General features: G+C 31.0%; 116 protein-coding genes, 2 tRNA genes, 2 pseudogenes and 1 other annotated feature (2 of these 121 cut by a window edge). Of the genes and pseudogenes, 102 read left to right on the top strand and 18 right to left on the bottom strand.

Going from position 1 to position 115343, the window contains the following annotated elements:
• The 20 genes from sigE to BN2665_RS15125 all read left to right on the top strand — a co-directional run.
• Positions 1 to 116, top strand: partial view of an RNA polymerase sporulation sigma factor SigE gene (gene sigE, locus BN2665_RS15220; RefSeq protein WP_055667946.1) — the 3' portion only. Its footprint begins 592 nt before the window's first position; only the last 116 of its 708 coding nucleotides appear in the window; its start codon lies beyond the left edge, outside the window; the stop codon is at positions 114 to 116.
• 75 nt (positions 117 to 191) lie between these two features.
• Positions 192 to 965, top strand: coding sequence for an RNA polymerase sporulation sigma factor SigG (gene sigG, locus BN2665_RS15215; RefSeq protein ID WP_055667945.1), 774 nt, complete (start codon positions 192 to 194; stop codon positions 963 to 965).
• 324 nt (positions 966 to 1289) lie between these two features.
• Positions 1290 to 1547 carry a YlmC/YmxH family sporulation protein gene (locus tag BN2665_RS15210; protein WP_055667944.1) on the top strand — a complete coding sequence of 86 codons (258 nt, stop codon included), beginning with the start codon at positions 1290 to 1292 and terminating at the stop codon, positions 1545 to 1547.
• A gap of 91 nt (positions 1548 to 1638) precedes the next feature.
• On the top strand, positions 1639 to 2097 hold the full coding sequence (nrdR, locus tag BN2665_RS15205; RefSeq protein ID WP_055667943.1) for a transcriptional regulator NrdR: 459 nt from the start codon (positions 1639 to 1641) through the stop codon (positions 2095 to 2097).
• A 139-nt stretch (positions 2098 to 2236) separates the two neighbouring features.
• Positions 2237 to 2950 (top strand): peptidoglycan editing factor PgeF, encoded by a 714-nt coding sequence (pgeF, locus tag BN2665_RS15200; protein WP_055667942.1) that lies wholly within the window; start codon positions 2237 to 2239, stop codon positions 2948 to 2950.
• A gap of 16 nt (positions 2951 to 2966) precedes the next feature.
• Complete coding sequence (locus tag BN2665_RS15195) at positions 2967 to 3662, top strand: response regulator transcription factor (RefSeq protein ID WP_055667941.1); 696 nt, start codon at positions 2967 to 2969, stop codon at positions 3660 to 3662.
• A 2-nt stretch (positions 3663 to 3664) separates the two neighbouring features.
• Entirely contained in the window at positions 3665 to 5371 is a 1707-nt protein-coding gene (pnpS, locus tag BN2665_RS15190) for a two-component system histidine kinase PnpS (protein WP_055667940.1), read from the top strand.
• Positions 5372 to 5538: 167 nt separating this feature from the next.
• The gene (locus BN2665_RS15185; RefSeq protein WP_055667939.1) at positions 5539 to 6486 is read left to right on the top strand and encodes a PstS family phosphate ABC transporter substrate-binding protein; all 948 of its coding nucleotides are present in this window, start codon (positions 5539 to 5541) and stop codon (positions 6484 to 6486) included.
• Between the two features lie 225 nt (positions 6487 to 6711).
• Positions 6712 to 7614 carry a phosphate ABC transporter permease subunit PstC gene (gene pstC / locus BN2665_RS15180; protein ID WP_082435923.1) on the top strand — a complete coding sequence of 301 codons (903 nt, stop codon included), beginning with the start codon at positions 6712 to 6714 and terminating at the stop codon, positions 7612 to 7614.
• A complete protein-coding gene (gene pstA, locus BN2665_RS15175; protein WP_055667937.1) occupies positions 7614 to 8483 on the top strand; it encodes a phosphate ABC transporter permease PstA in 870 nt (289 codons plus the stop codon). Before pstC ends, pstA begins: the two co-directional genes overlap by 1 nt.
• Positions 8484 to 8504: 21 nt before the next feature.
• A complete protein-coding gene (gene pstB / locus BN2665_RS15170) occupies positions 8505 to 9260 on the top strand; it encodes a phosphate ABC transporter ATP-binding protein PstB (RefSeq protein ID WP_055667936.1) in 756 nt (251 codons plus the stop codon).
• Between the two features lie 29 nt (positions 9261 to 9289).
• Complete coding sequence (gene pstB / locus BN2665_RS15165; protein ID WP_055667935.1) at positions 9290 to 10042, top strand: phosphate ABC transporter ATP-binding protein PstB; 753 nt, start codon at positions 9290 to 9292, stop codon at positions 10040 to 10042.
• Between the two features lie 93 nt (positions 10043 to 10135).
• A complete protein-coding gene (phoU, locus tag BN2665_RS15160) occupies positions 10136 to 10792 on the top strand; it encodes a phosphate signaling complex protein PhoU (RefSeq protein ID WP_055667934.1) in 657 nt (218 codons plus the stop codon).
• 102 nt (positions 10793 to 10894) lie between these two features.
• A complete protein-coding gene (locus BN2665_RS15155; protein ID WP_055667933.1) occupies positions 10895 to 12199 on the top strand; it encodes a DUF512 domain-containing protein in 1305 nt (434 codons plus the stop codon).
• Between the two features lie 11 nt (positions 12200 to 12210).
• Positions 12211 to 13527, top strand: a complete 1317-nt coding sequence (gene der / locus BN2665_RS15150; RefSeq protein WP_055667932.1) for a ribosome biogenesis GTPase Der — start codon at positions 12211 to 12213, stop codon at positions 13525 to 13527.
• A 1-nt stretch (position 13528) separates the two neighbouring features.
• Positions 13529 to 14521, top strand: a complete 993-nt coding sequence (locus BN2665_RS15145) for an NAD(P)H-dependent glycerol-3-phosphate dehydrogenase (protein ID WP_055667931.1) — start codon at positions 13529 to 13531, stop codon at positions 14519 to 14521.
• A gap of 152 nt (positions 14522 to 14673) precedes the next feature.
• On the top strand, positions 14674 to 16152 hold the full coding sequence (gene spoIVA, locus BN2665_RS15140) for a stage IV sporulation protein A (RefSeq protein ID WP_055667930.1): 1479 nt from the start codon (positions 14674 to 14676) through the stop codon (positions 16150 to 16152).
• A gap of 136 nt (positions 16153 to 16288) precedes the next feature.
• Positions 16289 to 16364: transfer RNA gene (locus tag BN2665_RS15135), tRNA-Pro, on the top strand.
• A gap of 134 nt (positions 16365 to 16498) precedes the next feature.
• Positions 16499 to 16744 (top strand): hypothetical protein, encoded by a 246-nt coding sequence (locus tag BN2665_RS15130; protein ID WP_055667929.1) that lies wholly within the window; start codon positions 16499 to 16501, stop codon positions 16742 to 16744.
• A 541-nt stretch (positions 16745 to 17285) separates the two neighbouring features.
• Positions 17286 to 17849, top strand: coding sequence for a GNAT family N-acetyltransferase (locus BN2665_RS15125; protein ID WP_055667928.1), 564 nt, complete (start codon positions 17286 to 17288; stop codon positions 17847 to 17849).
• A gap of 248 nt (positions 17850 to 18097) precedes the next feature.
• On the opposite strand, the gene BN2665_RS15120 is transcribed toward BN2665_RS15125, so the two are convergent.
• Positions 18098 to 18574 (bottom strand): hypothetical protein, encoded by a 477-nt coding sequence (locus tag BN2665_RS15120; RefSeq protein WP_055667927.1) that lies wholly within the window; start codon positions 18572 to 18574, stop codon positions 18098 to 18100.
• A 512-nt stretch (positions 18575 to 19086) separates the two neighbouring features.
• Positions 19087 to 19719, bottom strand: a complete 633-nt coding sequence (locus tag BN2665_RS15115; protein WP_242865959.1) for a hypothetical protein — start codon at positions 19717 to 19719, stop codon at positions 19087 to 19089.
• A gap of 747 nt (positions 19720 to 20466) precedes the next feature.
• Here BN2665_RS15115 and BN2665_RS15105 point away from each other — a divergent pair.
• From BN2665_RS15105 to BN2665_RS15045, 15 genes and pseudogenes are all read left to right on the top strand, one after another.
• On the top strand, positions 20467 to 20853 hold the full coding sequence (locus tag BN2665_RS15105; RefSeq protein ID WP_055667925.1) for a VOC family protein: 387 nt from the start codon (positions 20467 to 20469) through the stop codon (positions 20851 to 20853).
• A gap of 29 nt (positions 20854 to 20882) precedes the next feature.
• On the top strand, positions 20883 to 21302 hold the full coding sequence (locus BN2665_RS15100) for a pyridoxamine 5'-phosphate oxidase family protein (protein ID WP_055667924.1): 420 nt from the start codon (positions 20883 to 20885) through the stop codon (positions 21300 to 21302).
• A 309-nt stretch (positions 21303 to 21611) separates the two neighbouring features.
• Positions 21612 to 22232 (top strand): hypothetical protein, encoded by a 621-nt coding sequence (locus BN2665_RS15095; RefSeq protein WP_055667923.1) that lies wholly within the window; start codon positions 21612 to 21614, stop codon positions 22230 to 22232.
• A gap of 70 nt (positions 22233 to 22302) precedes the next feature.
• Positions 22303 to 22752 (top strand): macro domain-containing protein, encoded by a 450-nt coding sequence (locus BN2665_RS15090; protein ID WP_055667922.1) that lies wholly within the window; start codon positions 22303 to 22305, stop codon positions 22750 to 22752.
• Positions 22753 to 22790: 38 nt separating this feature from the next.
• On the top strand, positions 22791 to 23339 hold the full coding sequence (locus tag BN2665_RS15085; protein ID WP_055667921.1) for an RNA 2'-phosphotransferase: 549 nt from the start codon (positions 22791 to 22793) through the stop codon (positions 23337 to 23339).
• Positions 23340 to 23395: 56 nt separating this feature from the next.
• Entirely contained in the window at positions 23396 to 23668 is a 273-nt protein-coding gene (locus BN2665_RS15080; protein WP_055667920.1) for a hypothetical protein, read from the top strand.
• 470 nt (positions 23669 to 24138) lie between these two features.
• The gene (locus BN2665_RS27365) at positions 24139 to 24378 is read left to right on the top strand and encodes a hypothetical protein (RefSeq protein WP_195892703.1); all 240 of its coding nucleotides are present in this window, start codon (positions 24139 to 24141) and stop codon (positions 24376 to 24378) included.
• Between the two features lie 222 nt (positions 24379 to 24600).
• A complete protein-coding gene (locus tag BN2665_RS15070) occupies positions 24601 to 25707 on the top strand; it encodes an IS4 family transposase (protein WP_055667918.1) in 1107 nt (368 codons plus the stop codon).
• A gap of 229 nt (positions 25708 to 25936) precedes the next feature.
• Positions 25937 to 26155 carry a hypothetical protein gene (locus tag BN2665_RS15065; RefSeq protein WP_055667917.1) on the top strand — a complete coding sequence of 73 codons (219 nt, stop codon included), beginning with the start codon at positions 25937 to 25939 and terminating at the stop codon, positions 26153 to 26155.
• 3 nt (positions 26156 to 26158) lie between these two features.
• Positions 26159 to 26371, top strand: a pseudogene (locus BN2665_RS26325) (hypothetical protein).
• Between the two features lie 12 nt (positions 26372 to 26383).
• Positions 26384 to 27025, top strand: coding sequence for an N-acetylmuramoyl-L-alanine amidase (locus tag BN2665_RS15060; protein ID WP_055667916.1), 642 nt, complete (start codon positions 26384 to 26386; stop codon positions 27023 to 27025).
• A gap of 91 nt (positions 27026 to 27116) precedes the next feature.
• Positions 27117 to 27362, top strand: a complete 246-nt coding sequence (locus BN2665_RS15055) for a hypothetical protein (protein WP_055667915.1) — start codon at positions 27117 to 27119, stop codon at positions 27360 to 27362.
• Positions 27363 to 27673: 311 nt separating this feature from the next.
• Positions 27674 to 27796, top strand: coding sequence for a hypothetical protein (locus tag BN2665_RS27755; RefSeq protein ID WP_278335898.1), 123 nt, complete (start codon positions 27674 to 27676; stop codon positions 27794 to 27796).
• 57 nt (positions 27797 to 27853) lie between these two features.
• The gene (ltrA, locus tag BN2665_RS15050) at positions 27854 to 29266 is read left to right on the top strand and encodes a group II intron reverse transcriptase/maturase (RefSeq protein WP_055667914.1); all 1413 of its coding nucleotides are present in this window, start codon (positions 27854 to 27856) and stop codon (positions 29264 to 29266) included.
• Between the two features lie 272 nt (positions 29267 to 29538).
• Entirely contained in the window at positions 29539 to 30201 is a 663-nt protein-coding gene (locus BN2665_RS15045) for a zinc dependent phospholipase C family protein (protein ID WP_055667913.1), read from the top strand.
• Between the two features lie 406 nt (positions 30202 to 30607).
• Here the strand turns inward: BN2665_RS15045 and BN2665_RS15040 are convergent, their stop codons facing one another.
• Positions 30608 to 31018: a hypothetical protein gene (locus tag BN2665_RS15040; protein ID WP_055667912.1), complete on the bottom strand. Its 411-nt coding sequence runs from the start codon at positions 31016 to 31018 to the stop codon at positions 30608 to 30610.
• 234 nt (positions 31019 to 31252) lie between these two features.
• On the opposite strand from BN2665_RS15040, the gene BN2665_RS15035 reads away from it, so the two are divergent.
• A tRNA-Pro gene (locus tag BN2665_RS15035) sits at positions 31253 to 31328 on the top strand.
• A gap of 177 nt (positions 31329 to 31505) precedes the next feature.
• Here the strand turns inward: BN2665_RS15035 and BN2665_RS15030 are convergent.
• Positions 31506 to 32657, bottom strand: coding sequence for a tyrosine-type recombinase/integrase (locus tag BN2665_RS15030; RefSeq protein ID WP_055667911.1), 1152 nt, complete (start codon positions 32655 to 32657; stop codon positions 31506 to 31508).
• A gap of 379 nt (positions 32658 to 33036) precedes the next feature.
• Between BN2665_RS15030 and BN2665_RS15025 the strand changes: the two genes are divergently transcribed.
• Together BN2665_RS15025 and BN2665_RS15020 are read left to right on the top strand one after the other, a co-directional pair.
• Complete coding sequence (locus BN2665_RS15025; RefSeq protein WP_055667910.1) at positions 33037 to 34941, top strand: hypothetical protein; 1905 nt, start codon at positions 33037 to 33039, stop codon at positions 34939 to 34941.
• A gap of 701 nt (positions 34942 to 35642) precedes the next feature.
• The gene (locus tag BN2665_RS15020) at positions 35643 to 36752 is read left to right on the top strand and encodes a hypothetical protein (RefSeq protein WP_055667909.1); all 1110 of its coding nucleotides are present in this window, start codon (positions 35643 to 35645) and stop codon (positions 36750 to 36752) included.
• 490 nt (positions 36753 to 37242) lie between these two features.
• On the opposite strand, the gene BN2665_RS27070 is transcribed toward BN2665_RS15020, so the two are convergent.
• Complete coding sequence (locus tag BN2665_RS27070) at positions 37243 to 37413, bottom strand: hypothetical protein (RefSeq protein ID WP_154674958.1); 171 nt, start codon at positions 37411 to 37413, stop codon at positions 37243 to 37245.
• A gap of 93 nt (positions 37414 to 37506) precedes the next feature.
• Positions 37507 to 38118: a hypothetical protein gene (locus BN2665_RS15015; RefSeq protein ID WP_195892702.1), complete on the bottom strand. Its 612-nt coding sequence runs from the start codon at positions 38116 to 38118 to the stop codon at positions 37507 to 37509.
• A gap of 319 nt (positions 38119 to 38437) precedes the next feature.
• On the opposite strand from BN2665_RS15015, the gene BN2665_RS15010 reads away from it, so the two are divergent.
• Positions 38438 to 38782, top strand: coding sequence for a helix-turn-helix domain-containing protein (locus BN2665_RS15010; RefSeq protein ID WP_055667907.1), 345 nt, complete (start codon positions 38438 to 38440; stop codon positions 38780 to 38782).
• Between the two features lie 12 nt (positions 38783 to 38794).
• Here the strand turns inward: BN2665_RS15010 and BN2665_RS15005 are convergent, their stop codons facing one another.
• From BN2665_RS15005 to tnpA (BN2665_RS14990), 4 genes are all read right to left on the bottom strand, one after another.
• Entirely contained in the window at positions 38795 to 39094 is a 300-nt protein-coding gene (locus tag BN2665_RS15005; protein WP_055667906.1) for a DUF960 family protein, read from the bottom strand.
• Positions 39095 to 39128: 34 nt separating this feature from the next.
• Positions 39129 to 39665 (bottom strand): JAB domain-containing protein, encoded by a 537-nt coding sequence (locus BN2665_RS15000; RefSeq protein ID WP_082435920.1) that lies wholly within the window; start codon positions 39663 to 39665, stop codon positions 39129 to 39131.
• Between the two features lie 216 nt (positions 39666 to 39881).
• Positions 39882 to 40829, bottom strand: coding sequence for a hypothetical protein (locus BN2665_RS14995; protein ID WP_055667905.1), 948 nt, complete (start codon positions 40827 to 40829; stop codon positions 39882 to 39884).
• 557 nt (positions 40830 to 41386) lie between these two features.
• Positions 41387 to 41863: an IS200/IS605 family transposase gene (gene tnpA / locus BN2665_RS14990; RefSeq protein WP_055665884.1), complete on the bottom strand. Its 477-nt coding sequence runs from the start codon at positions 41861 to 41863 to the stop codon at positions 41387 to 41389.
• A 68-nt stretch (positions 41864 to 41931) separates the two neighbouring features.
• On the opposite strand from tnpA (BN2665_RS14990), the gene BN2665_RS14985 reads away from it, so the two are divergent.
• Entirely contained in the window at positions 41932 to 42117 is a 186-nt protein-coding gene (locus tag BN2665_RS14985; protein WP_055667904.1) for a hypothetical protein, read from the top strand.
• Positions 42118 to 42330: 213 nt separating this feature from the next.
• On the opposite strand, the gene BN2665_RS14980 is transcribed toward BN2665_RS14985, so the two are convergent.
• Positions 42331 to 43179, bottom strand: a complete 849-nt coding sequence (locus BN2665_RS14980) for a hypothetical protein (protein ID WP_055667903.1) — start codon at positions 43177 to 43179, stop codon at positions 42331 to 42333.
• A 539-nt stretch (positions 43180 to 43718) separates the two neighbouring features.
• On the opposite strand from BN2665_RS14980, the gene arsM reads away from it, so the two are divergent.
• The 17 genes from arsM to BN2665_RS14895 all read left to right on the top strand — a co-directional run bounded on the left by arsM (position 43719) and on the right by BN2665_RS14895 (position 62529).
• Complete coding sequence (gene arsM / locus BN2665_RS14975) at positions 43719 to 44510, top strand: arsenite methyltransferase (RefSeq protein ID WP_154674956.1); 792 nt, start codon at positions 43719 to 43721, stop codon at positions 44508 to 44510.
• Between the two features lie 381 nt (positions 44511 to 44891).
• Entirely contained in the window at positions 44892 to 45167 is a 276-nt protein-coding gene (locus BN2665_RS14970; RefSeq protein WP_074042347.1) for a hypothetical protein, read from the top strand.
• Positions 45168 to 47114, top strand: coding sequence for a hypothetical protein (locus tag BN2665_RS14965; RefSeq protein ID WP_074042318.1), 1947 nt, complete (start codon positions 45168 to 45170; stop codon positions 47112 to 47114).
• Positions 47115 to 47210: 96 nt separating this feature from the next.
• Positions 47211 to 47558, top strand: coding sequence for a hypothetical protein (locus BN2665_RS14960; protein WP_055667902.1), 348 nt, complete (start codon positions 47211 to 47213; stop codon positions 47556 to 47558).
• A 295-nt stretch (positions 47559 to 47853) separates the two neighbouring features.
• Entirely contained in the window at positions 47854 to 48231 is a 378-nt protein-coding gene (locus BN2665_RS14955; protein WP_242865958.1) for a BlaI/MecI/CopY family transcriptional regulator, read from the top strand.
• Between the two features lie 3 nt (positions 48232 to 48234).
• Complete coding sequence (locus BN2665_RS14950) at positions 48235 to 50574, top strand: M56 family metallopeptidase (protein WP_055667901.1); 2340 nt, start codon at positions 48235 to 48237, stop codon at positions 50572 to 50574.
• A 240-nt stretch (positions 50575 to 50814) separates the two neighbouring features.
• Entirely contained in the window at positions 50815 to 52179 is a 1365-nt protein-coding gene (locus BN2665_RS14945; RefSeq protein WP_055667900.1) for a helix-turn-helix domain-containing protein, read from the top strand.
• Between the two features lie 397 nt (positions 52180 to 52576).
• Positions 52577 to 53461 (top strand): cation diffusion facilitator family transporter, encoded by an 885-nt coding sequence (locus tag BN2665_RS14940; protein ID WP_055667899.1) that lies wholly within the window; start codon positions 52577 to 52579, stop codon positions 53459 to 53461.
• 277 nt (positions 53462 to 53738) lie between these two features.
• Entirely contained in the window at positions 53739 to 55025 is a 1287-nt protein-coding gene (locus BN2665_RS14935) for a methyl-accepting chemotaxis protein (RefSeq protein ID WP_055667898.1), read from the top strand.
• Between the two features lie 637 nt (positions 55026 to 55662).
• Positions 55663 to 56535 (top strand): NAD(P)H-dependent oxidoreductase, encoded by an 873-nt coding sequence (locus BN2665_RS14930; protein WP_055667897.1) that lies wholly within the window; start codon positions 55663 to 55665, stop codon positions 56533 to 56535.
• 96 nt (positions 56536 to 56631) lie between these two features.
• Complete coding sequence (locus BN2665_RS14925; RefSeq protein ID WP_055667896.1) at positions 56632 to 58230, top strand: NAD(P)/FAD-dependent oxidoreductase; 1599 nt, start codon at positions 56632 to 56634, stop codon at positions 58228 to 58230.
• Positions 58231 to 58388: 158 nt separating this feature from the next.
• Positions 58389 to 59495, top strand: a complete 1107-nt coding sequence (locus BN2665_RS14920; protein ID WP_055667895.1) for a hypothetical protein — start codon at positions 58389 to 58391, stop codon at positions 59493 to 59495.
• 97 nt (positions 59496 to 59592) lie between these two features.
• Positions 59593 to 60687, top strand: a complete 1095-nt coding sequence (locus BN2665_RS14915; protein ID WP_055667894.1) for an FAD:protein FMN transferase — start codon at positions 59593 to 59595, stop codon at positions 60685 to 60687.
• 62 nt (positions 60688 to 60749) lie between these two features.
• Positions 60750 to 61223 (top strand): NUDIX domain-containing protein, encoded by a 474-nt coding sequence (locus tag BN2665_RS14910; RefSeq protein ID WP_055667893.1) that lies wholly within the window; start codon positions 60750 to 60752, stop codon positions 61221 to 61223.
• A gap of 181 nt (positions 61224 to 61404) precedes the next feature.
• A complete protein-coding gene (locus tag BN2665_RS14905; protein WP_055667892.1) occupies positions 61405 to 61686 on the top strand; it encodes an ArsR/SmtB family transcription factor in 282 nt (93 codons plus the stop codon).
• A 21-nt stretch (positions 61687 to 61707) separates the two neighbouring features.
• Positions 61708 to 62028: a rhodanese-like domain-containing protein gene (locus BN2665_RS14900; RefSeq protein ID WP_055667891.1), complete on the top strand. Its 321-nt coding sequence runs from the start codon at positions 61708 to 61710 to the stop codon at positions 62026 to 62028.
• Positions 62029 to 62082: 54 nt separating this feature from the next.
• Positions 62083 to 62529, top strand: a complete 447-nt coding sequence (locus BN2665_RS14895; protein WP_055667890.1) for a hypothetical protein — start codon at positions 62083 to 62085, stop codon at positions 62527 to 62529.
• Between the two features lie 147 nt (positions 62530 to 62676).
• Here the strand turns inward: BN2665_RS14895 and BN2665_RS14890 are convergent, their stop codons facing one another.
• Positions 62677 to 64041, bottom strand: coding sequence for an IS1182 family transposase (locus BN2665_RS14890; RefSeq protein ID WP_055667889.1), 1365 nt, complete (start codon positions 64039 to 64041; stop codon positions 62677 to 62679).
• Positions 64042 to 64321: 280 nt separating this feature from the next.
• On the opposite strand from BN2665_RS14890, the pseudogene tnpA (BN2665_RS14885) reads away from it, so the two are divergent.
• Together tnpA (BN2665_RS14885) and BN2665_RS14880 are read left to right on the top strand one after the other, a co-directional pair.
• Positions 64322 to 64795: pseudogene (gene tnpA, locus BN2665_RS14885) on the top strand (IS200/IS605 family transposase).
• Positions 64796 to 65133: 338 nt separating this feature from the next.
• Complete coding sequence (locus BN2665_RS14880; RefSeq protein ID WP_055667888.1) at positions 65134 to 67143, top strand: S9 family peptidase; 2010 nt, start codon at positions 65134 to 65136, stop codon at positions 67141 to 67143.
• A 65-nt stretch (positions 67144 to 67208) separates the two neighbouring features.
• Here BN2665_RS14880 and BN2665_RS14875 read toward each other — a convergent pair whose 3' ends face one another.
• A complete protein-coding gene (locus BN2665_RS14875) occupies positions 67209 to 68981 on the bottom strand; it encodes a M3 family oligoendopeptidase (RefSeq protein WP_055667887.1) in 1773 nt (590 codons plus the stop codon).
• Between the two features lie 189 nt (positions 68982 to 69170).
• Positions 69171 to 69385: a binding site (T-box leader), on the top strand.
• Positions 69386 to 69445: 60 nt separating this feature from the next.
• On the opposite strand from BN2665_RS14875, the gene gltX reads away from it, so the two are divergent.
• Positions 69446 to 71104 carry a glutamate--tRNA ligase gene (gene gltX / locus BN2665_RS14870; protein ID WP_055667886.1) on the top strand — a complete coding sequence of 553 codons (1659 nt, stop codon included), beginning with the start codon at positions 69446 to 69448 and terminating at the stop codon, positions 71102 to 71104.
• A gap of 54 nt (positions 71105 to 71158) precedes the next feature.
• On the opposite strand, the gene BN2665_RS14865 is transcribed toward gltX, so the two are convergent.
• Positions 71159 to 72067 (bottom strand): 3D domain-containing protein, encoded by a 909-nt coding sequence (locus BN2665_RS14865; protein WP_154674955.1) that lies wholly within the window; start codon positions 72065 to 72067, stop codon positions 71159 to 71161.
• A gap of 316 nt (positions 72068 to 72383) precedes the next feature.
• On the opposite strand from BN2665_RS14865, the gene BN2665_RS26315 reads away from it, so the two are divergent.
• The 5 genes from BN2665_RS26315 (at position 72384) to BN2665_RS14845 (ending at position 76937) form a co-directional block, all read left to right on the top strand.
• Positions 72384 to 72485 carry an N-acetylmuramoyl-L-alanine amidase gene (locus tag BN2665_RS26315; RefSeq protein WP_074042316.1) on the top strand — a complete coding sequence of 34 codons (102 nt, stop codon included), beginning with the start codon at positions 72384 to 72386 and terminating at the stop codon, positions 72483 to 72485.
• 211 nt (positions 72486 to 72696) lie between these two features.
• Complete coding sequence (locus BN2665_RS14860) at positions 72697 to 72972, top strand: metal-sensing transcriptional repressor (RefSeq protein WP_055667884.1); 276 nt, start codon at positions 72697 to 72699, stop codon at positions 72970 to 72972.
• 17 nt (positions 72973 to 72989) lie between these two features.
• Positions 72990 to 73865, top strand: a complete 876-nt coding sequence (locus BN2665_RS14855; RefSeq protein ID WP_055667883.1) for a DMT family transporter — start codon at positions 72990 to 72992, stop codon at positions 73863 to 73865.
• Positions 73866 to 74255: 390 nt separating this feature from the next.
• Positions 74256 to 75998, top strand: a complete 1743-nt coding sequence (locus BN2665_RS14850; protein ID WP_055667882.1) for a GMC family oxidoreductase — start codon at positions 74256 to 74258, stop codon at positions 75996 to 75998.
• Between the two features lie 543 nt (positions 75999 to 76541).
• Entirely contained in the window at positions 76542 to 76937 is a 396-nt protein-coding gene (locus tag BN2665_RS14845) for a bacteriohemerythrin (protein ID WP_055667881.1), read from the top strand.
• Positions 76938 to 76966: 29 nt separating this feature from the next.
• Here the strand turns inward: BN2665_RS14845 and BN2665_RS14840 are convergent, their stop codons facing one another.
• Positions 76967 to 77836 (bottom strand): DMT family transporter, encoded by an 870-nt coding sequence (locus BN2665_RS14840; RefSeq protein ID WP_055667880.1) that lies wholly within the window; start codon positions 77834 to 77836, stop codon positions 76967 to 76969.
• 288 nt (positions 77837 to 78124) lie between these two features.
• On the opposite strand from BN2665_RS14840, the gene BN2665_RS14835 reads away from it, so the two are divergent.
• From BN2665_RS14835 to BN2665_RS27355, 21 genes are all read left to right on the top strand, one after another.
• Positions 78125 to 78544 carry a hypothetical protein gene (locus BN2665_RS14835; RefSeq protein ID WP_055667879.1) on the top strand — a complete coding sequence of 140 codons (420 nt, stop codon included), beginning with the start codon at positions 78125 to 78127 and terminating at the stop codon, positions 78542 to 78544.
• 616 nt (positions 78545 to 79160) lie between these two features.
• On the top strand, positions 79161 to 79313 hold the full coding sequence (locus tag BN2665_RS27360) for a hypothetical protein (protein WP_195892701.1): 153 nt from the start codon (positions 79161 to 79163) through the stop codon (positions 79311 to 79313).
• Between the two features lie 123 nt (positions 79314 to 79436).
• A complete protein-coding gene (locus BN2665_RS14830) occupies positions 79437 to 80432 on the top strand; it encodes an asparaginase (RefSeq protein ID WP_055667878.1) in 996 nt (331 codons plus the stop codon).
• A gap of 100 nt (positions 80433 to 80532) precedes the next feature.
• Complete coding sequence (locus BN2665_RS14825) at positions 80533 to 81681, top strand: aminotransferase class I/II-fold pyridoxal phosphate-dependent enzyme (RefSeq protein WP_154674954.1); 1149 nt, start codon at positions 80533 to 80535, stop codon at positions 81679 to 81681.
• A 103-nt stretch (positions 81682 to 81784) separates the two neighbouring features.
• Positions 81785 to 82666 carry a YicC/YloC family endoribonuclease gene (locus BN2665_RS14820; protein WP_055667877.1) on the top strand — a complete coding sequence of 294 codons (882 nt, stop codon included), beginning with the start codon at positions 81785 to 81787 and terminating at the stop codon, positions 82664 to 82666.
• 19 nt (positions 82667 to 82685) lie between these two features.
• Complete coding sequence (remA, locus tag BN2665_RS14815; RefSeq protein ID WP_055667876.1) at positions 82686 to 82958, top strand: extracellular matrix/biofilm regulator RemA; 273 nt, start codon at positions 82686 to 82688, stop codon at positions 82956 to 82958.
• Positions 82958 to 83584 (top strand): guanylate kinase, encoded by a 627-nt coding sequence (gmk, locus tag BN2665_RS14810; protein ID WP_055667875.1) that lies wholly within the window; start codon positions 82958 to 82960, stop codon positions 83582 to 83584. Before remA ends, gmk begins: the two co-directional genes overlap by 1 nt.
• Positions 83565 to 83783 (top strand): DNA-directed RNA polymerase subunit omega, encoded by a 219-nt coding sequence (gene rpoZ / locus BN2665_RS14805; protein ID WP_055667874.1) that lies wholly within the window; start codon positions 83565 to 83567, stop codon positions 83781 to 83783. The genes gmk and rpoZ overlap by 20 nt, the downstream gene beginning before the upstream one ends.
• 2 nt (positions 83784 to 83785) lie before the next feature.
• Complete coding sequence (gene coaBC / locus BN2665_RS14800; RefSeq protein WP_055667873.1) at positions 83786 to 84973, top strand: bifunctional phosphopantothenoylcysteine decarboxylase/phosphopantothenate--cysteine ligase CoaBC; 1188 nt, start codon at positions 83786 to 83788, stop codon at positions 84971 to 84973.
• 33 nt (positions 84974 to 85006) lie between these two features.
• The gene (gene priA / locus BN2665_RS14795) at positions 85007 to 87214 is read left to right on the top strand and encodes a primosomal protein N' (RefSeq protein WP_055667872.1); all 2208 of its coding nucleotides are present in this window, start codon (positions 85007 to 85009) and stop codon (positions 87212 to 87214) included.
• A gap of 27 nt (positions 87215 to 87241) precedes the next feature.
• Positions 87242 to 87694 carry a peptide deformylase gene (gene def / locus BN2665_RS14790; RefSeq protein WP_055667871.1) on the top strand — a complete coding sequence of 151 codons (453 nt, stop codon included), beginning with the start codon at positions 87242 to 87244 and terminating at the stop codon, positions 87692 to 87694.
• 1 nt (position 87695) lies between these two features.
• Entirely contained in the window at positions 87696 to 88631 is a 936-nt protein-coding gene (gene fmt, locus BN2665_RS14785) for a methionyl-tRNA formyltransferase (RefSeq protein ID WP_055667870.1), read from the top strand.
• 21 nt (positions 88632 to 88652) lie between these two features.
• Complete coding sequence (locus tag BN2665_RS14780; RefSeq protein ID WP_055668412.1) at positions 88653 to 89339, top strand: zinc metallopeptidase; 687 nt, start codon at positions 88653 to 88655, stop codon at positions 89337 to 89339.
• A gap of 22 nt (positions 89340 to 89361) precedes the next feature.
• Positions 89362 to 90684, top strand: a complete 1323-nt coding sequence (rsmB, locus tag BN2665_RS14775; RefSeq protein ID WP_055667869.1) for a 16S rRNA (cytosine(967)-C(5))-methyltransferase RsmB — start codon at positions 89362 to 89364, stop codon at positions 90682 to 90684.
• 15 nt (positions 90685 to 90699) lie between these two features.
• On the top strand, positions 90700 to 91728 hold the full coding sequence (gene rlmN, locus BN2665_RS14770) for a dual-specificity RNA methyltransferase RlmN (RefSeq protein ID WP_055667868.1): 1029 nt from the start codon (positions 90700 to 90702) through the stop codon (positions 91726 to 91728).
• A 17-nt stretch (positions 91729 to 91745) separates the two neighbouring features.
• The gene (locus BN2665_RS14765) at positions 91746 to 92492 is read left to right on the top strand and encodes a Stp1/IreP family PP2C-type Ser/Thr phosphatase (RefSeq protein WP_055667867.1); all 747 of its coding nucleotides are present in this window, start codon (positions 91746 to 91748) and stop codon (positions 92490 to 92492) included.
• Positions 92473 to 94365, top strand: coding sequence for a Stk1 family PASTA domain-containing Ser/Thr kinase (gene pknB, locus BN2665_RS14760; protein WP_055667866.1), 1893 nt, complete (start codon positions 92473 to 92475; stop codon positions 94363 to 94365). Before BN2665_RS14765 ends, pknB begins: the two co-directional genes overlap by 20 nt.
• A gap of 20 nt (positions 94366 to 94385) precedes the next feature.
• Positions 94386 to 95264 (top strand): ribosome small subunit-dependent GTPase A, encoded by an 879-nt coding sequence (gene rsgA, locus BN2665_RS14755; protein WP_055667865.1) that lies wholly within the window; start codon positions 94386 to 94388, stop codon positions 95262 to 95264.
• Positions 95252 to 95902, top strand: a complete 651-nt coding sequence (rpe, locus tag BN2665_RS14750) for a ribulose-phosphate 3-epimerase (protein WP_055667864.1) — start codon at positions 95252 to 95254, stop codon at positions 95900 to 95902. The genes rsgA and rpe overlap by 13 nt, the downstream gene beginning before the upstream one ends.
• 1 nt (position 95903) lies before the next feature.
• Positions 95904 to 96539: a thiamine diphosphokinase gene (locus BN2665_RS14745; RefSeq protein WP_055667863.1), complete on the top strand. Its 636-nt coding sequence runs from the start codon at positions 95904 to 95906 to the stop codon at positions 96537 to 96539.
• An 88-nt stretch (positions 96540 to 96627) separates the two neighbouring features.
• Complete coding sequence (locus BN2665_RS27355) at positions 96628 to 96780, top strand: hypothetical protein (protein WP_195892700.1); 153 nt, start codon at positions 96628 to 96630, stop codon at positions 96778 to 96780.
• A gap of 152 nt (positions 96781 to 96932) precedes the next feature.
• On the opposite strand, the gene rpmB is transcribed toward BN2665_RS27355, so the two are convergent.
• On the bottom strand, positions 96933 to 97124 hold the full coding sequence (gene rpmB / locus BN2665_RS14740; RefSeq protein ID WP_055667862.1) for a 50S ribosomal protein L28: 192 nt from the start codon (positions 97122 to 97124) through the stop codon (positions 96933 to 96935).
• 196 nt (positions 97125 to 97320) lie between these two features.
• Here rpmB and BN2665_RS14735 point away from each other — a divergent pair, with 196 nt between their 5' ends.
• The 6 genes from BN2665_RS14735 to BN2665_RS14710 all read left to right on the top strand — a co-directional run bounded on the left by BN2665_RS14735 (position 97321) and on the right by BN2665_RS14710 (position 103079).
• The gene (locus BN2665_RS14735) at positions 97321 to 97668 is read left to right on the top strand and encodes an Asp23/Gls24 family envelope stress response protein (protein WP_055667861.1); all 348 of its coding nucleotides are present in this window, start codon (positions 97321 to 97323) and stop codon (positions 97666 to 97668) included.
• Positions 97669 to 97681: 13 nt separating this feature from the next.
• Positions 97682 to 99310, top strand: coding sequence for a DAK2 domain-containing protein (locus BN2665_RS14730; protein WP_055667860.1), 1629 nt, complete (start codon positions 97682 to 97684; stop codon positions 99308 to 99310).
• A gap of 50 nt (positions 99311 to 99360) precedes the next feature.
• Positions 99361 to 101394: an ATP-dependent DNA helicase RecG gene (gene recG, locus BN2665_RS14725; RefSeq protein ID WP_055667859.1), complete on the top strand. Its 2034-nt coding sequence runs from the start codon at positions 99361 to 99363 to the stop codon at positions 101392 to 101394.
• Positions 101395 to 101504: 110 nt separating this feature from the next.
• Positions 101505 to 102062 (top strand): 16S rRNA (guanine(966)-N(2))-methyltransferase RsmD, encoded by a 558-nt coding sequence (rsmD, locus tag BN2665_RS14720; protein WP_055667858.1) that lies wholly within the window; start codon positions 101505 to 101507, stop codon positions 102060 to 102062.
• Between the two features lies 1 nt (position 102063).
• Complete coding sequence (gene coaD / locus BN2665_RS14715) at positions 102064 to 102543, top strand: pantetheine-phosphate adenylyltransferase (RefSeq protein ID WP_055667857.1); 480 nt, start codon at positions 102064 to 102066, stop codon at positions 102541 to 102543.
• Positions 102544 to 102554: 11 nt separating this feature from the next.
• Positions 102555 to 103079, top strand: a complete 525-nt coding sequence (locus tag BN2665_RS14710; RefSeq protein WP_055667856.1) for a hypothetical protein — start codon at positions 102555 to 102557, stop codon at positions 103077 to 103079.
• On the opposite strand, the gene ylbJ is transcribed toward BN2665_RS14710, so the two are convergent.
• Together ylbJ and BN2665_RS14700 are read right to left on the bottom strand one after the other, a co-directional pair.
• Positions 103062 to 104207: a sporulation integral membrane protein YlbJ gene (gene ylbJ, locus BN2665_RS14705; protein WP_055667855.1), complete on the bottom strand. Its 1146-nt coding sequence runs from the start codon at positions 104205 to 104207 to the stop codon at positions 103062 to 103064. The two genes, BN2665_RS14710 and ylbJ, sit on opposite strands and share 18 nt — an antisense overlap.
• Positions 104208 to 104300: 93 nt before the next feature.
• Positions 104301 to 105524: a nucleotidyltransferase gene (locus tag BN2665_RS14700; protein ID WP_055667854.1), complete on the bottom strand. Its 1224-nt coding sequence runs from the start codon at positions 105522 to 105524 to the stop codon at positions 104301 to 104303.
• Between the two features lie 246 nt (positions 105525 to 105770).
• Here BN2665_RS14700 and pta point away from each other — a divergent pair, with 246 nt between their 5' ends.
• From pta to smc, 10 genes are all read left to right on the top strand, one after another.
• Positions 105771 to 106772 carry a phosphate acetyltransferase gene (gene pta, locus BN2665_RS14695; RefSeq protein ID WP_055667853.1) on the top strand — a complete coding sequence of 334 codons (1002 nt, stop codon included), beginning with the start codon at positions 105771 to 105773 and terminating at the stop codon, positions 106770 to 106772.
• Positions 106773 to 106798: 26 nt separating this feature from the next.
• A complete protein-coding gene (locus BN2665_RS14690) occupies positions 106799 to 107995 on the top strand; it encodes an acetate/propionate family kinase (RefSeq protein ID WP_055667852.1) in 1197 nt (398 codons plus the stop codon).
• A gap of 132 nt (positions 107996 to 108127) precedes the next feature.
• Positions 108128 to 108628 (top strand): YceD family protein, encoded by a 501-nt coding sequence (locus BN2665_RS14685; protein WP_055667851.1) that lies wholly within the window; start codon positions 108128 to 108130, stop codon positions 108626 to 108628.
• Positions 108629 to 108640: 12 nt separating this feature from the next.
• Positions 108641 to 108826: a 50S ribosomal protein L32 gene (rpmF, locus tag BN2665_RS14680; protein ID WP_055667850.1), complete on the top strand. Its 186-nt coding sequence runs from the start codon at positions 108641 to 108643 to the stop codon at positions 108824 to 108826.
• A 53-nt stretch (positions 108827 to 108879) separates the two neighbouring features.
• Positions 108880 to 109878 carry a phosphate acyltransferase PlsX gene (gene plsX, locus BN2665_RS14675; RefSeq protein ID WP_055667849.1) on the top strand — a complete coding sequence of 333 codons (999 nt, stop codon included), beginning with the start codon at positions 108880 to 108882 and terminating at the stop codon, positions 109876 to 109878.
• Positions 109879 to 109954: 76 nt separating this feature from the next.
• Positions 109955 to 110188 (top strand): acyl carrier protein, encoded by a 234-nt coding sequence (gene acpP, locus BN2665_RS14670; protein WP_055667848.1) that lies wholly within the window; start codon positions 109955 to 109957, stop codon positions 110186 to 110188.
• A 162-nt stretch (positions 110189 to 110350) separates the two neighbouring features.
• The gene (gene rnc, locus BN2665_RS14665) at positions 110351 to 111055 is read left to right on the top strand and encodes a ribonuclease III (protein WP_055667847.1); all 705 of its coding nucleotides are present in this window, start codon (positions 110351 to 110353) and stop codon (positions 111053 to 111055) included.
• Entirely contained in the window at positions 111048 to 112109 is a 1062-nt protein-coding gene (locus tag BN2665_RS14660) for an elongator complex protein 3 (RefSeq protein WP_055667846.1), read from the top strand. Before rnc ends, BN2665_RS14660 begins: the two co-directional genes overlap by 8 nt.
• 107 nt (positions 112110 to 112216) lie before the next feature.
• On the top strand, positions 112217 to 112477 hold the full coding sequence (locus BN2665_RS14655) for a stage V sporulation protein S (protein WP_021655065.1): 261 nt from the start codon (positions 112217 to 112219) through the stop codon (positions 112475 to 112477).
• A 322-nt stretch (positions 112478 to 112799) separates the two neighbouring features.
• Positions 112800 to 115343 carry the 5' portion of a chromosome segregation protein SMC gene (gene smc / locus BN2665_RS14650; protein ID WP_055667845.1) on the top strand. The gene runs 1014 nt beyond the window's last position, so only the first 2544 of its 3558 coding nucleotides appear in the window; it begins with the start codon at positions 112800 to 112802; its stop codon lies off the right edge, out of view.

The raw sequence follows: 115343 nt of genomic DNA, 5'->3' as shown, positions 1-115343 counted from the left end.
AGGAGAAAACTCAAAAAGAGGTAGCGGATATGCTAGGAATTTCTCAATCCTATATTTCTAGATTAGAAAAAAGAATAATAAAAAGATTAAAAAAAGAAATAAATAAAATGGTATAGAGTTTGTCTTTTGTATAAAATTCAACCTATCAGGGGATAATTTTAATGCAATTACTCTGAAAGGGCTGATACAAAATGATGATTAGCAAAGTAGAAATTTGTGGAGTAAATACATCTAAATTGCCGGTTTTAAAGGAAAAAGAAATGAAGGAGCTCCTGCTCAAAATGAGAAAGGGTGACGATACTGCTAGGGAGACCTTTATTAAAGGAAATTTAAGGTTAGTTCTAAGTGTGATACAAAGATTTAATAATAGGGGAGAAAATGTAGACGATTTATTTCAAGTGGGATGTATAGGTTTAATGAAAGCTATAGACAATTTTGATCTGAGTCAAAACGTAAAGTTCTCTACTTATGCAGTACCAATGATAATTGGTGAGATAAGAAGATATTTAAGAGATAATAACTCCATAAGAGTAAGTAGATCTTTAAGAGACATAGCCTATAGAGCACTATTAGTCAGGGATAAATTAGTAAATGAAAACAATAAAGAACCCACCATATCTCAAATAGCTAAGGAACTAAATGTGCCTAGAGAAGAGGTGGTATTTGCTTTAGATGCAATTCAAGATCCTGTATCCTTATTTGAACCTATATATCATGATGGTGGAGATGCTATATATGTTATGGATCAAATTAGCGATACAAAGAATATAGATGAGAGTTGGTTAGAAAATATATCTATAAAAGAAGCTATGAAAAAGCTGAATGCTAGAGAAAAACTTATTTTAAATCTAAGGTTTTTCGATGGCAGGACACAAATGGAGGTGGCTGAAGAAATAGGTATTTCTCAAGCTCAGGTTTCAAGGCTTGAAAAAACTGCATTAAAACATATGAGAAAATACATATAGTATTTTAATGCATCTGGTAAAATAACTTATCAAGTATGTTTTCAAGATGTTTAAATAAAAACCTGCTTAAAGCCAAAGATTTATAGATTTTAAGTAGGTTTTTTACTTTTATATATTCTAATATAAATAAACTACTCATATAAATGTGAAGAAAGAAAAACATTTAAGGCATCGTAAAAAAATAAATAGTCAAAGATGAGTGGTATATTTTGCGTAAGACAAGGACAAAGGTTCCATTAATAGTGGACGCAGTATTACACAAAATAGACGAGTAGACTGACTAGTTATTTTTTGTAGATGCCTAAATAGGGGGAGGAGATAAGTATGGAATCACTACACTCTGTAAATAATATAAAAATGATGGAAGTTATTGATGTAAATATGGGGGCCAAGCTTGGATTCATTAAAGATATAAAAATTGACTGTGATAACTATAAAATTTTGTCAATACTTATTCCTGTACAAAAAAATTCCTGGTTTAGCAAACTGGACATGCTTGAAATTCCATGGGATAAGGTTGTTAAAATAGGGGTAGATGTGATTTTAGTAGACAGTGACAGTAGCTTTTCAGATAATATGTAGAAATTATGCTATAATATGTGTATAATAACCTTATATCGAAAATATCTAAAAGGAGATATGATCATAATCTAGTAGAAGGGCGTGAAAAATATTGAAGTGTCCATATTGTGCATATGAGGAAAGTAAGGTTGTAGATTCTAGGTCTACAGAGGATGATATGGCCATTAGAAGGAGAAGAGAATGTCTTAATTGTGGTAAGAGATATACCACCTATGAAAAGATTGAAGACATACCCATATTAGTGGTGAAAAAAGATTTAACCAGAGAATACTTTGATAAAAGTAAAATTATAAATGGTGTTATGAAAGCCTGTCAGAAGAGACCTGTATCTAGAAAAGAAATTGAAGGAGTTGCAACAGACATTGAAAAAACCTTAAGCAATCAAATGCTTACTGAGGTAAAATCTGATTACATAGGAGAGCTCATAATGGAAAGATTAAAGAATTTGGATGAGGTTTCTTATGTAAGATTTGCTTCTGTATATAGACAGTTTAAAGATATTAATACTTTCATGGAAGAGATTAAAAATCTTATGTCTAATAAAGAATAGCCAAGAAATATGGCTATTTTTTTATTATATAGAAATTCATAATAAAAATATGTTAAGATAAAGTTAATAATAGTTAATTAATATAAATAATAATAAATACAATTTAAAAAGATGTTAAAATAAAATAGGGGGTGCATTCATGGAATTAACCACTGTAGATGAGGATTATAAGTTTATTACGCATAGTTTTAATAAGGTTAAAATTCATTTCTCGACAGCTTATAATGGTCTTAATTTTAACTTAAGCTCTGAAGAAGGAAAAGAGAATCTAGAAAATATTAAAAAATGGTTTAATGTCAAGGAAATTGGATACTTAAATCAAGTTCATAGCGATTTAGTTTATAATTTTGATGGTGACAAGCACCAAGGAGATGCATTGATTACAGAAAAAAAGGGAGTAGCTATAGGCGTATTTACTGCAGATTGTGTACCTATTATGCTATTTGATAGTGAGAAAGAAGTAATAGCTGCGGTGCATAGCGGATGGAAGGGAACTTATTTAAATATAATTTCAAAAGTCTTAAATAAAATGAAGTTTGAGTATGGATGTAAGGCTAAAAATATAAAAGCTATTATTGGGCCCCATAATATGCAGTGTTGCTATACCATAGGAGAAGATCTAAAAGAAAAGTTTTTAAGTCTTCCATTATTTCAACATGAAGCTATAATGAATAAAGAGAATCTTAATCTTCAAGAATGTATTAAGATACAGTTGCTAAGTGAAAATATAGAATTAGAGAATATTATATTTAATGAGGTATGTACCTATTGTAATAAGGAACTACCTTTGCATTCTTATAGGAAAAATAAAGAGAACGCTGGAAGAATGTTTTCTTTTATTTACATGAGTTAGAATTGGAGGTTTTACAATGGCTGATGAAAAAATATTAGTAGTTGATGATGAGGAACATATTATAGAATTGTTAAAGTTTAATTTAGAAAATTCTGGGTACAAAATTTATGCAGCTACTAATGGCTTAGATGCTATAAAGCTTGCAAAAGCTGAGATACCTAAATTGATTCTTTTAGACCTTATGCTGCCTGGTATGGATGGATATGATGTATGTAAAGAGATAAGAAAAGATAGTTCCATATCACATATTCCAATAATAATGATAACGGCAAAGGGTGAAGAACTAGATAAAATATTAGGATTGGAATTAGGCGCAGATGATTATATAACAAAACCTTTCTCTATAAGGGAGCTTTTAGCCAGGGTGAAGGCGGTTTTAAGAAGAACAAATAATCAATATATTGATAAGTCTTTTAAATTTGGTAATATAACTATAGATTTTCAAAAGCATGAAGTTACTAAGAATTCCTCTAAAATAGATTTAACTTTAAAGGAATTTGAGCTTTTAGAGATATTGATTAAAAATAAGGGAAGAGTTATGACTAGAGATTTTCTTTTAGATAAGATATGGGGCTATGAATATATTGGAGAGACTAGAACTGTAGATGTTCATATAAGGCATTTAAGACAAAAGATAGAGGATGATGATAAGAACCCTAAATACATTGAAACCATTAGAGGAATTGGATATAGATTTAATCATGGAGAATAGCTATGAAGAATAAAATAATGATTTCCGTACTAAGCACCATTCTATTTAGTCTTATAGTTATCACCTCTTTATTTATAGTAATTTCAAATTATCAATATGTAGAAAATATGAAAAATAATTTAAAATTAAATAATGAAATGCTCTATAAGCTAATAAATGAGGATGCTTTAAAATCCCAGGAACAATTTTTTGAAAATGGCAGGAATCAATCAGAAATACGAATTACCCTTATAGATAAAGAGGGCAATGTAAAGTATGATTCTTTAAAAGATTATAGAGGAATGGAGAATCATAATCTGAGAAAAGAAATAATTGAGGCTAGAGAAAAGGGAGAAGGAAGTAGTATTAGATATAGTGACACCACAGGAAAAAACATGATTTATTATGCTACTAAGCTTCAAGATGGAAGCATAATAAGAACTGCTATGGCTCTAGAAAATATAAAGATGCTGCAGAATTATTATTTAAAGTATTATTTTGCAATACTGATTATGGTTATTATAATGGCGGTAATACTATCTTCAAAGCTTACCCACGTTATAGTAGAGCCCATTAAAGATTTACAGTTTATAACCTCGAGAATTGCAAAGGGCGAATATGACAGAAGAGTAAATATTAAATCTAAGGATGAGATAGGGGAATTAGGAAGAACCTTTAATAATATGGCTGATAGGCTTCAATTAACCTTAAGCGATGTAATTGATAAGCAAAATAGATTAGAGGCTATATTAAAGAGTATGGATAGTGGAGTTATAGCTGTAGATAAGAATTATAAAGTAATAATGATAAATCCCTATGCAAAAAAAATCTTTGGAGTAGATGAGGATATAATTGGTCAAAATCTTATGGACAATATAAGGGATTTTGAATTTGAAAATGTGTTTAAAAACAATAAAGATGAATATACAGAAATTAAAATTTTATGGCCTAGTGAGAGAGAACTTAGAATTAAAACTGCAGATATAATAAATCAGAATCAGCATATAGGTACTGTGGCGGTGGTTCAAGATATAACGGATATTAAAAGACTTGAGAATATGAGGTCTCAGTTTGTAGCGAATGTATCACATGAACTCAAAACCCCATTAACTTCTATAAAGGGGTTTGCGGAGACTTTAAGATATGTGGAAGATTCGGCCAATAAAGAAAAGTTCTTAAATATTATAAATGATGAAGCTGAACGATTGACTAGATTAATAAACGATATTTTAATATTATCTGATATTGAGCAGCATAGGGATGACAGAATGGAAGAAATTGATGTGACCGCATCCTTAAAAAATATATATTACTTAATGAAAAATACAGCGGATAAGAAAAATATCAAATTGGAGCTTATGGTAAAAGATCAATGCAATATATGTGGTAATGAGGATAGATTTAAACAAATGATAATAAACTTAGTAGACAATGCTATTAAGTATTCAGAAAGAGAAGATGAAGTTTCTATAATTTGTAGTAAACTAAAAGATAAATGTGTTATAACAGTTAAGGATACTGGAGTAGGTATTCCAAGGGAACATGTTTCAAGGCTTTTTGAAAGATTCTATAGAGTAGATAAGGCTAGATCAAGAGCTAATGGAGGTACTGGCTTAGGTCTGGCCATTGTAAAGCATATAATATTAAGCTTTAAAGGTACCATAGAAGTTAAAAGTGAATTAGGAAAAGGTAGTGAATTTATTGTAAGAATCCCACTGTATAGAGGCTAAATCAGCCTCTTTTTTGTTCCGTGCAAATAATAAGTTTCAAATTTAGACATAATACTTAACATAAACTAAACATAAACTAAACATGTCCTAAACAAAACATAAAAATATTTATGTTAATATTAGGATGTAAGGCAAAACAATATAAAAATTAGGAGGAGAGAGACAAGATGATATTATCTAAAAAGAAACTACTAAGTATATTAGCTGCTTTAACTGTAAGCGCTACAATATTTGCAGGATGCGGATCAAAATCAGGTGATAATACTGGATCAAATAATAAAGGTGAAACAAAAAAATTAAGTGGAACAATAAAGATTGATGGTTCTTCAACGGTATTCCCAATATCTGAAGCTATGGCAGAAGAATTTAATCAAAGCTATCCAGACGTAAAAATAACTGTAGGAGAATCTGGAACTGGCGGAGGAATGAAAAAATTCACTAATAAAGAAATTGACATAGCAGATGCATCAAGACCAATAAAGGATGAAGAAAAAGAAGCTGCTAAGAAAAATGGCGTAGAATATGTTGAGTTAAAGGTTGCCTATGATGGAATTACTGTAGTAGTAAATAAGGACAATGACTGGGCTAAAGAAATGAAAGCTGAGGACCTAAACAAGATTTGGAAGGAAGGAAGCACGGTAAAGACTTGGAAAGATGTTAATCCAGCATGGCCAGATCAACCAATAAAATTATATTCTCCAGGAACAGCCTCTGGAACCTTTGAATATTTTACAGAAGCAATAAATAAAAAGGCTAAATCTCAAAGGCAAGATGCTACTCCAAGTGAAGATGATAATGTATTAGTACAAGGTGTAGCTGGAGATAAATATGCTATGGCTTACTTTGGATATTCATATTATGAAGCAAACAAATCAAAGATCCATGCAGTTAAAATTGACGGTGTAGACCCAAGTTTAGATACAATCAAAAATGCAACATATAAACCTCTTTCAAGACCATTATATATTTATATAAATAAAGAAGCTTTAAGCAGACCAGAAGTAAAAGAATTTGCTACTTTCTACTTAAAACAAGCAACAAAAATAGTTCCTGAAGCAAAATATGTACCATTTGCAGAAGCAGAATACACAAGTCAATTAGATAAATTAAAATAATATAACAAAAAATTAAGAAACGCTCTAAATTTTAGCAGCGTTTTTTAAATTTTTTGCGTTGCTATGTTAAATTTTTTTAACTTAATCTTAACTTATTCATCTCCATAGCATAGAGGTTTTAGTATAGAATTTATAACAGAAGAAACAATATTATGGTATTTTTATTGCTTAACAATACCATAATAATATTAACTTTATGTTAAGTTAATGATTAGGAGGGTAACAATGCATAAGTTAAAGAAAAATAAAAAGAGTTTAACAATTAAAGAATTGATAATTGAAAGGATACTTCAGCTATTTGCTGTGATATCAATATTAACCACTATTGCTATTATAGTTAGTTTATTTGGAGAGAGTATAAATTTTTTTAAAGAAGTTTCAATAATTGAATTTTTCACCTCTAAAAAGTGGACACCACTAATGGAACCTAGAAATTTTGGAATAATACCTTTATTCACTGGAACTATGATCATAGCCTTAGGTGCAAGTATAGTATCTATACCCATTGGACTAGGAACTGCTATATATTTAAGTGAATATGCACCTAAAAAGGTTAGAAAGGTTATAAAGCCAATTTTAGAGGTGTTAGCTGGCATTCCCTCTATAGTTTATGGATTCTTTGCACTAAATTTTATAACTCCACTACTAAAAGGAATTTTTCCTCAAACAGAAGTGTTTAATGCAGCAAGTGCAGCTATAGCAGTAGGAATTATGACAATTCCAATGGTGTCCTCCCTAAGTGAAGATGCTATGAACTCCGTTCCTAATTCCATAAGAAATGGTGCTTATGCCCTAGGATCTACTAAGCTTGAAGTAGCTACTAAAATAGTACTACCAGGGGCTAAATCAGGAATAATCTCTTCTTTTGTTCTAGCAGTATCCAGAGCTATTGGGGAGACTATGATAGTAACTATTGCCGCAGGGGCAAATCCACAAATGACTCTAAACCCATTAAAGAGTATACAAACCATGACTGGCTATATGGTCAATGTTAGTATGGGAGATGTAACTCATGGAACTGTTGAATATAAGACTATTTTTGCCGTAGGAACAGCATTGTTTGTAATGACCTTTGTGTTAAATTTAATAGCCAAAGCTTTCATAAAGAAAAATGTGGAGGTAGCGTAATGGATCAAAGCACATTAAGAAATATTAAAAGAAGAAAGATTAAAAACTCTATAGTAAAATATTTATTTTTAATATGTACTCTATTTGGAATAGTAGTTTTGATAGTGTTATTAAAGCAAATACTTGAAACGGGATTAAAGCATTTAGATTTAAAATTTTTAACCAGTTTTCCTTCAAGAACAGCGTCAAAAGCAGGAATTAAATCTGCCCTTGTCGGAAGCCTATGGGTTATACTATTAACAGGTTTATTCTCCTTTCCATTAGGGGTAGGTACCGCTATTTATTTAGAAGAATATGCAAAGAAGAATTGGTTTAATAAATTACTTCAAATAAATATATCAAATTTAGCTGGAATACCATCCATAGTATACGGAATGTTAGGTTTAAGCGTATTCGTAAAAGGGTTAAGATTTGGAACAAGTATCTTATCAGGTTCTTTAACCCTAACATTGCTAATATTGCCTGTAATAATAATATCCTCTCAGGAGGCCATAAAAAGTGTACCAGATACATTAAGGCAAGGTTCCCTAGCTCTCGGAGTAACAAAATGGCAAACCATAACTGGGGTAGTATTACCTTATTCTTTGCCAGGAATATTAACAGGTTGTATTTTAGCTATATCTAGGGCTCTAGGAGAAGCTGCACCTCTTATCATGGTAGGAGCTGTGGGTTACATAGCTTTCTTACCTAAAGGACTATTAGACTCTTTTACTGCATTACCTATTCAAATATACAACTGGACTTCAAGACCACAAGCAGAGTTCCAAGAAATCGCTGCTGCAGGAATTATAGTTTTAATGGCGGTGCTATTAACCTTTAATGCTATAGCTGTAGTAGTAAGAAATAAATATCAAAAGAGATTTGACTAAGATTAAGAGGTGATTGATAATATGGCTTTAGGCATGAAAGTAACAAATTTAGATTTTTATTATGGCAAATCAAAGGCTTTAGAAAATATAAATCTTGATATTCCAGCAAATCAGGTAACGGCATTAATAGGCCCTTCAGGCTGTGGTAAATCCACATTTTTAAGAAATCTAAATAGAATGAATGATTTAATTGATGGAACAAAGGTTGAAGGGCAAATTTATTTAGAAGATAAAGATATTTTAGATAAAGATGTGGATGTAGTAGACCTAAGAAAGAAGATAGGTATGGTATTTCAAAAACCTAATCCCTTTCCAAAAAGCATCTATGAAAATGTAATATATGGACCTAAGAGACATGGCATAAAGAATAAGGCTGAATTAGATGAAATAGTAGAAAAAAGCTTAAAAGGGGCTGCCTTATGGGAAGAGGCAAAGGATAAACTTCATAAGTCCGCTTACGAGCTTTCAGGAGGACAACAGCAAAGATTATGCATTGCAAGGGTGCTAGCAGTGAAGCCAGAAATAATATTAATGGACGAACCAACCTCTGCCTTAGACCCTATATCCACCATGAAAATAGAAGAGCTAATACAAGAGTTAAAAAAGAACTATACGGTGGTCATAGTTACTCATAATATGCAACAGGCAGGCAGAATATCTGATCGTACTGTGTTTTTCTTAAATGGAAGAATTATAGAGGCAGATTTAACTGAAAATATTTTTTACAATCCAAAGGATAAACGTACTGAGGATTATATTTCAGGTAGATTCGGTTAAAGAATTTTTAAATTATTGGAGGATTAAATATGGCAACTACTATAAAGGTTAAGGATTTAAATTTATATTATGGCAGCATGCAGGCCCTAAAAAATATAAATTTAGACATTGAGAAAAATGCAGTAACAGCTCTTATAGGACCTTCCGGCTGCGGTAAATCCACTTTCTTAAGAACCTTAGATAGAATGAATGATTTAATTGAGAATGTAAAAATTACCGGAGAGGTCATATACGAAGGTAAGAATATATATAAAGACTATGATATTATGGAATTGAGAAAGAAGATAGGTATGGTATTTCAAAAGCCTAATCCCTTTCCAATGTCCATTTATGATAATATAGCTTATGGACCTAGAATTCATGGAATAAGAAATAAATCTGTATTAGACGGTATAGTTGAAAAAAGCCTAAAAGAGGCTGCCCTTTGGGATGAGATAAAGGACAGGTTAAAAGAAAGTGCCTATGGTCTTTCAGGTGGTCAGCAACAAAGACTTTGCATATCAAGAACCTTAGCTGTAGCACCAGAAATACTTTTAATGGATGAACCTACTTCAGCTCTAGACCCAATTTCTACATTAAAGGTTGAGGAATTGATGGATAGCCTTAAAAAAGAGTATACTGTAGTTATAGTAACTCATAATATGCAGCAAGCAGGGAGAATTTCAGATAACACAGTATTCTTTTTAAGTGGAGAAATAGTGGAAAATGGAAAAACTGAAGATATATTCTATAGACCAATGGATAAAAGAACTGAAGATTATATAACAGGAAGATTTGGATAAAATCTATCCTGTTATCATATTATATAGTATAATGTATTTATAAAATTGTGAAAATTGAAAAGAATCAATTGATATAGTATAGGAGGAGACAATATGACAAGGGGCTCTTTTGATTTAGGATTACAAAATCTCCATAACGATGTATTAAGGATGGGAAGCATCGTTGAAAAGCAAATACATTTATCCATAGAAGCTCTAGTAAATCAAGATGAGGAGAAAGCTGATTTAGTTATTAAAAACGATGATTTAGCAGATAATTTACAAAAGGAAATTGAAGATAAATGCATTAAGCTAATAGCTATGCAACAGCCATTAGCTAAGGACTTAAGAAATATATTTACCACTACAAAGATAGTTACGGACCTAGAAAGAATGGCAGACCATGCAGTAGATATAGCAAAAATAGTAAAGAGATTAAAAGGTGAAAAATATCTTAAAGAATTAGTAGATATACCTAAAATGTCTGACATAGTACAAGATATGATTAAGAAATCCATAGATGCCTATATAACAGGGGATGTGGATAAAGCTTATGAAACCTGTAAGATGGACGATGAAATTGACGCAATATACAGACAAGTTTTTAGTGAACTGCTAGTATATATGACCAAGGATAAATCTAATATAGCCCAAGCTACTCAATTTTTATTTGTATGTAAGTTCCTTGAAAGAGTTGCAGACCATACAACTAATATCTGCGAATGGACTATATACCTTGTTAAGGGTGAATTTATAGATTTAAATGATTAAAAAAGTACCTCCTATGATAAGGAGGTATTTTAATTTTATTGACTATATAGTTTAATTAAGGTAAACTAACTAATTGATAAATAAATTTATGGGAGTGAAATCATGAATACATTAATTTCAAAGGTGCTAGAAAATAGCATTGCGGAAGAAGTAGGTATTGAGGTTGGGGATAGGGTTTTATCAATAAATGGTAATGATATTAATGATATAATAGATTACAAATTTTTATTAGCAGAAGAGTATATTGAAGTAGATGTTGAAAAACAAGACGGAGAAATATGGACTTTTGAAATTGAAAAGGATTATGAAGAGGATTTAGGTGTAGAATTTGAAAATTCTATAATGGACGAAGCAAAAAGCTGCTGTAATAAATGTGTGTTTTGCTTTGTAGACCAACTTCCAAAGGGATTAAGAAATACTCTTTATTTTAAGGACGATGATTCTAGACTATCCTTTTTACAAGGTAATTTTGTTACCTTAACTAATATGAAGGATAGCGATATTGACAGAATAATAAGATATAGAATAAGCCCCATTAATGTGTCAGTACATACTACAAATCCAGAACTAAGAGCAAAAATGCTTAACAATAGATTTGCAGGGAACATTTATGAGAGACTTAAAAAACTGGCTGAAGCTGATATTACTATGAATTGTCAAATTGTATGCTGCCCTAGCATTAATGATGGAGAAGAGCTTAAAAAAACTATAGAGGATTTATATGCTCTCTATCCTGCAGTGCAGAATGTGGCTATTGTTCCTGTAGGTCTTACTAAGTTTAGAGAGGGACTTTTCCCTTTAAAGTTGTATGATAAAGATAGTGCAAAAAAAGAAATTGAGAATATAAGAGTCTTACAAGGAAAATATATAGAAGAGATAGGGCATCCTTTTGCAAGACTATCTGATGAATTTTATGTGGTGGCGGAAGAGGAAATACCTGAAGAAGATTTTTATTGTGACTATGAACAACTGGAAGATGGCATAGGGATGATAAGACTTTTCAGAGAGAATATAAAAAATAATCTAAAGGATTTAGATAAAAATAAAAAAGGAAGTTTTGCTATTGTTACCGGAGTTTCTGCTTTTAATGATATAATAAAAGCAGCAGAGCTAATTGAAGCAGAAAATAATAATATTAAAGTACATGTAAATAAGATAATTAATGATTTCTTTGGAGAAAATATAACTGTAGCAGGATTGATTACTGCCACAGATATAATAAATCAAATAGATAAACACAAGGAATATGAAAGCATAATTATACCTAAAAACATGTTAAGAAGTGGAGAGGATATTTTCTTAGATGATATTACATTAAAGGATTTAAGTCACAGGTTAAATAAAAAAATACTGGTATGTGATTATACTGGTGAAAATCTAATTCAAATAATTAACGAGAACTGTTAGGAGGAATATAAATGGGAAAACCAATAGTAGCTGTAGTTGGAAGACCTAATGTAGGTAAATCCACTTTATTTAATAAACTAGCTGGAAAAAGAATTTCTATAGTGCAAGATACTCCAGGAGTAACAAGGGATAGAATTTATGCGGAGGCTGAATGGCTTAGGCATACCTTTACTATTATTGATACCGGTGGTATAGAGCCTGAAAGCAGTGATATAATAGTAGCTCAAATGAGAAGGCAAGCACAGATAGCCATAGAAACTGCGGATGTAATAGTATTTATAGTAGATGGTAAAGAAGGATTAACAGGAGCTGATGGAGAAGTAGCTCAAATGTTAAGAAAGAGCAAAAAACCAGTAGTTTTAGTAGTTAACAAGATAGACTCCTTAAAGGATGAACAAAATGCTTATGAATTCTATAATTTAGGTATAGGAGACCCTATAACTATATCTGCAACACAAGGTTTAGGCTTAGGGGATATGCTAGACAGGATAGTTGAGCATTTTAAAGACTCTGATAATGGTGATGAAGAGGATGAATATATTAAAATAGCTATGGTAGGAAAGCCTAATGTAGGTAAGTCCTCTTTGATCAATAGATTATTGGGAGAGGAAAGAGTTATTGTTAGTGATATTCCAGGAACTACTAGAGACGCTATTGATAGCTACATAGAAAATGAACTTGGGAAATTCATATTAATAGATACTGCAGGATTAAGAAGAAAAAGCAGAGTTAAAGAAGAGATTGAAAGATACAGTGTTATCAGAACTCTTGCTGCCATTGAAAGAGCAGACGTATGCATACTTATGCTAGATGCAGAAGAAGGAGTTACAGAACAGGAAGAAAAGATTATAGGTTATGCTCATGAATTAAATAAGGCTATAATGGTTATAGTGAATAAATGGGATTTAATTGAAAAAGATGATAAGACCATGGATAAGTTTAAAAAGGAAATATCCATGAAGCTCTCCTTTATAACCTATGCTCCATATTTATTTATCTCTGCAAAAACAGGTCAAAGAGCTCATAAAGTATTAGAAGTTGCTAAGGAATGCTTTGATAACTATAATAAGAGAATATCTACAGGAGTTTTAAATGATGTAATAAATAAAGCAGTTCTTATGAAGGAACCTCCTACAGTGGGATTAAAAAGATTAAAGATATTCTATGTTACTCAAGTGGGAACTAAACCACCTACTTTTATATTCTTCGTAAATGATTCCCAAGCATTGCATTTCTCTTATGAAAGATATTTAGAAAACCAATTGAGAGATAGCTTTGACTTTAAGGGAACAGGTATAAAATTGGAGTTTAGAGAAAGGAAAGAGTAAAATGAGTAAGATTACTTTTCTAGGTGGAGGAAGCTTTGGTACGGCTTTAGCTACTTTATTAGCTAAAAAGGGCAATAGGATTTCTATTTGGGATAGAGATGCTTCAGTGGTAAAGGACATAAATGAAAATAGAAAGAATTCTAGATATATGAAGGAGTTAGTAATACCAGAGAACATAACTGCTCATTTAAGCATGGAAGAGGCTTTAGTAGAAGCAGATTATGTTATAGTATCAGTTCCTTCCCATGTGGTAAGAAGCCTATGCGAGAAAGCAAAGGCATTTATACCTAAAAAGGCTATAATAATAAGTATAGCTAAAGGTATAGAGGAAGGCTCATTAAAAAGAATTTCTGAGATAATAGAAGAAGAATTAGGGAACCCAGTGGTAATACTTTCGGGTCCTAGCCATGCAGAAGAGGTGGCTATTGAAATCCCCACCACTGTAGTGGTTTCTTCAAGGGATATGAAATACGCAGAAATAGCTCAAGATCTGTTTATGACTCCTAACTTTAGAGTTTATACCAATGAAGACCTAATAGGGGTAGAAATCGGTGGGGCAGTTAAGAATATTATAGCCCTAGCAGCAGGGGTATCTGATGGGCTAGGTTATGGAGATAATACGAAGGCTGCCTTAATGACTAGAGGTATGAGTGAAATAATCAGAATAGGCATAAAGATGGGCGGAAATCATGAAACTTTCTCAGGGCTCACAGGTATGGGAGACCTAATAGTTACCTGCACTAGTATGCACAGCAGAAACAGAAGAGCAGGCATATTAATAGGTAAAGGTAAAACCATGGAGGAAGCAGTGGAAGAGATCGGCATGGTAGTAGAAGGCATAAAAGCTTGCAAAGCTTTTTACCAGCTTAAAGAGAGAGAAGAGGTTTCTATGCCCATAACTGATGTATTATATAATGTGTTATTCAATAATATGAACCCTATAAATGGGGTAGCTGATCTTATGCTAAGAGATAAGAAAAGTGAAACTTATTAGAGGAATAATTTAAACAAAAATATAATATATATTTTATATAAAACCTATGAAACAAATGAAAAATTTTGTTTTATAGGTTTTATTTTTAGTAATAAAAAGTATTTTTAATAAATATATATATATTGTTAATATGTATATTAGGAGGGTATAACTTGGATAACTTTAATATATACAAGGATATTGCCGAAAGAACTCAAGGGGATATTTATGTAGGAGTTGTAGGTCCAGTTAGAACAGGAAAATCCACCTTCATAAAAAGATTCATGGATATGATGGTAATACCAAAGATAGACAATACTTATAAAAAACAAAGAGCAAAGGATGAGCTTCCTCAAAGCGGATCGGGAAAAAGTATTCATACCACTGAGCCTAAATTTGTTCCTAATGAAGCTATCGAAATCACCTTAGAAGATGGAATAAAGTTCAAGGTAAGAATGGTAGACTGTGTTGGTTATATCGTAAAGGGTGCTTTAGGCTACATGGAGGGTGAACAGGCTAAAATGGTAACCACTCCTTGGTACGACTATGAAATACCCTTTGAAGAAGCAGCAGAAATAGGTACGAAGAAGGTTATCAATGAACACTCTACCATAGGACTTCTTATCACCACCGATGGTTCCATCACTGACATCAGCAGAAGTGAATACGTAGAAGCTGAGGAAAGGGTAGTTCAAGAATTAAAATCTATAAATAAACCTTTTATAATGGTTCTAAACTCCTCCCGCATGTATTCCACAGAAACCATGGCACTAAAAAAAGAGCTTGAAGAAAAATATGATGTGCCAGTACAGGTAATGGATGTACTGAACATGAAGGAAGAAGACATAGTAGGTCTATTCCAAAGAGTATTAAAAGAATTCCCTGTAAAAGAAATAAACATAGATATGCCAGAATGGATTGAAAAGCTAGAACCTACTCATTGGTTAAAGGTTAATTTCTTAAATGTAGTTAAGGACATGTGCAAAAACATATTTAAAGTAAGAGACATAAAAAAATCTCTAGATAATTATAGAGAGGAGGACTTCTTAGGAAATACATCAATTAATGAAATGAATATGGGAGAGGGCACCGCAAGAGTAGAAATGGCTCCTAAGCCAGGTATATTCTATCAAATATTAAGTGAAGCCTGTGACTGCAATATAAGAGGAGAAAATGACTTATTGTCAATTATAAAAAATCTTAATAGAGCTAAGACAGAATTTGAAAAAATAGAAGCCGCTCTAAAGGATGTAAAAGAAACTGGCTACGGCCTTGTAGCTCCTCAATTAGCAGAAATGAAGTTTGAAGAGCCTGAAATAGTAAAACAGGGCAATAGGTACGGAGTTAAACTAAAAGCTAGCGCACCATCTCTGCACTTTATAAAGGCAGATATTCAGACTGAGATATCTCCTATAATGGGAACAGAAAAAGAAAGCGAAGAGCTAGTAAAATCCTTATTAGAACAGTTTGAAAGCGATCCATCAAGGATGTGGCAAAGCAATATGTTTGGCAAATCCTTAGAAATGCTTGTAAAGGAAGGACTACAAAATAAGCTCTATAAAATGCCAGAGGATGTTCAATGCAAGATTCAAAAAACACTACAAAAGATAATAAATGAAGGCAATGGTGGTTTAATTTGTATTATATTATAATGGAAATAGGGCCTAGCAGCTTATCTTTGAAAAAGTATAAGCTGCTTCAAGGCTTGTATTGAATAAGTCTGTTTATATATATGGTAAAAAATGTTATTGATTTTATTTCAATATATGATATAATATAAATCGTTATCTGGGTATGGCGCAGATGGTAGCGCGCTAGAATGGGGTTCTAGAGGTCGCAGGTTCAAATCCTGTTACCCAGACCAATCCTGTATTTTCAAGGCTTCCAAGGCTTTTGTAAGTAAATGACATTTAAAATAAGCCACTAGAATTTTGATGTAAAAATCATGGTTCTAGTGGTTGTTTTTATGCCTGTAATTAGCAGGAAAGGTGATATAAAATGAGAAGAAAAATTGAATTACAACAGCCAACAACTACTTTGGAAGAAGGTATAGAAAGATGGATTTTACATTGTAAGAGACGTGGACTTACAGAGAAGACAATTAGATATTATCAGGATATCAGTAATATTTTTATGAGACACGTTTATTACAAAACTCCGATATCTAAGATAACAAAAAATACAATAGATGATTTTGTTATTAAATTACAAGAGTTTTTAATAAATAGAGGAGATATGGTATAGATTATGTTTTTGTTCATAGCTACGGTGGAAAATTATCTACAGATAGGTTAAATAATATTTTAAATAATTATTATAAGTTAAGAGGTGTAACAAAAACAGGAGTGCGTATATGGAGGAGAACCTATGCTAAAGATTACATTGTCGCAGGTGGAAGTGCATTAAGGTTACAAGTACAATTATGTCATTTTAAGCAAGTTAACAAATTAGTAGTTAATTGTCCTAAACGCTTATAAACGCAAAATCATAACCACCTCTTTTAGGAGTAGTTGTGATTTTTAGAATATTTTTACTATAAATGTTGAATATGTTTTTAAAAGTAATTTATAATGAGCAAAATGGATGAGAGATTAAGAAGAGAATATTTATAATTATTTTTTCCATTGTATTTATTGCATTTTGAACAGTATAATTTAGTTACTATGATATTGAGAAGAAACAATGAGTAAGAAATATAAAACTTTTATCAAGCTAGAACTGTGCGAAATAGAGAATTTGAAGGTTATTTACTTTTTTCATACGGTGATTGAAGGAGAGATTATTTATGATAGCACACAAAGGTACACAAACAATAATTACCGAACGTTTATTATTGCGGAAGATACTTCCTGAAGATGCAGAGATGGTATTTAAGTGGATGAGCGATCCAGAAGTATGCAAATATGAACGTTGGGAACCGCACAGTAGTGTGGATTTTACCCGGGGATATATCATTGAAGTATTTAATGGATATAAATCTAATACTACATACCAGTGGGGTGTACAACTTAATGATAAGCTTATTGGTTCTGTAAGTATCGTTGATGTGAATGATTATGATCAAAAGGCCGTTATAGGGTATTGCCTTGCAAAAGAATATTGGTCGAATGGATATATGACAGAAGCTGTTAAAGCCGTAATAAATTATATGCTATTTGATATAGGATTAAATAGAATAGAGGCTACGCATTCTGTAGAAAATGGAGCTTCAGGCAGAGTTTTAGAAAAGGCGGGTATGGTATTAGAGGGCAATGCCAAAGATTATTATTATTGTAATTCAGGATTTCAGGATAGCAATCTTTATGCTATAACAAAAAGTCTATATGTAAAACAGGCAGGAACATATTAAACAAGTCCGAAAAAATAGATGAATAACTTGCTGCTATTGAATGTTATTTAGTACATACTTTGCTTATTAAGCGGTGTAAATTTAATCTTATATTGCTTTTGAATTAAATGAAGAATTATTAGCCTTTTTATTCTTTTTAATAAAGAATACCAACGAGCAATTTGATACAGATGTTATGCCAATACAAAAGGACTGATTTTTATCAGCCCTTAAATTAATATTCATTTTATGCTTAAATCTTTTATTAATTAAACATCTATTTTGTCCTTAAATGTTTTTATTAAGTAAACACCTGTTTTCCAAATTAATTCCATCAGGATTATAAAAATACAACATATAATAAATTCAAGTAAAAAAAGGTAGTATTGGTAGTGTTTTATATAATATCCAGTTTTATAAGAAATATCATCAACAAATTTGGCATCATATTCATTATTAGTTAGTTTGAAGTATTGATCTGCATATTCATCATAACTATCTTTAATGATAACTTTATGGGGAATATCATCTATCATATTTAATGCTACTTTTTCATCAGGTAATAATTTTCCATAATTATTGTATACATCACTAAGTGAATGATTTTGCTTATATAAGAAATAGTCTGGGTATCTTATATAAAGTACACATTTTAGTAAGCTATAATTACCAATTTTATAAGGAATAATAAATACTAATATAAAAAAAATTACAAAAAAAATTTTAAAAACTTTTTTATTGTTCATATTAACCCTCTTTACAATTTTTTGCATATTTCATTATGATAATTAAGTCTCCAGCTAAAATACCTACCGCCGTAGCCAATACTATAAGGACAATGTTTTGGTTAGAAGAATTGGAAGAAATAGAAGAAGATAGTTTCAAAGCATGACTAAATAGACTTGTTTCAATATTTATGGTTATATTATTAGTTTTTGGTTTAATAAAAAATTTTTCCTATTAAAAGCCTCGGACGTTATTAATCCAGGGCTTTTTTGTTTAAAGAAAACTATTAATCCAACAATATTACACCTATGCAAATACAAGTATCCATTCTAATGTAACTCTTCTTTTTATACATATAATCACCTCAGCTTAAATTATAGATAATAATATATAAATTATACTTAATATTTCCTAAAATATGTGCTATTTATAGAAATAAACTTTTTTTAATAAGATATACGTACTACTTTAAAAAGGTGACAAGGTTTAACTTTTTAGCCATGTTAGATTACTTTTATTAATCAAAAAATTATTAAGTATCATTCTCTTTATCTTGTTTTTTCATAGATTCTTCATGTCTTTTCTTTTGAGTTGAATTTCCTTTTTTTGCATCAAAGTTAATTGGAAGATATTTTTCATCAATTATCTTTTCATAGTTTATATCAGTAAAATAATCACAAAAATTAATTTCCACATAAATTAATCTGTTATTTTCTTTGTCAGCCAAAGCATAAATATAACCACTCTCGTTTGCATAAACTGCACTTACTGGATAATTAAATTCAGTTGCACCATATATAAGATAATCTTTAGAGGAATTTAACTTTGATAATCTCTCTGTCTCTTCAATAAAAGCTTCATCACTGCAAGTATATACAAGGTATGATACAAAGTTTGGATCAAATGGATTATAATAATAATAATAAAAATTTTCAACTTTTGCTGAATCAGAAATACTTTTGGGGAATATATCATTGTTATTCCTACCATTATCTCCAAAGTATTTATCGTATTTTTGTCTATACTTACCATTATCTCCGAAATATTTATTATAATTTCGTATGTTAGTAGTTTTATCTCTTTCTATCCACATTGCACAAAAACCAAGCATCAACGTAATTAGAATAATAAAAAAAATTAATATCATCTTTGTTATTTTTTTCATTTATTTATTCTCCTTTTAATCGCAATAATGATTAGAATTTCATAAAATGTACCTTAATCACAAATTATCTAGATTTAGTTTAACATTATTATATATCTATTTCAAATTCAACTGTTATCCAAATACATCTTTAGATATTAGTTAAGCTCCTGATGGTCTAGCAGCTTATATTTTGAGTTTTGATTATTCAACAAGAGGTTTTATTTTCCTTCTAAATTTGCTCTAAAGCTCCTCTAGAATTTCTTTTATATCTTCTACTTTCATAACTTCTCTAATATACTTTCGTACTTCTCACTTCATTTTTATAATCATAACCACCTCTTTTAGGGGTGGTTATGATTGACTAAGTTTAGGTAGAAGAAATTTGACAGAGCTTCAGAAGAGTTATTTAAGAGGAAAAGAAAGTTGGAGTCTTGGAAGGGAATAAAAATACAGCTAAAAAACAATTGGTTCATTTTGAACCTATTATTTCAAAAACATTAAACAATACAGCTAAAAAAATTGCAGAACAAAATTGTGTGTCAGTAAGTACAATAAAAAGGGATGATCTTTTAAAATTCAATAATTCAGTGAAAAAATGGTATAAAACCCTCATTCATCTATAGATTATGTGGAACTAATTGGTTTAAGATGATATAATTACAAGTAGTTAAGGCACAATGGTAAGAAAGTGCTAACTAGAGATTATTTAAAATACAGTAATATAGCACTTAATAAATAGTGTTAATACACAAGGGAGGATTTTATATGTTCAGATCAATACTTCAAATTTATGTCAAGGGAAGCGATGATGCATTTGAGTTTTATAAAAAGGCTTTTGATGCAAAGATTGGTTTTCAAGATACAGACGAAAATGGCACAGTTATTCATAGGGAACTTGACATTTGTGGACAGGCTATTGCAATTGGGGAGGCTCGTGATACCACCCGTGCGGGTGGAACTAGAAGAACTACTGGCAATACCATGCAGTTCTGTATTCAGTTTGGGGAGGGGCAGGAGGATAGGGTGAGAAAAGCCTATGAAACCCTTCTTGAAGGCAGCGAAATCATTACACCCTTTGGTGAATTACTTTTCAGCCCCTGCGGTGTAGAGATGATCGATAAATATGGTGTCTGGTGGTGTCTTTTTGTGTAAACACATAATTATAAATAGGAGGAGTTAAAATGAATGATAAAATCATCTCCAGAGCGGGAGAAATTGTTGCACAGAATACTGGTGAGGAGACTTATTGTGCATTAGCGCTTATTGATTCAGATGGTTATCCGACGGTTTCAACCATCACAGCTTCCAAAGCTGACGGTATAAATTGGTTGACTTTTTGTACTGGACTTGGCAGTGATAAAACTGATCGAATCACAAAGTGCAATAACGCAAGCGTTTGCTTCAATTCCAATAAGTACAATATAACGCTTGTAGGAACAATTGATATAATTACTGACCCGGATGTAAAAAAAGAAATGTGGTATGGTGGTCTCATTAATCATTTTAGTGGCCCACAGGACCCCAACTATTGTGTATTGCGCTTCAAAACAGAACGCTATAACCTCTTGGTTGATTGGAAGGAAGCGAAAGGAAGATTATAAGTAAAATTAGAAGTTATTTTACTTCATTTTCTTCTTAATTTAATGACTAAACTTTAAAATTAAATAACTTTTCTAAATACCGTATTATTTGAATGAATTTTACGGTATTTTTGTGTCGCATTTCAAAAAAATTACCCAATATCAAATAAGTATTTTAAGCTAAGGAAATTGTTAAGAAGATTAAAAGATTGAAGTTATAAGTATATTGTATCAATATGGAATGATTGTAGCCATATGGTGAATTGTGATACAATTTCCATATAGATTAAAGTTATTTTATAATTTAAATACAATATGGGGGATAGGTTTATGGATCTTAATTCTATAGTTCAAAACATTGCAACATTTACAGTAGGAACAATTTCAGTTTCAGCTGTATTAGTGGCAATTTCAAAAAGGGTTTTTGATAAATGGCTTGAAACTAGAGTTGCCAAATATGATTATGAACTTAAGTTAAGACTTGAAGAGTACAAGCTTGAAAAAGAAAAAATCGCAGAAGAGAGTAAGATAAGATTTTCAAAATTACATAGTGAGAGGGCAGAAATTATAAAAGAACTTTATAAGAAGCTCCAACGTGTTCATGATTATCTAATAATTTACATTAGTGAATTAAGTAAAAACACAACCAATTTAGATAAATTTATGGATATACATAAATCTTTAAATGAAGAGGCAGGCGACTTTTTAAATTATGCTAACAATAATAGGATATTCTTTGATACAAGATTAGTCTCAACAATAAAGCAAGTTGAGGAAATAATTGTAGTAAAAGTTGATACAGACAGAATAAAGGAAAAGGTTATTAAGAGTAATAAAGTATATCTTGAAGAGGTTGAAAGGAATATCTTAACTAAATTAGTTCATGTTGAGATACCGAGATTAAAAGAAGTCCTTGAGCAGGAGTTTAGGAAGATACTGGGTGTAAGCTAGATTAATGAACCAATAAATTAATATAATAGACAATGTAAAAGTAGTGCTTTAAGATATGGGGGGTAAAAGTATGATTAAAACTATAGAAGGAAACATATTAGATGCTACTGAAAATGTGATATGTCATCAAGTGAACTGCATGGGTGTTATGGGGAGTGGGTTAGCAAAGCAAATAAGAGCTAAGTATCCAAATGTTTTTGAGCAGTATCATAAATTTGTACTTGATAATGGGAAATTACAATCTTTAGGAATGTGTCAAATTGTTGAAGTAGGAAAGGATAAATATGTTTCTAACTTATTTGGACAATATAATTATGGGACTAATAAGATTCAAACGGATTACGCTGCTTTAAAATCCGCAATGAGTTCATTAAAAACTGTTTGTAAGGAAAGTAATTTATCTGTTGCACTTCCTTATAATTTAGGTTGTGGTTTAGCCGGAGGAGATTGGGGAATAGTATCCAAAATGATAGAAGATATATTTGAGGATTACGATGTGATGATTTATAGATTTAAATAATAGTATAAGAAGTTTAAATTACAAGAGGAAGTGAAAAGATGATAAGTAAAGAAGACCTGAGAATTAGTAAGTTTATGAGCTTGGTGTTAAGACATAAACCAGAGGAAATAGGCCTGAAGTTTGATAAATATGGATATATCTGCACATCTGATCTTATTAACGGTATGAATGAAAAAGGATATAAAGTTACTATTGCCGATATTCAAAGAATCGTGATAGAAGACGATAAACAAAGATATTCATTTAATACAGATGAAACAAAAATAAAAGCTAATCAAGGGCATTCAGTTGAAGTGAATCTTAAATTGGAGGCAGTAAAACCACCAAATGAATTATATCATGGAACTTCAACTAGATTTAGCGACAGTATATACAAGCATGGAATCATAAAACAAAGTAGACAATATGTTCATTTATCTGCTGATATAGACACTGCTTTAAAAGTAGGTAAAAGACATGGGGAGCCAGTTATATTTGTAATAGATAGTCAGCAGATGCATAAAGATGGATATAAATTTTATTTGTCAGAAAATAAAGTATGGTTGATAGATTATGTACCTACAAAATATTTTAGGGTAATGGAATAAAAACATCATTTTAAGTCGTAATGGTATTTTAATGTGAAGTAAGGGGTGGGATATGAATGAATAAGAAAATAATAGGAAGTGGTTTTGTACGAGCGGTAGTTATTTCATTATGTGTAATTATTATAGGATTAATAATATCAAAATTGTTTTTGAACTATACTTATCGTGACATGTATGAAACTCATTCAATGATGAGGTTAGATGCTATTAAAACTTTACTAATTTATCTAAGTGGCATTGTAACATTTTGGGGATATTTAATTTGGAAAGAATTAAATTTGATTAATAGTAAAAACACTAATATAAAGCAGATTAATCATAATCCATAGTATTTTATAATAGTAATTAAGAAAAATAATTATAAAATCATAATGCATCCTTCTTATTAAGCGGCGTAAGCTCAATCTTATGCCGTTTTTGAAAAGTAATGCGAAGTTATAGACATATTATTGAAATTATTTGTATTTTCATAATATAATTATATTAACATTATATGGATGAGGGGTGATTTATTATAATATATAAATATAATATGGATAATTTGAAAATCTCTTCTGAAATCGGTAATTTTATAAATAGCAATTCAGCTATACAAAAAAGACTAAATAGTACTAGAATTATATCTGTTATAATATATACCATAATTTTATCTATTATTATTAAGTTTAGCTATATGACAAAGAAAACCCTATATCTTTCACCTGCTATACTTCTTCTATTTATAATTTATAGTATCTTATATTTTTTATATCCCTATTTATATAAAATGCTTATTAAGATAAATTTAAAAGTTAAGAAAATGCATATAATCGAAGAAGCAAACAGAAAATTTTACTATATATCTAAAAATAAAAGGTTTGAGTTAACACGTAATTCCGCCAATCCAATTATTGATATAAGCAAGTTAGAGCATTATACTTTTATAATTATTTCCTCAAGAAAAATGAAGCTTCCAACCTTCTATTTTGTAGCAATACCTAATACACTTTTTGAATCTGAAGAGCTATATAATAAATTTGTTAATAGCATATCAGATTAATAGAAAAAGGGATTAAAATCCCTATATAAATAGTTCTACGATGAAAGATTTATAGAGGAAGAGAAAATAAAAAGCAAAAAAGGCTAGCGATATTCTACTGTTGCATTAAAGAAATAATTTTATATTGACACATTTTAATTGGTAGAAATTTAATAATGAAAGAGAAAACCTCCTTGTGGTTAAATGGAAGTGACAAGCAACCATTCACAAGGAGGTTTATTTATGTTATCTAATAAAAATAATAAACTAGTTTTTCATAAATTAATAGCGGAAATCGGTGGAAGTTTTGTTAAGCATACTATAAAAAAATACAATGGTGATTATAGAAGCCAGCATTTTGATACACGCTCTCATATAAACTCAATGATTTATTTAAATATCCGTGGTTGCAAAAGTCTTAGAGAAGCTGAAAGTGAGATTTCTTCAAATAAAAAGCTTAAAAATCTTATTAATGTACCAAGTGTCTCCCAGTTTTCCAGGAAAAATTCTGCGAGAGATTATAGAATTTTTGAAGATATATTTTATCATTTGGTAGATAAGGCTAAAAGAAGACGCGGAGCCGTTAGGCTTATGAAGGACATTCCTCCTATCAAAATTATTGATTCATCAGTAATCTTAGTTGCTCTAAAGCTTGCTCCACATTTCCAAATGGACAATAGTAGAGCGGGTATAAAGATAAGCACTTTATTCAATGGTGAATTTCCAGAGAAAATTAACATAGTTAAAGGTAAGGTAAATGATAGAAAATGTATTGATGGCCTCTTTGAGCATAACAGCTGCATCTATGTTTTTGATAGAGGTTATTACGACTATAAATGGTACGATGAGCTTAGTAAGAAAGAAATAAAATTTGTTACAAGAGCTACTAAGCATTCCATAGTCATGGAGGAACGAATGATATCATCAGATCTTTCTAAAGATATATATGATACTGAAGTTATTATGGGTACAAGCTATTCTAAGAATCTTACTACTAAAAGTTATAGAGAAATCATGACTTTTAATGAAGAAGGAGAGGCAGTGACCTTTATAACTAATATTTTTGATTTACCAGCTTCAGACATAATAAAGATCTATAAGCATAGATGGGAAATAGAATTATTCTTCAAATGGATTAAGCAAAACCTTAAAATAAAAAAACTCATTGGCTACAATGAAAATGCTATAAAAATACAAGTATTTTCAGCACTCATTTCTTATATGCTTATATACTTATGCTGTGATACTACTGTTCTTAAGTACTCGATGCTTACCTTAACGCGTATTATAAGATCAAACTTACTCGAAGATTTTGATGAATATACAGTAAGATATTTCCGTACAGGTTAACGCTTAAAAAAATTCTTCTTTGGGGAGGGGGAATCTATATGCGTATATCTTGGTTGATTTTTCAATATAAACCACATATCATAACTAAAAAACAAAGGATGGAAAAATAACTTCCCATCCTTTGCTAATAAGCTGCTATCATGTTTTCAAAAATTGTCTTAATGCAACAGTAGAACTAGCGATAGTCTTTTTTATTTTGTCTAAAATTAAGAAAGGATGTGAGGATTATATGGAAGGATTGTTTTCTGAAATAGTAAAATCAAGTCCAATACTAGGTTTAATGTTACTATTTTGGTTTTATCAAAGAAAGGATTATAAAGAATTTGTTACTCAAATACAATCAGAAAATGCTAAGAGAGAAGAGAATTATCAGAACACTATTAAAAATTTAACCTCAGATTTACAGCAGGATGTTAAGGAAATTAAAAATCACATATTTAGTAAATAGGAGATGATACTTTTGAAAAATAAAGATAGATTTAAAGAGTTAAAATCTTTACTACAAGTTAAAAAGTTAATAGCTTTATTGCTTACTTTAGTGTTTTGTGTGTTAGCTACTACTGGAAAAATATAGTCAAGTGAATTTATGACTATATTTGGAATGGTGGTAGCTTTTTATTTTGGACAATCTACAACAAGGCAAGTAGTAAAAGAAAATAAATAAGGAAGTGATATTGTGAAAATAACTATTGATGCTGGTCATAACTGCTATCCTGATAGCGGTGCTGTTGGGCTACTAGATGAAAATATTTGCACAAAGGAGACAGTTCAATATTTGATAAAGCATTTAAAATCTTTAGGTCATGAGGCTTATGATATAACACCTTATGGTATGAAGTTTAACTCTGTAAATGAGAGTTTAGCTTACAGAGTAAAAAAAGTAAATGAAATTAACTCAGACTTACATTTATGTATTCACTATAATAAGTGTAATAATCAAGCTTATGGAACTGAGTGTTGGATTGGTGGTGGTACTGGAGGGAAGTCAGAACAATTTGCTATTAATATATGCAGAGAAGTTTCAAGTTCTTTAGGTACTTATAATAGAGGGATTAAGGTAGGTAATTTATATATACCTAAATATACTAATATGCCTTGCGTGCTTGTAGAAGGATTATTTATAGATAATGTTAATGATGTAAAAAAGTATGACGCTAATAATATAGCAAAGGCTATAATTAAGGCTATTACAGGTCAAGAAATAATTGAGAATTTTAATAAAAGATATTACATAGTTACCAACTATCTTAAAGAAGATTCTAACAGATATATTAATATGAAGGAGGACTTCAAAATTGTAGCACTAATTTTACAATAATATTTCTAATATGTAAATAGTTGATATATTATTTACTATATATTAATATAGAATATAACATAGTACTTCTTAAGAGATGGGGTGGATTGTCTTGACAAAGAAGAGAGTTATATTGACAATAGTAAATTTCGTGTTGCTTTATGGATTTATAAAGTTTATAAATGCATATTCAATAAATTTAGTAAATGATTTAAATTATAGCTTAGATAATATAGAAGTTATGGGACGGAAAGTATTTGAACTAAGAAGAAAAATACCCTTGATATTTACTTCTGGAAGCTTATTTGCTGTAATTTATGTTTTGATTAATTATTTTTTAGACAAGAAAATGAAATAAACATAATAGTATTAAAATTAAAGAAGAACATTTTATTATTAACAAGGCAACTCTTAGGGTAAACCTAGGGGCTGCCTTTTTTCTTGTGCGCCCAGCATGGGCGACAGCTTGGTGGTGAAAGTCCACTATGGGGGTTGATAGCACCAACCATTAGCTTACGGCAAGGGTGTCCACCGTGAGGTGGAATCTGAAGGAAGCCTGCGGCAAAGCTCTGGTTTGACGGACAGAAATCACATATAAGGCTTACTTAAATCGGGTGAGTTTGCAAGACAAAACAAAGCCCTATGCTATCCGAGATTTAAGGAGTAAATGTGGCAGATAGATGGAGTGAAAGCGGTCGCTCTTACCTGGGGAGGTCTCATGGACGTAGGACAATAAATTTTAATTCTACGGTTGAAACAAGATTTATCATGAGAAGTCAGCAGGATTCATAGTACCAGTTAAGTCATGAATTAACTGGGAAGGATGAAACAATAGGAGGTCTTGGAAATTTGAAAAATTCGAAAGGAATACGAGAATTGCAGAAAACTTCATATAAAGAAGACTGGACATGGCAGGTAGAAGTGGAACTTCAAGAAACCATGGGAGTGCATAGTGTTTCTACGGCATTTAAGAATGGAGGAGACGGTGGAAAGCTACATACCAATAACTTACTTGAGAAAATATTGGAAAGTGAAAATCTAAGATTAGCTTTTAGAAGAGTAAAATCCAATAAGGGAAGTCATGGAGTGGATGGAATGAAAGTGGATGAACTTCCACAATACTTGAAACAAAATGTAACCTCACTCAAGAAAAGTATATTAGAAGGGACTTATCGTCCCCAGCCTGTAAGGAGAGTAGAAATACCAAAACCTGATGGTGGTATAAGATTACTTGGAATACCCACTGTAGTTGATAGAATGGTACAACAAGCAGTAGCCCAAGTGCTAACGCCAATATTCGAAGAGACCTTTTCTGAAAATAGCTATGGTTTTAGACCCGATAGGGATGCTAAGCAAGCGATATTCAAGGCTAAAGAATATATGGAAGAGGGCTACAAATGGGTAGTAGATATAGACCTTGCTAAGTATTTTGATACTGTAAATCACGATAAACTTATGGCGCTTGTTGCTAGAGAAATCAAAGATAAAAGGGTATTAAAGCTTATAAGGCTGTTTCTACAAAGTGGCGTAATGATAAACGGGGTAGTAATAGAAACAGAAGAAGGTTGTCCACAAGGAGGACCTTTAAGTCCGCTACTTAGTAATATCATGCTCACTGAACTCGATAGAGAGCTTGAGAGAAGAGGACATAAATTCTGCCGTTATGCTGATGATAACAATATTTATGTTAAAAGCAAGAAAGCAGGCGAAAGAGTTATGCGAAGCATAACAGAATTCATTGAAAATAAACTTAAGCTTAAAGTTAACAAAGATAAAAGTGCAGTAGATAGACCTTGGAAAAGAAAATTTCTAGGGTTTAGCTTCTATCAATGGTATGGCAAGATAGGAATAAGAGTACATGAAAAATCTATAAACAAGTTCAAAGCTAAAATTAGAAATATAACGTTAAGAAGTAATGCTTGGGATATGGATTATAGGATGCTAAAACTTCGCCAGTGCGTAATAGGATGGCTCAACTATTTCAGAATAGCTGATATAGCAAAGCTAACAAAAGAGTTAGATGAATGGACTAGACGAAGACTTAGAATGTGCTTTTGGAAACAGTGGAAGAAGATTAAAACCAAGCACGATAATCTAAAGAAGCTTGGAATTAAAGAAAACAAAGCGTGGGAATTTGTTAACACAAGAAAAAGCTATTGGCGAATAGCCAACAGTCCCATACTTGCTACAACACTGACAAATTCTTATTTTGAGAAAATAGGATATACAAGCATTCATAAAAGGTATAAGCAAGTACATTAATTCTTGTTGAACCGCCGTATACCGAACGGTACGTACGGTGGTGTGAGAGGTCGGTAGATAAAATAATTATCTACCTCCTACTCGATTTGTAGAATGTTCTTGAGAGATAATGTAACTATAATTATAGGCAATATTGCATGCTTTTAATCAGCATTACTATTTTTTAAGAGGATTTTTACTGAAAGTGTTGAATAGATTTTATAGAAATAATAAGTAACATATGACGAAGTACTGATAATTTATATTATGGATAATAGGAAGGGTGAGGTAATATGCCATTTCAGATGACACATTTATGTATAGCAGAGAAAATACATCAAATTGCCCCTGTAAAAATTAAGGACTTATCGCAATTTTATTTAGGTGTGGTAGCTCCGGATGCTGTACATAATAGATCAAATTACATATCAAATTATAAAAAAGCATCGCATTTATGCGTGGGAGAAGAAAGTTGGGGAGCAATCACCAATAATGATGAATGGGTTGAAAATGTATCAAATTTTATCCGTAAAAATAAAAACTCTGAAAACTATGATTTTGTACTTGGCTATTGTACCCATATTTTATCTGATATTTACAATAACATAACTGTATGGTTACCCTTTAAACAAAAGTACCAAGACGAAATTTCAAAAGGGTATGGCGGACTATATCATCAGGAAAGCGAAAAAGTAGAAATAGAATTGGCGCTGACATTTGAGAATAAAAAGGATTTTTGGAAGTACCTTAAAAAAGCTGAAGAAGTAAGCCTAGATAATATTATTTTTGCTGAAGAAGTAAGAAAACATAAAGATAATATTCTAAATCATTGGTATAAAGGTAAGAAACGTCCAGATGTATCTTCAAACAAAATTGTAACAGTCGAGAGCACTATGAAATTTATAGATGATGCTGCTAATTTTGTCGTAAGTAGATTACCAAGTTTTACAGAATAAGCATTTTCAGTACCAAACTACTGCACATTCTTTTTAAAAGGTAGCTTAGATAAATCCTTAGGCTACCTTCTTTTTTATTTGCTTTAAAGTGCTACATAAACAAAAATAAATGCAATTAAACCCTAGATACTACCCTAGGGTTTAATTATAAGCGCTAATAGAATATAAAGTGATTTTGGGATAGGTTATACAGAAACCTAATATTATTATATTTATCAATAATAAAAGTGCTACATAATATTATATGCACCTAGAAATACTATGGAAGTAAGTTGACTGATTTTGCCCTTAGTGGGCTATTTTTTTATTTAAAGAAAAAATCCATGATGCGATTAAGGGGCGATGGAATGGCTACCCCTTGATTTAAATTTGATATATATTAATGTAGAAATTTTAGATTACTTCTTTAATTATCAAAATCGTAAATAATTTTATAGTCTATGTCCTCTGAAAGACCTGATATTTCTAAAACATTATAGGGGTTTATATGTAAACATTTCTTTCCATTTACTAGGCACTTATATACATAGTCATTAGCCTTGAACAAACGCTCTATATATGAACCTGAATTAAAAGAGTTAATCAATTGAAACAACTTCGATGAATGTTCATTCTCTTCATACTTGTTTTTAACCTCTACTGCTAAATCCAAGTCACCCAAAATTTCTTTATTAGTAGAAATATAACTACCGTATACAGCAATTTTAGTTATAAGTTGAAAATGTTTGGCATCTTTGTTAATACTATCGGCTATCTTAGGTATTTCCAGCAATACCTTTTCAGCATACTTACGAGTAACCCCATTACCCTTTTTCATATCTCACTCTTCCTTTCCTAGTATTACCATGTTTCTTAATAAATATATGTCTAGATACTAAATTTAAAGAATTTATATCCTATATTTATATATTACAGCTAAAGCAATTGTAAAATCAAATTTCTTTTAAAATATCAGTTTAACTAGCGCTTATTCTGTGTTATAATTGCCTTTATCAGGCATGATTCTAGTGGTTTTTATTGCAAAAACTCTAGTGGTCACCTTGAAAATTATCCGGGTATGGCGCAGATGGTAGCGCGCTAGAATGGGGTTCTAGAGGTCGCAGGTTCAAATCCTGTTACCCAGACCATAAAAAGCCTGTAAACATCAGTGTTTACAGGCTTTAATTATTTTTTGTAAATTTTCATAAATCTCATTTTGCTAACATTTTGCTAACATTGATTAAGAAAGCAAAATAAATAATTTTCAAAATGGATAAATCATAGAACTAATTGGAATTTACCGTAAATTTACTTAGAGATTTATTTTAGCTATTTTTAGAGAATATGTCATTTATTTTCTTAGCGGTTTTTTGCTTCATATCCATATCAATATGAGAATAAATATCAGCTGTTGTGCTAAAGTCAGCATGACCAAGCCATGATTGTATATTTTTTAAATCTACTCCATTTTTAATAAGATATGAAGCTGTGCTGTGGCGAAGGTCATGAAATCTAATATGTGGAAAGTTGTTATTTTTAAGAATTTTACTGAATTTATGATTTAGAAAATCAGTTCTAAGAGGTGTTCCGTCATCCCAACAACAAACATATCCTAAATCATTATAGTTATCTCCTAAGGCTTTCTTGTTCTTTTCTTGTTCCTCTTGAAGTTTTTTAAGATAATCTTCTACCTCAGGGATTAGTGGCAATGTTCTTAAGCTACTTTCACTTTTTGGTTTTTTAACGATGGTCTCTTTTCCTATACGTACCCTTGTTTCTTGAATTGTGAGAGTGCCTTCATCAAAGTTAATAGCAGCCCACTTTAGGCCACATATTTCACCTCTCCTTAAACCATATCGAGCAGTAATAAATACAGCTGCTTCAATATCTGTGCCTTTACATGCTTCAAGCAATTTTTCAATTTGTTCTACTGTATAATAGGTTGTACTAAATTTTTCTTTTTTAGGTAGCTCTACTCTATCAGCAGGGTTATAAGAAATTAGATTGTTTCTTAAAGCATAATCAAAAGCACTCTTTATATTTGCATGATGCTTAGTTAGTGAATTTGCGGACAAACCGTCTTTTTTAAAATTATTACCTTTATATTTTGAGTTATAATATTTTTGCAAATGAATAGGTTGTACATCTTTTAGCAACAGGTCTTTGTAATTTGCTTTGAAAAATGGGATAATGTGTCTATTTATATTTATTTCATAGCTATCCCAAGTAGTTCTTTCTACTTTATTTATTATTACATTATCTAGCCAATCTTTTATAAAATCAATAAAATAAATCTTTTTTGTATCAATGAATGTATTTTTATCAATTTCGGTCAATATAGCCCTTAGAGCTTTTTCGGCATCAGTCTTTTTCTCACATTTAGTATTAATCCATTTTTGCTTACGTTTACCGTCTGAACCTTTTAAATCAACTATTACATACCATTTTTGACCTCTTTTTCTAAGTGTTCCTTGCATAATAATTCCTCCTAAAATTTATTAGATTGTAAAATAAAAAAGCAGGAGTTTTCCTGCTTTAAAAGTAATAATTTTGAAGTTTAAGCTATATTCAAATTGAGGTGCATATTTACAATTAATCCTTTGTTCAAATTAATTACATGACTATAATATATATTTATAAATCATATAAATTCATTTTTTATCGATGAATTATAAGAATAATTTATAATAATTTTCTATTACTTTTTTGTTACAGTGAAACTAAATTTTTAAAATCTGTTGAAAAATATAGTAGGCGAGTGCATAATATAATTAATTACCTATTTAAGGTAACTTTTGTTGAAATTTAGAAAAGAGGTGAAATTTGTACTTGTAAATTACCAATGTACAAACAAAAATGGAGAGAAACGATTTTCTGTGTGAAGAACTATCTGATAACGATAAATTTATTATAAAAAGTAAAGTTAAAAAAAATATATATGATATTTTTTTAGAATTAAGTGATAATAGTGAGTTGCCTATAAAGGTTAATTCTTATAAGAATAGTGAAATGAAAAAGAAGCTAGAAAAAATAGAGAAAAAAATTACTAAAATGAACAATTATTTAGTAAAGTATGGATTAGAAATGATTATTTCCAAAAAAGATACTAAAGAAGATAAATTAAAATATATAGTGTTGCCTATAGATGAAATCGTAATTGAAAAAGAGAATAGTAAAGAACAAAGACATTTATATATCATTAGATTTTATATTATAGAATCAAATAAAATAATTGATGTACTTATAGAAAAAGAAAAAACAAAAAATAAAGTATGGATTGATAATTATCTAAGAGTTCATAAATTAGTAGTTGAAAAAGAATATAAATTGTTAATGTCAGCAGTACAAGATTATATTAAAAATGAAATAAATGAGAATATAGGAATGTATAATGATATATTTAAAATAGTTACTTCTAAAAAATTTCAGAATTATAAAAAAGAAAAAGTATCTATACCTGGAAACTGGATTAAACAGAAAAGGATTAATAAAGAATATCTTAGAGAGATATATAATAAAATAGATATTAATATTAATCAAAATGCATGTCTGATTTCATTTTTAATGGTATCATTTTTAAATAATATTTTGACTGAGCTTAAAATAGAATCTCATTTTATTTTATTAATGCAAGGAAATAAGTACGCTGATGGAATTAATTTAATAAAATATTTTCTAGGCAATCCATTTAATAATGCTGAATTTGATTTTGATAATATATATGAGACGAATATAATAATAAAAGAAATAGATAAAGAGGTAATTAATTTTGATACAAATAAATTTAATAGCAACGTATTAGTTTTAGATTTATTTGATGAAAATAAAGCTGAGAAAATAGAAATTATACAAAAAGATTTATTTAGCAAATATGTAGATAGAAATAAATATAATAAAAAAAATTCTTTTGATATTAAATCAAATATTGCAGTATTTTCAAGTGCTAAAATAAATAATCCAATTTATTTTAGTATTAGTCTTAACGAAAGTGAAATTAGCTCTGAAAAATATGTAAATAAAATAGACTACATAAATTTACTATTAATAATAGCTGAATATTTAAGTGAAGAATCTCTTTCTATAAAAAGGTCATTATATGATAGATTTATTTCATATAGAAAGACAATTGATAATAAAGAGGAAAAAGAGAAAGTTTCTTTAGATGCAATTAGTAAAGTTTCTATACTTATGTTAGGTTTTGATATATATTTAGAGTTTGGAGAATATATTAAAGCAATTGAGAGAGAGAGTAAAAAAGAGAAATTAGCGTTATTTCAGAAGTGGTTGCTTTGTAATTATAATGACACCATAAATCTGAATGGTATTAATAAACCAGATTTTATAGAGAGTATGGTTAGAGATATTTTAAATTTTATTATAAAAGATTATAATGAAGGTAAGTCATTGCTTATAGAGAGAATGCTTGAGCCACCAGATGAAAATTATATTGGATTCTATGATGATGAATTTAAAATAGTTAATTATGCAATTGATGATAATATTAATAATAATACTACTGATAGACTAATATTCTTAGAAAAAAATTTTATAAATAAAATTGACTTTGTAAAAGATAGCGATATTAAATTCGATGATATTGCAGATTATTTAATAGAAAATCATATTGCAATAATGAGAAGAACAGAAAAAAACCGCAAAACTCCGAGAGTCACTTTACATACTAAGAAAAATAATGTAGATGTATTAGTATTGCGTATAAGTAAGATAGAAAAGTTCTTAAAAGAACATGTGGAAATCTAATTTTTATGGAAAAATTCTATAGGAATCTTGAGTTTTCAACATTTGTAGGGGATTCCAGTAAGAATATTTGTGGAAAAGTATATTTCCATATGGAAAAGGTATTATTTTGAAATCAAAGGGGATAGAATTATGGATAAAGATGAGAATAAAAAAATGACATATATTGTGAAGAGACAAAACCTAAAAGTAATAGGGGGCGAAAAAGTGGTTCTATAAAAGAGGACAAAAATATTGAAAAATTAGAAGATATTTTTCAAGCTTCAAAAGAATATTATAATAAAATTAAGGATTTTAAAGAGGATAATTTTTTAGAATTTAAAAATACTATTATTGATACTGATATATTAAAAATACGAGAAAGCGCAATTAAAGAGATAAAAGAATTAAATAGTAAGTATGTAATACTTAACCGAGATGAATTAATTTCTATGGCCATACATGAGTTTTGTTCAAAATATAAATAGTGACTTGAATTTAATATAATATAAATGAGTACAAGATTATTTTATTAATCTTGTATTTTTTTGTGTGTAAAAAAATACAGCGCTCCATACATTTATATAAATATCATTTAATTATATTTATATAAACTATTTAAAGTTTTTGTAAATAGCAGGTATTTCCTATTCTATTTGTCTGATTTTAATTTATATTTTATTACAGAAAATGCGTAATTATTTTTATAATTAAGGAGGTCTATTATGTATATACATACATTAGAATTAACATATCGTACTGATTTTGAGATGTATACTAATATATTTAATGCATCTTTGGAATATTGTCGAAGTCATGGAAAAAGCTTTTATAATTTAAAAGATAATAGGAGAAATAATAAAATACTAAAGGAAGTAGAATTTGCAACTTTTAGCTGTAATTATAAATGTTTTGTTTGTGAAGCTTTTAGTGATATTGGTATAACAATTTTGTTTGTAAATTACAATAAAAATAAGACTATATATTATGGATTACATCTTATACTGAATCCTCAAAAATTAATAGATAAAGACAATTATATTGAATTAACAAGTAAGAGTGATATGAAGCAGTTTGAATTAAAATTTAATAAAAAATTATTTAGTATTAGTGATTATTTTCCTACATTTGAAGAATTTTCGCTTTCAAGAGTTGATTATAGTTTTAATTACAACTTTTATAATCAGGAATATGCTAAAAATGTAATGAGAATATTTAAGCGTGCTGCGCAAATAAATAAATTAGAAGAGTATAAAAGTTATGATAAAACTCAAAAGAAATTAGTATCGCCTAAAGATTCAATTTACTTGTGGAATAAATCAGTAAGAATTAATGTATATCTTAAATATAATGAAATGACTAAAAAAAATATTAAAAATAGAGATATTAATAAGGCAAAAGGAATTATTCGGTTTGAAATTCAGTGTAAACAAAGTAAGTTGTACAGTTTAAAAAAAACTTTTAGTATCAAAAATATGAGACCGAGTAACTTTTTTCGAGAAGATATTTATTGCTATATTTTTCAATTCTATTTTAAAAAGATATTTGGTAAAGGTGATTTTTATAAGTATAATGATGCTAAAAAAATAATTTGTTCTAGTAAGAAGATTAAAGAAAATAGTAAAGTACTAATGCTTAAATTTTTAAAGATAGTTAGTATAAAAAGAAATATAAATAAAGCTATTGATGAAATAAAAGGCTTAGGCTATAAAATTAATGAAATAGAAAAAGTTATAAAAAGTTTTGATTCTATTGGTTTAAATTTAGTTACTGTACCAAGAGAATCAAAATTTGAAGATTTAAAAAATCCAATACATTATATATTGGGAAAATAATATTGTTTTTATAAGTAATTTATTTTTTAGATTTCTCAGATTAATTTTCTTTATTTTTTTCATTTGACATTTTAAGAGCTGATTCAAATAAGTCAAATCCTCTTTGGATAACATTGACTACCTTTAAAATCAATTTTAGTATTTCCATAAACTCACTCCTTTAAAAATTATTATAAAAGAAAAAAGGCATTGCTGCCTTTAAACTATTTCAATTAGTTCAAGTTTTTATATGGAAAGTTTCTTTGACATATGGGACATTTTAATGTTTTTTTATATTATCACTCATGTATCTGTCATCACCTCTGATAAAAGAATAAACTATTAGAAGATATTTAAGATTATAGATGTAATAATATCTTCATAATAAATAGCAACTATATTATTTTATAATGAAATACAATTTTAAATAAAAAGAGCATGAGACAATCATACTCTAAAATATTTTTTGGGTAATTAGCTTTAATGCTTTATTATAGAAATAAGCTGTAGCTTAGCTCCAGAAAGTTCTGAAAAACCATTTTCTTATTGCAACGAAAACAAATCCACCTATAATAGGAAAACCAATAAGATAAGTCCAGTCAAAGGTTTTCTCAGTAATCATTCCTATAACGCAAAATATCAATCCTACTATTGCACCTATTTTAAACCATTTTATTAACATAAATTTCTATCCCCTCTATATTTTTTATTAGTTCTAGCTTATTGAGACAAATGTACTATTTTCTCCAGAAGCAGTTACCTAGAATTTCTTATACTATTGATTGTCAAAAGAATTTCCAACGATGAATAATTGAGTATTTTTACCACCAAGCCTATTTTCAACATCACTTAAGCCAATAGGATACCCATATAAACTTACTCTATCACCATTTTTTAGATTTCCAGTACTTCCCATTACAAACATATCAGTTATTGTTCCATCATCACTTATAATTACAATTTGACCAGCTTCTTTGCCACCTAGAAGTTTAGACCAATCGCTTCCTGCAGGATACTCTTGGATGTCAGTTATCTTTCCAGATATTTTTACTACCTTTCCATAGTAATTCCAAGGCGCTTTTGCAACTGCAGTTGGTTCTGGTATAGTTGCAATTGACTTTAAATCTGCATTCGACTTTATTATGTCTACTGCAATACTTATGTTCCCATTTTTTTCTATATCAGTTTCGGTTGTATTCCAAGTTGGTTTTTGTACTTCATCTTTAGTTGGTTTAGTATTGGTACTATTAGTAGATAGGTTACTTTGGCCTACATTGTTTTTATCAGTTTGTCGAGTACTTGAATCGTTGGAGTTACCAACTGCTGCAACTATACATATAGCAATTATAATTCCAACTACTATTCCAAGCTTCTTAAATACTCCCATCTTTAGTCGAGCTCCACAGTTTGGACATGTTTTTGCTGACTTAGCCACTTCTTTTTGACAGACTTTACATAATTTCATTTTACTCATGATGATACCTCTTCCTCCTAAATATTTTTGAAACTGATATAATTGATTTCTTACGCTAAAATTATTTAGCACCAATTATGATATAAAATGTCATAACGACTATTATTTAGCCTAATTTGATTATACATAATATTACAAAAAAGTTCAATACTATAGACACTAAAAATATAAGTGTCTATAGTATATTGAAGCTGTGTAATAAAAACTCTATTTTAATTATAGAGGTGAGTTTATGAGTCAGATATCAAAATTAATTGGAGAGCAAATTAGAACTTTTAGGCAAAGTAGAGGATTAAGTCAAGAACAGCTTGCTTTAAGAGCTAATTTAAATACGACATTTTTAGGACAGGTTGAAAGGGGCATAAAGAAGCCAACTATAGATACTATTGAAAAAATAGTAATAGCTTTGGACATATCTTTTGAAGATATTTTTAATTTTGATAAAAATATACCAACCTATAAAGATACGGGAATAATTGATAAAATAGCTTTTGAACTAAATGGAAGGTCACATGAAGAACAACAAGCAGTATATAATTTTGTAAAGCAAATATTGGAATTCAAGGATAAAAAGTAAGAAATTGTATTGTTAATAGTCATTGGAAAGTAGCATTGTAGAATCGTTTTTGCTACATATTACATATATTTTAGCTATAATAATTTTATTTGTAGTTACAATTAGTTCTTCTTTAAATGCTGGATTTTCTTGAGAGTGTATTATTTTTTGTTTTCTATTTCCATTTTGGATTGTCTCAGTAAGCTCGAATATTTGAAGATAATCTTTTTGTGTTACGTTCATCACTTCTATAGAATACCATAAAATATTTTGTAGAAATTCAGGTATTGTTTCGGAAATTCGTTTTGTAATATACTTTTTTCCATTAAACATAAGTAACTCCTTTCAAATTGATTTATGAGTTATTCTATAAAAATCCTTTTTCTTTTAAGCTTATAAAATTTTCATCTCCTATAATTATGTGGTCTATAATATCTATACCAAGCAGTTTACCACATTCTTTAATTCTATTAGTAATATTGATATCTTCATTTGAAGGTTCTAGATATCCAGAAGGATGATTGTGTGCGACAATTAATGAAGCTGAATTGCTTAGAATTGCGGGTTTAAAAAGCTCTCTAGGATGAACTAAAGAGCTATTTAAAGTACCGACACTAACTACATTAATGCTAGTCGGTTGATTTTTTGTATCTAAGCAGCAAGCTATAAGTAGTTCTCTATCAGAATTTTCGATAAAATCTTTAATAAGCTCATAGGCATCAGAAGGGCTACTAACTTTTCTATTTTTATATAATATACTGGATTCACGAACCATTTTTATAGATACAATATCAACCCTTTTATAATGGGATGCTTTTTTAGTATTAGTGTTATTATTGATTAAGTTTCCCATAGTCAATTGATTTTCTTTAACTTTTTCAGTGAAATAATCATTTTTATACATAATAGTACCTCCTGTTTTTTATTAAAATGAAAGGTACTTAATCTTTAAATGACTAAGTACCTTTGGTAGCTAAGTTAAAATTGGATTTAAAGTTACTACAAAAATCTATATTATAAAATATAGTTGGTTATAATGATATTATAAGCTCATAACTATAATATATAATTAAGTTTATTGCAGAACCAAATTTTAGATGATAGGGGTATTTTTATATTTTTACAAATCCTTTTTTAAGGTTATTTTTAATTCTTTTCCGCGCAATTGCTCAATAATATTTGAGTTTGTATCTATACTGTTAGAAAAAACTTTTGATACTGTGTAAGAAATAAAAAAACCTAAAATTGTTAGAGTATAGGATGTACCAAAAATGTATTCTATAAATGGTACACAGGATTTAAATAGACTATCTAAGTTTAAGATGTCAGAATATGTATAAAAATATTTCAAGCCTTTATTTACTATTAGTATAAAATTACGTAGATTAAAATCGTTAATGACTATATTTTCAAATAGATGGTAACTACTTTCGTTCATAGCGTAGAATATTCCAAATGTAAAACCAGTAATTATTAGATTAAATATATAGACAAAAAATAGGTTAAACATTAAGAAAATAAAATTATTGAATTCATCAATGATATATTTTAAGAAGCAAACAGAATATACAATCGATATTAATATTGAAAGCATAAATAAAAAATTATTATCTAATTTTTGAAGAAAAGCTTGAAGAAAAACGGTTGAATAAAGAAAGAAAATTGAAAGTTTTCCTAAGTATAGTATTAGCTTGGATGATAACGATAACTTTTTATCACGAAAACTAATGAATCTTCCGACTCCTATAAAAAATAAAATAAGGAAGAACAATGCTATTATTCTTAGACAGAAAATAGAATTATATTTATCAGGAAGTACTCTTAAAACAGAAATAGCAAAAAAATAGATAATATATTCTAATTTTGTCTTAGAGGTTATTTTTAATAGATTTTTAATAGATTCTATTGATATATTATTAATATGAATTGATTTTTTCTTAGTATTTAATTTATACTTTTTTGTATTAGCCACAAAAATTTTTACAAGTTTTTCTTTTAAATATAAGGATATAGATAAAGTACTGTAAGCAATAAAAATATATGCAAGAATTTTTATTAATAAGTCCATTATAAAAATTACCTCCTAGAGATACATGCTAGTATTAGAATTTAGTTATATTTTATTGAAATAAGCAACATAAATCAAGTTCATGATTAGGATAAAACGTATATAATTTTAGTTGAATACAATCGTTAGAAAGAGCGATATTGAGTTAGTAATTTAAATAATTCAAGTTATATACTATAATGTGATTTTAAATGGAATGCACCAATATCAATGCATGAGAGTATATAAATTTGCTAACATTTTGCTAACATAATTTAAAATAAGAAACTACTATCCTCTGGATGGAAAAATTTGAAAAAACTATAGAATCATTGAATCTAAGAGGCTAGAAGGTGTAGGATTCCAGTGTTAATAAATACCAAAAAGTGCTTCTCATGAATGGGGTTCTAGAGGTCGCAGGTTCAAATCCTGTTACCCAGACCAAGTCATGTACCACCAGCTGAGCTGGTGGCTTGATTAAGCCCTATAAGGGCATGGTACTGGCGGCGCTACTCGCGCTCTGAAAAAACCGCCAATCGCAAAACTTTTACAGCGGCCACCCTCGTTGGGTGGCTTTTTTATTTGCTACCTTTTGCTGGCTCGCCCGTGAACGGGTCAATATATTCTTTCATACTTATCTGTTCTGCTATTTGATCTTCTTGAAGTTGATTTTGTATATATTTTGCAACTGCAGTTTTATTTCTTCCAACTGTATCTACATAATATCCTCTGCACCAAAAATGTCTATTACCATATTTATATTTTAAATTTGCAAATCTATCAAAAATCATCAAGCTACTTTTCCCTTTTAATATTCCCATGAATTTTGATACACTCATTTTTGGTGGAATACTTACCAGCATATGTACATGATCTGGACATGCATTTGCTTCTATTATCTCTACTCCATTTCTTATACATATCTCTCGTAGTATCTTGCCGATTTCTGCTTTATATTTCCCATATATTATCTGTCTTCTATACTTTGGTGCAAATACTATATGATATTGACACCTCCATTTTGTATGTGTTAAGCTTTCTATGTCGTTACCCATACGACACACCTCCTATGATATTTTGTTTTGCGATTTTCAGTCGCTTTCATTTTATCATAGGAGTTTTTTTGTTCAGAGCTAAAGCCATTTTATCCACTGGCATAGCCAGTGGTTATCAAAGCAAAATGATGAAAGTCTTGATTTCTCAAGGCTTTTATTTTTTTATAAAAGTATATGGTTGTCTCGTAGGAGCAAAATGGAGGCAAAAAATATATGCATTTTTAACTGTGAATTTTGGACAAATAACTCTATGATCAGAATTAATTTTTTAATTTCTTATTGAAAATATATAAGCGGTTGAATAAGGACAGTATTTCAATAAATAAAGATTTTGGATATAATAATATAGAAACATATGGTGGTGAAAAAATTATGTTAAAAGAACAAGATTTAAATATAATTAGATATATGGTTGCTTGTATAAATGAATTTGCTGAAAGATTTAGTATAAATGGACAGGAAGCTTTTCAAAAGCTTAACAATCGTGCATTTGGACTACATTTTCTTGGAATACCAAGGAAGCTCCTAAATAAAGGCATTGGTTCAGCTATGCTTAGAAAAATTCTTAAAATGTGCAGCAAAGAAAAACTAGATATTGTATTTATCCAGCCTCCTAAGAAATATGCAGAGCTATTCAAAAAGCTCAGGATTAAGCTAAGTCCACAGCAAAGTATAAATATGAAAAAGAACTGCCTCCAAGAATTGACAACCTCTCTGAAATTACCCTCTGTTTTTAAATCATCTTGGGCAACCTCCATACATTCTTCTATTTCTTCTTTTTTCCTAAGGCATAGTTTTTGTTCGCTGATCGGGTCTATAGTCCTTAAGTTTGATTTATCAATAGAGATTATAGACTCTAAACTTTCTTTAGAACTAAAGCCTGCATCTTCTAACTCATCTACAGCTATGCCTTTGAAAATCTGCTCCATCGGCAAAGCATTGTTTAAGCATATATCATATAGAGCTTTTACAAAAGGTTTATGCTTTATCTGTTGAAGCTCTTTATTCATACAGCTTATCACAGGCCTATTATTTACAAAGTTGTATTTTACCCAATTTAAAACCATAAGCTCCTTAGTTTCTTTACAGTAACGTATCTTTCCATACTCCACAAATTTCTTAAGCAGCTTTTCAATAGTATTACTATTATAGCCTGTCTCAACTTCAGCAAATTTAATAATGAAAGTATATATACCGCATTGAGTAGTACTTGAATTAGTCATGATATACATATAGAAAAACTTCTCCTCTGGTGTAAGCTCTGTAACAAAGCTGTCCCTCCAAAAACAGGTTTGAATTTGTCTATACTTTGCCATATATATTCCTCCATTTCCATAATCTTTGTTACAACTATTAAATATGCAAATGCAGGAGAAATTACAGGTTGCCATAAAATAATTTTTATTTTTTAAAATGCTGCAGGATAAAAAAGAGCTACAGAACTAATTTCTTAGTACTGCACCATCTCATTTAAAATCATTAACAACCTCAACAACCTCACTGAGCTTCTCTTTTGCTTTTAAATCATCCTGGGTAGCCTCCATGCATTCTTCTATTTATTATTCTTCTTCTATTTCTTCTTTTTCTTTTTCTTCTTCTTCCCCAGGCCATAGTTTTTGTTCGCTGCTAGGGCCTATAGGCCTTAAGTTTGATTTATCACTAGGACCTATAGGCCTTCTATTTTTAAAAGGATTTTTATGATAAACATTGAATAGTATAATAAATATATAATTGTAGTATTTTATGAAAGGAGATTATTATATAATTGTAGTGATTTTATTATTAAATATAATAGTAATTTTACTTTAAAAATTTTTTAATTTACTACTAGAAAATTTAAGTAGGAGTGAAAAAGATGAGTGATTTTAAAAAGGTAGATATTAGAAATGCTGTCCGTAATAGTTATAGGAAGATAGCTATTGGAAACCCAAAAGGAGATAGCTGCTGTGGTGGGAGTATTGATCTTAAAAAATCTCCAATAGAGATATCACGTAAAATTGGATATTCTGATGAAGAAATATCAACTGTTCCAGAAGGGGCTAATATGGGGTTAGGTTGTGGAAATCCCCAATTAATAGCTAATCTTAAAGAAGGTGAAACTGTTATAGACCTTGGAAGTGGAGGAGGATTTGACTGTTTTTTAGCTTCAAAGAAGGTGGGTCTTAAGGGATATATTATTGGAGTTGATATGACTCCAGAGATGATTACTAAATCAAGAGTTATGTCTAAGAAACATGGGTATAGAAATGTAGATTTTAGGTTAGGTGAAATTGAAAATCTTCCAGTGGCAGATAATACTGCAGATGCAATTATTTCAAATTGCGTTATAAATTTATCTCCAAATAAACAAAGGGTATATAACGAGGCCTATCGTGTATTAAAAAAAGGAGGTAGGATTGCTATTTCTGATATAGTTCTTATTAAAGAATTAACCAATGAAATGAAGCAAGATGAGAAGCTTTATTGTGGATGAGTTACTGGAGCATCTTCAGTTGAAGAATTAAGATTATATTTAGAAAAGGCCGGGTTTAGCGATATTAGCATTGAAATCCAAGAAGTTTCAGAAGAATATGCTGAAAAATGGGCACATAATTTAAAGGTTGGAGAATATATTATGTCTGCATCTATAAAAGCAAGAAAATTATAAAAGTTAAATCTACTGCTACAGTGCATAAATATTTACAAATGGTTTAAAAAAGGTATTATAAATAAAAATAACCTCGGGTTGCTCTAACGGGTTTACTTAAAGGGTGCAAAATCAAAAAATACAATAATATTTGAGTGCAAAATTACATTGATTTTTGCACTCTTTTATTTTGGCTTAAATCAATGGTCTAAAGGTATTTATATAATAAATTACATTGACTTTTACACTGCTTTTTACAGAAGAAAAAGCAAATGTAATAAATTCATTACACCTGCAAAAATGCTTGTAAAAATATATGCAGAAAGTTATGTAAAACTGTTTATTAATCTTAAAATAGTTAATAATACAAATATGAATATATGTTCTAAAAAGAGGTGTGTTATGGATTTTATAAAACCTAAAAACACTAATAAAGAAAATATTTCTTGGAAGATTTCACGTAGAACCAAATTAATAGTTGAATACTATGCTAAATATACTGAATATGAGGAAGATGAAGTCGTAGATATGTTTCTACAGAACATTTTAAAAGACAAAGATTTTGTTGAATGGCTTGGCACTCGTAGAAGTAAGAAAAAGATAGATGAAATTATATTCAGCAAAGATAATAAAGAAGTAGCCACAACTGAAAGTATTGAAGTTGAGGAGGATTTTTAAATGTCTAAACTAAAGGAATTAGCAAAGGAAACCTCATTAGATGTAAGTACAGTATGTCCATATGCAGATAAAGATTTAAAGCAGATGGATAAGGATTACAAGGCTCTATCTGCTACAAGTTTCGGTAAGAAATACAGGTATTTAGTTTTTGAACCCTCATATCTAAAAGAGCAATCAAAGATTTCCTCTGTTCAAATGAACCATTGCAACAATCCCTTTTGTAAGTGGTTTGGACTACCACAGCAGAAATTTGAAAATGTTAAAAGTAAACCATCACGTTATAAATTAGTTGGTGGTGGTGAGGAAAGAAAAAGAATTACTTGCAATGATGATGTTATTAAGGATACAGCAGGAATAAGTATGAATTGCACTGCTGAAACTGTATCAAATTGGTCTATTGCAGAAGAAATTAAAAGACTTATTAGTATTAATACCGTAGTTGATAAGGAAGTAACGTACACTTTTCATAAAGATGGCTGTTTAGATATTGACAAAAACCCTTTTGAAAATAGAGAAGCCTTTTATAGTCGTGGTAAAAGTACAGGCAACTCTCAAAAATATCAATGTAAGACCTGCAAGAAGATAACTAATGTTTTACCTACTGTGAGAGAAAACTTTAGTTATAATCAAAATAAGAATGATATACTTCCTCTATTTACGGAATTACTTGTAAGCAGAACACCAGTTAAGCGTACATGTGAAATACTTAACATAAGCCCCAAGACCTACTATCATAAGTTAGAGTGGCTCTATAGGAAGTGTCTTGAATTTCTTGATAGGTACGAAACCAAAACCTTTAAATCCATAGAATTTGATAAGATATGGCTAAATACGGATAAAATGATTTATTACCTTAATAATGTTAGGAGAAAAGGTAAAGGAGGACTACATTACGATATTGAGGACACAAAATTCCAAACATTCCTTGTAGCCAGTAGTGAATTATATTCAAGGTATGTATTTAGAGCAGATATTGCCTATGATTATACAATCACACAGGAACAGATAGAGGCTGATACAATTAAATATCATGATGACCACATATACAGTTTTGCAAGGAAAAATGAGATATTAAGATTTCCTTATGCTCCACAGCCTCCTACCCCTAATGATGATGAAACTAAAGCACAATATGAACTGAAACTCTCCGAGTTTAATAGAAGAAAAGACTATATAGAAGGTATGCACACAAACTCAAAATATACTTCTATAGCACATTATTGGCTTATTAATGATATGGTAAACTGCAACAAGTGGAACTTCATATCTGATGAAGATAGTGCCATTATAGACGCAGTTATGAGGGTTTTTACACAACCTATAAGTGATAAGCAATCTCACTACTTTCTATGTAAATTAGACCGTAATTTAAGTAAGAAAGAGGCTTATAATCTATTTACGGAGGCTATGAGAGAATTTAAAAGATGGATTAAGGATAATGGCAAGAACGGACTTTCCTCTTTTGAAATACAAAAGCAGATGATAGCAGAAAAACTGTCATATCATAGTCTTTATGACTATATAGTTAAAGATGGAAAGGGTTATCCTAAATGGGGCAAAAACCCTATTGAACACCCTGTACCATCTATTGATGAAGGTGTTCGATATGTAGACTGTATAACGGATTTATCAGATAAATCTCCAAATGAAATTGCCGATTATTTAGTAAGGGTAAACAGCCATTCAATTAATGCTTTCTTCAATCAGATAAGAAGGAGCATATCTATACTTGAAAGACCACTTGTTACAGCAAGAGGTGAAGGAAAGAGTTATATATACTCTAACTATAACCCAAAGTATGCCCAATACGCTATAACTATTTTGAGGACATTTTATAACTTCTGTTGGACTTTCAAAACTAAAGGTGAAGATATATTAACTCCTGCTCAAAGAATAGGTATTACTAAAAAACAGTTTAATTATAATGACATAATATATTTTTCGTAAGGAAATTTTAGTTTAAAGAGGTGTTTATTTATTTATGGAGAATAACACATATTACAACCATAAAATTGTAAATGAATTGGAGGTGAGATTAAGTTAATGTTTAATGAAATATGTATATATGAAGTCAAAATTGATAAACAAGAAGAATTTGAAGAACTTATTAAAGAAGTTGCTGAATTTTACAAATCACATACTGGTGTGATTAATGTAAACTATATTAAACGTACACATAGACAATCAGATTTTAATTCTGCAAAAAATGGAGAACCACCTATTAGATTAACAAGATTTCAAGGGAAGGTTATTTATATGCTTGTATGGGTATTGGAGAATGAAATAATACATGGAGAACTCACAAAAGCAGGACTTGAAAAATATTACAAGAGGTTTAACCGTTGTTTAACCACCATGCCTAAAATTTTACTTGGAGAAAATATCGTGTAGGTAAATTACAACCTTCTTATATTTTATAATACTTATAACTAAATATTAAATGTAAAAAAGTATGCTAAAATCATCAAATTAGCATACTTTTTTTGTGTAAAAACTATTGAAAAAATCTCTGTACTTTTTGCATTTGCACCTCTAAAGTAAACCCGTTAGGGGTTGCTCTGAGGTTTTTATTTTTTCAAAAGGACAAGGCCTAATATTTAGAAAATAATTCAAATTATATATTGATTTTTTATTCTACAAGCTGTAGCATATAATTATACTACAGCTTGTAGAGGGAGGTGATAACATGGGAATTAAAGAAGGAAAAATTTCAGATGCTGAAATGGAGATCATGAAGATAGTATGGAGTGCTGAGGGAGAGATTACCACTAGCGACATACTAAAGCTTTTACCAGCAGATAATTCATGGAAATTGACTACAGTATTAACCCTTGCCAGCAGATTAATGGATAAGGGAGTGCTGAAAGCTGATAAGAGGGGAAAGACTAATTATTATACTCCGGCTATGTCAGAGGAGGAGTATAAGCAGGTTCACTCCAAGGCATTTTTAGAAGAAATGCATAGTGGTTCTATAAAAAATTTTATAGCTACTATGTATAATGGAAAAGAAATTAGTAAAAAGGAGCTTAAAGAACTAAAGGAATGGTTTTTAGAGGAGATTTAAAAAATGCTACAGGAACTGTTTTATAAAATTTTTATGTTGTCTTTATCAGGAACTATAATCTTCTTTATTATAACTCTGCTTAGACCTATGACGGATAGATTTTTTTCACCAACTTGGAGATACTATCTTTTAATTTTAACTCTAGTAACTTTTATTATTCCCTATGGATTAATAATGCCAAATCTTCAAAATCCCTTAACTAATATAGTTAAATCTATGGATGCTAAAGAGTTAAAAGTCCAGGAGGTAGAGAATAAAAATGCGGTAGAGAGTAATGAGGAAAGGGATTATAAAGCCAAACCTAAGGAAAAAACTCAAGATTTTAAAATCGTAGAAAACTTAACTAAAGAAATAATGAACGATAATAATCATATTGGAATACTAAGTATAAGAGAAGTATTAGGAGCTGTGTGGCTTTTAGGTAGCATAGGATTTCTTATTAATGGATTCATAAGAATCTTTAAATTTAATAGGAAGTTAAAAAGTGCAAGTAGTGATATTGAAGTAGAAGATATAAAAGAAGTTTTCTATAAATGCTGCCAGGAGCTAAAAATTAAAAAGAAAATTGGTATAAAGCTCTGTGATAAGGTGGGAACTCCTATGGTCACAGGCATAATTAAGCCCGAGATAATCCTTCCTAGAGAAGATATGAATTTAGATTTTCTAGAAATGGTATTTAACCATGAATTAATGCACTATAAGCATAGAGATTTATGGATTAAAATTGCCTCCTTCATCATAAGGAGTATTCATTGGTTTAACCCTATTATATATCTGGTAAACAAGGAGTTAAATAAGGCCTGTGAATTGAATTGTGATTGGAAGGTTATTAAAGATATGAATAGGCAGGAAAAGAATTGTTATGGGCTTGCTATTTTAGATACAATTAATCATTCATTGGACAATAAAGGGGTATTATCAACTGCTATGGCTGACAGCAGTAAGAATGAATTGAAGAGGAGACTAACTATGATAAAAGTGAGAAAAAAACCTAGAAAGTTAATAACGATACTATCTATAATAACAGCAATGGTAGTAACTTTAACCTCCGTATCTATGGCTAATGCATTTGGCAAAAATATTAAAGGAAATAAGAGCATAGCAGCTATGATTAAGGCAAATAAAAGCATTGCAGTTATGATTAAGGAAAACCAACTATTAAGTTTGGATTTAGAAAATGGAAGTAAAGCTATAATAGATAGAGGAAACGCATTAAATAGGCCAGTTATTTCGCCAGATGGAAAACATGTGGCCTATACCAAGGAGGGAGTTCTTTATATAGGAAATACTTCCTCAGATTTAGCGGATAAAGTGATAGAATGTGCTAAAGATGTGGTAAGCTACGGATGGAAAGATAGCGAAGAGATAGCTTATTCTGCTCAAGAAGGTGGTCTTAATAGTTATAATTTAAACAATAAAAAATATTCTTCATACATTAAAAGTGAATATAAGTATGAAAATATTACAAGTGATCACAAGGAAAATTTGTATGCTGAAGTATATAGGTACTATACCAAAGATGGCGGTCAATATATAGAAAATAAAGGGATTTTAAATTTAAATACTAAAACATTAAAAGATAAAATGATAATATCTTCAGTTCCTATGAATGAAGAAGGTACAGAAATGGGCTTGAAGCCTAAAATTGCTGGCATATCTAAAGATGGAGAATATCTTTATATATGGCGTAAAACTTCAGCAGGTTCACTAAATTCAGATGGAGTTCCTTTTGGCACTTATGAAGTAAAAAGCGGAGAGTTCATACCTTGCAAGGATGAGAATGTATTTGCCTTGGCTTATAAGGATAATTTAGCTATAAATCCCTTAGATGGAAAGTCACCAGTTATAAATAATGGCGGAATAAGAGATATGAATATAAATAAGACCTTAGGAAAAGTTGATGTGGCAAGCTGTGAATTTACTAATATATTGCCAAAGGATATGATAGCTACAGAGGGACCTTATGAACCTGCAGCTAGCGGAATGTCAACTATGACACCTTCTTTCTCCCTAGACGGAAAAATGGTGGTATTTTCAGGAGCTGAGGCCACAGAGAATGTAGAGCAATGGAATAAGGAGCCTCATAATATATATAGAGTAAATCCTAATACGAAAAAAGTAGAAAAGTTGACTAAAAATAACACTTTTGATTTTGCACCTTCCTATATATCGGATAGTGGAGATTTAGTTTTCCTTAGAAAGACTGCAAAAGACAAGGCATCCCTATGGAAGCTTCAAGGAGATACAGAGAAGTTAATGGTAGATGAGATAAATTTACGTAAGGATGACTTCTATTATGGACATTACAATACTGAAAACATTCTAGATATTTACGTAGAATAAGCTTATATAGAAATAAGAACTCTGCGTCATAGATATAACTTAAGAAATAGCTCTTCAGCATACTGAACAGCTATTTTTTCGTTATCCAGTTATGCATTTAGATAAAGTATATCATACTGGAGGTAAGTCACATATAACAAGAGAAGAGGTACTTGCAGTTAGCATGGACAATTTATCATAGGAAATGTCAAGCAAAAATCTTTTTAGTATGACATAATGATATCAAGAGGGAGGGATAAAATGACTTGGGTAGATAAAGTCCAAGAAGCCATTGAATACATAGAAGTAAATCTTCTTAATGAAATTACCATTGAATCAGTTGGAAAAGCAATAAATTACGCACCATCATCTTTTCAAAATTTGTTCAGTGCTATTACAGGATACTCTATAGGTGAATATATTAGATTTCGCCGTCTAGCTTGCGCCACTGATGATCTTTCGGAGGGCAATTTATCTATAACTGACATAGCATTTAAGTATAGATATGAAAACATTGAATCATTTTCAAGAGCATTTAAGCGACTATATAATTGCTCTCCATCAAATTTTAAAAAAGACAATACAGATTATCTAAAATTCAATCCAATTGTAATTAATTTTGTATTAAGGGGAGGGTTTAGCATGGCAAAAAATTATATTCCAAATTTATTAAAAGTTGATTGGTCTGATACTCAGAGACAAAATGAATTTGTAAACAGCGTTGTTTCTGCACTTAATGCACTTGGTGAAAAAGTAGATTATGATTATGTTTGTGCGCTATCAGGAAGTGCCTTTCGTACTTCCTTTTCAATGCCTTCAATCAGTAAATGGAATCATGGAAATTATCATGTGATACATGCTCCGATCATTATAGAACACACTTTTAAGATGCTTGGATATAAAGTTTCTCATCATATCCGAAGTGACTATGAAATTGACAAAAGATTAATTATGGATAGTATAGATAAAGGTGTTCCAGTTATTACACTTGAAGGGATTATCAATTGTTCAGATGCTTGTGTTGTTTCGGGCTATGATAATGATGGCGATGTGCTTTTAGGATATAACCCTTTTATGTACGTTAGTGAAGATCATGATGAAGCTAATGATGATACTGGATATTTCAGAAAATCAAACTGGCACAACGGTTTCTTTGAGGAAGGTAGCAAAGGAAGGATACTTATTATTGAGGGCAAGTGTAAAAAGCCATCAAAAGAAAAAGCTTTTACAGAAACCTTAAATCTGATTAAGCATTTAATTACAGACGAGAATATAGCTCCTGGTCAATATAATGGACTTGCAGCGCATAAAGCTTTTGCTAATGCATTATTAACATATACATGGGAGGATAATTTCGAACCATATCTCAATGTTATGTGTAATTACAAGCAATACCTTGATAGACAATATGCAATAAAATTTTTTAACGATAATGGAAGAGAAGACCTAGCACAATATTATGAGAAAATTGCTGCTCTTTCTAATCGCTTAGCGCAGCAAATTCCACAGGACTTTTCAGCTTCTGACCTGTTTAATGATAAAGAAAATTTAAAGCCATATTGTGATGTATTACTTCAAATTTGCGATTTGGAAAAACAAGCTGTTGAACTTATGAATAAAAATTAGATGTAAATTATGAGAATAATCAAAGTAATCTAACCATATTGGCATAATGATAACAATAATAAGCCTAATTCTTAATATTTTTAGAATTGGGCGTTTTTCACTTCTTTTATTATTCATTAGTTCAATAATCAAATCAGTAACTTGCATAGCTTCATTTCTAAACATAGAATACTGTTCATCTTTTATTAATATTAACCTATGGAAATGACTGTTAGTTCATATAATAATTCAGTATCAATTGATAATAGATATTGGAGAATGTGTGCTGACAGCACAAGAGCATATGGTGTATATTTCTAATTATATTATACCAATTGAGAACATTTTCTAAAATGTAGCATATAATATATTACATGAAAAAGGTGCTATTTTAAATAAAAAATGAGAGGTATAAATTGTGGAATATACAAATTTAAAAAGAGTGAGGAATGTATTACTTATTATTCTTGTAGCTAATGTTTTTGTGGCAGTACTAAAGATATTTATTGGAAGTCTTATAAAAAGTGCCAGTCTTTCAGCAGATGGCTTTCACTCTCTTTCCGATGGTTCCTCTAATGTGGTAGGTCTTATTGGTATATGGTATGCAGCAAGGCCTGTTGATGAGGATCACCCCTATGGCCATAGGAAATTTGAGACCTTGGCAGGCATTTTTATTGGAGCCATGTTAACTTTTGTAGGGATAAATGTTTTGATTGGGGCCTTTCAAAGGTTCTTTGATCCAAAGATTCTGGCTATTACTTTGGAGAGTATTCTTGCTTTAATAGTAACTTTAGGAGTTAATATATTCGTAAGTATCTTTGAATTTAAGGAGGGTAAAAGACTTAACAGTACAATACTAGTATCGGACTCCCTTCATACAAGATCCGATATATATGTGTCTTTGGGCGTTTTAATAACACTCTTATCTATACACTTTGGGCTACCATCTATTATAGATCCTATAGCTTCTATAGTGGTAGCGTTATTTATATTTAATGCTGCTTTTGAAATTTTTAAAGAAAATAGTGAGGTTTTGCTTGATAAAGCAGTGGTGGATGCTGAAAGAATCAGAGAAATTGTCCTTAGGTTTCCTCAGGTGAAGGATATACATGAAATTAGAAGCAGGGGTAGAATGGATGAAGTATATATAGATCTTCACATTATGGTTGAGCCAAATAACACTATTGAAGAATCACACAGCCTTATGCATAATATTGAGAATGAAATGAGAAAAGAAATCTGTGAAAATACTCAAGTTATAATGCATATAGAGCCGTACTATTATTTAGAAAAAGTAGATTAGAAACGATTTTAATTGAAATAGAAGATAAAGCTTATGGTGAAAAGCATAGAGGGGTAAAAGAACTTCTATGCTTTTACGTATATCTTCCAGACTATGAATTAAACTTTTTAATATTTTATCTTAATTTAATTTATCCATATAAAGTAAGAGGCATGTGATACTTAGCATTTATACTATACTTGTAATTTTTATGGAAACATGGTACTTTTAAATAGAGAAGGTATGTTATTTGTATTAAGGCATCTACTTAAGTGCCTGGAGAAATGGAGCTGAAAATATGTCTATGAATAAAAAAATAACCACTATATTTACTGGTATTATAATCATATTAACCGTCTCTATCTTAGCTTTTGTTTATAGCTATAGAAGTGATATACCCCTAGATGTTATAGGTAGAATGACTAAAGGTATACTGATTATGGCTATAATTGCTTGTTTTGTAGCATCTTTGTTGGGTTATGCTTTGGTTAGCAGATTTATAACAAAACCATTACATAGTATAATAAAACTTTTAAACAAAACTTCAAAGCTAGATTTAGAAAAGGATGCCAGTATAAAGGATCACATGAAAAGGAAAGATGAGATAGGAGATATAGCTAATTCCACCTATGCTTTAAGAAAGGCTATGAGAAATATAATCACTGTGTTATCAGAGGTTTCAAAAAATACTGAAACTAATGCACAAAAAATAAAAGAGATGTTACAGGAAATTGCTAGTGGGAATAATGAAACTGTGGCTACCACAGAAGAGCTTTTGGCTGGTACAGAGCAAACCTCTGCTATAGCAGAAGGGGTATCCAATTCCACTATAAGAATTTTAGAAAACATTGATGAAGTAAAAAGCAAGGCTGAAGAGGGATTTAACTATTCTGAGGGAATAAAACAAAGGGCTGAGCAGATAAAAGAAAACGGTTTAAAGTCTAAGAAAAATGCGGACAAGGTTTATAGCGGTGTTAGAGCTAATATGGAAAGTGCCATAGAAGATTCCAATGCTGTTTATGAAATAAATGAGTTAGCTCAGGCTATATTAAGAGTAACAGAGCAAACAAATCTTTTAGCTTTAAATGCAGCGATAGAAGCCGCCAGAGCGGGAGAAGCAGGCAGAGGCTTTGCTGTGGTAGCAGAGGAAATAAGAAAACTAGCAGATGAATCTTCAAGTACAGTAAATAAGATTCAGGACATAGTAAAAAGGGTTAATGATGCCGTTGTAAATTTAGCTAAAAGCAGCAATGAAATATTAGAATTTGTAGATAATGATGTGTCTAAGGATTATGAAAGTATAATCATCATAGGGGAAAGCTATAATAATGATGCACAAGACATAAGAAATATAATGGAAGATTTTAAAAATATAGTTGAAAATCTAAGATATTCTGCTGAAGAAATCAAAGATTCTATAGCAGAGGTAGCTACCACTATAACTGAAGGAGCTAAAGGATCAGAGATAATAGCAAGTAAAGCAGAAGAGGTTTCTAAGCGTATAGAAGGTGTTAAGATTATGTCTGATGAAAATGTTAAAGGAGCGGCGGAGATAAAAAATATAGTATGTAATTTCAATCTTTAAATATATAAAAGGAGAGTTTGCAAAAGGTAAGCTCTCCTTTTATATTTAGCATATATAGTTAAAATATGAACAATGTATGTGTTGAAACTTTAAGATTATTGTTCTAGATCAATTTATATTGAAATATTCTTAAATCTTAGTTATAATACATAATTTCTATTTCGTATACATCAAGAGAAAGCTATAAAAGTAATACTAGCTTTCAATAAATCGTTGAAATTTTGTTAAATTTATGTTAATATACCTAGGGCGACTATTAATAAATTGTAATATTGTTAAAACCTATCTAGGAGGTGAGAAAGAAAAATAATTATTATATGAACAAAGCGTATAATAAAATATTAATAGTCATGAAGAACATTACTTAAATTATATTTAAATTAGAAAATGAGGTCAGTTTATGTAAGGTGTCGACCCAACTGTTAAAATTTAATAACTTTAACCTATTAATAGTCGCAAGGCAGTAGGTTATATAATTTGGGTGTAAGACACCCCATAAATACTGATATTAAATAGATGAAGAGAATGCCTCCAAAGGAATTTTGGATTGCGTTATAGTATGTAATAACCTATAATTGCTTTTCATTGATTAATCGTCAAATTACATAACAAAGGCCAAAAATGGAGGAGTAGAAAAATGAAAAAAACTTTAATTGCAGTATTAACTATGGCTACAATGATTACTGCTGTAGCTTGTGGAAAAGAAACTAAGAAGGAAGCTCCGAAGGAGCAAAATAAGGTAGAAGCTAATAATAAAGAAAAGACAGACAGTACTACAGCTGCTTCAGCAGATGCTACAACTTCAGCTTCTATTGTGAAAAAAGAACTTATACAAGCTTATAAGCCGAAGGGCTTTACTAGTGATTCAAAGAAGAAGGCTATATTTATAGTTGGAGATCCGAGGAAAGACAGCGTTCATTATGATATGGTAAATACTGCAATGAAGCATTTTGAAGAAAAAGGTGTAGAAGTTGAATTAAGAGACCTTTACGATTTGAAATTTAATCCAGTAGTACAACCTGAAGAATTCTATTACGCAAAGGATGGTAAGGGTGAAGCACCTAAGGATGTAAAAGCAGAACAAGAGCTTATAAACAAAGCGGATTATATAATATTTAGTTATCCTAATTGGCATGATACACCAAATGCTATAGTTAAAGGATATATGGAAAGAGTATTTGCTAAAAAGTGGGCCTACAAAGACGGTGAAAAAGGTTTAGAAGGACTACTTAAAGGAAAGTCCATATTTACTATTCAGCAATGTGGATTTTTAGGCGGAGGCCGTGGATTTATTGGTGATGGAGTAGGCATCAATAATGCGGCTTGGGATCAATATATGAAAGCATTTAAAGTATTAGATGATGATACAGCAGGTTTCTGGGGGGTGGAAAATAAAGGGAGATTCGTAAATGACAGAACTCCTAAGAATACATCAGAAAGCTATGAAAAAGAGCTAAAGGAATTGCGTAGTGCATTGACTGCTTATTTGGATAAGACATTCTTCAAGTAATAATAAAAGGATCAATAATGGACAGATTTTCATTATTGATTCTTTTTTACTTAATCTTTAGCCATTCTTTAAATTTTAATACTTAGGAGGAAATTTATGAGTATAAGAATAAACAATTTAATTCTGGATATAGAGGAAGAAACGGAGTTATTATACAAAAGGGCGGCTATAAAATTAAATATAAAAGAAAATCATATAAAAAAATTAAAGATAGTGAAAGAATCCATAGATGCCAGAAAAAGAAATAATATTAAATTCAATTATTGTTTAGATATAGAGTGTGATGATGAAGAGAAGGTGATTAAGAGTATAACTGATAACGATATTAGGCTGGAAAAGCCCATTGTATTAGAAGAGATTATTATAGGGGAGAGAAAACTTACTGAAAGACCTGTAATCATAGGTTTTGGCCCAGCAGGTATATTTGCTTCATTACTTCTTGCAAGAAAGGGCTATAAACCCTTAATCATAGAAAGAGGGGAAAATGTAGAATGCAGAACTATCTCTGTGGAAAAATTTTGGAAGGCAGGTAAGTTAAACATAGAATCGAATGTACAATTTGGTGAAGGTGGCGCTGGTACTTTTTCTGATGGAAAGCTTACTACTAAGATAAAGGATAGAAGATGTGATTTTATATTAGAAGAGTTTATAAAAGCTGGGGCAAAGGAAGAAATTATTTATAGGGGTAAGCCTCATATAGGTACAGATATTTTAAAGGACGTAGTCAAAAATATTAGAGAAGAAATAATATCTTTAGGTGGAGAAATACATTTTAATAGTAAACTTCAGCATATTAATTATAATGATGGAAGGGTCAAATCTATTATAGTTAATGATAATGAAATTCCTTGTGAAGTATTAATTTTAGCAACTGGACATAGTTCAAGGGATACTTATGAAATGCTAAATAATATTGGTATTGCTATGGAGCCAAAAGCCTTTACCTTAGGTGTTAGAATTGAGCACTTACAGGATTTTATTAATGAAAACCAATATGGAAGATTTGCTGGACATCCTAGATTAAAGGCGGCAGATTATAGACTTGTTCATAATATAAAAAGGTTTAATAGATCCGTTTATAGTTTTTGTATGTGTCCCGGTGGAGAGGTTGTAGCAGCTGCCTCTGAGGAAAAAAGGCTAGTTACTAATGGTATGAGTTACTACAAAAGGAATAAAGAAAATGCAAACTCTGCCTTGGTGGTTACCGTTAATCCAGAAGATTTCCAAGGAAGCTCTCCTTTAAAGGGTATGGAGTTCCAAAGATATTATGAAGAACTTGCTTATAATTTAGTTGGAGACTACATAGCTCCTGTTCAATTAGTAGGAGATTTTTTAAAAGACAGAAGGAGTACAAAACTTGGCAGAGTAATGCCTAGCTATAGACCAGGATATGAATTCAGAGAATTAAGTAAATGTCTTCCACCATATATTATCGATGCATTAAAGATAGGAATAAATAATTTTGATAGTAAAATTAAAGGATATGGAGCTTCAGATAGTGTGCTAACTGGTATAGAAACTAGAACTTCTGCACCCGTGAAGATAATTAGAAATGAATTCTTAGAAAGTATTTCTTTAAAGGGATTATATCCAGTAGGAGAGGGATCAGGATATGCAGGTGGAATTATATCCTCAGCTATAGATGGTGTTAAAGTAGCAGAATGCATAATGAGAGAATTTTCACCTGGAGATTAAATCTTTATATAGTCTTATTATACTAGCTATAAAGCTAAGATAAAATAAATAGTAAACGTTTTGTAAAAAAATATTGTCTATCTGTTAACAATGTGGTAAAATTTAGATGAAAGTAAAATTAGCAAAATATGTTTAATTGGAAATGTGGAGGGAAAAATATGAAAAAAGCACTTTCAATTTTTTTAGTGCCTGTTTTTACAATTGCTATGTTAACAGGGTGTGCATCAACAAAACCTACTACAAATAATCAATCACCTAACACACCGTCTAATGATTCTACCATAGCAAAAATAGGTCTTGGTCATGTCACTTCAATTAATAGTTCTAAGGATCTTGGAGTGGACAAAGATGGTAAGGAGGTCCTTCCAACTGCTCAAGTTGACACAGTAATGGTTGCTGCTGCCTTCGATAAGGATGGAAAAGTTGTTAAGGTAACTATTGATAATGCTCAGAGCAAGGTAGATTTTGAAAAAGATCTTAAACTTAAATCTAATATTAAGGACAAATTAAAAACCAAGGTTGAGCTTGGGGATGCTTATGGCATGGTAAAAGGTTCTCAAATTAAGAAGGAATGGTATCAACAGATAGCTGAGCTTGAAAAATGGATGAAGGGTAAGACTGTTGATGAGATTAAAAATATGAAGGTTAAGAAGAAGGATAATGATCATCCATCAGTGCCAGATGTAGCTGAGCTTACCTCTCTTGTTACCATAACAGTTCAAGATTATATTGCTGCTTTAGAGGAAGCATATAAAACTGCTGTGGAGATTAAAGGTGCTGCTGTAAAGGTTGGTCTTGGTCATGATGTTTCAATTGCTAATTCAAAGGCACTTGGAGTGGACAAAGATGGAAAAGAGGTTCTTCCAGCAGGTCAAGTTGATACAGTTATGGTTGCATCAGCCTTTGATAAGGATGGTAAGGTTGTAGGAGTTATAATAGACAATGCACAAACTAAGGTTCAATATGGTAAAGACGGTAAAGTAACTTCAGATAAAAAAGCTCCTCAAAAGACTAAGGTTGAACTTGGTGATGCCTATGGAATGGTAAAGGGCTCACAAATTAAAAAGGAATGGTATCAACAGATAGCTGAACTTCAAAAATGGATGAATGGCAAGACTGTTGATCAGATTAAGGCTATGAAGGTTAAGAAGAAGGATGATAATCATCCATCAGTACCAGATGTAGCTGAACTTACTTCTCTTGTTACTGTAACAGTTCAAGATTATATTGCTGGAGTTGCAGAAGCATATGCTAATGCAAAATAGGATGGAATGAATTTAGTGATTATAAGCTCCCTCACCGCAAGTGGGGGAGCTTTGTTTAAAATTGAAGCTTCTAGCAATAAATAAGGGAGGAGTGCCAATGCGAAAGATAACCTCTGGCTTAATAGCAGTACTTTTACTGACACTTACTTTTACTGGCTGCCAAAGCAAGCAAAAAAATGAGTATAGTAAATATAGTGAAAGTTTTTTTGATACCTTCAATACCATGACCATGGTGGTAGCTTACACTAAGAGTGAGCAGGAGTTTAACTCTTATATGGAAAAGATCCATACTAGATTTCAAAAATTACATAAATTATATGACATATATAATGATTATGAAGGAATAAATAATTTAAAAACAATAAATGATAACGCTGGAATAAAACCAGTAAAAGTGGAAAAGGAGATAATAGACCTTATTCTTTTTTCAAAAGACTGGTATAACCGTACTGGGGGGCGAACTAATATTGCTATGGGATCAGTGCTTAGGATATGGCACGAATATCGTGAGCAGGGAAAAAACGATCCTGAAAATGCAAAAATACCTGATATGAAGGAACTTAAAGAAGCTGCTAAATATACGGATATAAACAAAGTAATAGTTGATAGTGAAAATAGTACAGTATATCTAGAGGATAAAAGAATGAGCCTCGATCTAGGGGCAGTAGCCAAAGGATATGCCACTGAAATTGTGGCAAAAGAAATTATGGAGGCAGGACTTATATCTGGAATCATAAGCTCTGGAGGTAATATAAGAGTGCTGGGAAAGCCCCTTGATGGCGTTCGCCAGCGCTGGGGTATTGGAATACAAGACCCTGAAAAGTCAATAGTATCCGATGAAGATAATATACTTGATACAATTTTTCTAAACAATGCTTCTGTTGTTAGCAGTGGAGATTATCAAAGGTATTATATTGTAGATGGTAAATTAATGCATCATCTTATAGATCCTCAAACTCTTATGCCAGGAGATTATTATAGGGCAGTGACTATAGTAACTGAAGACTCAGGAGTAGCAGATTTTTTGTCAACTACTACATATTTAATGCCTTTTGAGCAAAGTCGTACACTCGTAGAGAGTATTGAAGGGGTGGAGGCTATATGGGTTTTGCCAGATGGTAAGGTGGAAGCAACAGCTGGAATAAAAAAAATAATGAAAAGTAATGGGGCTTCAGGAGCAAAATCAAATTAATTAATATAACTTTATTTCTATGATATACTATTTATAATAAAATATCAGTTAGGGTGAATATTATGGCACGAAATAAAAGAAGAAGGGCTCAAGCTATTATAATTAGAGATAACTGTATACTTTTTGCCTACGGCTATGCAAGAAAAAGTGGAGAACTTAGGCATTTTTTTGTTGGTGGTGGCATTGAAGATGATGAGACTAGTGAAGAAGCTCTTTTTAGAGAGCTTAAAGAAGAAGCTGGAGTTACAGGAAGTATAATTTTAAAATTTTCTAAGGAGCTAAAAGAACATCACTCTACATTTCTTGTAGACATTGGAAATCAAAAATGTGTTTTAGGCTATGATCCGGAAGATGTAGATGTACCTGATGAAGAAAAAGGATTACAACAGCTTTTGTGGATAAGTTTAGAAGATAAAGAATTTTTTAATGATATAGATAGAGATTATTTTAGGCTTTTGATTGGAGAGTGCAAGAAACAAAATAGAGTGTTTTCATGGATACCTTATATTGAAAAAATATTAAAAAATAACCCTTGAAGTTTTGGCACTGAAAAAGTGCCTAAAATTCAAGGGTTATTTTTTGAATAGAATTATTAAAAGTATTAATAATAATTATTATTGACAAATTTTAAATTACAGAATACTATATAAGTATATTAGAAATTACTAATATACTTATATAGTATTCTGTAAATTTTAAGACTAAGAAGGTGTATAAATGTTAGAAAAGGCAAAAGAAATATCTGATTTGTTAAAGGTATTATCTAATGAAAATAGATTGATGATAGTATGTTATTTAATAGATGATCCAATGACGGTAAGTGAGCTTCACGAAAAATTAGATAATTTAACTCAATCCGCGCTATCTCAGCATTTGTCTATATTAAAGGCACATAAGATATTAGCCTCTAATAGAAATGGTCTCACAATAACCTATTCCATACAAGATAATAGGATTGCAAAGTTAATCGAAGCACTAAAAGCAAATTATTGTAATTAAAAATATTTAGGAGGAGTATATATGTTTTCATTTTTTAATAGAAATAGTGTAAAATCAGTAAATGTAAATGAATTAGACAAATTATTTGGTAAGATAAATCTAATAGATATTAGAGAAATTTATGAATACAGAAGCGGCCATGTACCAACAGCAAAAAATATTCCTATGGATAAAATAATTCCGGAATGTGATAAGTACCTAGATAAGTCCAAAGAATATTATTTGATATGCCAATCTGGAGCAAGAAGTTCAAGGACCTGCAACTATTTAAAATCTAAAGGCTTTAATGTAATCAATGTTTCTGGTGGAACCAGCGGATATAGAGGAGCCCTAGAAAGATAATAAGTTGGATGATAGGCTAAGGTTTAGGAAACAATAATAATGAGGTGATGCTAAATGATTAAGAAGCTGATTTTATTTATTATTGTTGTTTTCTTAATACCTATAAATGCAAAAGCAGAAGAGTTTAGGTATATAGAAATCTTTAGTATAGATGAAGGTAAGGTTGTAAAATTAATTCAGTCAAATTCAGAGATTGAAAGCTTGGTTTATAACTATCTTAATGCTATCGATGGGGTTTATAGTAAATTTGATCCTGTCCCTAAGGAAGGTTATGCTATTAAGCTTACTTTAAACCCATCTTTAAAAGTACAGAGTAAATGGATAAACTGTTTTGTAGATAGAGTTATTATAATGCTACCCACTAATGATAATCCATTCTTAATGGTTTTTGAAAATGACAATAAATTAGTCTGTTTTACTTTTAAAGGTGATGTTGATTCTTTATTGAAAAGTTTAAATTTTAGTTTAGATGATAAGAAATATACGTATACCATATTTTAAATAAGCAGCAGAAGTATTTCTGCTCAGGATGTTGAAAAACCCCATCGGATTTTATGAAAATCCTGATGAGGTTTTTTAACAGCAAAAAAATCCATACTGTGGGCGTGGGTAGGTGAAAAACTCACGTAAAAATTGGTATTTTCTCTCCTAAGAGTACGAGCATTGGCGTGATAACACCAATGCAATCTTCTTTATATTCTGTGCTACTGATGTTAGTAGGCACTGTTCACTAACTTTGGGTAATCCGCGGAAGCGAGCGTAGCGAAGCCCATGCCGTTCTTTTGAATCTGCGAAGCTGCGCTCTATAGTTTCCTTTCTACGTTTATAGATACCGTTACCTTTATCAGATCTAAGAAAGTCAAAAACCTTTTCCTTTAACTCCTCCCATACATGCCGTCTAATTGTCCTGACATCAGCTTTATCTGATGTCAAGCACTTTTCTCGTAACGAACAATTATCACAGTAGAACTTATCACTTACATATTCTTTATATCCTTGTCTTGTTGTTGTCTTATAACGCAATGGTGCTGCACCTGGACAAACATATAGATCATGTTCAGGTACATACTGAAATCTTAGTTTAGTAAATTTGCCTTTTACATGTGGTCCCATTCTAAAACCTAACACTGCCTGATAACTTTTTTCTGAGAGTTTCTTTATAGTTGGAGCTGTTGAATATCCTGCATCAGCTACTGCATACTTAGTATCAAACTTAAATTTGTCTATTATTGTGTCAACTCTATCCACATAAGGTTCGTCATCATTGATATTTCCAGGGGTTACGTAGCTATCAAGGATAATGTTATACCTACCATCAACAGTTCTATGCTCAAGGTAAAAGAACCCTTTTGGCTTTCCATCTCTTGTCATAAATCCGCTATCTGGATCAGTTGTACTTACTTTTCTATTCTTCTCTATTTTATCTGGAAGCTTTTTTTTTAGAGGTGTCTGACCATGGTCTTCTCTTGACTTATTTACTGCATCATCAAGATCATTTAGATAATCTTTGGTTGATGCAGTTATTTCTTCATTGGTGAATTTATTCTTATTGGCATTTGCCTTTATATGTGTAGAATCTGTATAAAGTATCTTGCCACTTACCAGTTTTTTCTCAATAGCAATGTCCACTATTTTATCAAATATCTTCTGGTATACATCTGATTCGCTAAAGCGCTTAGTTCTATTTTTGCTAATGGTTGAATGATCTGGAATCTTTTCTGATAACGAGAAACCCAAAAACCATCTATACGCTATATTAACTTCAATTTCTTCTACAAGTCTTCTTTCTGATCTTATTCCAAATATGTAACCTATCAGTAGCATCTTAAAAAGAACTATCGGGTCAATAGCTGGTCTGCCATTATCAAGACAGTAGTACTCCTTTGTTAATTCTCTAATAAACGAGAAATCAATGCATTTATCAATCTTTCGTAACAAATGATTTTGTGGAACCAAGTTTTCAATATATACTAATTCTAGTTTCTGCTGTGCAGAATTATTTTCTTTAATCATGCTTTATCACCTCATACTATCCTATCAGTATAATATTCTACACCGAAGTTAAAAATCCTTTTTGCAAAGAAAAAATACCCGCCACAGCGGGTATTCCCATAAAATGTTTATCAACAGTCTGAGCAGAAGTATTTCTGCTGTTTTTTATTTGTTTTACGAATACCACCGGTTATACCGGTGGTTCTAAAATGCTTATAGCTATGAGTAGAAAAAATAAACCTCCTTTGATAATCTAAAGTTAGGTTCGCCAACCAAACAAAGAACAAAGGAGGTTATCCAAATGGATACAGAAAGTTTATCACATAGTAAGTGGAATTGCAAATATCATATAGTATTTGCTCCAAAGTATAGAAGGCAAGTTATATATGGAAAGGTAAAGAAGGATATAGGACATATATTAAGGAAATTGTGTGAACATAAAGGTGTGGAGATAATAGAAGCAAATGCATGTGTAGATCACATTCATATGTTAGTTAGTATACCACCTAAGTTAAGTGTGTCGCAGTTTATGGGATATTTGAAAGGTAAAAGTTCACTTATGATATTTGATAGACATGCAAATCTGAAATATAAGTACGGAAACAGGCAGTTTTGGTGCCGTGGGTAATATGTAGATACAGTAGAAAGAAATAAAAAGGCAATACAAGAGTATATAAAAAACCAACTACAAGAAGATATAGCAGCTGACCAAATAAGTTTAAAGGAATTTATTGACCCGTTTACGGGTGAGTCAGAAGATAAAGGCAAAAAATAAACAGCCCCTTTAGGGGCAGCCTGAGAAAATATGCGGTTGGCGGACTATTCAGCGTGTCTTGAGACACGGCCAGTATCATGCCCTTATAGGGCTAGAGCATGCCACCCGTTTTACGGGTGGTCATGACTATATTCATAGTAAGGATGCAAAGGTGAAAATTTCAACACTAGGTCTTTGATCTTGATATTTTGTGAGAAGATATTATATTGATAAGTACAGTTTTTGAATTATTTAAATAAGATTTCAAGCAAAGCTTAGATATAACCATAAAAACATATCTTATATTATAGTATAATAATAGTAAAATAAAAAATATTATTTATAATGGGGGGCTAAACATGGAGAACTTAAAATTGGATGACTTTACAAGGTATAAATTTTTGTCAGGAGTTAATCTATGCTCTGAGGGGAATTATGCTTGCTTTGTATTACATGAGCCGTTAGTTGAGGAAAATAAATATGCTTCAAACCTATGGATTCATAATGTAGAAGAGAATAAGCACTATAAATTAACTTCTTTTAATAAGGAATCTAACTTCATATGGTTAGGAGATAGTGAACATATAGTATTTCAAAGTGTAAGGGATGAAAAAGATAAAGAGAAACTGGAAAGTGGAGAGAAATTTACTCAGTTTTATAAGATAAACATCCATGGGGGAGAAGCCGAAAAATTTTTCAGGGTGCCAATGTCCGTAGGGGAAATAAAGGAAATAAACAAAAATAAGTTTATTTTTTCATCTATTTTTAATCCAGCCGAAAAGACCTTGGAGGGTCTAAAAGATGAAGATAAATCTAAGGAATTAAAGAGAAGGAAAGAAGAGAAGGATTATGAAATAATAGATGAGATTCCATTTTGGAGCAATGGAGGAGGTTTTACCAATAAAAAAAGAAATAGGCTATACTTATATGATATAGATACTAATAAGTATGAGGCTATAACTGAAGAATTAATGAGTGTAGGATCCTTTAATGTGAGCTCAGATAAATCCAAAGTTGTATTTATTGCTGATACCTTTAAGGACAAACTTCCCATAACAAACAATATTTTTGTTTATGATTTAAACAATAGGCAATTAAATACACTAATTAATGAAAATGAATTTTCCTGTGTTTACGCAGACTTTATAAATGAGGATACTATTATTTGCCTAGGAAGTTATATGCAAAGATATGGCAATAATGAAAATAGTAAATTTTATAAGATTAATATAAAAACAAAAGAAATGATTTGTATAACCCCGGACTTTGAAAAGAGCACATGGAATTCAGTGGGGTCAGACTGTAGATATGGAGGCTCATCATCTGTAAAGAAGGACGAAGAATATATATACTTTATAACCACGGAAGAAGACAGTTCTTATTTAAACAGAATAGACATTGATGGGAATATTGAAAAGATAATAGATACTAAAGGTTCCGTGGATAGCTATACTGTGAAGGATGGTAAAGTTTTATTTGTGGCATTAAGAGGATTAAAGCTTCAAGAATTATATGCATTAGATAATAAAAAGGAATGCCAATTAACTAATTTTAATGAATGGGTTATTAAAGAAAGAAACCTATCTTCTTTTGAAAAATTAGCAGTGGAAACTGCACTAGGAATAGTTATAGATGGGTGGATTTTAAAACCTATAAACTTTGATGAAAATAAAAAATACCCAGCAATACTTGATATACATGGAGGACCTAAGACTGTTTATGGAGAGGTATTCTATCATGAGATGCAGTATTGGGCAAATGAAGGTTACTTTGTATTCTTCTGTAATCCAAGAGGAAGTGATGGCAAAGGTAATGAGTTTGCAGATATACGAGGAAAATATGGTACCATAGATTATGATGATATAATGAAGTTTACCGATGAAGTGTTAAATAAATATACCAATATAGATGCAAATAGAGTAGGGGTAACTGGCGGTTCTTATGGCGGTTTTATGACTAATTGGATAATAGGGCATACAGACAGATTTAAGGCTGCTGCTTCACAAAGGAGTATATCTAATTGGATTTCCAAATTTGGAACTACAGATATAGGCTATTACTTTGTAGAGGATCAACAAGCCGCTACACCATGGGGTGACCCGGATAAATTATGGTGGCACTCTCCACTAAGATATGCAGATAAGGTTAAAACACCAACTTTATTTCTTCACTCTGACGAAGACTATAGATGCTGGATTGCTGAAGCTTTTCAAATGTTTACTGCGCTTAAATACCATGGCATAGATTCAAAGCTATGTATGTTCAGAGGAGAAAATCATGAATTAAGCAGAAGTGGAAAACCAAAACACAGAATAAGAAGGCTTGAAGAAATAACAAATTGGTTTAATCATTATTTAAAAGAAGAATAATATTATTTTTAAAAGGTATCTGCTTATGGGCAGATACCTTTTGTTCAGTAGCTCTATTTGATATATTAATTACTGCTTAGTTTTATGAAGTCCTCAATGTCACCTTTAATAATTTCTAAGGATCCTCTCCAGAAATTTATGTCGTGAATATCTATATTCATTACTTTAGTAACTTCAGCTGCATTTTTCTTTCCTGTTAAGGCTAAAAGTTTATCATATTCTTCTACAAAGACTTCGCCTTTCTTTAGGTATTCTGCATAAAGTCCTTTTGCAAAAAGTAAGCCAAAGGCATAAGGGAAGTTGTAGAAATTATATCCTGCAGAATAATAATGAGGTTTACATATCCACATATAAGGATGTAGTAAGCTTTCATCAAGACCTTCACCATAAGCTTCCTTTTGAGCTGAAAGCATTATGTTTTTGAGCTCCTCTGGGGTTATAGCGGCTTCCTTTCTTCTACTAAAAAGCTCTTTTTCAAAGAGGAATCTGCTGTAGATATCTACTATAACTTGAGTAGAATCTTGAAGTTCTCCTTCTAATATAGTAATAGCCTCTTCCTTTGAAGCTTTCTTTAGAGCAGCCTTCTTTACAATAGTTTCACAGAAGGTAGAAGCGGTTTCTGCAATGGGCATTGGATAATCAGAGTTTAGTATAGATTCTCCTAATAAGCAATCTCCGTGGTATCCGTGACCAAGTTCGTGAGCTAAGGTTATAACGTCACTAAGGCTTCCGCCAAAGTTAAGCATTATTCTGCTTTGACCTAAAGTGTGAAGACCAGCACAGAAAGCGCCTGCTACTTTTCCTTCTCGAGGAAGTACATCAATCCAATTACCATCAAAAGCTCTCCTTGCAAAGTCCGCAAGCTTATGGCTAAAGCTTCTGAAGTTTTCTTCAACAAAATCCTTTGCTTCATCATAGCTATAAGTCATATTAACTTCACCTATAGGCGCAAACAATTCATAAAAAGGTAGACCGTTTTTATAGCCAAGCATTTCAGCTTTCTTTTTTAAGTAGGCTCTAAAGTGAGGAAGATATTCTCTCATAGCATTTAACATAGCATCTAAGGCTTCCATATCCATTCTTGATATAGATAAGGATTCATGCAGTGGAGATTCATAGCCTCTTAAAGTTGATGTGGTTACTACCTCGCCTTTTATACCATTTAGAGCAGCAGCTACGGATTCTTCTATTTTTTTATAGCTCTCTAGTTCTGCATAATAAGCTGTTTTTCTAATCTTAGCATCTTTATTATAAGCTAGATTTCTAATCTCTGTAAGCGGCAAAGACTTCTTTTCTCCATTGAGCTCTATATCTACCATGAGCTTTGAAACTAGGGATTCCTTTAGGGTAGACCAAGCAGAGGAGCCAGTAGTCTGCATTTTTGCAATAATAGCTTCTTCTTTATCACTTAGGATATATTTACTTTTTTCTTTTATTTCTTTTAGCATGAATTCATGTTCTTTAAGTAGGGGGCTAGCTTCTATAATTTCTTCAAGGTTATCTATAGCACCTATGAATTTCTTATACTTTGCATCACTCTCAGCAAGGTCTGCTAGTAACTTTTGGATTATTTCATCATATTTTAAGGCTTCAGTGTTATTAGTATCTACAGAAATGGTTAAGCTACAGAAGGAATACAGTTTTGTAGCTTGCTCTGTAAGCTTTATACTGTCTTTAATATATTTCTCTAGGGAAAGTTTAGTGTCATTGCCCTGAATATTTTGATTAACTTCACTATTGATCCTAGATATTAAATTCTTTAATGCGTTTAAATCATCTTTAAATTCATTACTGTCAAAGGAAGGATAAAGCTCCTTTAAACTCCATGTTAAATCCATAATACTACCTCCTAGCAATTGGTTTATATAAGTATTATATACCACCTATTTATAGTATTTCCATATAGTAGATAACAGAATTTAGAAGTTTAGTAGTACAGAATAGTTCATTTATAAACTTTGAACATTAAAATACTTAATAAATATTTACAATTCCTATGCATATGGTTATAATATTATAGAAGTAAATATTAAGCTAAGATGGAGAAGAGTACAAGGAAGCTAATTTTTAGAGAGTCGATGAGGGTGTAAATTCGATAAATTAGTCTTGGAAAGAAGCTCTGGAGCTATGGGCTGAAAGTTTTGGAGTAAGTCTATGGGGTTCCTTCCCTTATAGAGGATATCAAGTGGGTTGTTATAACTAATTTAGGTGGTACCGCGGAATATAGTCTTTCGTCCTAATTTTATGGATGAGAGCTTTTTTGTTTTATAAAGAAGTATAAAGTTAAGAAAGGAAGATGATTATGGATAACAAAAGACTTGCAGAAGTTATGCTACCAGAAATAAAGCATACACCAGAATACTATTTAGATAAGTATAAAAAAAGAAATCTTAAAGGTGAGGCTAAGGTTACAAGATATGCACCTTCACCAACAGGCTTTCAGCACATAGGAGGGGTTTTTGCTGCTCTAGCTGCAGAAAGAATAGCAAAGCAAAGCGAAGGAGTGTTTTATCTAAGAATTGAAGATACAGATCAAAAGAGAGAGGTTGAGGGAGCTATAGCTGATACTATAGCTACCATGCATAACTTTAACATAGACTTTGATGAGGGAATGACAGGAGAAGACACTTCAAAAGGAGAGTATGGTCCATATAAACAAAGCGAAAGAGGGGAGATTTATAAGACTTTTGCTAAGGACTTAATAGGAAGAGGCTTAGCTTATCCTTGCTTTTGCAGTGAAGAGGAAATGAATGCTATTAGAGAAGAACAGACAGCTATGAAGGAGACACCAGGATATTACGGTAAATGGGCTAAGTGCAGAGACTTAACTTCAAAGGAAGCAATAGCTAGGATAGAAAAGGGAGATAAATTTGTTATAAGACTAAAATCACCAGGGAACATAGAAAATAGGGTGGATTTCCATGATCTTGTAAAGGGAGATATATCTTTCCCAGAGAGCAATCAGGATATAGTTATAATCAAGTCAGATGGACTTCCAACTTATCACTTTGCTCATGGAATAGATGATGCTTTAATGGGAACAACTCATGTTACAAGAGGGGAAGAGTGGTTACCATCTTTACCTATACATGTTCAATTATTTGAAGTATTAGGTTTTGAAAAACCGCAATATGGCCATATTCCTGGAGTTATGAAGCTAGATGGGGAAACTAAGAGAAAGCTTAGTAAGAGAAAAGACCCCGAAAGTGCTGTAAGCTATTATAAAGAACAAGGATATCCAGTTCAGTCTGTTATAGAATACCTTTTAAATATAATAAATTCAAATTTTGAACAATGGAGAGAAGAAAATCCCACTGCTGATTATACAGAATTTCCAGTAGCTTTAGAAAAAATGAGCAAGAGCGGAGCCTTATTTGACATAATAAAGCTTAATGATGTAAGTAAGAATGTTATATGCAGAATGAAGGCAGATAAGGTATATGAGTTATACATTGCTTGGGCTAAGGACTATGACAAGGAAATGTATGATTTTATGGTTAAGTATGAAGAGAGAGGTAAAGCTTTATTTAACATAGATAAAGAAGGTCCAAAGCCAAGAAAGGACTATGCTAAGTGGAGTGATGTTAAAGAAAAAGTATTTTATTTCTTTGATGAATTATTCTACAATGAGGTTAAAGAAAATATTGAACTGCCTAGCAATATGGATTTAGAAGAAGCTAAGCGTATTGCTGGAGCCTATGCAAAAATCTTTGATATTAGCAACGATAAGGATACTTGGTTTGAAAATTTAAAAGCTATGGCTCTAGAACTTGGTTATGCTGCTGATAAAAAGACCTTTAAGAAAAATCCTGAAAACTATAAAGGAATGGTTTCAGATGTAGCAGGTGCTGTTAGAAGTGCATTGACACATAGAAGCAATACTCCAGATCTTTATACAATAATGCAGATTATGGATAAAGATATGGTAGAAGAAAGATTTAAAAGATTTTTAGATATATAAAGTTCTTCTATTAGCATTAACTAAAAGAGGCGGAAATTCCGCCTCTTTTCAAATTTACTTTAGAATATATACATTTACATACTTTACGGCCCAATCGCAAGCTTCCTTATAGGTATCAAAGAAAACATCAATGGTATTTCCTACTATTCCTGTGCCAGTATCAGCAGCTACTGCAAAGCCATAGCCTTCTACAAAAAGCCTTGAACCATAGGGTATTACATTAGGGTCCACTGCTATGGTACTATATCCATTAATATCCCTCACTGCTTTTCTGCCTGAAGCTGTATAGGTTTTTCCTACTCCTCTTACTGCGTAATAAGCAGTAGCTTTTGCTTTAAAAACCTTACTATAAGGGACAGGATCACCTCCTCTAGATATAGGCATCACAGGATAAGTTCCCTGCACAATAACCTTGTCCCTTGGTTCTTTAACAACAACTTCATTTATGATGCTTCTAGCAACTTCTTTACCATTCTCATAAGTAACATTAGTTATGATTTTCTTTTCACCAGTTTTTCCTTCTTGAAGGATATTTTTTTGAGTATTCGGTAAAGAACTGTTAGTTTTAACAGAGGTCTTGAAATCAATAGGTAATATATCAGTAAAAGATTTTGTTTCTACACGAATTACTTCAATCTTCATATCTTTATATATTTTTGTATCTTTATCAGGCTTAATCTTATCTTCAGTATTTAAGGCAATATTTTCAGCCTTCAGCATTAAATCCACAGTTTCTTCAGAAGACTCTATAGTTTGCTCTTTCTCAGCTATAATAAGGTTGATATTTACTGCTCTTTTTATAGTTATAGAAGCGTTTTTAGGTATATTAGAGCTTAAGTCAGGATATATTTTATCCTTAACTCCTAATGGGATTTTTTTACTTTTTAAAACTTCTTCAACGGTATTTTTATAGGTAAACACTTTATCTTCATATCCATCGATAATTATAGTAATGGTTTTCAATTTAACAAGCGCTATGCTTATGGTAGATACTATCAATAGAGCTATTAGGATATATATGTTTGACCTTTTTAAAGTAAGTTTTTTAAAAAAATCTTTATAATTTCTTATAATTTCCTCCCCCTTTTTACAAAAGTAATATTCATAACCATTGCTTCTATAGTAAATATATAAAAAATCATAGCTGGATTTGTTAATTATGTCAATTGTATCATGAAAAAATAAAAATATAATTATATATATTTTAATTCATAATAGACAAAGGCATAGTTATTCTAATTTGCAATTAGACTAATAATTTGCTGATAGGGGAGTACAGGTGGCGAAAGAATATCTAGGGTATAACTTAGCAGTACTTAAGTATGCAGATGCTCCTGCGATTTTAGTAGAATGTGCTTTTATAAGCAATCAGGATGACTAATAATTTTTTAAACATATTAACCGCCTCGTTATTAATGTTCCCGCAACGAACTACAGTTATTTGTGTTTAATAGAAAACCTTCATCTAAGTCGTATCAGTAAACTTATTACGAATCAAATTTTAGATTTTATCTCTACCTAATTGTAAGACAAATCATAATGTGTTATACTTTTAATATCCCCCCGTAGGGGATGTTGAAGGAGTGATAATTATGGGTAAGCAGCATAAACATGAAAACACACAAGCAGTTATTAATCGTCTTTCAAGAGCTATTGGTCATTTAGAATCTGTTAAAAAGATGGTTCAGAATGGAAGAGATTGTAGTGAAATTCTAATTCAAATAGCTGCGGTAAAATCAGCAGTTAATAACATAGGAAAAATAATTTTACAGGACCATATTAAGCATTGTGTGGCGGATGCAGCAGCAACTGGTGATAATAAGGTTTTGGATGATTTATCTCTTGCAGTTGAAAAATTTATGAAATAGGTGGGAGGTATGTCATTTTGAAATCAAAACATAGTAGTGCAATACTTTGGGCGATTTTAGCTGCGGCTTTATATGCTATTAGTTCTCCAGTTTCCAAAATACTTTTGAATAAAGTACCACCAACTACGATGGCAGGTCTTTTATATCTTGGTGCAGGTATTGGGATGTCTGTAATAGCTTTATTTCGGTACAAAACAGGAACTTTAAAAAAGGAAATGAAATTAACAAAGAAGGAACTACCTTTTACGGTTGGTATGGTTGTTTTAGACATATTAGCTCCTATTTTTCTTATGATAGGGTTAACTATGACTACGCCTGAGAATGTATCACTTCTTAATAATTTTGAAATTGTAGCAACTTCATTAATTGCACTTTTTATTTTCAAGGAAGCTATTAGTAAAAGATTATGGTTTGCTATTGGCTTGATTACAATTTCAAGTATTATTCTTTCGTTTGAGAATATTAGTAGCTTATCTTTTTCTTTTGGTTCTATTTTTGTTTTACTTGCATCTATTTGCTGGGGACTTGAAAATAACTGTACCAGGATGCTGTCAGTAAAGGATCCGTTACAAGTTGTAATTATTAAAGGATTTGGTTCAGGTCTAGGTTCTTTGCTAATCTCATTTATTATTAAAGAAAGTTCCATGAATGTAGCTTATATAATTGCTACGCTTTTGCTTGGATTCGTTGCTTATGGGTTAAGTATATATTTTTATGTGTATGCACAAAGGGAGCTTGGAGCTGCTAAAACAAGTGCATATTATGCTATCGCTCCGTTTATTGGTGTAGCTCTTTCATTTATTATTTTTCTTCAGATACCTACAATAACATTTATTATTGCATTGTTAATCATGATAATTGGAACCTATTTTGCTTCTACGGAGAGCAAATAACAAGTTCGCAACTTTCAAATTGGATGCATCGGTAGGAAATTGTCTACCATAACCAAATAGGTGATGTCATAGATTTTGTATGTTTCGACGTAATAGAGACTTAAAGAAGTCTCTATTTTTCATGCTCAAATGGTAGCTTTGTTGAAATTGGTGACATCTAATAAATAAATCAATCACAAAAATCTAATTGCTTTGAGTTATCTTTTAATTTCAGAGAAATTGTATTTGAATATAAAATATACAGTTAGTTTCTATATGGTAACAACATGTCATGAGACACTAACTGGATGATTTCAATAAATTACATCAAATTATGGCACTATATTACAAATTTAATCATATTATGTATTGTAGACATTAATCATAAAAAAACAAAGGGGATGTAAAGTAATGAACAAACAAATTTATGATTATATTGTTATTGGTGCAGGAACTGCCGGAGGAATAATTGCAAAAGAATTAACAGATGACAAGCGCACTAGTGTACTCGTCCTTGAAGCAGGAACGAATATGATGCAGGAGCAAAGTAGCGGTAGTAGCCCCGGATCTGGTGTCTTAAATGCTGATAATAAACTTTCATTTAATATGCTTACGAAACTTGAGCAAACTATAGGCAATCGTCAGCTTAGAATATCAAGTGGAAGAACAATAGGAGGAAGCTCTGAGCATAATGCAATGTATGCAGTTCGTGGCAGCAAAGAGTATTATGATGATTTGGCAAGGCAATTTGGACCACAATGGAGCTATAGAAGTGTTAGAGAACTATTTATAAAAAATGAAACCTATACAGGAAATACAGATCGAGATTTTCAGGGTGAACGTGGGACGAATGGCCCGGTTTTTGTCAGACAGCAAATAATTCCAGAGAAAAGTCTTACAGTTACTTTAGCTAATGCAACAGCAGATGTTTTGAAAATTAGAAGAGTTGAAGACTATAATACAGGTGTAAGAGATTGCACTTTTTATAAATCACAAATTCTCAATAAAGAAGTAAATGGCAAGTTTGTTCGTTCATCTACAGCAACCGGATATTTAAATGAAGATGTTGTTACACAGGGTAACGAATTTTATCCTGACGAGTATGGGGTTAACGGCAGGGAGCTGGTAATCCTGGCAAAAACCACTGTAGATAATATTATATTTCACCGAAAAAAAGGTCAGAATATTGCAGTAGGAGTTAGATTTGTACATGACGGAGTGTCCTATAAGGCTTATGCAAGAAAGGGAGTAATTTTATCAGCAGGTAATTTTTCTTCTGTCATTCTGCAGCGTTCGGGAATAGGAAGTTCTACTGATTTGGCTAAAGCAGGCATTTCAACATTAGTAGAGAGCCCTAATGTTGGGCACAATTTTGTAACACATTTTATTGCTGGAATGGGAGTAGAAGTAGAAACATCAAGACTCCAGGCTTTAATTGATGCAGACCCAAATCTTCCATTTCCATTAGGTGCTTTTAAAGCCGATGGAACAACTGGAGGCCGACGGCTCCAAATATATAGTTCAGTAGGACCAAGCAGTGTACCTGCTGCAGTAGTAGTTCAGAACAACTGGGCTTATGACCCCAAAAAAGAGAGCAATATCATGGGTATTAGTATTTTTGACCTTGTCCCTAGAAGCAGAGGTACCATTTTGATAGCACACAGTGACCCTGAAGCTTATCCGTCTCTTGATCTTAACCCTTTGGCTGATCTTAATGACTTGAATTTTATGGTAGATAGATATATTGACGTATACAATATTATGAAAAGAGCTGCTGAACTTGATCCAGCTGGCAAATATAATGTTGTATACCCTTCTGGAGATATATTCCAAAAGGCTGATGAGGCAGAAAAACGAAGTGAGCTTGCTAAATATGTAAGGGCCTCTTATGGTAATACAGCTCACTTTGGCGGACAGTGTAGGATGGGACAGAGTATTCAGGATGGAGTTGTTGATGGATTCCTGAATGTCTTTGGCACAAAAAATCTTAAAGTTGCTGATCTTTCAGTATTCCCTGTTTTACACGATGGAAACAATACCATGCCTGTACAGATGACCGGCTTGAATGCAGTAAGGTTTATTAAGAACGATCCAAATCCATGTGTGGTAAACGATGAAGAATTAGCTGAGAATTTTGGAGTTTGTATACAATAGCTATACACTAACCCAAGATTATCAGATTGGCATAAATCATAAAAATAAGTGAAAAAATTCCCCTGAAAAAGCAGAGTTGAAAGCGACTGTTACACTACTTTTTCAGGGGTTTTTAATTAGTATACACTTGAGGCAAATTCTTCAAAATTATTTTTATATTTCATCAACTAACAGAGTTAAGCCATTTTCAAATTAAAGACCCCACATAAATATATAGGGATTTTAAAATAATAAACTTCCCACACTCTTCCCACATAAGTTTTAGATAGGTATAGTTTGTATTGGGTTAATATAATTATTAAACGCGGCAAGCTCAACGTTTATAGAGATTTGTAGAAAAATATAGTTAATATAAAAACGAATCAGGGGTTCAACTCCACTAGAGGTCACCAAATAAAAAGATAACAAGTTCTATAAAAATGTAGATCTTATTATTTTTTTGTTTAATGCTATTTTATATAATATAGCTTATTGAACTGTATAAAGAAGGATGTTATACTTATTTATGGGTTTAAAAAGTAAAAATATGGAGAGTGATTTTAAGTGATCAAGTGGAAGGAACAATATGAAACAGGTGTTACAATAATTGATGAACAGCATAGAAGGTTATTTGAATTAACAAATTCGGCCTATGAGCTTTTAAAGAACAATTTTTATATAGATAAGTATGATAGAATTGTAGAAATATTAGAAGAGCTAAAGAATTATACTATATTCCACTTTAAATCAGAAGAAGAATACATGTTAAGTGTAAGCTATAAAAAATTCTTATCTCACAAAATAGAGCACGATGACTTGATTGAAAAAATTAATAATATTGATTTAAAGTTAGTTGACCAAGAGCAAGACAAGCATATTATGGATATATTAAATTTTTTAGTAGATTGGATAGACAATCATATATTAGAAAAAGATTTACTAATTACATCAAATAGCTAATAGAAATAGAGCTTATATTAAAGTAAGCTCTATTTTTTGCTTGCAAGAGTCAGAGTTATTACGGATAGTATTATTAATAAGCATCCAAACAGAATCTTTTCAGAAAAAGCTTCTTGTAAAATAATAATTCCTAAAATCATGCTTACTATAGGTTCAAAGGTACTTAATATAGCGGCATTAGAGGGTCCTATTATTTTTATTCCTTTTTGAAAAGCTGTAATAGCGATTACAGTGGAAATAATAGATATTCCTAGAATATATACATAGGCGATAGTGGGCAAATTAAATTTTATAGATTTAGTGGCTGTACCAAAAATAAATATTGCTGAGGAGGAAGCCATAGAAAGATAAAAGGTAACTAATAGGTTATCCATATTTTTAAGAGGACTATAGCTAATGCTAACAATATATAAAGAATATAGTACACCTGAGAATATAGCATAAAATACTCCTATAAAACTTAGCTGTATATGACCATTAAATACTAAAAAATATATTCCTATGGTTGAAAGGATTAAACTAAATAATTTAACCTTGTTTAACCTCTCCTTAAAGAAAAATGTAGTTATCAGCGTTACAATAACAGGATAAACAAAGTGTATAGTGGTTGCTAATCCAACGGATATATAGTTGTAGGATAGGAATAAGGTAAGTGTAGTAGATGCATAACCTAATATTCCAATGAGCACTACCCAAACTAATTCTCTCTTGGTTATTTTAATAGCTCTTTTTTTAATTAATAGCATAGGAAATATTAATATCCATGAAAATAAAAATCTAAAAAAAACTACAGTAATAGCTGTAGCACCTTGGGTATAAGAGAACTTAGCTAATATAGGCATTAGTCCAAAAGCTGCTGAGGACGATAATGCATATAAAACACCATTTAATTTTTTCATGTAATTCACCTTCTTAAAAGTCAAAGTTAATTTTTTATTGCTAAAAAATTCATAAAGCCAAGAGTATTCAGTTACTAAGTTAATTGTATAATACAAAAACAATTTATGAAACCTCTAGCAGTATGTTTATTTTTAAGATTAGACATATCAGACACAGTATTTTTATATTTGAGCAATTTTAAATAGAAAATAATCTATTTTATATGTTAATATAGAATAAAAATACAAAAATTCTGGATATGTAATTTGAATATATTTCCAGGGAAATTTTTGTAAATGGAGGTAGCCATGGACATTTTAAATTTTAATATGGAAATAAAATCTATAGAAGAAAATTTAAAAAAATTAGATCAGGAAAAGATTAAATTTCTCACAGAAATCAACTTCAAAAAGTGGAACGAAGCAACTAAATTATTTGAGGACATAGCTTTAACCTATATAAACATAATTAAAGTAGAGAGTCAGCTTAGCATAATGCAGGATATAGAATCCGATATTGAAGCTAGAAATAAAGAAATAGAAGAATATACAAACTATATTAATAGGAAAAAAATAGCCTTAAAAGGATTGGTAAGTGCAAGAGACGAGCTTTTAAAGGACACTTCTGCAGAGAATGTAAGTACTCTTCAGCAGATTTATATAGAAATAATACAGCTACAGGATAGAATAGAAGGAATAAATAGTTTAATAAATATGGAGTATATTTAGCTTATTGAGAATATTTTGAAAATATTACCAAGGAAATATTTTCAAAATATTTTATTATATCTGTAGGAGGCTGTGAAAAAAGGTACTCTATAGGTTTCGCTACACCGCGCGTGGAGCCCCACGAGCGGCCCGCGAAAAAGAGCACCTATGTTTTTAACATCCTCCTGTATGTAACTATTTTTAAGTTTGTCGGAATAAATAAAGTATAACTGTTTAAACTATATATATTAATTAAAAGAAAAAGTGAGAAAGCAATCATAAAGCTTTTTCTTATAATATGGTAAATATATATAGAAAGGAGAACGTTGAGAGCTTATAATTTAGCATTATTAAGCAATTATAAGTAAGTACGGTGCCTTGTATCGGAATTTAAGCCTTTGGAGCAACATACCAACTGGAGTAGTCTTATGATAAAACAGGTTGCAATGAATAAGGAATAAACCTATTAGATTTTAGCAGGTTTTACTCAACGGCGCAATATGACACATACAGAGGATAAGAAAGCTAAGAAAAAGGTAAGTAATAAGAAATCAAAGCCGGATACAATTTATGAAGAGGAAATGAAAAAGCATAGATCTAAGGGAGCTATAGAATAATTGTATAAGGAGTTGATTTTATGAAAAAATTTAGGCATGGTGAGTATGAAGAGGCAGCAGAAAGAGCAAAAGAATTATTAGATAAAGGTGTAGGTATAACTGAAATAATTAATATGACCGGGTTAAGTGAAGAAAGAATAAACAAACTTCATAACAATATGAAAAGGAAATAAGCTGTTAGATTTTGCTAACAGCTTTTTTATTTATTTATTTATTTAATATTTGTAATGCTTTACTAAGAAAAATAATATAAAATATATTTGTAAAGTACATATTTTATGTTGGAGGGGTATATAATGAAAAAAGTTGCAGTAGTTTTTAATGGTGGTACCATTTCAATGAAAGTGGATCCAAGAATAAAGGCAGCCGTTCCTAGTTTAACAGGAGAGGAAATAATGTCCATGGTTACTGGCATAGAAAGATATGCTCAAGTAGAGTCCTATACATTTTCTAGCTTGCCAGGTCCGCATATGTCCCCAGATATGATGTTAGAATTATCCCAATATGTTCAAGAGCTTTTAAATAGAGAAGATATATGTGGGGTGGTAGTAACTCATGGTACAGATTCACTAGAGGAAACAGCATATTTGCTAGATTTAACTATAAGTACTGAAAAACCTGTGGTTTTTACGGGTTCTATGAGGAGTGGTTCAGAGCTTGGATATGATGGACCTTCTAATTTGGCAGCAGCCATTTGCACTGCTATTTCTGAGGAGGCAAGGAACAGAGGGGTACTGGTATGCTTAAATGGTGAATTGAATTGTGCTTCAGAAGTTACAAAAGCAAATTCTATGAGCTTAAATGCTTTTAAAACTCCAAATTTTGGGCCTATCGGAATCGTTGATAATAATAAAGTGATTTTTTATAGGAACAGTCTAAATAAACAAAGTATTCCAATTAGAAATATCTCAGCTGGGGTGGCTTTAATAAAATGCGCTGCAGGGATGGATTCACGTTTAATTAATTTTTGTGTAGATCAAGGGGACAAAGGTATTGTGGTAGAAGCTATGGGTAGAGGAAACATACCTCCACATATGGTAGAAGGAATTGAAAATGCAATAGCTAAAAATGTAGCTGTAGTAATAGTTTCCAGATGCTTTGAGGGAAGAGTTTTTGATTCTTATGGATATCATGGAGGAGGCAAGGAACTAAGAAACCTAGGAGTTATTTTTGGAGACAATCTACCAGGTCAAAAGGCTAGAATAAAGTTAATGGTGGCCTTAAGCTTTACAGAAGATATTGAAAAGGTAAGGGAAATATTTGAAAGAGATTTATACACTAACAATATGTAATTATTTTAAGGATATCGAAGCATTCGATATCCTTTGTTTGTATCATAATATATTGCTTTTGAATATTATGATACAAAGAATTTTGTAGGAGTGTATAAAATTGAAAATAAATAATAGGATAGCTATGATAGAGCAGTATCACTTTAAAAGAATGGATAATATAAAAAACAGACTTCTAAGTGAAGGTAAAGAGATATTTGATTTTGGAATAGGAGATCCTGATCTAGAACTGCATCCATCTATAAAAAATGCATTAGTAGAGTCATTAAGTTATAAGCATATCAATAAATATCCGCCTTATGAGGGTATATTACCATTAAAAGAGAAAATAATAAAATATTATAAAAAAGTTTATAATGTTGACTTAGATACAAATGAAATCATAATATTAATTGGGTCTAAAGAAGGTATAAGCAATATTTTTCCAGCAGTATGTGATATAAACGATTATGCTATAATACCTCAACCAGGCTATCCCGTTTATGAAACCTGTAGTAAACTTTGGGGGGTAATACCTTATAAAATGCCATTGATAGAAAGTCAGGGATATTACCCAAGATTAGATATAATCCCAGAGAGTATTTCAAAGATAGCTAAATTAATGATAATAAACTACCCTAATAACCCAACAGGAGCTGTGCTTAATAGCGACTTTTTAAGTAAGGTAAAAGCTTTTAGTGAGAAATACAATATTGTTTTATGCAATGATAATGCTTACAATGAAATTTTAAATCCAGAGATAGAACCCTTATCTATTTTGATGGGTGGTAAGAATAATTGCATAGAATTCGGAACCTTTTCTAAAAGCTTTAATATGACTGGATTTAGAATAGGATATGCTGTTGGTGATAAAAGTATAATTGAAGCTTTATTAAAAATAAAATCTAATACAGATTCTGGACAATTTATGCCTATTCAATATAGCGCTATAGCAGCATTAAGCTTAGGAGAAGATTATTTGGAAAAAATAAAGAAAATCTACAACCAAAGAAGAATAGTTTTAGAGAATATTTTAATGGAAAAAAACATATCTTTCTTTAAAGGTAAAGGCACTTTTTATTGCTGGTGCAATGTCCCTCAAAAGTATACCACTGATGAATTTTGTGAAGAATTATTATATAAGAGTAGTATTGTGGTAACACCCGGCTATGTTTTTGGAAAAATAGGATATAACCATTTTAGAATATCCTTAACTCAAAATGAAGATACTATAGAGCGAGCTTTCTCCAAAATAGATATTTATTATTAATTATCTCACTTTAGGTCTTTATTTTTAAATAATGCTTGAAATTTCATTTGTACTTTATGTATAATAAGGAATATGAATTGGAAACAATCAAAGGAGGATTTAAATGGTTAGGAGTATGACAGGCTTTGGAAGAGCTAGTAGTGATGAAGGTAGTGACCATTGCTTTTTAGTTGAAATAAAAAGTGTAAATCACAGATACTTAGATTTAAATGTGCGAATGCCAAGAGGGATGATTTCTCTTGAAGAGAGAATAAGAAGAGTTGTTAGTGAAAAGTTAAATAGAGGGAAAGTTGACGTATTCATTAATTATAAAGACTATGGTAAAAGAGATAGTATGGCTAAATTAAATTCTGATTTAGCAGATAGCTATTACAAATGTTTAGCAGAGCTTCAAGGAAGATTTGAGGTTAAAAATGACATAACCTTATCCTTGATTGCACGTTTTCCAGATGTTATCTATCAAGAAGAAAAAGAAGATGATTTAGAGTTAATGTGGAAAGAACTCTCTTTTTTAATGGAAAATTCCCTAGATAAGCTTTCTGCCATGAGAGTTGTAGAGGGAGAAAAGCTAAAAATAGATATATTAAATAAATGTGATATAATTAAGTCAAATATGATGAAAATTGAAGAGAAGTCTCCTAAGGTGGTAATAGATTATAAGAAGAAATTAGAAGAGAGAATACAAGAGCTTGTTGAAGTTGCTAGCTTAGATGAGAATAGATTAAGTATGGAAGTGGCTGTCTTTGCTGATAAATGCTGTATTGATGAAGAAATAACAAGGTTAAACAGCCATATAGAACAAACTAAAGCCACTTTAGAATTAGAGGAGCCTATAGGAAGGAAGTTGGACTTTATAGTTCAGGAAATGAATAGAGAAGCTAATACCATAGCTTCAAAATCTCAAGATTTAGAAATTACTAATCTAGTTTTAAATATTAAAAATGAAATAGAGAAAATTAGAGAGCAAGTACAGAATATAGAATGATGAATTTAGGAGGAAGATTATGAGTATTAAACTAATTAATATCGGCTTTGGAAATATAGTTTCAGCTAATAGGCTTGTAGCTATAGTTAGTCCAGAATCAGCACCGATAAAAAGAATAATCCAAGAGGCTAGAGACAGAGGGATGCTAATTGATGCTACCTATGGCAGAAGAACAAGAGCTGTAATTATTACAGATAGCGACCATGTAATTCTTTCTGCGGTACAACCTGAAACAGTTGCGCATAGATTATCCTCAAAAGAAGATGATAACATAGAAGAGGTAGATGAATAATGACTAGGGGACTGTTAATAGTAATTTCCGGGCCTTCTGGAGCAGGAAAGGGAACTATATGCAAGGCCTTGCTAGAAAGAAATGATTATTGGATATCTGTATCAGCTACCACTAGAAAACCTAGACAGGGAGAAATTGAAGGTATTAACTATTATTTTGTTGATAGAGAAGAGTTTCAAAAAAAAATTGAATTAGAAGATTTTCTAGAGTATGCAGAAGTTTATGGTAACTTTTACGGAACTCCTAAGTCAAAGGTTGAAGAGATGCTAGATAAGGGTATAGATGTCATATTAGAAATAGATATTCAAGGAGCCTTACGAGTTAAGGAAAAGGTATCCGAAGGAGTATTTATATTTATTCTTCCTCCTTCTATGGAAGAGCTTAGGCAGAGGATAATTAATAGGGGAAGCGAAACGCAAGAATCACTTATGACTAGGTTTAAATCTGCTTATCAAGAAATAAACTATATTTCTAAATATAATTATGCTGTGGTTAATGACAAAGTAAATGATGCAGTAAAAAAAATAGAGAGCATTTTAGTTGCAGAGAGATGTAGAGTAGATAGAATTAAAGAAAAAATATTAAACTCAAAGGAGGGTCTAATCCATGAACAACTCTATGATTAATCCATCAATAACTGATTTATTAGAAAAGGTTGACAATAGATACTCTTTAGTAATTGTAACGTCTAAAAGAGCTAGACAGCTAATAGAGGGATCAGATGCTATGATCTATACAGATTCAAATAAGCCATTAACTGTTGCAATAAATGAAGTTAACGCTGGTTTTATAGAATATGAAACCTTAAAGGAAGGGTTAAAGTAGTAATGAGTAATAAATGTGTAGTTATAGGGGTCACCGGAGGAATAGCTGCATATAAAGCTTTAGATGTTATAAGCACTTTAAGAAAGAAGAACATAGATACACATGTTATTATGACGGATTCTGCTACTAAATTTGTAACGCCTTTAAGCTTTCAATCTTTGAGTCAGAATCTTGTTGTAACAGATATGTTTGCAGAGCCTAGAGCTTGGGAAATTCAACATATTTCTTTAGCTAAAAAGGCAGATTTAATGCTAATTGTACCAGCTACGGCTAATATTATAGGTAAGGTAGCTAATGGTATAGCAGACGATATGCTATCAACCACTATAATGGCCACAAAGGCTCCAGTGGTTTTTGCACCAGCTATGAATACTAATATGTACGATAATCCTATAGTTCAAAAGAACATAGATAAATTAAAGGAATTTGGATATGCCTTTATTGAACCTGCAAGCGGCAGATTAGCCTGTGGGGATACAGGAAGGGGTAAGCTTGAGGATACTAAGCTTATTTCTGATATAGTAGCTTCAATGATTTATGATACAAAGGACCTAGAGGGTAAGAAAGTATTAGTTACCGCAGGACCTACCATAGCACCTATTGATCCAGTTAGATTTATAACTAATAGATCTACGGGAAAAATGGGCTATGCCATTGCAGAAGAGGCAAGGGACAGAGGAGCTCAAGTAACTTTAATTACAGGACCTACAAGCCTAGAAACTCCTTTTGGCGTAGATGTAGTTAAAGTAAATACTAATGAGGAAATGCTAAGAGTCATATTAGATAAATATGAAACTAGTCATATAGTGATAAAGTCTGCAGCAGTTGCGGATTATAAGCCTAAAAACTATAGCGAAGAAAAGATTAAAAAGAAAGAAGAAAACTTGCTGCTTGAATTTGAAAGAGATAACGATATTCTAAACCTATTAGGAAAAGAAAAAAGAAATCAAATTTTAGTAGGATTTGCAGCAGAGAGCTCCAATGTATTAAATAATGCTAAGGATAAGCTTAAAAGAAAGAATTTAGATTATATTGTTGCTAACGATATATCTTCCAAGGATACTGGTTTTGCCTCAGATAATAATAAAGTCATTATTTTAGATAATAAAGGTGAGGAATTATATCTTGACACCATGAGCAAAAGAGCTGTAGCAAAACATCTATTTGATTTAATTAATAAAAGGCGCTAGCTGCGCTTTTTTATTTTATAAAAGGGTGATTTCATGTTTAAATATGCAGGTGTTGTAATTAATAGTGAGTCTATACAATTGGATAAAATTTTTACTTATGTTATACCTTCAGAGTATATAGGTAAATTACATATAGGGCATAGAGTAAAAGTACCCTTTGGTAAAGGAAATAAAATTATAGACGGATTTGTAATGGAATTATACGAGGATATTTTAGAACATCATAAACTTAAGGAAATCTCAAAGGTTATAGATGAAAAGCCTATGATTTCTCAAAAGGATTTAGAACTTATTAATTTTATGAAGGATAAATATCTTTGTAGCTATATTGATGCCATAAAGCTGGTTATAGCACCAGGAATATTAGAAGGAAAAAAACATAAGACTTTAGAAAAATTATACATTAATACCGAAGTTGTTTTTCAAGGAAAGCTATATAAAGAGCCATATATAAACATCTATAAGATAATAGAAGACAATAATGGCTCCTTTACAAGAAGTGATTTAGTAAATCTATATCATATTTCACTTAGTTCTATTAATACTTTAATAAAGCATGGATACATAATAAAACAAGATTCTGTGGTTCAAAGGTATAACGTAAAACAATATACCTCCTACCACAAGAAGAGTTTAACTGAGGATCAAGAGAAAGTTATTAGTCATATAATAAATTCAAATAAATCCTTGTTTTTAATTAAAGGAATAACAGGCAGTGGAAAAACTGAAGTATATATGAATTTGGCAGAGCATGCCATGAATATGGATAAAAGTACAATAATATTAGTGCCTGAGATAGCTTTAACTCCTCAAATGATAGAAAGATTTAAGGGGAGATTTGGTAAAGATGTAGCGGTATTTCATAGTAAGTTATCTGATGGAGAAAGGCATGATGAGTGGCATAGGGTAAAAAATAATAAGGTTAAATTAGCTATTGGAGCTCGTTCTGCTATATTTTTGCCTTTTACCGATTTAGGTTTTATAATAATCGATGAGGAGCATGAAAGCAGCTATAAGTCTGATAGCAACCCTAAATATAATGCAAAAGAAATTGCTGAGTATAAGAGTGTTCTTTATAATTGCAAGGTGATTTTAGGCTCTGCTACTCCTAGTATAGACACCTTTTATAGGTCAGAAAAAAGTGAAATAGAGCTGTTAAGGTTAAATAATAGGGTAGATAGTGCAGAACTGCCAAAGCTAACAATCATCGATATGAGAGATGAACTAAAAAATAATAATAAGTCTATTTTTAGTGCTGAATTATATGAGGCTATGAAGGAAAGTTTAGATAAGAAGGAGCAGATAATTTTATTTTTAAATAGGAGAGGCTTTTCAACTTTTGTATCCTGCAGAAAATGCGGTTATGTTTTTAAATGTGATAATTGCGATATTTCCTTAACCTATCATTGGTCAGGAAATTATTTATCCTGCCACTATTGTGGAAAAACTATGAAAGCTACTAATACCTGCCCAAGTTGCAAAAGTAACTATGTTAAGCATTTTGGAATTGGTACTGAAAAGGTAGAAGCTGCTATTAAAAGAACTTTTCCAGAAGCAAGAGTAATAAGAATGGATTTAGATACCACCAGGAAAAAGAATTCCTATGAAGATATATATAATAGTTTTAAAAACCAGGAAGCTGATATATTAGTAGGAACTCAGATGGTAGCAAAAGGATTAGATTTTCATAATGTTACTTTAGTAGGAGTACTGGCGGCAGATTTATCTTTAAATTTGCCTGACTATAGATCAAATGAAAAAACCTTCCAATTGATTACTCAGGTGGCAGGAAGAGCTGGAAGAGGGAGAAAAAAAGGGAGAGTTATAGTGCAAACCTATTTACCAGATAATTATAGTATAAAATTAGCTCAGAAATATGATTATGATGGATTTTATAGAGAAGAAATTAAAATTAGAAAGGATATGAATTATCCTCCTTTTTCTAAGATTCTATCTATTACTTTAAGCAGTAAAAATGAGGATTTATTAATAAAAAATATACAAAATCTTGCCATAAATTTAAGAAGTTTATTATTAATAGATGATAAAATAGAGATATTAGGCCCAACCCCTTGTATTATATCAAAAATAAATGAATTTTTTAGATGGCAAATCATTATAAAGGGACAATTAACCCAAAGTTTCAACAAAAACGTAAAAGAAATGGTTTATGAAACCTTAAAAGAGGTTTATAATGATATAAGAATAAACATAGATATAAATCCAAACAATCTAGTTTAGATTTAAATATTGAAAGGAGTATTTTTAATGGCAATAAGAACTATAAGAACTAACGGAGATGAAATATTAAGAAAGAAAAGTAAAACTGTTGATGTAATAAATGATAGAATTAAAACTCTTATCAAAGATATGATAGAAACAATGTATGAAGCAGATGGGGTTGGTCTAGCAGCTCCACAGGTTGGAATATTGAAGAGAATAGTGGTAATAGATGTAGGAGATGGTCCTATAGCTATGATAAATCCGGAGATTATTAAAACAGAAGGAACCTATGTAGATGTTGAAGGATGCTTAAGTGTGCCTGGTGAACAAGGAGAGGTTGAACGTCCACAAAAGGTGGTTGCAAAATATCTAGATGAAAACGGAAAGGAAAATATAGTTGAGGCTGAAGAATTATTTGCTAGAGCTATTTGTCACGAATTAGATCATTTAAATGGTGTACTTTTTATAGATAAGATATTAGAAAAAGAGGAGAATTAATATGAATATCATATTTATGGGTACTCCAGAATTTGCAGTACCAAGTTTAAAGGCACTAATAAATGAATTTGGAGTTAAGGCTGTATTAACTCAACCAGATAAACCTAAGGGAAGAGGGAAAAAGATGTCTATGTCTCCAGTAAAGGAAGTAGCGCTAGAGCATAACATACCTGTATTTCAACCCTTAAAGGTAAAAAACAATTTAGAATTAATTTCAAGCCTTAGAGAAATAGAACCTGATTTCATAATAGTGGTAGCTTATGGACAGATATTACCTAAGGAAATTTTAGAAATGCCCAAATATGGTTGTATAAACTTACATGCTTCTTTATTACCTAAGTATAGAGGAGCAGCTCCTATTAATTGGAGCATCATAGATGGAGAAGCGATATCAGGCAATACAACTATGTTAATGGACATAGGATTAGATACTGGAGATATGCTGCTAAAGGATGAAGTGAAGATAGAGGATCAAATGACAGCTGGCGAACTTCACGATATTTTGAAAGAAAGAGGAGCTAAATTATTATTAGATACTATTAATGGATTAGTAGATAATAAAATTATTCCTAAAAAGCAAGAAGAGTTAGAGACATGCTATGCATCCATGCTCAATAAAGAAATGGCATGTATAAATTGGGATAATAATTCAAAAGATATTCATAACCTTATAAGAGGGTTAAATCCATGGCCCATTGCCTACACTTATTATAAGGGCAGCATGATGAAAATATTTAAAAGCAAGGTATTAAACAGCAAGAAAAATAGTGAGTCAGGAATTATCTTAGGGATAAGCAAGGAAGGAATTGAGGTTTCTACAGGAGATGGAGCTTTATTAATAGAAGAAGTACAATTCCCTAATGGAAAGCCCCTTAAGGTATGTGACTATATCAATGGAAACAGTATAGACATAGCTGTAAAATTAGGAAATCAATAGATTTGGAGGTGTGCGATTATGATGCCTTTTTATTATGATAGCACCATGATAATACTAATACCAGCCCTTATAATATCATTATGGGCTCAGACTAAAATATCCTCTACTTTCAATAAGTACTCCAAGGTTAACAGTCAAAATGGATATAGTGGAGCACAGGTAGCAAGAATGCTTTTAGATAATAGTGGTCTTTATGATGTACCTATTGAAATGGTCGGTGGTAACCTGTCCGACCATTATGATCCAAGAAATAGGGTATTAAGATTATCTCAGCAGGTATTCCATGGAACCTCTGTGGCTTCTATTGGGGTTGCTGCTCATGAGGTAGGTCATGCTATACAGCACAAGACCTCCTATTCTCCACTTATAATAAGAAATTCTATAGTTCCAGTGGTAAATATAGGATCGAATTTCTCATGGATTCTCTTTTTCTTAGGCATAATTATGAATCAGCAGCCTTTAGTCACTATTGGAATACTCTTATTTTCTGGAGTGGTAATTTTTCAATTGATTACGCTACCAGTAGAGTTTGACGCATCCTCTAGAGCACTAAAAATTTTAGAGGAGAGATCTATTCTGTATAGAGACGAAGTTATGGGAGCTAAAAAGGTTTTAAATGCTGCTGCCATGACTTATGTGGCGGCCACATTAATGGCTATATCACAGTTAATTAGATTAATAGCTATAAGCAATAGAAGAGATGATTAAATTTTAATTTGAGGTAAAAAGTATGAGCGTTAGAGCCTTGGCAGTAAATATTGTAAATAATGTTTTTAAAAATAAAGCCTATTCAAATATATTATTGAATAATGAGATAAAAAAGCAGGATATAAATAGCAAGGATATAGGCTTATTGACAGAAATAGTTTATGGAACTATAAAATATAAGCTTACTATAGACTATATTATAAATGATTTAAGTAGAAATAGATTGTCTACTATAGATGATTATATTTTAAATGTATTAAGAATAGCTATATATCAAATGAAGTATTTAGATAAAGTTCCCGACTATGCAGTTGTTAATGAAGCAGTTAATTTAGCAAAGTCCAAGTCGATTTCTTCATCAAAATTTGTTAACGGAATTTTAAGAAGCTACCTAAGATCCGATAAGAAGGAAAACTTTAAGGGTAAAAGCATCGTCGATGAGCTTAGTTTAAAATATTCCTTTGAAAAATGGATGGTTAGTTTATTTTTAAAGGATTATGGTAAAGAGGCTACTGAGTATATTTTGAAAGGGCTAAATACTGTACCCAAAACTACCGTAAGAGTTAATAGCTTACTAGGAGATTATGATGAGGTATATAATCAGCTTCAAGAGGCAAATTATGATGTCTATGAGGGTTCAGTATGTCCTGAGGCGATTGTTATAAACAGAGGAAGAGCTATAGAAAGCAATGAACTTTTTAATAAAGGATATATTACAGTACAGGACGAAAGTGCTATGCTAGTTGGAGGGGTAGTAGATGTAAACAAGGATTGTGTAGTCTTTGACTTATGCAGTGCCCCAGGTGGCAAGGCTACTCATTTGTCAGAGCTAAGTGAAGACAAAGCTAAAGTCTATGCTTTTGATATCCATGAACAAAAGCTGGAGTTAATAAAAGAAAATGCTAAAAGATTAAAGATAAAAAATATAGAGGTAGCTAAATTAGATGCTACAGCCTTTAATGAAGATTTAGTAAATAAAGCGGATAGAGTTTTAATGGATGTACCTTGCTCCGGGCTAGGAATTATAAGGAAAAAGCCTGAAATAAAGTGGTTTAAGACAAAAGAAGAATTAAAAGCTATTATTGAAATACAAAGAAAGATAATGAAAAATGGGGCTAGATATTTGAAGTCAGGAGGAATTATGGTCTACTCTACCTGTACTTTAAATAAAGAGGAAAATGAAGAAAATGTTAAATGGTTTTTAAATAATAATAAAGAGTTTTCATTAGATAAAATATATTTTGGTAATGTAGAAAACATAATATATAATGAGAATGGTTCTGTAACAATTTTGCCTAATATGCATATGGATGGATTCTTTATAGCAAAATTTAAAAAACTTTAGTAGGTGTATAACATTATGCAAAATATTTTAGATTTAACTTTAGATGAATTAAAAGCAAAGCTAGTAGACTTAGGGGAGAGCTCCTTTAGGGCAAAGCAAATTTTAGATTGGGTATATAAGGGCGTATTTGACTTTAGTAATATGAACAATATACCTATAAAAACACGAGAAACTTTAAAAAGCAATTTTTATATAGGAGTTCCGTCGCTGATACATGAATATCAATCTAAAGATGGTACTATAAAAATTTTATTGCAATTTGGTGACGGAAACATAATTGAAAGCGTAATAATGAAGTATAAGCATGGATACTCTATTTGTGTTTCTACACAAGTTGGTTGTAGAATGGGATGTAAATTCTGTGCTTCTACTTTAGAGGGTATAGTGAGGAATTTAACCGCTGGCGAAATCTTATCGCAGATATTAGTAGCGCAAAAGCTTATTCAAAATAGAATATCTAATGTAGTGCTTATGGGCAGCGGAGAACCTTTGGATAATTATGATCATGTTCTAAAGTTTCTTGAGCTTGTTAATGCAGAGTATGGTTTAAATATAAGTCATAGGCATATAACTCTATCTACATGTGGTATAGTACCAAAGATATTAGACTTGGCAAACAGAAAGCTTCAACTGACACTAGCCATTTCTTTACATGCCTATAATGATGAAAAGCGTAAAGCTATAATGCCTGTAGCAAATAAATATTCAATCAATGAGCTGCTAGAGGCATGTAAGTATTATGTAAGTGTTACTGGAAGAAGGATAACTTTTGAATATGCTCTTGTTAATGGCGTCAATGATTCGGAAGAGGATGCTGTTGCTCTTGCAAAATTATTGAGAGGAATGTTATGTCATATTAATTTAATACCTGTTAATGAAATAAAAGAAAATGATTTTAAAAAGTCCCCTGAGGAAAGAATTTCAAAATTTATGAATATAATAAAGAAAAGTGGAATTGAAGTTACTGTAAGGAGAGAAATGGGGTCAGATATTAATGCCGCTTGTGGTCAACTTCGAAGAAGCTATATAAAAACCCAAAATTGAAAAAAGGGGTGCTGAAAATGGTGGGAATGGTTACTGACGTAGGAAATGTAAGAAAACTCAATGAAGATTACTGCGGATATTGCGAGAAGGAAGACTATAGTATTTACATTATGGCCGATGGAATGGGGGGGCATAATGCTGGAGAAATTGCTAGCAGGTTAGCAGTGGAAAAAACCTTAGAATATATAAAAAACAATATTTATAAAGAAGAGGATTTTAAACAGCTAATGCAAGAAGCTGTAGGTTATTCTAATAATGAAATTTATAATCTTTCAAAAAAACAAGATTGTTTAAATGGCATGGGGACAACTATTACAGCTTGTTTAATAGCTAATAATACTGCTATTGTGGCTCACGTGGGGGATAGTACTTGTTATTTAGTTAATAATGAGGGCATTACGAAAATTACAAAGGATCACTCTTTGGTTCAACAACTCATTGATGAAGGCAGCATTACTGAAAATCAAGCCCTTCATCATCCAAACAAAAATATAATAACAAGAGCTGTTGGCACTGGAAAGAATATAGAAGCAGATATTTATGAAGTGAAATTAAACAAATCTGATATAATAATATTGTGCACAGACGGATTAACTAATGAGGTTACAAAAGAAGAAATTTATGATATTATTACTAATAATGATAATGAAGACTTTAATATTATTTGTAGAAGGTTAGTGGATTTAGCTAAAGTAAGAGGCGGAAGAGATAATATTTCTGTTTTGGTTTTTGGAGGAGATGCCCATGATTGGAACAATGCTTAGTAATAGATATGAGATAATGGAGAAAATCGGAGAGGGAGGTATGGCAGAAGTCTATAAGGCAAAATGCCATAAATTAAATAGATTTGATGCCATTAAAATTCTAAAAAAAGAATATGTAAAAGATGTAGATTTAGTAGAGAAATTTAAGAGAGAAGCTACAGCTATTGCAAATCTGTCTGATAACAATATAGTGAATATATTTGATGTAGGAACTCAAGATGATATTAATTATATTGTAATGGAGTACGTAAAAGGTAAGACACTAAAACAGATTATAAGAGAGAATGGTAAGTTAAATCATGAAATGGCAATGGATATTGCTACTCAAATAGCTAAGGCTTTGGATTGTGCTCATAGAAATAATATAATACATAGGGATATAAAACCACAAAATATTCTAGTAACAGAAGAAGGCTTAGTTAAGGTTACGGATTTTGGTATTGCCAAATCTCCTGATTCTGCTACTATTACTAATTCAGGTAAAATACTGGGTTCTGCCCATTACTTTTCACCGGAGCAAGCAAAAGGAACCTATGTAGATGGCAGAACGGATATTTATTCCCTTGGTATTGTCCTATATGAAATGGTTACTGGAAGGGTACCCTTTGATGCAGAAAGCCCTGTGTCTGTAGCTCTAAAACATATACAAGAGCCTGTGGTACCACCAAAACAGATAAATGAAAGGATTCCTGAAAGCTTAAACAGATTGATTTTAAAGTGTATAGAAAAAGAGCCTATAAGAAGGTATCAATCTATAAAAGATCTTTTAAATGATTTAATAAAGATTCAAAAGGATTCTAATTATGAGATAGTATCAAATAGTTTGGATAATGATTTTACAAGAGTAATGCAGCCTGTAAATGTAGGCGAAGAAGATGGTGACGATGATAATAATGATAGAAAGAATAAATTAAGCAGTAAGAAGAAAAAGTATATTATTTTTTCTCTTATAGGAGTATTAGTCATATGCCTTGGGGTGTTAAGTGCAGCTATACTTTCTAAAATTAATAATCCTAGTGACAAACCTAGTTCTAATAAAGATGAAGTAGCTGTTCCATCAATAAAGGGACTATCTCTTGAAGAGGCTAAAAAGGCTTTAGAGGCTAAGAATTTAAAGCTCGTGGAAGCTGGTTCAAGAAAGAGTGATAAACCAGAGAACACTGTTTTAGAGTGTTATCCTGAAGAAGGCAAGAATGTTAAAACCGGTACTGAGGTAAGAGTTATTATAAGTGGTGGAGTTTCTAGTGAAAAAGTGCCAGATCTAAAGGGTGTAGATAAGCAGGCTGCGGCGGATATGTTAAAAGCCTATGAATTAGAGCTAGTAGTGAAGGGTTATGAGTTTAATGATACTGTTCCAAAGGACGCTGTTATAAGTCAAGACCCTGCACAAGATACAGAAGCTAAAAAAGGCGGAAAAGTAAATGTTATACTTAGCAAGGGACCAGAAATCAAATTAACTAAGGTACCTGAGGTTAAGGGCTTAGATATTGCTAAGGCTGAAGAATTGATAACTAAAACTTATAAGTTATCTATAAAGAAAACAATTATAAAAACTCAAGATAAGGATTTAAATAATAAGGTTGAAAGCCAAACTATACCAGCTGGTACGGAAGTTAAAGAAGGCACTACTGTGGGTGTAAATTACTATGTTTATGAAGAGCCTGCAAAGGTATTAAGACCAGTACCAGATTTAATAAATAGGTCCATTAAAGATGCAAAACAAATTGCTGCTGCCAATAAATTCAATTTAAATGCAGGTACTTTTAAGGATGACGATATCATAGAAGCTATAAGTCCTGCACCTAATACTAACGCAGAGGAAAATTCTACTATTACAGTAATAAAAGTAAAGGCAGCCAATCCTAAGCCTTAATCCTTAAAGGGAGGAATGTTATGCAAGGAATAATTATTAAAGGCATTGGTGGATTTTACTATGTAAAAACTGAGGATGGAAATATATTTGAGTGTAAAGCTAGGGGTAAGTTCAGATTTGATGAACTTACCCCTATAGTTGGAGATAGGGTTGATATTGAGGTGCAAAATGGTAAGGGGGTAATTGATAAGATACATGAGAGAAAATCTAAGTTGATTCGACCCTTAGTGGCCAATGTAAATCAAGCTTTCGTAGTTTTTGCAGTAAAAAATCCAGATTTAAATTTAGAACTACTAAATAAATTTCTAGTTTTATGCGATTATAACAATGTAAAATCAATATTATGTTTAAACAAAACAGATTTATGTAGCGAAGAAGAATACATGAATATAGAAAAAATTATGGAGAACTTAGGCTATGAAGTTTTGCATATAAGAGCAAAAGAGGGTTATGGTATTGATAAATTAAAAGCTAAGCTAAAGGATAATATCACAGTGCTCTGTGGGCCTTCTGGAGTTGGGAAGTCCACGCTTTTAAATTCATTAATAGGGAAAAGCTATATGGAGACAGGAGAGGTAAGCTTAAAAATTGGCAGAGGAAAGCACACTACAAGACATAGCGAACTAATAGAGGTAGAGCAAGGACTTATGGTGGATACTCCAGGTTTTTCCACGGTGGATTTAAGCTTTATTGAGAAAGAGCAGCTTCAATTTTGCTTTCCTGAATTTAAACCCTATTTAAATAATTGCAGATTTTCAAGCTGTTTACATAATAAAGAACCTCATTGTGCAGTAAAAGAAGCTTTAAATGATAAAAAAATAAATCCTTATAGATATGAATTCTATATAAAAACTTTAGAAGAAATAAGCCAGGGGAGGAATAAAAAATGGCAAAAATAGCACCATCTATTTTATCAGCAGATTTTTCAAGATTAGGAGAACAGGTAAAGAGGCTAGGGGATAAGGGCATTGAGATACTACACATAGATGTTATGGATGGTAGATTTGTTCCTAATATATCCTTTGGTATGCCCATCATAAAGTCTATAAGGCCTTTAACAAAACAAATTTTTGATGTTCACCTTATGATTGAAGAGCCTTCAAAATATATTGAAGAGTTTGTAAAAGCTGGAGCAGATATTATAACTATACACTTTGAAGCAGAAAGGCATATAGATAGAGCAGTAAAGCTTATAAAAAGCTTGGGGGTTAAGGCTTGTATAGCTCTAAATCCTGCTACACCTATCAGCAGTTTGGAATATATTTTAGAAGATTTAGATATGGTTTTATTAATGACTGTTAATCCAGGCTTCGGAGGTCAGAAATATATTCCCTATTGCTCAAATAAAATAAAAGATCTAAAGGAAATGATAAATAGAACAAATAAAAACATTTTAATAGAGGTAGATGGAGGCATAGATAAAACTAATATTGCTTCTGCCATAGAGTGTGGAGCAGATATACTAGTAGCAGGATCTGCTGTATTTAATAATGATGCCATAGAAGAAAATATAAAAACATTAAATGAGGCTATGTAAAATGAAAGCATTAGTTATCTCCGGAGGGAAGTCTCCATCTCAAGAGTTAATATATGAAGAACTAAAAGATTCATCTTTACTCATAGCAGTGGATAGCGGCGCTAATGCTTTATACAACCTAGGCATAGCTCCAGATTTAATTCTTGGAGATTTTGACTCTATAGATAAAGAAGTGCTGGAATATTTTAAAGCTAAAGATGCTGATATTGTTAAGTATCCTCCTGAAAAGGATCTTACAGATAGCGAAATAGCCATAAATCTATTAATTGAAAGAAACTATGATGAAATAGTTCTTTTAGGGTGTACCGGATCTAGAATGGATCACTTTCTTGGTAACTTAGGTTTATTAAAAAAGTGTCTATTGCGTAAGGTTAAAGCTACCATAAAGGATGATAACAATAGTATATTCGTAACAGATAGGCCGCTAACGCTACAAGGCAGACCAAAGCAGATAATATCTTTTCAGGCCTTTGGAGATGAAATTCCTAATTTTACTATAAAAAATGCTAGGTATCCATTAAATAATTATAATTTAAAAATTGGAGATTCTTTAACGGTATCTAACGAATTTATAGAAGGTCCTATGAGCATAGAGTTTGAAAAGGGATATGTATTGGTTATTTATGCAAAGGATTAAATAAACTAAAAAATTATTTATATAAGTATCACCAAATAGAGTTTATTTCATATTATATAATTGAAATAATTTCTTTTTGGTGATTTTTTTGTCTAAGCGTTGTAAAAACAAGTTAGGATTGATTATAGGATCCATTGGACTAGGCTTAGTTATCGCGGTTTTATTACCCTTTTGGGGATGGATTCTTGCTGGCGGTGCTGCCTTAATATATTTAGGTTGGTATCTAATGGAGAATAAATGACAACAGAATAGAATATTAATTGGGAGGTATTATATGAAGATTATAGCAATTAAATTACCTAAATTTTTATCAAACATAATTAAATTTTTTAAAAGAAAATAGTTCATAAAATAAAAAATGCAATTGTTAAACCAACTGCATTTTTTTATTCTTTATATAGCACGTTGAACCTTACCGGAACGTAAGCATCTTGTACATACATGAACAGTTCTAGGAGTTCCATCAACTATAGCTTTAACCTTTCTTAGGTTTGGAGCCCACTTTCTCTTAGTTTGACGATGTGAGTGGCTATATTGTACTCCAGATATAACACCTTTATTACAGTAGTCACATTTTCTTGACATTAAAAACACCTCCTTTAAACTGCAATTATATTGTCCTCTATTAGCACAAACATTATTTTATCATATAATGTATAATTTATGCAAGTATAATATAAATATAATAGTGAAAGGAAATTAAATAAGTTAAATTCCTTGAATAAATGAACTATTTAATATAGAATATACTATATGGAATTTTTCGAGGAGGAATTTTTTTATGATAGGATTTTCAAATGAAAATGGATATATAGGTTATTCCGAAGAAGTAATTGCTAATATAGTTGGTCTTTCTACCATGGAGTGCTATGGAGTTGTAGGAATGGCCTCTAAAAATGCTACTGATGGATTTTGGGAGCTTATTAAAGGTGAAAATTTAAGCAAAGGAGTAAAAATTCATTGTAAAAATGATGAGTTGACCATAGAGCTTTTTGTTGTTGTTGAATATGGAACTAAAATTTCAGTGATAGCAAATAATATAATACAAAAGATTAGATATAATGTAGAAAATTATACGGGGTTAAAGGTGTCCTGTATTACAGTGAATGTTCAAGGTGTTAGAGTCTAGGAGGTTACTTGCAATGAAATATGTAAAAATAAATGGTGAGCATTTTTATAATATGGTGGTAAATGCCAGCAACAAATTAGAGGAGCAAAAGGAATTTGTCAATTCACTAAATGTTTTTCCTGTGCCAGATGGAGATACTGGGACTAATATGTCTGCAACTTTTAAAGCTGCGGTTTCTGAAATTGAAAATTTTAAGAGTCAATCTATTGGTGATGTAGCTAAGAAGTTAGCAAAAGGTGCATTGATGGGCGCTAGGGGAAATTCGGGGGTTATTCTTTCACAGATCTTAAGAGGTATTTCTAAAGGTCTCGAAAATAAAGAAGAAGTAGATGCCTCAGAATTTGCTGAAGCTCTATTAGAGGGAAGTAAGGCGGCTTATAAAGCTGTTATGAGACCTATAGAAGGAACAATTTTAACTATTATTAGAACAGCTGGAGAAAGTGCTGTAAAAAGCAATCAAAGTGATATCAACAAGCTTATGGAAGAAGTATGCTTGCATAGTAAAGATGCTTTAAATAAAACTCCAGAAATGCTACCTGTGCTTAAGAGTGCTAAGGTAGTTGACTCTGGCGGTATGGGACTATTAATTATATTAAATGGTATGTATGAAGCCTTAAAGGATGGTATAGAAGCTAAGGTTATTCAGTTTGGTAATGAGGCTGTAAATAAGTCTGCTGCCAATAATCTAGTAGATCATGATATTAAATTTGGTTATTGCACTGAATTTATCGTATTGGGAGATGTAAGCAGAACTGAAGCATTTAAAAAGGATATTGAAGCTTTAGGAGACTCTATGATAGTTGTAGGATATGAGGATGTTATAAAGGTTCACATACATACTAATGACCCAGGTGCTGTTTTATCAAAAGCTGTAGCTCTTGGAGAGCTGTCTAAAATTAAAATTGATAATATGAGAGAAGAGCATAGAAGCCTAATGGTTGAGGAAAAAGAGTATGCTAAAGAAGAAGCTACTAGTGTAGAAAACAAAAAGTATGCTTTTATCGCTGTAGCCATGGGAGAAGGTATCAAGAATATTTTTAAGGATCTTGGAGTGGATTATGTCATTGAAGGCGGCCAAACTATGAATCCAAGCACTCAAGATATAGTTGAAGCTGTTAACAAAATCAATGCGGAGAATATTTTTATTCTTCCTAATAATAAAAATATTATTATGTCTGCAAATCAAGCCAGTGAGCTATCGGACAAGAATGTGGTTGTAATTCCTACTACAACAATTCCACAGGGAATAACTTGTATTACAGTTTTTAATATTGAAGATGAAGTTGATAACAACGTAGAAGCAATGAAAGAAACTATTAAAAATGTTAAAAGTGGATCTGTAACCTATGCGGTTAGAGATACAGAAATGGATGGAGTTATAATAAAAGAAGGAAATATATTAGGTCTTGCTGAAGGTAAAATAAAAGAAGTAGGCAATGAACTTTACGCTGTGTCAGAGAATTTAATTGAGAGTCTAGTGAATGAAGATAGTGAGCTCATTACTATTTTTTATGGTAAAGATGCCAAGGAAGAAGAAGTTGGTGATTTTGCTAAAAAGCTAGAGGAAAAGTATCCTGACGTAGATATTCAATATTATAAAGGAGAACAACCTTTATATTATTTCATTATCTCAGTTGAATAGTAACTATAAAAAAGCCTTTGGGCTTTTTTTGCTATGAGGTGTTTTTAATTATGAATATTTATAATGATATTAGTGCTTTAAAAGGTGTAGGCCCTAAGATACAAGAAGCTTTAGGAAGATGTGGAATTAATAATATATTAGATTTATTATTATACTTTCCAAGGGATTATGAGTTTACATCAGTGAATGTTGATATGGATGACATTGATGAGGAAGAAAAAAGAGTGTTAGAGTGTGAGTATATTCAATATGAAAGGGATATAAGAACAAAAACAGGAAAAACTTTAACTACATTGATTTTTAAATATGGTGAGCTTATTATAAAAGCAAAATGGTTTAATCAGCCTTACATAAAGAAGACCTTCGTAATAGGCGGAAAATATAATTTGTATGGAAAGTTTAAAAAATGCAATACATATTTAGAAACTGTAAATCCAGTTATAATAAATGATGCCATAAATAAAAGTGGGATTATAGCAAAATACTCTCTTAACAGTGCTTTAACAAATAAATTACTTTTAAAATTAGTAAATCAGGCTTTAGAAGAGGTTAGAATATCTGAGAATCTGCCTAGGAATATAGTAAGTAAATATAATTTTATATCTTTGGATAAAGCTATTAGAAGCATTCACTTTCCTGTTACAAAAGGTGAATTAGAAGAAGCGGTAAGAAGATTAAAGTTTCAAGAGCTATTAACCTATTCTATTAAAATATTGATGGTAAAAAAACTGTTTAAAAGCAATAAAAGAGGTATAGCCTTTAATATATGCGATGAAATGATAAGATTAAAGGAGCAATTGCCTTTTTCTCTCACTAATGCCCAGAGTAGAGTTATAAGAGAAATATTAATTGATGAAAAAAAGCCCTTAGCCATGAATAGATTGGTTCAAGGGGATGTAGGCAGCGGGAAAACTATTGTAGCTGTTATCGCAATGTTTAATGTGGTTAAAAATGGTTACCAAGCAGTGCTGATGGCACCTACAGAGATTTTAGCTAATCAGCATTATAAAGAGATAAGGAAGCTTTTAATGAATTTTCATGTTGACGTTGAGATATTGACTGGAAGCACCTCAAGCTCTGAAAAAACAAGAATAAAAGAAAAGATTAAAGAAGGAACTCCTTTAGTTTTAATAGGCACTCATGCTCTTATCGAAGAAGATGTAGAGTTAAATAAATTGGGCATAATTGTTACCGATGAGCAACATAGATTTGGGGTTAATCAAAGAAGCAAGTTAATTAATAAAAATAATCAGGCAGATGTATTGGTTATGACTGCTACACCCATACCAAGAACTCTTTCACTATATTTATATAGTGATTTAGATGTATCTATAATAGATGAGTTACCACCTGGTAGGCAAAAGATTGATACAGTTTTTTATGAAGAAAGACATAGAAAGTTAGCCTATAATTTAGCCTTGGAGCAAATAAAACTAGGTCGACAGGTATATATTGTATGTCCTCTTATAGAGGAAAATGAAGATTTAAAATTGAATTCAGTAGAAAAGCTATATGATAGCTTAAAGTCTGAGTTTTTTAAAGAAATCCCTATAGAGATTCTTCATGGAAAGATGAATAGTAAAACAAAAGAAGAGATTATGAGTAGATTTAAAGAGAATAATACTAAAGTTTTGATTTCTACCACCGTAATAGAAGTAGGAGTAAATGTACCTAATGCTAGCGTTATGATAATTGAAAATGCAGAAAGATTTGGACTTTCGCAACTACATCAATTACGAGGCAGGGTTGGAAGAGGTCAGTATAAGTCTTATTGTATTCTAATAGCTAATGCTAAAAGTAATATTACTAAGAAAAGAATGATGACTATGACTGAAAGTAATGATGGATTTTATATTGCGGAACAAGATTTAAAACTAAGAGGCAGTGGTGAGCTATTTGGTACAAGACAACATGGAGATACTGGGCTAATATTATCAGATATTATGGAAGATATTAATCTTTTAAAGGTTGCTAATGCTGAAGCTAAAGGTATTGTTTATAGTGAAGATGAGATTAATATGAAGTTTTGTGAAGAAGTAATGAAGGGTCTTGAAAAGAGCTCAAAATACATATGCTTTAATTAAAGTATAAAATGTAGAATTAGGTTTGATTTTTTGTAAAAAAATGAAAAAAGTTTGTATAGAGTATTATGATATGATAAAATGTTAACGACGGACAATTAAGGAGGATAAAAATGAGAGTAATTGCAGGAAAAGCTAAAGGTAGAAAGTTATTATCTCCAGAAAACATGGATACTAGGCCTACTTTAGATAGGATTAAAGAGTCTATATTTAATATAATTCAAACTAAAGTACCAGAGGCTATAACCTTGGATATGTTTTCAGGTACAGGAAGTTTAGGACTAGAAGCCGCTAGCAGAGGAGCTAAAGAAAGTCATCTAATAGAAAAAAGCTCCATAGCCTATCCATTGCTGAAAAAAAATATAGAGAATTTTAAATTTGAAGATTGCTGTAAAAGTTATAATATGGATGCCTATGATTCTTTAGACTATTTTTATTCAAAGAATATTATTTTTGATATTATCTTTATAGACCCTCCTTATATGAAGGACATGATTCCTAAGGCTATAAAAATGATAGAAGACAAAAATTTGCTTAAAAAGCAAGGGTTAATTGTTACAAAAATAGACACAAAAGAGGAAATCTATGAAGGTGGAGAAAGTATAAAGTTATTTGATCATAGAAAATATGGAAACACAACAGTATGTTTTTATAGGTATGAGGAGGACTAAAATGAAAAGAGCTGTATACCCTGGAAGCTTTGACCCCATAACTAATGGTCATTTAGATATTATTAAAAGAGCTGCAAAAGTTTTTGATGAGGTTATAGTAGGAGTATTAGTTAATGTAGAAAAAAAAGGATTATTTGACATAGATGAGAGAGTTAAGCTTATTGAAAGGGTAACGAAATCTTTAAGCAATGTTAAAGTAAGAAGTTATGATGGTTTATTGATAAATTTAATGAAGCAAGAGGAAGCTAAGGTTATAATTAAAGGATTGAGAGCAGTATCTGATTTTGAGTATGAGTTTCAGATGGCTTTAATGAATAATAAGCTTGATTCTACCATTGAAACTGTATTTATGATGACTAATGCTCAATATTCTTATTTAAGTTCTTCAGCTGTAAAACAAGTAGCTAAGTTTGGTGGATGTATAAAAGAGTTAGTGCCTGATGAGATTATTCCAGATATAATGATTAAAATAGGTGAATAGGGGGTATTTTCATGGATGTTATGCAATTGTTAGAATATTTGCAAGAAATAGTTGAAACTGCATCTAAGGTTCCTATAACAGGCAAAATTGTATTAGATAAAAAAGAAATATTAGAGGTCATAGACCAAATTGTAAATTATCTTCCTGATGAGTTTAAAAAAGCTCAGTGGGTTCTAACTGAAAAAGAGAGGATTTTATCTGAAGCTAGAAAAGAATATGAAGTAGTTAAAAAAGAAACTATGGAAATGTTAAAAAAACAGGTAGAAAACCATGATATAACTAAGGAAGCCAAAATTAGAGCACAAGAGATCATAGCAGCAGCTCAAAGGGATGCAAAGTCAATGAGGCTTGGAGCTAGAGACTATGCAGATGAAATACTCTGCCAACTAGACAAGGAACTTGAGGAAAAGGGAAAAATAATGATTTCCAATATAAAAAAAGATGCCGAAGAAATGATGGCATCTATATCTGAAGATTTTACTAATACTACTGCTACTATAAGAGAGAATATTAAAGAACTAAGAAATGTCAAATAGTCTTTTTAGAGAGAATAGCATTAAAGGTAAAACTAATAATATGATTATATAAGGAAAATAAGGTACAGTAATATTTGAATAGCTTGTGTAGATGCTTTCAAATTTACTGCAGATAATAAATGTAATGGTAAAACTTATAATTCCTTGAATGAATTTACGAAATATATAAGTATATAGAGAGAATTCCTTAAATTTATATGCAAAGGAATGAACCTGTGCAATTATGCATAATCCACTAAAACTACATAAAAAACTTACTAATGATAGTTTTATTTTAAAATCTAAATTTGACATTGATAAGTAGTAACATCCGTTGGTTATTTCGACTAAACCTAATATTACGCCAGATAATAAATCTTTTTCAATATAAAATGTATTTGATATTTTACTTAAAACAATGTTGTAAATAACATTGTTTTTTATTATAGCAAGAACTACTGAAAAAATAATTATAAAGCTTCCCACATTAAAGCAGGTTTTTAAGGAAGTATCAACAGAGTTTTTTAGAGCTACACCTAGGTTAGGTATATGATTTTTAGAGTTACTGATATAATAGTCCTTAGTGTTTATACGAGGAAGTATAAAAGCCATAATAATGCAAGATAAATAATTTGATATTAGCAATATATATCCGCTATTGGAATTGTTTAGCATTGTGGTAGCCACTGCACCTATTAGAAATAGCGGGCTAGTATTTGAAGCTACGTTTATTAATTTTTTAAATTCGTAAGAATCTATTAATTTTTTCTCATAAAGTTCACAGCTATATTTTCCGCCTAAGGGGTAGCCGCATAGTGCACTAATTATTAATGCAAAGCTGCTATTTTTTGATAATCCCAAAGGAGTGCAGATAAATTTACCAATAGTGTTAGAATAAATGTTTATGCCATCATACTCCATCAGAAGACTAGTAATAATTAAAAAAGGAAATAGAGTGGGGAAAACAGAGTTAAAAAATAACCTAGCTCCTTTTAAAGAGGATTCAATACATACTTTTGGATATAATATAAAATATATTACTAAAAGAGATAGCAGTATTGAAATTAATAAATTGAATTTTGAATTTTTCACAAGATAGAATATTAAAACTAATATGCAAATTATTAAAATGAGTAATAATATTTTCAAAGGTTTCACCTCTTATTTAATCTGTAATAAAAATATATTTAGCAAAGCTCTAAATTATAATAAAAAAATAAAATAAAAGCACTTTCAGCGCTTTTATTTTATAATAATAGGACTTCTTAAAAAATCTTCTTTATAATGAATACTTTGATTTATAATACTATAAGCCTTTGTGGCTTGAATATCTAGTTTTAACATAGAATTATATTCTTTTGGAAGTTTGGTTATTATTTCTAAAGGAGAGTTTTTCTTAATTGATTTTATAATATCTGCTCCTTTTTTATTTAGCCCTAATACTCTAATATAGGCTGGAGATTCTTTTCTCAAGATTTCTATGGGGTATTTTTCAAAGCCTATAAAATATTGACATAGTATTCTACTAATTCGAGTATAAGTATATCGCTTGCTCTTAACTCTAGACACTAGCTCGTTGAAACTATTACAGGAATAAAACTCTTTTAATATTTTATTATCTAAACCCTCAGAAGCTTCGGGGATAGCTCTTAAACTTTCCCCTTCGGTGGCTAATTTGTATTTAATATATGGAAATAGAGACTCTTCATTAATAAAGTTATAGTTATTATGGAATAAATCCTTCATTATTTTAAATACATTAATAGGCAAGTGAGCTTCTAGCTCATCTATAGCATTGTTATCCTTTATGAATTTTCTAATAGAGGTGGCACTAGAAAATATACTGTTCAAATCATTTTCATTATAGGCGGAGCCCAGTCTTTTGATAGTTATTGGCTTAATTTTGCTTTTGCAATTTAATAAGCTCTTGCAATACTCAATGCCTAAAATATTATTTGAACTTGCTAATATCTCTGATAGCTCTTTAGCGTTTATATTAGGATTTATATGAACTAAATATTTTTGTAGAGCCAAGCTTCTTGCTGTAGTAAAGGGATAACCATCCTTTAGGTAGCTCTTTAAAAAAAATTTAAAGTTTTGCTGTTCATCTATAAGGGCGTAGGCTATTTCCTTTAATAAATCAATATTGCCATATTCACTTCCGAAGCATAAATAATCTATTACTTTTAAATCATCTAATAATTTAACAGCTCCATTAGAAAAAAATTCTGCTGAAGATACACTAAAGATGGCCGGAAGTTCAATAACTAAATCAACACCTGAGCTTAGAGCCATTTTGGTTCTTTCCCATTTATCTATTATGGTAGGGATACCCCTTTGAGCAAAGTTACCGCTCATTACACCTATAATACCATCGCTATTGGTTATTTCTTTAGCCTTTTGTATATGATATTCATGTCCCTTATGAAAAGGATTATATTCACAAATAATTGCGCATAAATTCATAAAGAAATACTCCTTAAGATTATAAAATTTTAATCATATTATATACTATTTGTAGGAAAAATAAAATTAAATAAATATATCTTAGCGCTGCTGGATATATTAGTCAGAATTTTTTTAATATAAAAACAATAATATAGTGAAAGGATTTTCTCATTTTATGTTGAAAATAATACAAAGATAGGAGTATATTATTAGTAGACAGCCTTAAAAAAAGAAACCTTATAGAAAAAGAAAGGAGAAATGAACATGGAGCTTATGAAAAAAATATGGGAAATGGCGCAAAAAGATAAAAAGAGAATTGTGCTTCCCGAAGGTGATGAGGAGAGAACTCTTGTGGCCTCTGAAAAGATACATAAAGAAGGGTTAGCAGAGGTGATTTTAGTTGGAGATTCTGAAAAGATAAGGGAAAAAGCAGCTAAATTAGGAGTTAACTTAGAGGGAATAGAAATTATAAATCCAGAAACCTCTGAAAAAACAAAACATTATGTAAATGAATTCTACGAAATAAGAAAAAGTAAAGGTATGACCTTAGAAAAAGCAGATAAAATAGTAAGAGATCCTCTATATTTTGGAACTATGATGGTTAAAGTTGGAGACGCTCATGGTATGGTATCTGGAGCAGTGCATACTACTGGGGATTTATTAAGACCAGGATTACAAATAATAAAAACCGCTCCAGGAGTATCCGTGGTATCAAGTTTCTTTATAATGATGGTTCCTGATTGCGAATATGGCGAGGAAGGCATGTTGGTATTTTCCGACTGCGCTGTAAATCCAAATCCTAATGCAGAGCAATTGGCTTCAATTGCTATAGCTACTGCAGATACAGCAAAAGCTTTATGCAAGATAGATCCAAAGGTGGCTATGCTATCTTTCTCTACTATGGGAAGTGCAGACCATGAACTTGTTGAGAAGGTTAGAAAAGCTACTGAGATAGCAAAAGAACTAAGACCAGATTTAAAAATAGATGGAGAGATGCAATTAGATGCTGCTATTGTTAAAAAGGTTGCTTCTCAAAAGGCTCCAAATAGTCCTGTGGCTGGTAATGCAAATGTACTTATTTTCCCAGACCTTCAAGCAGGAAATATTGGATATAAACTAGTTCAAAGATTTGCTAAAGCTGAAGCTATTGGACCAGTATGTCAAGGTTTTGCTAAGCCAATTAATGACTTATCTAGAGGATGTAGCTCAGAAGATATAGTAAATGTTGTAGCACTTACAGCAGTTCAAGCTCAAAATAATAAATAAATAGAAAATTTGAAAGGGGTATAAAAATGAATATTCTAGTAATTAACTGTGGAAGTTCATCATTAAAGTATCAATTAATCAACATGGAAAATGAGTGCGCGTTAGCAAAGGGGTTAGTAGAGAGAATTGGGATAGAAGGTTCTATACTTACTCAAAAGGTTGAAGGAAGAGATAAATATGTAATTCAACAAACTATGAAAGACCATAAAGATGCAATTAAATTAGTTTTAGATGCTTTAGTGGATAAAGAAAATGGAGTTATAAACAGTATGGATGAGATTTCAGCTGTAGGCCATAGAGTGGTTCACGCTGGCGAAAAGTATTCTGAATCTGTAGTGATAAATGATGAAGTTATGGTTGCTCTAGAAGACTGTGTAAAATTAGCACCATTACATAATCCTCCAAATATCATAGGTATTAATGCATGTAAAGCTCTTATGCCAAATACTCCAATGGTAGCAGTATTTGATACAGCTTTCCACCAAACAATGCCTAAAAAAGCATATTTATATCCTCTTCCATATGAGTTATATGAAAAACATAGTGTAAGAAAATATGGATTCCATGGTACATCACATAAATACGTTTCTCAGGTAGCTGCCGAAATGATGGGAAAGAACATTGAAGAATTAAAAATAGTTACTTGCCATCTTGGTAATGGAGCAAGTATAGCAGCCGTAGAAGGCGGAAAGTCTATAGAAACAAGTATGGGATTCACTCCACTTGAAGGAATCGCTATGGGAACAAGAAGTGGAAGCATTGACCCAGCTATAACTACATATTTAATGAATGAATTACATTTATCTGCAGATGAAGTTAACGATGTGTTAAATAAAAAATCAGGAGTTCTTGGAATTTCTGGCGTTAGCAGTGACTTTAGAGATGTTGAAGATGCCGCTGCTAAGGGAGATGAAAGATCTCAATTAGCTTTAGATGTATTTTATTACAAAGTTAAAAAGTTTATAGGCTCTTACACTGCGGTTATGGACGGAGTAGATTGTATTGTATTCACAGCAGGACTTGGAGAAAACTCACCAGAAATGAGAGAAGAAGTATGTAAGGGATTAGGATATCTTGGTGTGGAATTAGATGTTGAAAAGAATAAGGTAAGAGGAAAAGCTACAGAAGTTAGTAAGGAAGGTTCAAAAGTAAAAGTATTTGTAATTCCAACTAATGAAGAATTAATGATAGCAAGAGACACTGTTGCTTTAATAAAGAAATAATTGCTACAAAATAACTTGACTTTTAATTTGGTAGTTTATATAATAAATTGTGGTTGCCCATTGAATACTAAATTTTAAGGGAGTGAAGATGAGGCTAACTTATTAGTTTTACTAATAAAAAAGCCTCTTAATATGGTAATAGTAATTTCAGATTTAGCTAAAAAGAAGTCTTTCAAGAAAGATATTAACTTTTCTTTTAAAAAGGATAAGTTAGTTTTTAACAATGAAGAAATTATATTCACTAAACCTATTAATGTAGCTGGCTTTGTTAGCTCTATAGGAGATATTGTGAATTTTGAAGCTAAGGTTTCTACAGAGTTAAAATTAAGCTGCTCAAGGTGTTTAGAAAAGTTTGTTTATCCTGTTCACATAGAGATAAATGAAAAATTTTCTAATAACCAAGAAAATGAACATGAGGATATAATAACCATCGACGGTGATGAAATAGATATTACTGAAGCCGTTGAGAATGGTATTATAATGTCCTTACCTATTAAAAAGCTCTGCAATGAAAATTGCAAAGGGCTCTGCCAACAATGTGGGACGAATCTTAATTTAAATTCTTGCAATTGCGGAAATAATAATATAGACCCAAGGTTGGCAAAATTAAAAGATTTGTTTTCCACTGATTAAGGAGGTGTTATAATGGGAAATCCTGCGAGAAGATTTTCGAAAGCTAGAAGAGATTCAAGAAGAGCACAAACTTTTAAACTAAGCTTACCAGGCATAGTTGAATGTCCACAATGCCACGAAATGAAGCTAGCTCATAGAGTATGCAAAAATTGTGGTTTTTACAAGGGTAAAGAAGTTGTTGCATCCGAAGAAAAATAAAGAAAGTCATTTGACTTTCTTTTCTTTATATTTAAAAATGAGGGGCGTTTATTATGAGAATAGCAGTAGATGGTATGGGAGGAGATTTGTCTCCTAGTTCTGTTGTAGAGGGATGCGTTTTAGCATTAAAGGAAATGGATATCCATATTGTTATAACAGGTAAGAAAGACTTAATTGAAAAAGAACTCAGCAAGTATCAATATGATAAAAGCAAAATAGAGATAATAGATTGTAATGAGATTATCGATCCTAACGAGCACCCTGTTATGGCCATAAGACGAAAAAAAGATTCTAGCTTGAATAAAGCTCTTGAAGAAGTCAAAAATAAAAAAGCTGATGCAGTTATATCTGCTGGAAGCACTGGCGCTTTTATGGCAGGTTCCTTATTTATAGTAGGGAGAATAAAGGGTATTGATAGACCGGCCTTAGCGCCAGTGATGCCAGGAAGAAATGGATCTTTTATGGTTATTGACTGTGGTGCTAACGCAGAATGTAAGCCTATAAATTTAGTACAATTTGCAACTATGGGATCTATTTATTTTGAGCATGTTTTAAAAATAGCTAATCCTTTAGTAGGATTGGTGAATATTGGTGCTGAAGAAGAAAAGGGAAATGAGTTAACTAAAGCAGCATACAAATTACTAAAAGAAGCCCCAGTTAATTTTGCTGGAAATATTGAACCGAGAGATATTCCAACAGGAGATATACAAGTATTAGTATGCGATGGCTTTGTAGGAAATACTATACTAAAGATGTACGAAGGGGTGGCCTCAAATATCTTTTCTCTCCTAAAGCAAGAGATAATGTCTTCCCTTAAAACTAAAATTGGTGGTTTGTTACTTAAATCCGTATTTAAAAATTTTAAGACAAAATTTGATTATAAGGAATACGGTGGCGCTGCCTTTTTAGGTGTAGATGGAATATGCATTAAAGCTCATGGAAGCTCAGATGGAAGAGCTATTAAGAATGCCATAAGGCAAGCTAAATTATTTTATGATAATGATATAATAGGTAAAATTAAAAATAAAATTGAAGAATCTTTGGATAAGTAATGTTTAAAACTAATATTGACGCAATATAATATATATAATATTATCTAATTATAGAATTACTGGAGGAGGTGAAATCATGATTTTTGAAAAAGTAAAGGCTATAATTGCTGATAAATTAAGTATTGAGGAAGATGAAATTACAATGGAATCATCCTTTATTGAAGATTTAGGTGCTGATTCACTTGATATAGTTGAATTAATAATGGCTTTGGAAGATGAATTTGAATTAGAAATTCCTGATGAGGAAGCAGAAAATATTACTACAGTGGCAGATGTTGTAGAATATATAAGAGAACATAGTGAAGATTAATTTAAAGTCCCGTAAAGCCGGGGCTTTAAATTTGCTCTTTTACGTTTTATAAAATAAAGTTTATTCTTGAATTTGTTTAATTTATTGTAGTTTAAAATCCTTTAAAATATTTTTACCTAAGCTTTAGCAAATTGAAGAATAAACTTCTAGGGAGTTGGAGGAATGAGTAAAGAAAAGTTTTATATTGATGAGCTAGAAAAGACATTGAAGATAACCTTTAAGAATAAAAAATTATTAGAGGCAGCTCTAACTCATAGTTCTTTTGCTAATCAATATAAGAATGTAGAATTTAATGAGAGACTTGAATTTTTAGGAGATTCTGTATTACAGCTTTGTATTACGGAATACTTGTTTAATAACTATAAAGAAAAAACAGAAGGAGAATTAACCAAAAAAAGAGCTCTAATCGTATGTGAGAACTCCTTATATGAGATAGCTAAGAAATTGAACTTAGGAAATTATATAAAAATGAGCAAAGGTGAAGAATTAACAGGAGGCAGGCATAGGGTATCTATACAAGCAGATTGTGTGGAGGCTATATTAGCAGCCATATACCTAGATAAAGATATAAATTGTGTGAAAGACTTTATTATAAATAATTTTAAAGATATCATAGATAAAGCTATGAAAGATGAGATTGTTTTAGATTATAAAACAAAGCTTCAAGAGATACTCCAAAAGAATGGAGAGATAGATATAGCTTATGAGCTAGTGAAGTATGAAGGTCCCCCCCATAGAAGAAAATTCTTTACTAAAGTTTTAATCGATAACAAGGTTATGGGTGAAGGAGAAGGGTACAGCAAGAAAGAATCAGAACAAAACTGTGCTAAAGAAGCTATTTCTAAATTGGAGGATGAAGATGAGTAAAAGACATTATATAATACCGATTTTTGTACCTCATGAGGGTTGTCCTCACAATTGCGTCTTTTGTAACCAAAATAGGATATCGGGAGAAGAAGAAAGAGTGACAAAGGATCAGGTTATAAATACTATTGAAGAATATCTAAGTACTATGGATAGGCAAAATTCTACTATAGAGATTTCTTTTTTTGGAGGTACCTTTACTGCTATTAATATAGATAAGCAAAATGAATTATTGAGTATTGCACAGTCCTATAAACAAAGAGGACTCATAGATTATATTAGACTTTCTACTAGGCCTGATTATATTGATGATTTCATTCTTTCAAATCTAAAAAAACATTCTGTAGATATAATAGAACTTGGTATTCAATCTATGGATTCAGAGGTATTAAATAAATCTGGAAGAGGACATAGTGAAGAACAGGTATATGGAGCCTCACAGTTAATAAAACAATATAATTTTGTGTTAGGACATCAAATTATGGTAGGGCTACCTGGGGATAGTTATGAAAAGGATATTGAAACTACTAAGAAAGTTATATCTATGAAGCCAGATATATGTAGAATCTATCCTGCATTAGTTATTAAGGATACACCCATGGAAATAATGTATAAAAAAGGAGACTATAAGCCCTATGATTTAGATCAGGCTCTTTATATCTGTAAAATTATATATGGGATGCTGATTTCTAGGGATATTAAAGTAATCAGAGTGGGACTTCAAACCACAGATAATATAAACGAGGGAAAAGACATAATTGCAGGACCCTTTCATCCCGCATTTAGAGAATTAATGGAGAGTATACTATATAACGAGATAATAGTGAAAAACGTAGAAAAAGATTCTGATAAGGTAGAAATAATAATTAACCCTAAAAATCTTTCTAAACTTTATTCAAATAGAAAGAAATATTTTTACGACATGGTTAAACAAATAAATGCACAAAGTGTTAAAATAACCGTATCTGATTATGCATCAATAGATATTATTCAAATTGTTCAAGGTGATAAATGTTGCCAGGTGTCGATAAATGAATATTTAAAGAAAAATTATTAAGAAGGATATTTTTAACTTCCATAGAATATTAGTTATAGTGAAAATACCCAAAATTATCTTGATTTTACCAATATGTTATTTCAAACTTTGTAGGGAGGAATTTATTTATGGAAGTATTAAAAGTATCAGCTCAATCTCAGCCAAAATCAGTTGCAGGCGCATTAGCAGCAGTATTAAGAGAAAATTCAGCTGCAGAGGTTCAAGCAGTAGGTGCTGGAGCAGTAAACCAAGCTGTTAAAGCTATTGCTATTACAAGAGGCTTTGTGGCACCTAATGGAATAGATTTGGTAGTAGTGCCAGCCTTTTCAGAAATTACTATTGAAGGAGAAGAGAGAACCGCTATTAAGTTTATAGTTGAGCCAAGATAATGGATATTTAACATAAGTAAGCAGCTTTATAATTAGGATATAAAGAAGTTCAGTTGTTTTATTAAGTTTATTAACTATAGACCTTAGTACCTTATGGTATTAAAGGTCTTTTTACGTTAAAATTTAAATATTAACTGATAAATCTGCAGGTTGATATTTTTAAAATTTTACTATAAACTAATATAAGTAAAAGAAGGGGTGTTTTTATATGAAAATAAGCACAAGAAAAAAAATAAGCAAAATATTAGTATATCTGTTAATAGTTGCCTTCGTACTAAGCTTATTACCTACAGTATTTAGAGTATAAGGAGAAGAAGTCTTTATGTTTTTAAAATCAATAGAGATTAGAGGGTTTAAATCTTTTGCAGATAAAACTGAACTTACATTTAAAAAAGGTGTTACAGCTGTTGTTGGTCCCAATGGAAGCGGTAAAAGCAATATTTCTGATGCTATAAGATGGGTATTAGGAGAGCAAAGCGTAAAGTCTTTAAGAGGCGGTAAGATGGAAGATGTAATCTTCGCTGGTACTCAGTTTAGAAAGCCCGTAGGTTTAGCTCAGGTTTCACTTACTCTAGATAATGCCTCTAAGGAGCTTCCTATTGATTATAGTGATGTAACAATTAGTAGAAGATTATACAGATCAGGGGAAAGTGAATATTATATAAATAATACGCCTTGTAGATTAAGAGATATTCATGAGCTTTTTATGGATACTGGTATAGGGAAAGAAGGTTATTCTATTATAGGACAGGGTAAAATAGATGCCATACTAAGTGGTAAACCTGAAGAAAGAAGAGCTTTACTAGAAGAAGCTGCCGGCATTGTAAAATTTAAAACTAGGAAGGAAGAGGCTGAAAAAAAATTAGATGCTTCTGAACAGAATCTAATAAGAATAACGGATATTCTAGCTACCTACGAAGAGAGAATAGAACCTTTAAGATTAGAAAATGAGAAGGCAGAAAAATTTATTGAACTTTCTAATGAGTTAAAAGGTACGGAAGTATCATTAATAATTAATTCTATAAAGAATTTAGATAACAGTTTGTTAAATAATAAGAATCAATTGGAGCATCTAAAAAAAGAAACGGAAGATTTATTTTTGGAGATTTCTACAAAAAAGCAATCTATGGAAGACTTAAAGAATCAGCTAGAATTCCAAGAACAACAAGATAATAAAAATAAAAGCATTTATTATGAAAGCAAAGAGAAAATTCAAAATTTAATGTCTGAGGTCCAAATATTATCGGATAGAATTAATAACTTGAAACAAAATATTAAAGATTCCACAGAAATCTTAAAAAATTATAATGATAAGCTTAAAAAACTGCAAGAATTAAAAAATACTAATGAGGTTGAGACAAAATCATATCAGCAGGAACAAGGGTGTATTAATAAGGATATACATGAAATAGAGCATAAAATTAAATTTCAGAATGATAGAGTTGTAGATTTAGAGAATGAAGTTTCTAAAAGGCGAGATAATGAAATTGAAATACTGAGAAGTATTTCTGAAATAAAAAATAACAAATCCATTATAGAGAATGACATAGAGTCACTAAAGTCCAAAGTTAATCAACTAAGTTCTTCTTGTGAGAATTATAAAAACTCATTAAAAATTAATGAAGCTACCGTTAAAATGTTAAATGTAGAAATAAATAAACTTTCAGAAGAAATAGAATCCTTTAATGACAATATCAAAAGTAATAAAAAAAATATGGCTGCTTTACAAGAGGATATAAATAGTAAAGAGAAAAACTTAAAAAATGAAACCTATAATTTAAATAAATTAGAAGCTAATCATAATATGCTAAGTAATTTAGAAAAGCAATATGAAGGCTATAACCGTTCAGTAAAAAGTCTAATGCAACATATGGAAAAAGGATATTTAAAATTAGGCAAAGAGGATTGTTTTGTTCTAGGAGAAATAGTAACGGTTAAGGAAAAGCTAGAGATAGCTATTGAGGTGGCTTTAGGCAATGCTATTTCTGATATAATTACTGTAAATGAAACAGTAGCAAAAGAATGCATAGAATATTTAAAGAAAAATAATATGGGAAGGGCCACTTTCTTACCTTTAAATATTATAAAAGCAAAAAAAATAGAAGTATCCAATAGCATTAAGAATTTAAATGGTTTTGTTGGCATTGCCAGTGAGTTAGTAAGCTTTGATAAAAAATTTACGTCAGCTATAGACTATGTATTAGGAAGAACATTAATTTGTGACAATATGAATAATGCACTAACTGTGGCAAAGAAGATAGATTATTCCTATAGAATAGTTACTTTAGATGGACAGATTGTAAATCCTGGAGGAGCTTTAACGGGAGGAAGCAGTTATACCAAAAATATAAGCATAATAGGAAGAAAAAGAGAGATAGAGGAAACTGGTAAAAATATTATTTCATTAAAAGATAAAATAGGCTCATTAAATTTAGATTTATCTAATTGCAAGGATACTTACAAAAAGCTTGATGAGGAATGTTTAAATTTAAGAGATCAAGTTCATTTTAATAATATAGAGATAACAAAACTTCAAAGCAAAATATCCTCTATAGAAATTGAAAATAATAAACTTAATAAAAATCTTGAAACTTCTGAAAATGAAATTGAAGCTATTAATATTAAAATTAGTAATAATTTAAATATTATAAGGGTCAAAGTAGAGGAGATTGAAGGTTTAATAGGAGAAGAAAGTGAAAATAAAAATCGCAGTAGGGAAATAGAAGTAGAGTTAAAAAATATTCAAGAAGCTATAAAGTTTGAAAAGGAAAACTTACTGCAGTTAAAAATTAAGAAAGCTCAAGTAGATGAAACTGTATCAAATAGAATACGGGATTTAGAAAGGATATCTAATGAGCTAGAAGAG

This window comes from Desnuesiella massiliensis (assembly GCF_001403615.1).
In the GTDB taxonomy this organism is placed as follows: Bacteria; Bacillota; Clostridia; order Clostridiales; family Clostridiaceae; genus Desnuesiella; species Desnuesiella massiliensis.
Note: the sequence above shows the minus strand (reverse complement) of the source record. Positions and strands in the feature narration are given on the sequence as shown.

Coding starts and splice junctions, on each gene's coding strand:
- BN2665_RS14660 (WP_055667846.1), top strand. CDS start 111,048: ATGAGTAAAAGACATTATATAATACCGATTTTTGTACCTCATGAGGGT.
- BN2665_RS14995 (WP_055667905.1), bottom strand. CDS start 40,829: ATGGACTTATTAATAAAAATTCTTGCATATATTTTTATTGCTTACAGT.
- fmt (WP_055667870.1), top strand. CDS start 87,696: ATGAATATCATATTTATGGGTACTCCAGAATTTGCAGTACCAAGTTTA.
- BN2665_RS14945 (WP_055667900.1), top strand. CDS start 50,815: ATGACTTGGGTAGATAAAGTCCAAGAAGCCATTGAATACATAGAAGTA.
- BN2665_RS14960 (WP_055667902.1), top strand. CDS start 47,211: ATGTTTAATGAAATATGTATATATGAAGTCAAAATTGATAAACAAGAA.
- BN2665_RS14780 (WP_055668412.1), top strand. CDS start 88,653: ATGCCTTTTTATTATGATAGCACCATGATAATACTAATACCAGCCCTT.
- BN2665_RS14655 (WP_021655065.1), top strand. CDS start 112,217: ATGGAAGTATTAAAAGTATCAGCTCAATCTCAGCCAAAATCAGTTGCA.
- BN2665_RS14915 (WP_055667894.1), top strand. CDS start 59,593: ATGCGAAAGATAACCTCTGGCTTAATAGCAGTACTTTTACTGACACTT.
- BN2665_RS14905 (WP_055667892.1), top strand. CDS start 61,405: ATGTTAGAAAAGGCAAAAGAAATATCTGATTTGTTAAAGGTATTATCT.
- BN2665_RS14830 (WP_055667878.1), top strand. CDS start 79,437: ATGAAAAAAGTTGCAGTAGTTTTTAATGGTGGTACCATTTCAATGAAA.
- BN2665_RS14890 (WP_055667889.1), bottom strand. CDS start 64,041: ATGATTAAAGAAAATAATTCTGCACAGCAGAAACTAGAATTAGTATAT.
- pgeF (WP_055667942.1), top strand. CDS start 2,237: ATGGAATTAACCACTGTAGATGAGGATTATAAGTTTATTACGCATAGT.
- pstC (WP_082435923.1), top strand. CDS start 6,712: ATGCATAAGTTAAAGAAAAATAAAAAGAGTTTAACAATTAAAGAATTG.
- BN2665_RS14900 (WP_055667891.1), top strand. CDS start 61,708: ATGTTTTCATTTTTTAATAGAAATAGTGTAAAATCAGTAAATGTAAAT.
- BN2665_RS15120 (WP_055667927.1), bottom strand. CDS start 18,574: ATGAACAATAAAAAAGTTTTTAAAATTTTTTTTGTAATTTTTTTTATA.
- BN2665_RS15080 (WP_055667920.1), top strand. CDS start 23,396: ATGAATAAGAAAATAATAGGAAGTGGTTTTGTACGAGCGGTAGTTATT.
- pta (WP_055667853.1), top strand. CDS start 105,771: ATGGAGCTTATGAAAAAAATATGGGAAATGGCGCAAAAAGATAAAAAG.
- rnc (WP_055667847.1), top strand. CDS start 110,351: ATGAGTAAAGAAAAGTTTTATATTGATGAGCTAGAAAAGACATTGAAG.
- BN2665_RS14735 (WP_055667861.1), top strand. CDS start 97,321: ATGATAGGATTTTCAAATGAAAATGGATATATAGGTTATTCCGAAGAA.
- BN2665_RS15085 (WP_055667921.1), top strand. CDS start 22,791: ATGATAAGTAAAGAAGACCTGAGAATTAGTAAGTTTATGAGCTTGGTG.
- BN2665_RS15025 (WP_055667910.1), top strand. CDS start 33,037: ATGGAGAGAAACGATTTTCTGTGTGAAGAACTATCTGATAACGATAAA.
- BN2665_RS15130 (WP_055667929.1), top strand. CDS start 16,499: ATGAGAAGAAAAATTGAATTACAACAGCCAACAACTACTTTGGAAGAA.
- BN2665_RS15040 (WP_055667912.1), bottom strand. CDS start 31,018: ATGAAAAAGGGTAATGGGGTTACTCGTAAGTATGCTGAAAAGGTATTG.
- pstB (WP_055667936.1), top strand. CDS start 8,505: ATGGCTTTAGGCATGAAAGTAACAAATTTAGATTTTTATTATGGCAAA.
- BN2665_RS15065 (WP_055667917.1), top strand. CDS start 25,937: ATGGAAGGATTGTTTTCTGAAATAGTAAAATCAAGTCCAATACTAGGT.
- rpmF (WP_055667850.1), top strand. CDS start 108,641: ATGGGAAATCCTGCGAGAAGATTTTCGAAAGCTAGAAGAGATTCAAGA.
- BN2665_RS14730 (WP_055667860.1), top strand. CDS start 97,682: ATGAAATATGTAAAAATAAATGGTGAGCATTTTTATAATATGGTGGTA.
- BN2665_RS15100 (WP_055667924.1), top strand. CDS start 20,883: ATGAATGATAAAATCATCTCCAGAGCGGGAGAAATTGTTGCACAGAAT.
- BN2665_RS14895 (WP_055667890.1), top strand. CDS start 62,083: ATGATTAAGAAGCTGATTTTATTTATTATTGTTGTTTTCTTAATACCT.
- BN2665_RS15210 (WP_055667944.1), top strand. CDS start 1,290: ATGGAATCACTACACTCTGTAAATAATATAAAAATGATGGAAGTTATT.
- BN2665_RS15115 (WP_242865959.1), bottom strand. CDS start 19,719: ATGAAAAAAATAACAAAGATGATATTAATTTTTTTTATTATTCTAATT.
- BN2665_RS27360 (WP_195892701.1), top strand. CDS start 79,161: ATGAAAAAATTTAGGCATGGTGAGTATGAAGAGGCAGCAGAAAGAGCA.
- BN2665_RS14965 (WP_074042318.1), top strand. CDS start 45,168: ATGTCTAAACTAAAGGAATTAGCAAAGGAAACCTCATTAGATGTAAGT.
- BN2665_RS15070 (WP_055667918.1), top strand. CDS start 24,601: ATGTTATCTAATAAAAATAATAAACTAGTTTTTCATAAATTAATAGCG.
- BN2665_RS14875 (WP_055667887.1), bottom strand. CDS start 68,981: ATGGATTTAACATGGAGTTTAAAGGAGCTTTATCCTTCCTTTGACAGT.
- BN2665_RS14950 (WP_055667901.1), top strand. CDS start 48,235: ATGCTACAGGAACTGTTTTATAAAATTTTTATGTTGTCTTTATCAGGA.
- BN2665_RS14840 (WP_055667880.1), bottom strand. CDS start 77,836: ATGAAAAAATTAAATGGTGTTTTATATGCATTATCGTCCTCAGCAGCT.
- rlmN (WP_055667868.1), top strand. CDS start 90,700: ATGCAAAATATTTTAGATTTAACTTTAGATGAATTAAAAGCAAAGCTA.
- BN2665_RS14935 (WP_055667898.1), top strand. CDS start 53,739: ATGTCTATGAATAAAAAAATAACCACTATATTTACTGGTATTATAATC.
- BN2665_RS14820 (WP_055667877.1), top strand. CDS start 81,785: ATGGTTAGGAGTATGACAGGCTTTGGAAGAGCTAGTAGTGATGAAGGT.
- BN2665_RS15095 (WP_055667923.1), top strand. CDS start 21,612: ATGGATCTTAATTCTATAGTTCAAAACATTGCAACATTTACAGTAGGA.
- BN2665_RS14710 (WP_055667856.1), top strand. CDS start 102,555: ATGGATGTTATGCAATTGTTAGAATATTTGCAAGAAATAGTTGAAACT.
- rpe (WP_055667864.1), top strand. CDS start 95,252: ATGGCAAAAATAGCACCATCTATTTTATCAGCAGATTTTTCAAGATTA.
- rpmB (WP_055667862.1), bottom strand. CDS start 97,124: ATGTCAAGAAAATGTGACTACTGTAATAAAGGTGTTATATCTGGAGTA.
- rsmB (WP_055667869.1), top strand. CDS start 89,362: ATGAGCGTTAGAGCCTTGGCAGTAAATATTGTAAATAATGTTTTTAAA.
- BN2665_RS15015 (WP_195892702.1), bottom strand. CDS start 38,118: ATGGGAGTATTTAAGAAGCTTGGAATAGTAGTTGGAATTATAATTGCT.
- phoU (WP_055667934.1), top strand. CDS start 10,136: ATGACAAGGGGCTCTTTTGATTTAGGATTACAAAATCTCCATAACGAT.
- recG (WP_055667859.1), top strand. CDS start 99,361: ATGAATATTTATAATGATATTAGTGCTTTAAAAGGTGTAGGCCCTAAG.
- BN2665_RS14700 (WP_055667854.1), bottom strand. CDS start 105,524: ATGAATTTATGCGCAATTATTTGTGAATATAATCCTTTTCATAAGGGA.
- BN2665_RS15105 (WP_055667925.1), top strand. CDS start 20,467: ATGTTCAGATCAATACTTCAAATTTATGTCAAGGGAAGCGATGATGCA.
- BN2665_RS15010 (WP_055667907.1), top strand. CDS start 38,438: ATGAGTCAGATATCAAAATTAATTGGAGAGCAAATTAGAACTTTTAGG.
- BN2665_RS15125 (WP_055667928.1), top strand. CDS start 17,286: ATGATAGCACACAAAGGTACACAAACAATAATTACCGAACGTTTATTA.
- BN2665_RS27070 (WP_154674958.1), bottom strand. CDS start 37,413: ATGTTAATAAAATGGTTTAAAATAGGTGCAATAGTAGGATTGATATTT.
- sigG (WP_055667945.1), top strand. CDS start 192: ATGATGATTAGCAAAGTAGAAATTTGTGGAGTAAATACATCTAAATTG.
- coaD (WP_055667857.1), top strand. CDS start 102,064: ATGAAAAGAGCTGTATACCCTGGAAGCTTTGACCCCATAACTAATGGT.
- pknB (WP_055667866.1), top strand. CDS start 92,473: ATGATTGGAACAATGCTTAGTAATAGATATGAGATAATGGAGAAAATC.
- tnpA (WP_055665884.1), bottom strand. CDS start 41,863: ATGGGTAACGACATAGAAAGCTTAACACATACAAAATGGAGGTGTCAA.
- remA (WP_055667876.1), top strand. CDS start 82,686: ATGAGTATTAAACTAATTAATATCGGCTTTGGAAATATAGTTTCAGCT.
- rsgA (WP_055667865.1), top strand. CDS start 94,386: ATGCAAGGAATAATTATTAAAGGCATTGGTGGATTTTACTATGTAAAA.
- BN2665_RS14980 (WP_055667903.1), bottom strand. CDS start 43,179: ATGGCAAAGTATAGACAAATTCAAACCTGTTTTTGGAGGGACAGCTTT.
- plsX (WP_055667849.1), top strand. CDS start 108,880: ATGAGAATAGCAGTAGATGGTATGGGAGGAGATTTGTCTCCTAGTTCT.
- def (WP_055667871.1), top strand. CDS start 87,242: ATGGCAATAAGAACTATAAGAACTAACGGAGATGAAATATTAAGAAAG.
- BN2665_RS14850 (WP_055667882.1), top strand. CDS start 74,256: ATGAACAAACAAATTTATGATTATATTGTTATTGGTGCAGGAACTGCC.
- BN2665_RS14765 (WP_055667867.1), top strand. CDS start 91,746: ATGGTGGGAATGGTTACTGACGTAGGAAATGTAAGAAAACTCAATGAA.
- BN2665_RS14745 (WP_055667863.1), top strand. CDS start 95,904: ATGAAAGCATTAGTTATCTCCGGAGGGAAGTCTCCATCTCAAGAGTTA.
- BN2665_RS14685 (WP_055667851.1), top strand. CDS start 108,128: ATGGTAATAGTAATTTCAGATTTAGCTAAAAAGAAGTCTTTCAAGAAA.
- BN2665_RS14860 (WP_055667884.1), top strand. CDS start 72,697: ATGGGTAAGCAGCATAAACATGAAAACACACAAGCAGTTATTAATCGT.
- BN2665_RS14835 (WP_055667879.1), top strand. CDS start 78,125: ATGGACATTTTAAATTTTAATATGGAAATAAAATCTATAGAAGAAAAT.
- BN2665_RS15145 (WP_055667931.1), top strand. CDS start 13,529: ATGAGTAAGATTACTTTTCTAGGTGGAGGAAGCTTTGGTACGGCTTTA.
- rpoZ (WP_055667874.1), top strand. CDS start 83,565: ATGAACAACTCTATGATTAATCCATCAATAACTGATTTATTAGAAAAG.
- BN2665_RS27365 (WP_195892703.1), top strand. CDS start 24,139: ATGCATATAATCGAAGAAGCAAACAGAAAATTTTACTATATATCTAAA.
- BN2665_RS15195 (WP_055667941.1), top strand. CDS start 2,967: ATGGCTGATGAAAAAATATTAGTAGTTGATGATGAGGAACATATTATA.
- acpP (WP_055667848.1), top strand. CDS start 109,955: ATGATTTTTGAAAAAGTAAAGGCTATAATTGCTGATAAATTAAGTATT.
- BN2665_RS15000 (WP_082435920.1), bottom strand. CDS start 39,665: ATGTATAAAAATGATTATTTCACTGAAAAAGTTAAAGAAAATCAATTG.
- BN2665_RS14925 (WP_055667896.1), top strand. CDS start 56,632: ATGAGTATAAGAATAAACAATTTAATTCTGGATATAGAGGAAGAAACG.
- BN2665_RS14910 (WP_055667893.1), top strand. CDS start 60,750: ATGGCACGAAATAAAAGAAGAAGGGCTCAAGCTATTATAATTAGAGAT.
- der (WP_055667932.1), top strand. CDS start 12,211: ATGGGAAAACCAATAGTAGCTGTAGTTGGAAGACCTAATGTAGGTAAA.
- BN2665_RS15090 (WP_055667922.1), top strand. CDS start 22,303: ATGATTAAAACTATAGAAGGAAACATATTAGATGCTACTGAAAATGTG.
- pnpS (WP_055667940.1), top strand. CDS start 3,665: ATGAAGAATAAAATAATGATTTCCGTACTAAGCACCATTCTATTTAGT.
- BN2665_RS15155 (WP_055667933.1), top strand. CDS start 10,895: ATGAATACATTAATTTCAAAGGTGCTAGAAAATAGCATTGCGGAAGAA.
- BN2665_RS14920 (WP_055667895.1), top strand. CDS start 58,389: ATGAAAAAAGCACTTTCAATTTTTTTAGTGCCTGTTTTTACAATTGCT.
- BN2665_RS14880 (WP_055667888.1), top strand. CDS start 65,134: ATGGAGAACTTAAAATTGGATGACTTTACAAGGTATAAATTTTTGTCA.
- coaBC (WP_055667873.1), top strand. CDS start 83,786: ATGAGTAATAAATGTGTAGTTATAGGGGTCACCGGAGGAATAGCTGCA.
- priA (WP_055667872.1), top strand. CDS start 85,007: ATGTTTAAATATGCAGGTGTTGTAATTAATAGTGAGTCTATACAATTG.
- BN2665_RS14970 (WP_074042347.1), top strand. CDS start 44,892: ATGGATTTTATAAAACCTAAAAACACTAATAAAGAAAATATTTCTTGG.
- gmk (WP_055667875.1), top strand. CDS start 82,958: ATGACTAGGGGACTGTTAATAGTAATTTCCGGGCCTTCTGGAGCAGGA.
- BN2665_RS14930 (WP_055667897.1), top strand. CDS start 55,663: ATGAAAAAAACTTTAATTGCAGTATTAACTATGGCTACAATGATTACT.
- BN2665_RS14690 (WP_055667852.1), top strand. CDS start 106,799: ATGAATATTCTAGTAATTAACTGTGGAAGTTCATCATTAAAGTATCAA.
- gltX (WP_055667886.1), top strand. CDS start 69,446: ATGGATAACAAAAGACTTGCAGAAGTTATGCTACCAGAAATAAAGCAT.
- BN2665_RS15045 (WP_055667913.1), top strand. CDS start 29,539: ATGCCATTTCAGATGACACATTTATGTATAGCAGAGAAAATACATCAA.
- BN2665_RS14955 (WP_242865958.1), top strand. CDS start 47,854: ATGGGAATTAAAGAAGGAAAAATTTCAGATGCTGAAATGGAGATCATG.
- BN2665_RS15185 (WP_055667939.1), top strand. CDS start 5,539: ATGATATTATCTAAAAAGAAACTACTAAGTATATTAGCTGCTTTAACT.
- BN2665_RS15020 (WP_055667909.1), top strand. CDS start 35,643: ATGTATATACATACATTAGAATTAACATATCGTACTGATTTTGAGATG.
- BN2665_RS15030 (WP_055667911.1), bottom strand. CDS start 32,657: ATGCAAGGAACACTTAGAAAAAGAGGTCAAAAATGGTATGTAATAGTT.
- BN2665_RS15005 (WP_055667906.1), bottom strand. CDS start 39,094: ATGTTTAATGGAAAAAAGTATATTACAAAACGAATTTCCGAAACAATA.
- pstB (WP_055667935.1), top strand. CDS start 9,290: ATGGCAACTACTATAAAGGTTAAGGATTTAAATTTATATTATGGCAGC.
- pstA (WP_055667937.1), top strand. CDS start 7,614: ATGGATCAAAGCACATTAAGAAATATTAAAAGAAGAAAGATTAAAAAC.
- rsmD (WP_055667858.1), top strand. CDS start 101,505: ATGAGAGTAATTGCAGGAAAAGCTAAAGGTAGAAAGTTATTATCTCCA.